Source organism: Curtobacterium sp. MCLR17_045 (assembly GCF_003234405.1).
Classification (GTDB): domain Bacteria; phylum Actinomycetota; class Actinomycetes; order Actinomycetales; family Microbacteriaceae; genus Curtobacterium; species Curtobacterium flaccumfaciens.
Genome location: NZ_QKTB01000002.1, coordinates 113,173 through 227,468 on the forward strand (window position 1 = coordinate 113,173; position 114,296 = coordinate 227,468).

Genomic DNA, 114,296 nt, shown 5'->3' on the forward strand with positions numbered 1-114,296 from the left:
CCGCGATCGTCTCGATGTCGAGCGGGGTCCCCGTCGGGTTGTTCGGCCCGCACAGGAACACGATGTCCGGCTGGTGCTCTCGGATCGCCGCCACGACGGTCTCGGGCGAGATGCGGAACTCGTCGTCCCGCTGGGCAGGGATCCACGTGGTGCCGGTGCCCGACGCGAGGATCGAGTGCATCGAGTAGGTGGGCGGGAACCCGAGCACCGAGCGACCGGGCCCGCCGAACGCCTGGAGGAGCTGCTGCAACACCTCGTTCGATCCGTTGGCCGCCCAGAGCTGCTCGGCGGTCAGGTCGTGTCCGAGGTAGTCGGCGAGCGACTGCCGGAGCTCGGTGAACTCGCGGTCCGGGTAGCGGTTGACCGTCAGCAGGGCCTGCCGGACCGACTCGACGATGTCGGCAGCGACGTCGTCCGGAACGGGATGCGTGTTCTCGTTGACGTTGAGCTGCACACGGACGTGCTTCTGCGGGGCGCCGTAGGGGCTCTGCCCGCGCAGGTCGTCTCGGATCGGGAGGTCTTCGAGCGTGAATGCCACCGATCCATCGTAGGCCGCTGTCACCGTGCGACGACCAGCCGTCTGGACGGCGCTGCCCGAGTGGCTACTCGCCGTCGGTGTACTTGGTGGGGATGGCGATCTCTTCGCCGGCCTGCAGCGCGGAGCCGTCGAGCGCGTTGAGGCTCACGACGTCCTGCACGAAGTCACGCGGGTCCGAGTTCGGCGCCGTCTGCTCGGCGAGCTGCCAGAGCGTCTCGCCCGGCTGGATCGTCACGGTCTCGAACTGGGTGCGGGCGCCGCCGGCGGTGGCGTCTCCGGCGGAGGCCTGCCCGCCGTTCAGCACGCCGAGGGCGACGACGATAAGGAGCGGGAGCGCGGCCAGCGTCGTGAAGACGATGCGGCCGCGACGCGTCAGACGCAGGCGGGTACGCACCGCGGGCGCCGCGGTGCGCTGGATGTCAGCGATGGCGATGGTGCTCATGTCGTTCTTGCCTTCCCGTTCGGTGGAACCGAAGTCGTGTACCGAACATAGTTTCGAATCAGACGACGCACAAGTCCTGGGAGTGGATTTCTGCGGGGTTTTCTTGCGACACGCTCGAACAGGTGTTTGTCCGGCCCTGGCTGGTCGGATACTGTTTCGATCGACTGGGACAAGCCTGACGGGGACCACCGACATTCCCGCCGCGGCCGGACCGGCACCGACGAAAGCGAGACGACGTGGTGGACGAACTGCGGGGCCAGAAGCCGCTGACGCCGAAGCAGCAGGCGATCTTCGACGCGATCCGTGCGTCGATCGCCTCACGGGGCTACCCGCCGAGCATGCGCGAGATCGGCGACGCCGCCGGGCTCTCCTCACTCTCCAGCGTCTCCCACCAGCTCGGCCAGCTCGAGCTCGGTGGCTGGATCCGCCGCGACCCGAACCGACCGCGCGCGCTCGAGGTCCTGGTCGACGAGCCGTCGTCCGACGTCGGCGGACCGGACATCGACGCCACCACGCTCGTGCCGCTCGTCGGCCGGATCGCCGCCGGTGTCCCGATCACCGCCGAACAGCACGTCGACGAGATCATCCCGCTCCCCCGACAGCTCGTCGGCACGGGCGAGCTGTTCATGCTCAAGGTCGTCGGTGAGTCGATGATCGACGCCGCGATCTGCGACGGGGACTGGGTCGTCGTCCGGTCGCAGCAGACAGCCGAGAACGGTGACATCGTCGCGGCCATGCTCGACGAAGAGGCGACGGTCAAGGTCTTCCGCCAGCGCGACGGTCACACGTGGCTGCTGCCGCGCAACTCCGCCTTCGAGCCGATCCTCGGCGACGCGGCCTCGGTGCTCGGCAAGGTCGTCGCGGTCCTCCGCTCCCTCTGACCGCGGCTCGCGCTGCACCGACGCGGGACGCCGTCGTCACCGCACGACGCCCCCTGCACGACGAAACGCCGCCGGATCCGGCGGCGTTTCGTGTGTTCCGGGGCGTCTCGGCGACGTGACGGTGTCCGGCGGACCCGTCACGGGCCTCCAGGCCGCGCGGCAGCGCTCCCCAGCGCCAGCGCCCGCCGGAGCCGGTCGTCAGACGGTCGGGACCGGCGTGACCACGTAGGGCTCGAGCTCGGAGACCTGCCGCTGGAAGACGCGCACCCGCAGGCGCGTGCCGTCCTCGACGTAGTCGACGGACTCGACCGAGCCGGTGTCGTGCAGCGACGACACCAGGTCGCCGCGGTCGTACGGCACGACGATGGTCAGGTCGACGTCGGGCTCGGGGAGGCGGTCCTCGATGACGCCGAGGAGCTCCGGGATGCCCTCACCGGTGCGCGCAGACACGAACACCGCGTCCGGCACGAGTCCGATGAGCACGAGGCGCTGCGCGTCGTCGATCAGGTCGGCCTTGTTGAAGACGACGATCTCCGGGATGTCACCCGCACCGACGTCGCCGATGACCTCGCGCACGGTGGACAGCTGCGCACCGGGGTCGGGGTGCGAGCCGTCGACCACGTGCACGATGACGTCGGCGTCGCCGACCTCTTCGAGGGTGGAGCGGAAGGCCTCGACGAGCTGGTGCGGCAGGTTGCGGACGAAGCCGACCGTGTCGACGAACGTGAACTCCCGGCCCTTGGCGCTCTCGGTCCGACGGACGGTGGCGTCCAGCGTCGCGAACAGCTGGTTCTGCACCAGCACGCCCGCGCTCGTCAGCCGGTTGAGCAGCGACGACTTGCCGGCGTTGGTGTAGCCCGCGATCGCGACGCTCGGCACCTCGTTGCGGTTGCGCTCGGCACGCTTGGCCTCACGGGCCGGGGTGAACCCGGCGATCTGCCGGCGGAGCTTCGCCATCCGCGTGTGGATCTTGCGGCGGTCGAGCTCCATCTTCGTCTCACCGGGGCCACGAGAGCCCATGCCAGCGCCTCCGGAGACCTGGCCACCGGCCTGCCGGGACATCGAGTCACCCCAACCGCGCAGTCGAGGCAGCAGGTACTGCAGCTGGGCGAGTTCGACCTGCGCCTTCCCCTCGCGGGTCTTCGCGTGCTGGCTGAAGATGTCGAGGATCACGGCCGTGCGGTCGATGACCTTCACCTTCACGACGTCCTCGAGCGCACGACGCTGCGAGGGTGCCAGTTCGGTGTCGGCGATGACCGTGTCGGCGCCGGTGGCCTTGACGACCATCGCGAGCTCCTGGGCTTTGCCCTTGCCCAGGTAGGTGGCCGGGTCCGGGTTCGGCCGACGCTGGAGGAGCCCGTCGAGCACCACGGCGCCCGCGGTCTCGGCGAGTGCCGCGAGCTCACGGAGGGAGTTCTCGGCGTCCTGCGCGTCGCCCTGGGGGTACACGCCGATGAGGACGACCTGCTCGAGCCGCAGCTGGCGGTACTCGACCTCGGTGACGTCCTCGAGTTCGGTGGAGAGGCCGGCGACACGGCGCAGAGCCGCACGGTCCTCACGGTCGTACTGGTCGCCGTCGCCGGTCCAACTGCGGTCGTCGACCGACTGCGTCTGGATGGCCTGGGCGGGTGCGAAGATGGACGATGCTGCGCGGTGGTCTGCGTTGCGCAACACCCTCTCGACGACACCGTCTGCGCTGTCGTCGTTGGTCTGGTGGTTCTGCTGATGGGTATCCGTCATCCTGTGCACAGGCTACCTCTGGAGGCCCTGCGACACACTCGGTTGCCGGTACGGTTCATCCATGGCGAACGACCACTACTTCTCGGCCAGCCCCGAGAGCGAACTCCGGCCGCGCCAGGTGCACGTCACGCTCGCCGGTCAGCCCCTCACCCTGTCGACCGCGGCGGGGGTCTTCAGCCCCGACGGCGTCGACCGCGGCACGAAGGTCCTGCTCGGTTCGGTGCCGGCGCCCGCTGCCGACGGAGCCCTGCTCGACATCGGCTGCGGCTGGGGCCCGATCGCGATCACGATGGCCCTGCAGTCCCCCGACGCCCAGGTGTGGGGCGTCGACGTCAACGAGCGGGTGCTCGGGCTCGCGCGCGCCAACGCTGCTGCTGCGGGGGCGTCGAACGTCACGATCGCGCTGCCCGACGACGTGCCGGCCGACCTGCGCTTCCGCACGATCTGGTCGAACCCGCCGATCCGTGTCGGCAAGGACGAGCTGCACCAGATCCTGCTGACGTGGCTGCCCCGGCTCGAGGTCGGGGGCGACGCCTGGCTCGTCGTGTCGAAGGACCTCGGGGGCGACTCGTTGCAGAAGTGGCTCGTCGGCGCGCTCGGCTCGGGGTTCGCGGTCACGCGGGAGTCGACGGCGAAGGGGTTTCGCGTGATCCGGGTGCAGCGCAGCGCGTAGGGCGCGTGCGCGAGCGCGGGCGCTCACATCGTGAGCACAAATGGTCGGGTCGCCGCTGGGCATCCGACCATTTCTGCTCACGAAGCGGCAACGAGGCTCCGCGTCAGACCGTCAGACCGTCAGGTCGCCGGAGAACACGAGCTCGGCGGGACCGGACAGCGAGACGTGCTCGCCGTCCTCGGTCGCCGTCATCCGCACCGTCAGCAGCCCGCCCGGCACCCGCACGCGCCAGGTGTCCGGCGCCCCCGCACCGACCCAGTAGCGCGTCGCGAGGGCCGCAGCGACGGCCCCGGTGCCGCATGACAGCGTCTCACCGCTCCCCCGCTCGTGCACCCGCATCGTGATCTCGCCGACGCCGTCCTTGATCAAGGGGTCGCCGGGCAGCACGAACTCGACGTTCGCACCGTGCTCCGGCGCCGGGTCGAGCACCGGCAGGAACGTCAGGTCGAGGTCGGCCAGTTCGTCCTCGGTCTCGACAGCGACGACCACGTGCGGGTTGCCCACGTCGATGCCGATGCCGGGCCGCGCCCCGTCGAGGTTCTTGGCCCGGACGAGCACGTCGTCGGAGCCACCGCCCTCGATGCCCAGGCCCCAGCGACCGAGGTCGGCGGCGAACCCGTTCGTGGTGCGCTGGATGTCGACCAGACCCTTGCGACTGCCGACGGTGAGCGTCTCGCCGGGAGCGAGCTCGACCAGGCCGGACTCGGTCAGGTACCGGGCGAACACGCGGATGCCGTTGCCGCACATCTCCGCGACCGTGCCGTCAGCGTTGTGGTAGTCCATGAACCAGGTCGCCTCGGGCTCGACGGCCACGAGCGCCCGCCCCTCGGGGATCGCCTCGGACCGCACGGCGCGGATCACGCCGTCGCCGCCCACGCCGAAGCGCCGGTCCGCGATGGCGCGGATCCGCTCGGGGGTCAGGTCGACGGTGGCATCGGGGTCGGCGAACAGGACGAAGTCGTTGCCGGTCCCCTGGCCCTTGGTGAAGTGCAGCTCGGTCACGGCACGATCCTACGGGCCAGTTCCGACAGGTCGGCGCGGTCCGCCCCCGTGACGTCGAGCGTCTCGGCCTCGGCGTACCGGCGGAACCACGACACCTGCCGCCGGGCGTACTTCCGGGTCGCGATGCCGGTCGCCTCGACCGCCTGCTCGCGGGTCGCCGTGCCGCCGAGCACCTCGAGCGCCTGCGAGTACCCGATCGCGCCCCGCGCGGTCTTGCCCTGCTCGAGTCCCTGCTCGCGGAGCGCCGCGACCTCGTCGACGAGTCCGGCCTCGAACATCCGCGCGGCCCGCTCGTGCAGCGCCGACACGAGCTGCTCGCGGTCACGCCGCAGGTGCAGGATCCGGGACGGTCGCCAAGCGCTGGGCGCGGCCGGGAGGCTCGGGGTCACGACCTCGGAACGGCTCGCGATCTCGAGTGCACGGATCAACCGCCGTGGGTTGCGCGCGTCGATCGTCGCGGCGGCCGCCGGGTCGAGGGTGCGGAGTCGCTCGAGCAGGATGCCCGGGCCGAGCTCCTCGTGCTCGCGCTCGAGCTGCGCGCGGAGCGCGGGATCGGTGCCCGGGAACGCGAGGTCGAACAGCACCGCGGAGACGTACAGGCCGCTGCCGCCGACGAGGACGGCCACGCCACCGTCGGCTTGGATCCGGTCGACGTCGGCGCGGGCGGCGACCTGGTAGGCGGCGACACTCGCCTCGTCGGTGACGTCGAGCACGTCGAGCTGGTGGTGCGGGATGCCGTGCCGCTCGGCCGGCGGGAGCTTCGCGGTGCCGATGTCCATGCCCCGGTACAGCTGCATGGCATCCGCGTTGATGATCTCCGCGCGACGGCCGGCAGCGCGCAGCCGTTCCGCGATCGCGATGCCGAGGTCGGACTTCCCGGTGCCCGTCGCCCCGACGACTGCGATCAAGTCCGCGGCGTCACCGGATGCGAGCAACGCGTCGCTCGTCGGCACAGCCCCGGGGAGTTCAGCGGCCGACACGGAGCGTGGGCAGCCCGAGCGAGACCGGACGGGGCCCGTCGCCCGTGGCGGCAGCGGGCGTGGGCACGCCGCAGCTCTCGGCCTGCGCGCGGTCCCAGGCGTCGCCGGCCCGGGTGCGTCGGATGCGCAGCGGCGCGTCGTCGTCGGCGAGCAGGAAGTGCGGTGCGGCACGGGTGATGTCGACGGTGACGACGTCGCCCGGGCGCGGGACCTCGGACCCGGCGGGCACGGTGAAGTGCACGAGCCGGGAGTCCTCGGCGCGACCGGAGAGCCGGCGGGTGGCGTCGTCCTTGCGGCCTTCACCGGAGGCGACGAGCACTTCGACGCTCCGGCCGACCTGCAGCGCGTTCTCTTCCGCGGTGATGTGTTCCTGCAGGGCGACGAGTCGCTCGTAGCGCTCCTGCACGATGTGCTTCGGCAGCTGGTCGTCCATCGTCGCGGCCGGCGTGCCCGGGCGGATGGAGTACTGGAACGTGAACGCCGAGGCGAACCGTGCCTGCTCGACCACGCGCAGGGTGTCCTCGAAGTCGGCGTCGGTCTCGCCGGGGAACCCGACGATGATGTCGGTGGAGATCGCCGCGTGCGGGATCTTCGCGCGGACGCGGTCGAGGATGCCGAGGAACCGCTCGCTGCGGTAGCTCCGGCGCATGGCCTTGAGCACCCGGTCGGAACCCGACTGCAGCGGCATGTGCAGCTGGGGCATCACGTTCGGGGTCTCGGCCATCGCGTCGATGACGTCGTCGGTGAACGCCGCCGGGTGCGGGCTCGTGAAGCGGACGCGCTCGAGGCCCTCGATGGCACCGGTGGCCCGCAGCAGCTTGCCGAACGCCTGTCGGTCGCCGAACTCGACCCCGTAGGAGTTCACGTTCTGCCCGAGCAGCGTGACCTCGATCGCGCCGTCGTCGACCAGCGCTTGGATCTCGGCCAGGACGTCACCGGGACGGCGGTCCTTCTCCTTGCCACGGAGCGAGGGGACGATGCAGAACGTGCAGGTGTTGTTGCAGCCGACGGAGATGGAGACCCAGCCGCTGTGCGTCGAGTCGCGCTTGGTGGGCAGCGTCGACGGGAAGACGTCGAGCGCCTCGAGGATCTCGATCTGCGCCTCGTCGTTGTGCCGCGCCCGCTCGAGCAGGGTCGGCAGCGACCCCATGTTGTGCGTGCCGAAGACGACGTCGACCCACGGCGCCTTCTCGAGGATGACGTTCTTGTCCTTCTGCGCCAGGCACCCGCCGACGGCGATCTGCATGCCGGGGTGCTCGCGCTTGATCCCCGCGAGCTGCCCGAGGTTGCCGTACAGCCGGTTGTCCGCGTTCTCGCGCACGGCACAGGTGTTGATGACGACGACGTCGGCCTGCGCACCGTCCGCCGCGGTGTAGCCCGCGGCCTGCAGTGACCCGCTCAACCGCTCGGAGTCGTGGACGTTCATCTGGCACCCGTAGGTGCGGACTTCGTAGGTGCGGGGGCGCGCTTCGACGGTGGCCATGGTCGTCCCAGTGTAGGTCGGAGCGGCTACTCGAACCGGACGGTCCCGCGGCCGGAAGGCGGCCGTTTCCCGCCGCCGTCGAGTGCCCGCGCGACGGCGATCCGGACGACACCGGAGCTGTAGCCCTTGCGCATCAGGAAGCCGGACAGCCGGCGTTCCGCGGTCGCCCGGTCGAGTCCGCGCATCTGCGGCGCCCGCTTGTCGGCGAGCTCCTGCGCGCGGAGGAACTCGTCGTCCTCGTCGTCGGCGGCCTCGTCGAGTGCGGTGTCGATCGCCACCTGGTCGATCCCCCGGCGACGGAGCTCGGTCACGACACCCTGTCGGCCGAGGCCCTTGCGGGCGTGCAGCCGATCCACCAGGTCGGTGGCGAGGGCGACGTCGTCAAGGAGCCCGACACGGGTCAACCGTTCGATCTCGTGCTCGACCACGTCGGGGTCGAGGTCCTGCTGCAGCAGCAGGGTCCGCATCTCGGACTCGCTCACGCCCTTGCGCCCGAGGGCACGCAGGCTGAGCCGTTCGGCGTCCGCGCGCTGTTCGTCGAGCGGACGGGGTGCGTCGGCCGGGTCGATCTCCTCGCCGCCGGCGATGGAGAACACCGACGCCGTGGTGGCGTCAGCCGTCTCGGAGTCGTAGCCGTCCTGCTCCGCACGGTTCGAGCGCCCGCTGCCGTCTCCGATGACGGGCGACACCCACGCTGCCGGCCCGCGGGCACCGTGCAGGGGCACCGGCGAATCGGCGTCGAACGACGCGGGGAACTCGTCCGCACGACCTTCGTCCGACTCGGGCAGCGCCCAGCCGTCGGTGTCGCGCGGTTCGTCCGGTGACACCGGAGGATCGGGGATGGCGGGCATCACCGGCGTGACAGGAGCGCGACGACGAGACCTCGCACCGAACAGGTCGGTGACCGGTGCGAGGCCGTCGTCGTCGTGGTCGGTGCTCACGCGCCCTTGCGCTCCGCGAGCTTCGGCGCGATCGACTCGACCGGGGCGTCCTCGGCCTTGGCACCGCCGACGCCGAGCTTGGCGAGGATCTTGCCTTCGATGTCGGCAGCGATCTCGGGGTTCTGGATCAGGAAGGAACGCGAGTTCTCCTTGCCCTGCCCGAGCTGGTCGCCGTCGTAGGTGTACCAGGCACCCGACTTCTTGACGATGCCGTGGTCGACACCGAAGTCGAGCAGCGAGCCTTCGCGCGAGATGCCGACGCCGTACAGGATGTCGAACTCGGCCTGCTTGAAGGGCGGCGCCATCTTGTTCTTGACGACCTTGACACGCGTGCGGTTGCCCACCGCGTCGGTGCCGCTCTTGAGCGTCTCGATGCGGCGGATGTCGAGGCGGACGGACGCGTAGAACTTCAGCGCCTTACCGCCCGAGGTGGTCTCGGGCGAACCGAAGAACACGCCGATCTTCTCGCGCAGCTGGTTGATGAAGATCATCGTGGTCTGCGTCTGGTTCAGGCCACCGGCGAGCTTTCGCAGGGCCTGGGACATGAGGCGGGCCTGCAGACCGACGTGCGAGTCACCCATCTCGCCCTCGATCTCGGCACGGGGCACGAGGGCCGCGACGGAGTCGATGACGATCAGGTCGATGGAGCCGGAGCGGACCAGCATGTCCGCGATCTCGAGCGCCTGCTCGGCGGTGTCGGGCTGCGACACGAGCAGGGCGTCGATGTCGACACCGAGCTTCTTGGCGTACTCAGGGTCGAGCGCGTGCTCGGCGTCGATGAAGGCCGCGATGCCACCGGCGCGCTGGGCGTTGGCGATGGCGTGGATGGTGAGGGTCGTCTTACCCGACGACTCCGGGCCGTAGATCTCGACGATGCGGCCACGGGGCAGGCCACCGATGCCGAGCGCGACGTCCAGCGCCACCGACCCGGTCTGGATGACGTTGACGGGGGCGCGTTCGTCCGAACCGAGGCGCATGATCGCACCCTTGCCGAACTGCCTGTCGATCTGTGCGAGTGCGGTCTCGAGGGCCTTTTCGCGGTCTGCCGGTGATGGCATGGGGTGCTCCTTCGTGCTCGTGTTCGGCCGCCTGTAGGCTGTCGCGTCCACGCCGGCCGATGGTGCAAGGCCGATGGTTCTGCGACAAGGCTTCGGGCTGTTCCCGATGTCCATCAACCTATGGCGAGCCACCGACATCACTGCCGACGGTCACGCGATCTGTGGATGGAACATCCGGGCGACGCCGCTGTGGAGGAAGCTACCACCGATCGAACACGCGTTCGAGCAACACGCCGAACACAGTTTCGGGTGCGCGGCCCGCGGGACCCGCTCAGTCCTGGGGTTCGGCGAGGCCCTTGCCGTGCCGCCGGTCCATCGGGACGTCCTGCGAGTCGCACAGTGCGTCCCACACCCGGCGAGCCTCGATGCCGGCGGCGAGGGCGTCCACGGCGGAGCGACCGCCCAGCCCCTCGAGCACGACGTCACGGGTGACCACGGAACCGTAGGCCTCACCGAACACCTGGTCGACTGCTCGCCAGAACTCACTCACGCGCATCCGACCAGCCTAGGCGGTGGTCGTGGGCCGGAACGCAGAACGCCCCCGCCGGGAAGGACCGGCGAGGGCGTTCGGTGCGGTGCGCTCAGCGAACCGCGAGGTCGTTGTCGAACTCGGCGACGAGGTCGTCCGGGAGCGTGTCGGGGACGGGGGTCAGCCCCTCGACGATCGCGAGGCGGTCGCCCACTTCGCGCATGATGGTCGAGATGGGCGTGTCCAGAGCATCCGCGACGGACGCGAGGATCTCCGAGCTGGCTTCCTTCTGCCCGCGCTCGACCTCACTGAGGTACCCGAGCGCGACACTGGCCTTGGACGCGACCTGACGGAGGGTCCGGCCCTTCTGCAAGCGGAAGTCCCGGAGCACATCGCCGATTTCCTGACGAACGAGAACCATGAGAACTCCTCCTCTCTGTCGTCTCCGCGCCCGCTCGGTCCGGTGGATCGAGTTCGGGTTCAGCAACAATAGCGTTGCCGGTTGCAGCATGTTAGCCAGGCTGGCTGCCGTACTGCTGGAGATTTCGTGAGATGTAACCCAGTGGAAACGGGACCTATTCCCGGCCCCGGACCTCGGACGACATCCGTGCAAGGAGTTCGGAGACGGTGGCGTGCCGGATTGCTCCCCGGTCACCGTCGAGGTGCAGCTCGAAGGCCTCAGCCCCCGCGGCGGAGGCGATCCCCACGTACACGGTGCCGACGGGCTTGCCGTCCTGCGGGTCCGGGCCGGCGACGCCCGTCGTGCTGATCCCCCACGTCGCGGGTTCCCCGTCGACGGACAGCGCGATCCGGACACCGGCGGCCATCTGCCGGGCGACCTCCGGATGCACGGCACCCTCGGCCTCGAGCAGCTCCGCCGAGACCCCGAGCACGGAGTGCTTCACGGGCGTCGCGTAGGCCACGACGCCGCCGCGGACGACGGCGCTCGCGCCCGGCACGTCGACGAGGGTCGCGACCACGAGGCCGCCGGTCAGCGACTCCGCCACGGCGAGGGTCTCGCCCCGCGCCGTCAGCTCGGCGATGAGTCCCGGTGCGACCGGGACGGGAGGCGCGGCCCGCGTCGAGCGGTCGGGCCCGGTCATGCGGTGGTGCGGTTGTGCTTCCATGCCTGCCAGAGGTAGTCGATCCCGCTCAGGATCGTTGCCAGGAACGCGGCCGTCATCAGGATGCCGTTGACCCAGTGCGCCCAGTCGCCGACCAGGTTCCACCACGGGAACAGCGCGGCCGTCAGGGCGACGGCCTGCAGCACGGTCTTGATCTTGCCGCCGCGGCTGGCCGGGATCACCCGGTCGGAGAGCACCGCGAACCGGAAGACCGTGATGCCGATCTCGCGCACCATGATCAGCACGGTCACGTACCAGGGCAGCTCGGCCAGGATCGACAGCGCGACGAGCGCACCACCGATGAGCACCTTGTCGGCGATCGGGTCGACGAGCTTGCCGAAGTCCGTGACCAGGTTCTGCCGACGGGCGATGATGCCGTCGGCGCTGTCCGTGACGATGGCCACGACGAAGACGACCGCCGCCCAGATGCGCAGCGGCCCGTCGTTGCCGGCGTCGGTGAGCAGCAGGACGAAGAACAGCGGCGCCATGAGGATGCGCACCACCGTGATGATGTTCGCGACGTTCGCGGTCGACGCCGGGCCGGGGCCCTTGCGCAGCAGCCGCCCGCGCCACGGGAACCGTGCGCCGTGCGTGGTGTTCGTGCTGTCCGAGGCGGTCATCGCCGTCACTCCCTGCCCGTCAGTCCCCACGCGTCCTCATCGGGCTCGTCGTGGACTTCATCGTACCCGCGGACCATGTCCCCGACGGGGTCTGCTCCGTAGCGGTCACTGTCGCCGGACGGCGTCGGGGCCGGCGCTGCCGGAGCGGCCGCGGCGGGCGGCTCCTCGCCACGGAGCTTCGCGAGCACCGCGGGCAGCTGGTCGGCGGTCACCAGGACGTCGCGGGCCTTCGAGCCCTCGGACGGCCCGACGATGTCGCGCGACTCCATCAGGTCCATCAGGCGACCGGCCTTGGCGAAGCCGACGCGGAGCTTGCGCTGCAGCATCGACGTCGAGCCGAACTGGGTCGACACGACCTGCTCGACGGCCGCGAGCAGGAGTTCGAGGTCGTCACCGATGTCGGCGTCGATCTCCTTGCGCTCGACCACGGCCTGGACGTCCTGGCGGTACTCGGGCTGCGCCTGCCGCGTGACGTGCTGGACGACCTCGGCGACCTCGCCCTCCTGCACCCAGGCGCCCTGCACGCGGAGCGACTTGGACGAGCCCATCGGCAGGAAGAGCGCGTCGCCCTGACCGATGAGCTTGTCGGCGCCGGGCTGGTCGAGGATGACGCGGGAGTCCGTGACGCTCGTCACCGCGAAGGCGATGCGCGACGGCACGTTCGCCTTGATCAGGCCGGTGATGACGTCGACCGAGGGGCGCTGCGTCGCGAGCACCAGGTGGATGCCGGCGGCGCGGGCGAGCTGGGTGATGCGGACGATCGACTCCTCGACGTCACGTGGCGCCACGAGCATGAGGTCGGCGAGCTCGTCGACGACGACGAGCAGGTACGGGTACGGCTTGAGCTTCCGCTCGCTGCCCGCCGGCAAGATGATCTCGTTGTTCTCGATCGCCTTGTTGAAGTCGTCGACGTGGCGGAACCCGAACGACGCCAGGTCGTCGTACCGCATGTCCATCTCCTTCACGACCCACTGCAGCGCTTCGGCCGCCTTCTTCGGGTTCGTGATGATGGGCGTGATGAGGTGCGGGACACCGGCGTAGATCGAGAGTTCGACGCGCTTCGGGTCGACCAGGACCATGCGGACCTCGGACGGCTTCGCGCGCATCAGCAGCGACGTGATCATCGAGTTGATGAACACCGACTTGCCGGAACCGGTGGAGCCGGCGACGAGCAGGTGCGGCATCTTCGCCAGGTTCGCGACGACGAAGCCGCCCTCGACGTCCTTGCCGACGCCGATCGTCATCGGGTGCTTCGACTTGCGGGCGGCGTTCGAGCGCAGCACGTCACCGAGCGAGACGATCTCGCGGTCGGTGTTCGGGATCTCGACGCCGATGGCGCTCTTGCCCGGGATCGGCGACAGGATGCGGACCTCGTTCGAGGCGACCGCGTACGACAGGTTCTTCGACAGGGCCGTGACCCGCTCGACCTTGACGCCGGGGCCGAGCTCGATCTCGTACCGGGTCACCGTCGGCCCGCGGGAGAACCCGGTGACCTTCGCGTCGACCTTGAACTCGGTGAGCACCCCGGTGATGGCGGCGACGATGTCGTCGTTCGCCTGGCTCCGCGCGACCGAGGGCGTTCCGGAGCTCAGCGTCGTGGCGGCGGGCAGCCGGTAGGGCTTCGACGGATCGTCGTCGGAACCGGCGGCGGCTGCGCTCAGCTCGGCGGCGGCGTCGATGTCCTCTGGCTCGTCGACGATCTCGGGCTCGGACAGCACCTCGGGCACCGCGGGACGGATGTCGGCGGTCGGCTCCGGCCGCGCGGGGACGTCGGTGCCGAACGCGCGGAGCGCCTGCTCGGCGTCCTGCAGGTCCTGCTCGACGGAGTCGTTGAGGTTGACCGACGCGGGCTCGGCCGGCGTGAGGTCGACGAGCCCGGCGGCGGCACCGGCGTTCGGGCTCACCGCGGGCGCAGCGGGCACGACGGGGGCAGCTGGTGCGACGGCAGCGGCAGCCGGGGCGACCCCGGTGGCCGGGGGCAGCACGGGGCTGTCGTACGCCGGGTCCTCTTCGCGCCCGGACTTGTTCCGGCGCCACCACGGCACGTTGTCGCCACCGGCTTCGGCGTCGGCAGCGGCCTGCTCGTCACCGAACCCGAGGTCGTCGAACAGCTGGAAGTCGGTGTCGCCCTTCTTGCCGCGCTTCGACGTGCGGGCACGGGCGGCGGGCTCCGCCACGGCGGCGGCGTCGGCCTCGGGTTCTGCTGCGGGGGCCGGGGCGCCGAACAGGTAGGCGTAGAGCTCGTGCAGGCGTCGCCCGAGCTTGTTCGGCGGCGTCTTGGTGATGATGAAGAGCGAGAGCACCAGCAGCACGATCGCCACGGGGACGGCCACCCAGGCGGTCGCGATCGTGACGAGCCAGCCGATGACCACCCAGCCGAGCACCCCACCGGCGGCGGCCAGCGCGGGCATGCCGTCGGCCGCGCTCGGTCGGCCGCCGAAGACGTGGCAGAGCGAGGCGATCGACACGATCAGGATGCCCAGGCCGATGCCGATCCGGGTGTTGTCGTGCACCGAGGCCGGGTGCCGGAACAACCACCCGGCGAACACGATCATGATGACGGGCAGGGCGAACGCGAGGCGGCCGAACAGCCCACCGAACGTGTACGCGTCGAGTGCGACGGAGACACTGTTGGTCGGATTGAGCCACTCGACGACCCCGCCGGCGATGGCCAGCAGGAACAGCAGGAACGGGAACCCGTCGCGCCGCTGGTCCTTCTCGAGGGTCTCCTTGCCGAGCAGCCGGAACATCGCGCCGACGCCGTGCGCCATCGCGAGCCAGAAGGTCACGAGCGGGTTCTGCTCGCGGAACACCGGCGTGGGTGCGGCCTGCGGCAGCTTCTTCGTCGTGGCCTGGGTGCGCGACGAACCGCGCGTCCCGTTGCCACGGGACGACGTGGACGCGCGCGAGCGCGTGGTCGACTTGGTGCCTCCGGCCATGGGCAGAACCCTAACGCCCGCTCAGGACAAACGCAGGAAGGCCCGCCGCAGCGTCCGTGACGGACGCTGGACGGGCCTCCCGGGCCGGACAGACGCGAACGCGGACGCGCGCCCACCCCGCGAACGGGCCCTACGCCTCGATGACCACCGGGACGATCATCGGACGACGGCGGTGCTTGGTGTTCACCCAGCGACCGACCGTGCGACGGACGACCTGCGCGAAGGCGTGCGAGTCGCGCGTGCCGTTGGCGGCGGCCTCGGAGATCGCCTTGGCGATCTGCGGGCGGACGTCGTCGAACACGGAGTCGTCCTCGGCGAAGCCGCGCGACTGGATCTCCGGGCCGATCACGCACTGCCCGGTGGTGAAGTCCACCGCGCAGAAGATCGAGATGAAGCCCTCTTCCGCCAGGACGCGGCGATCCTTCAGGTCGGCGTCGGTGATCTCGCCGACGGTGGAGCCGTCGACGTAGACGTAGCCGATGTCGAGCTGGCCGGCGACCGTCGCGACGCCGTCCTTCAGGTCGACGACGATGCCGTCCTGCCCGAGGATCACGTTGCGCGGCGGGACACCCGTCTGGATCGCCAGGTCGGCGTTCGCGTACAGGTGGCGGTGCTCGCCGTGGACGGGGAGCACGTTGCGCGGCCGCAGGATGTTGTAGCAGTAGAGCAGCTCGCCGGCGGAGGCGTGTCCGGAGACGTGCACCTTCGCGTTGCCCTTGTGCACGACCTTCGCACCGAGCTTCGTCAGCCCGTCGATGACGCGGTACACGGCGTTCTCGTTGCCCGGGATGAGCGACGACGCGAGGATGACGGTGTCGCCCTCGCCGATCTCGATCTGGTGCTCGAGGTTCGCCATGCGGGCCAGGACGGCCATCGGCTCACCCTGCGACCCGGTCGACATGTAGACGATCTGGTCGTCGGGGACGTTCTTCGCCTTCTTCGTGTCGATGAGCACGTTCTCCGGCACCCGCAGGTACCCGAGGTCGGCGGCGATCGTCATGTTGCGGATCATCGAGCGCCCCATGAACGCGACCTTGCGGTTCGCGGCCGCGGCGGCGTCGAGGACCTGCTGCACGCGGTGCACGTGCGACGAGAAGCTCGCCACGACGACCTTCTTGCGGGCGCGCATGATGATGTTCTCGAGCACCGGGCCGATGTCGCGCTCCGGAGCGGTGAAGCCCGGCACGTCGGCGTTCGTGGAGTCCGGCAGGAACAGGTCCACGCCGGCCTCGCCCAGACGGGCGAACGCACGGAGGTCGGTGATGCGGTCGTCCAGCGGGAGCTGGTCCATCTTGAAGTCACCCGTGTGCAGCACACGACCGGCGGGGGTCGTGATCGCGACGGCGAGGGCGTCCGGGATGGAGTGGTTCACGGCGACGAACTCGAGGTGGAACGGGCCGATCTGCTCGGTCTGGTCTTCGGCCACGACGAGCGTGTACGGCTTGATCCGGTGTTCCTTGAGCTTCGCCTCGACGAGCGCCAGGGTCAGCGTGGAGCCGATCAGCGGGATGTCGTCGCGGAGCTTGAGCAGGTACGGGACGGCGCCGATGTGGTCTTCGTGGCCGTGCGTGAGCACGACACCGAGGACGTCGTCGAGGCGGTCACGGATCGGCGAGAAGTCCGGCAGGATCAGGTCGACACCGGGCTGGTGCTCCTCGGGGAACAGCACGCCGGCGTCGACGATGAGCAGCTTGCCCTCGTACTCGTAGACGGTCATGTTGCGACCGATCTCGCCGAGGCCCCCGATGGGGACGACGCGGAGGGTGCCGGCTTCGAGCGGCTGCGGTTCGGAGATCTGTGTGGGCATTCGGTCCTACGGATTCGGGCGACGCGCGTGCTGCGCGCCGCGGTGTTCGCTAGCGGGTGGTGCCTGGCACCTTCGGTAGTGCACCGCCGGCCGCCGCGTTGCGGTCGGGGCGGAAGTTCGAGAAGTCGGCGCCGGGCACGTCGCGCACGGCTTCGAGGGAGGTCTCGATGGCGTACGCCTCGGAGTCCTCGGGGCCGACGAGCGGCAGTCGGACGCGCGGGCTGCCGATGCGGCCGAGCCCGTGCAGGATGTACTTCGCGGCCACGGTACCGGGAACGTGCGTCATCACGGCGCGGACGAGCGGCTCGAGTCGCTTGTGCTCGGCCGTCGCGGTGGCCAGGTCGCCCCGGTTCACGGCGTCGACGATGGTGCGGTACGGCGCGCTCGTGATGTTCGCGGTCACGCCGATCAGGCCGGTGGCGCCGATCGACAGGTGCGGGAGCACGTTCGTGTCGTCGCCGGAGAAGTACATGAGGTCGGTGTTGTTCAGCACCCGCGAGACCTCGGCGAAGTCGCCCTTGGCGTCCTTCACGGCGAGGATGTTCGGGTGCTTCGACGCACGCAGGATCGTGTCGTACGTGATCGGGATGCCGGTGCGGCCCGGGATGTCGTACAGGATCACCGGCAGGTCGGTGGCGTCCGCGATCATCCGGAAGTGGGTGAGGACACCCGACTGCGTCGGCTTGTTGTAGTACGGCGTGACGATCATCACGCCGTCCGCGCCGGCCTTCTCGCTCTGCTTGTACAGGTGGATCGCGTGCGCGGTCTCGTTCGAGCCACCGCCCGTGATGATCTTCGCGCGGCCGGCGGCGACGGACTTGCCGACCTCGACCAGACGGAGCTTCTCCGGGTCGGTCAGCGTCGACGTCTCGCCGGTCGTGCCGGTGACGACGATGCCGTCGGCGCCGGCGGTGATGCAGTCGTCGATGTGCTGCTCGACACCGGGCCAGTCGACCTCGCCGTCGGCCGTGAACGGGGTCACGAGGGCGACGAGGACCTGACCGAAGGGATTCTCACGCGGGGACACGGGCACCAGCGTACCGGGGATGCGCGCGAGGACCGCCGTCCGTGTGGACGGTGGACCGCCTGCGGCGCGGCCGGGAGGCCCGGATCACGTCCGTCCCGCCGGTCACGCCCGGCGCGTGCGGGCGCTCAGGCGCGGCGCTGCCACTCCAGGAACCGGTAGCGGGTGCCGCCGTTCCGGGACTCCTGCCAGGGGCCCTCGTCGGTGAGCGTCCAGCCGGCCGCCTCGTCGAGCGTGGGTGCGACGGTGTCACCGGGCACGTCGACGTCGATCAGCGTCTCGGAGACGTGGTCGGCCGCGTCGAGTGCGGCGGCGTAGACCTGACCGCCGCCGATGACCCACACGGTCTCGTCGGCGCTGTCGGCACGCTCGAGTTCGGCCTGCAGGTCGTGCACGACCTCGGCACCGTCGGCCGTCCACGTCGTGTCACGGGTGAGCACGACGTTGCGCCGACCGGGCAGCGGCCGGAAGCGCTCGGGCAGGGACTCCCAGGTGCGCCGGCCCATCAGCACGGTCGCGTCGCCGGTGACCTGCTTGAAGTGCGCCAGGTCCTCGGGCACGTGCCAGGGCATGCCGCCGTCGGCACCGATGACGCCGGTGGTCGAGCGGGCCCAGACCATGCCGATCATCAGACGGCGACCGCGGCCTTGATCGCCGGGTGGTGCTCGTAGCCGACGACGGTGAAGTCCTCGTACTCGTAGTCGTCGATCGAGTCGCGCGGAGCGAGTTCGAGCGTCGGCATCGGGTACGCCGTGCGGGACAGCTGCTCCTCGACCTGTTCGACGTGGTTGTCGTAGATGTGGCAGTCGCCGCCGGTCCAGACGAAGTCGCCGACCTCGAGCCCGGTCTGCGCCGCGATCATGTGGGTCAGCAGCGCGTACGAGGCGATGTTGAACGGGACGCCGAGGAACATGTCGGCGCTCCGCTGGTAGAGCTGGCACGAGAGCTTGCCGTCGTTCACGTAAAACTGGAAGAAGGCGTGGCACGGGGCGAGCGCCATGTCCGGCACGTCGGCGACGTTCCAGGCCGAGACGATGAGCCGGCGGCTGTCCGGGTTGGTCTTGATCTGGTCGATGACCTGGGCGATCTGATCGACGTGCTCGCCCGAGGGGGTCGGCCACGAGCGCCACTGCACGCCGTACACCGGGCCGAGGTCACCGTCGGCGTCCGCCCACTCGTTCCAGATCCGGACACCGTGCTCCTGCAGCCAGGTGGCGTTGCCCTCGCCACGCAGGAACCAGAGGAGCTCGTACGCGACCGACTTGAAGTGCACGCGCTTCGTGCTGACGAGGGGGAAGCCCTTCGACAGGTCGTAGCGGAGCTGTGCGCCGAACAGGCTGCGGGTGCCGGTGCCGGTGCGGTCACCCTTCGGCGAGCCCTCCGTCAGGACCCGGCGGAGCAGGTCTTCGTAGGGCGTCGGGACGGAGGCGTCGGGCTGTACGGTCTCGCTGTCGGTCACACACAGAAGCCTACGTCGGTGTGAGTAGCGTTGCGGGCATGCCCGACACGACGGAACAACCGCTCTCGATCCTGGTGGCCGGCTCGTCCGGGTTCATCGGGACGCCCCTCGTCCGCGCCCTGCGCGAGGCGGGGCACCACGTCACCACGCTCGTCCGCCGCGAAGCGCGCACCGCGACCGAGTTCCGCTGGGCACCGGGGCGGCGTCCGCTCGACCCGGCGATCCTCGACGGTGCCGACGTGGTGATCAACCTGGCCGGCGCGAACATCGGCAAGCTGCCGTGGACGGACGCGTACCGCAAGGAGATCCGCAGCTCGCGCATCGACGCCACCGACACCCTGGTCGAGGCGATGCGGCACGCCGCCACTCCCCCGGCGCTGTTCCTGTCGGGCTCGGCCTCGGGCGTGTACGGCGATCGCCCGGCCGACGTGCTGCAGGACGACGCCGCCGCGGGCACGGGCTTCCTCGCCGACGTCTGCACCGCGTGGGAAGCCGCCGCGAACGCCGCTCCCGCCGGGGTCCGGGTCGTCACGCTCCGCACCGGCATCGTCATCGGCAAGGGCGGCGGTGCGCTCGCGCCGCTCGTCCCGCTGACGAAGCTCGGCGTCGGCAGCCGGCTCGGCACCGGTGGCCAGCACTGGCCCTGGATCGCACTCGAGGACGAGGTCGGCGCGATCGTGCACCTGGCGACCGCGGCACCGGACGTGTCCGGTCCGGTGAACCTGGCGGGCCCCGAGCCCGTCGTGGCCGACCGCATCACGAAGCACGTCGCCGAGGTCCTGCACCGCCCGTACCTCTTCCGGATCCCCGAGTTCGCCCTGCGCCTGGCGCTGCGGGACGCCGCCGACGACATGCTCCTGTCGAGCCAGCGGATGGTGCCCACGAAGTTGCTCGAGTCCGGCTACACGTTCCGGTACACGCAGGCGGCGGACGCGATCGACGCCGTCTTCTGATCCGCCTCCGGCCCCGGGGTCAGCGGTCGGCGGCGCGCGCCAGGGCGGTGCGCATCGCCGACCGTGCGCGCTTGCGGTCACCGGCGGCGTCGTAGACCACACCGAGCCGGTACCAGGCACGCCAGTCGGCCGGGTCCTGCTCGACCGCGTCGCGGTACCGCGGGAACAGCTCGTCGGCGGCGTCGCGGATCGGCCGGCCCGACGGCCGCACCGGGACGACGTCGTCCGGGGTGCCGCCCTCGGCCTCGAGCCGCGCGCCGAGCCGGGTGATGCGGATGCCGAAGCGGAACTCCAGCACGAGCAGGAGCGCCCCGATCGCGGCGACGACGAACAGCGCGACGCCGATGCCGATGCCGATCGGGATCCCGGTCGCGATGAAGGCGACGGCGCGCTGCCCGACGAGCACGATGTACAGGGCGAGCAGCACCGCCATCAGCGCTGCACCCCAGAACGGCGAGCGGATCGTGCGTCCGGCCCGCTCCATCCGACCCACGGCGGTCAGCCGATGCCGAGGACGCTGCCGAGGCCCACGGTGAGGCCCCGCGCCGACACCACGTTCGCCAGCGCCGCACGGATGCCCGCGACGTAGGCGACGTCGTCGTTGGTGTCGTGCCGGATCGTCAGCGTCTCGCCGGGGCCGCTCAGCACGACGTCCTGCACGGCCTTCACCCCGGGCAGGCGGAGCGAGTGGATGGGCACGCTGGCGACCTGCTGGCCGCGGGCGCGCTGGTCGACGTGCGGGGCGTCCACGGGACCGACCTCGCGCCGGGCGTCGGCCATCAGCTCGGCGGTGCGCACCGCGGTGCCCGAGGGCGAGTCGATCTTGCCGGCGTGGTGGGTCTCGACGATCTCGGCGGCGGGGAACCACGGTGCCGCGATCGTCGCCAGGTGGGTGCCGAGCACGGAGCCGATGGAGAAGTTCGGGACCACGAGCACCCCCTGGTCCGGGCGTTCCCGCAGCCCGGTGCGGAGCTTCGCGAGCCGGTCGAGCGACCAGCCGGAGGTGCCGACGAGCACGTTCGCGCCGCTCGACAGCGCGTTCTCCACGATCGCCGGGCTGAGCGACGGCACCGTCACGTCGACCACCAGGGCCGCGCCGCCGAAGACCGACGGCGGCGCCTCGTGCGCGCCGTCCTTCGACGACAGGCGGGCGACGAGCTCGAACTCCGGGAGTTCCTCGACGACGGACGCCACGAGGCCCCCGAGACGACCGGTGGCGCCGACGACGGCGACGGGAGTGACCATGCGGTCCATCCTAGGATCGACGCATGTCAGTCGAGGTCAGGACCGTGCCGGCCGATCTGCCCGAGGTCGACGTGCTGCTCGACGCGTACCTGGACGAGCGCGAGGCGACGTTCCCGAGCGCGCAGGGCACGTACTCGCGGAAGCGCACCCCCGCGGCCGAGTTCACGCCGCCGAACGGGGTGTTCGCGGTGGCGTACGACGACGACGTCGCGGTCGGCTGCGGCGGCCTCCGTCGGATCGCGGACGGGGTCGACGCGACCGGTGCCGCCGACGTCCGGTTCGAGGTCAAGCACGTCTTCGTGGCACCGGCCGGGCGCGGCACGGGCGTGGCGACGGCCGTGATGGACCTGCTCGAGCGGGCCGCGGCCGACCTCGGTGCGACGAGCATCGTCCTCGACACGAACGACTCGCTCGTGGCAGCCGGTGCGATGTACCGCGGCCGCGGGTACCAGCGGGTCGAGCCGTTCAACGACAACCCCAACTCGATCGCCTGGTACCGCAAGCCGATCGCCTGAGCCGCCACGGGCCTCCCGGCCGCGCCACCGCGGACCGGACGGGCAGCCGCTAGACGGGCTGGTCGACGGGCAGACCCGTGCGCAGCTCCACCGGCAGGTGGGCCAGGTCGTTCAGCGTGACGACCTCGGCGGGCTTCGCCGAACGGATCCGGATGATCGTGAGCGCGGTGTGAGCGACGTTCGTGCCCATCCAGCGCCACTCCGGGGCCTGGAACGCCTCGCGCACGAACCAGCCGATCACGGCGTTGTGGGTGATCAGCAGGTCGTGCCGGTCCTCGCGCGCCGGGGTGAACCACTCCGACACGGCGTCGCCCATCTGGGCCTGCCCGGCGACGATCTCCTCTTCGGTGATGCCGCCGTACCAGCCCTGGTAGGCGTGCGGCATGTCCGGGGTCGGGCCCGAGGGGATGCAGTCGAACAGCAGTGTCGAGGGCTCGGGCTGGATCGACGGCAGGCGCTGCGACAGGAACGCGGCGGTCTCGCTCGGGGCCTCGAGCGGCGAGTGGTACACGCCGTCGAAGGGCACGCCGCCGAGACGGTCCGCGATCAGGGTCGCCTGACGCTTGCCGCGTTCGGAGAGCTTGCCGTCCCGCAGGCCGTGTTCGGCGTCCTGGTGTTCGCCGTGCCGGACGAGGTACAGGTAGTGCGACATGTCCGTGCTCAGCTGCCGATCCCGATGGCCGCAGCGAGTTCGTCCTGCTGCACGGCACCGACGACCGAGGTGATCGTCGGCCGGGTGAGCAGGTCGCGCGCGAGTTCGAGCACGCCGTCGGTCGTGACACCGTCGACACGCTCGAGCGCCGTCGACAGGTCGGTGTACTCGCCGGTGCCGAGCTCGGAGCGGCCGAGGCGGGTCATGCGGGCGTCGGAGTCCTCGAGCGAGAGCGTCAGCGCGCCCTCGATCTGGCCCTTGGCACGTCGGAGCTCGTCGTCGGTGATGCCGTGGTCGACCATCCGGCGGAACTCGGCGTCGACGATGTCGATGACACCGGCGACGTTGTCCGGCGCGCAGCCGGCGTAGACACCGAAGGCGCCGTTGTCCAGGTACGCGGGGGCGAACGACGACACCGCGTAGGCCAGACCGCGGCGCTCGCGGACCTCCTGGAACAGGCGCGAGCTCATGCCGCCACCGAGCACGGCGTTCAGGACGCTGAGCGAGGGACGGCGGTCGTCGCGCAGGTCGAGGCCCTGCGAGCCGCGGAGCATGCTGACCTGCTCGGTCGGGCGGTGCACCACGGTCAACTTCGCCTCGACCGGGTCGGCCACGGTCTCGGGCGTGCGGCGCGGCAGCGGCTCGGCGTCCGGGGCGTCGTGGAAGACGCCGGCGACGAGTTCGCAGAACCGGTCGTGGTCGACGGCACCGGCGGCGGTGACGACGATGCCGTTCGGCGCGTAGTGCTCGCGGTAGTGGGCCAGCACCTCGTCGCGCTGGACCGCACGGATGCTGTCCGGGGTGCCGCCGATCGGACGGCCGAGGGGATGTCCGCCGAAGGCCGCGGCGAAGAACGCCTCGCCCGCGACGTCGGCCGGGTCGTCGGCGGCCATCGCGAGTTCTTCGAGGATGACCCCGCGCTCGACGGCGAAGGCATCCGGTTCGAGCACCGAGCCGGTGACCATGTCACCGATGACGTTCACGGCCATCGGGACGTCGGTGTCCCGGACCCGTGCGTAGTAGCAGGTGTACTCCTTGGCGGTCGCAGCGTTGTGCTCGCCGCCGACCGAGTCGAACGCGATGGCGATGTCGAGCGCCGACCGGGTCTCGGTGCCCTTGAAGAGCAGGTGTTCGAGGAAGTGCGTCGACCCGAACTGCCCGTCGCGCTCATCACGCGAACCGACGCCGACCCAGAACCCGATGCTCGTCGACGCGGCACCCGGCACCGCCTCGGTCAGCACACGGACGCCCGAGGGCAGCACGGTGCGACGGACGAAGGCCCCGCCGGACGTCAGGAACGACGTGTCCGGGGCCCCGAGCGGCAGTGGCACTGGCTGGTTCATCGCAGACGAGCCTAGTGATCCGTCGATGCCTCCCGCCCAGTTTCCCGGTCTCGGTCGCATGCCACTCGAAGTGGGGTACAGAAAATGTGGACAGACCGACTCGTCTGTCTGTCCTCCTTGTGCTACTGTTGGTCACGCCGGATCGAAAGCCCCCCTAAGTTCCGATCCGGCGGCTCGGGACATCAGTCCTGCGCGACCACCGAGTCCCCCCACTCCGGTCGCGGAGCCGATGAGTCCGAGGAGTACACGCTGTGACGGTCGATTCCCCCCAACCGGCCGTCCAGCGTCTCCCCGGCCCGAGCACGAACCTCGCGTCGCCGGACGGGTCGAGCGTCCCCCCGACTCCCCGCTCCGGCGGCGCGAAGGTCCGTGTCCTCGAGACCGCCACGCGACTCTTCTACGAAGAGGGCATCCACAGCGTCGGCGTCGACCGTCTCATCTCCGAGGCGAGCGTCACGAAGGCGACGTTCTACAAGCACTACGGGTCGAAGGACAACCTGATCCTGGCCTACATCCGCACCCAGCACGAGCGCGTGCAGGAGCGGATGGAGCAGCTCATCACCGACGCCGGCTCCCCCGAGCGGGCCGTTCGCGCGTGGGTCGCCGCCCTGGCCGACGACGTCAACGACCCGGCGTTCCGCGGCTGTGCGTTCCTGCACGCCGCCGCCGAGTACCACGACCCTCGCGATCCGGTCCGCCAGGTCGTCGCCGTGCACCGCGACTGGTACACCGAACGGCTGGCGACCCTGCTGCAGGAGGCCGGACACCCCCTGCCCGGCGACGGCGCCGACGAGCTCATGCTCGCGCGCGACGGTGCGATGGCCGGCGCGTACGCCGGTGACGCGATCGCCGCCACCGCTGCGCTCAACCGCGTGGTCGACCGGGTGCTCGCGGGCTGACGCTCGGCTCGCCGCCAGCACTGTCGCTATCGGCTGTCACTGTCGCTTTCGCGAAAGCGACAGATAGCCCCGAACAGTTCGCGGCATCCTGTCGCCTTCCCGGCACGGACGCACCCGCGCGACGCACATGTGTCGCTTCCGTGGGGCGGTCGAGGCGACCGCGGCCGGACGGGAGGCCCGTGACGGGCCCGCACCGCGCCTCCAGGCCGTCACGTGCGAACTCCCACAGCCCCGCGCGCGCACCGAGCGCAGCCCGAGCCGGCGGGTGTTGGCTGGGGGCATGGCCAACGACCCCAACTGGAACCTGCCCGACGTCCCGTCCTTCACCCTGACGAGCCCCGACTTCACCGACGGAGGCGAGCTGCCCACCTCGGCACGCGGCTCCGACGTCGGCGGTGAGGACCGCTCCCCCGCACTCGAGTGGTCGGACGCACCCGAGGGCACGAAGAGCTTCGTCCTGACCGTCTACGACCCCGATGCCCCGACCGGCTCCGGCTTCTGGCACTGGAGCCTGACCGACATCCCGGGCTCGGCGACGTCGCTCCCCGCAGGCGCCGGTACCGATGACGCCCTGCTGCCCGCCGAGGCACTCCGCCGCCGCAACGAGTTCGGCACGGACACGTTCCTCGGGGCTGCTCCGCCCGCGGGCCACGGTGTGCACCGCTACTTCTTCACGCTGAGCGCCCTCGACGTCCCCGTGCTCGAGGTCCCCGCCGACGCGACCCCCGCGGTCGTGGGCTTCATGCTCCGTGGGCACCTGCTCGGGCGCGCGCAGCTCATGGGCACGCAGGAGACCCCCGCGGCCTGACGGACACGCGTGGCACGGCGCGGTGATCGTTCGCGCACAGCGACAGTTCACGCGGCGCCGTGCCCGTGAGGTGTCGCTGACCGCGAAAGCACGCGCGGCCAACGCGTGGCACCTGCCCCGCAACGGCGAACGGCCGCCGCCCCGGAAGGGACGGCGGCCGTTCGTGCGTCAGGACGCGGAGAGGATCAGCCCTCGGCCGGGTCCTCGGCGTGGGCGCGGACCGTCTCGGCCGAGGTGGAGTCACCCTCGGTCTCGTCGGCCACGACCGGCGCGAGCGACAGCTTGCCGCGGTCGTCCACCTTGGTGACCTCGACGAGGACCTTCTGGCCGACGCCGAGCACGTCTTCGACGTTCTCCACACGCTTGCCACCGGCGAGCTTCCGCACCTCGGAGACGTGGAGCAGACCGTCACGGCCCGGGAGCAGCGACACGAAGGCGCCGAAGGTGGCGATCTTCACGACGGTGCCGAGGAACTGGTCCCCGATCTCCGGGTTGGTCGGGTTGGCGATCGCGTTGACCTGGGCACGAGCAGCCTCGGCCGACGGACCGTCGACGGCGCCGATGTAGACGGTGCCGTTGTCCTCGATCGAGATGTCGGCACCCGTGGTGTCCTGGATACCGTTGATCGTCTTGCCCTTCGGGCCGATCAGCTCGCCGATCTTGTCGACGGGGATCTGCACCGAGATGACGCGAGGAGCGGTGTCCGCCATCTCGTCGGGGGCGTCGATGGCCTCGTTCAGCACACCGAGGATGGCCGAGCGGGCCTCCTTGGCCTGCTTGAGCGCCGCGTCGAGCACCGTCGACGGGATGCCGTCGAGCTTGGTGTCGAGCTGGATCGCGGTGACGAACTCCGAGGTACCGGCGACCTTGAAGTCCATGTCGCCGAGGGCGTCTTCCGCACCGAGGATGTCGGTCAGGGCCGCGTAGCGGGTCTGGCCGTCGACGGTGTCGGACACGAGGCCCATCGCGATGCCGGCGACCGGGGCCTTGAGGGGCACACCGGCGTTGAGCAGCGACAGGGTCGAGGCGCAGACGGAACCCATCGAGGTCGAGCCGTTGGAGCTGAGCGCCTCGGAGACCTGACGGATGGCGTACGGGAACTCGTCACGCGACGGCAGCACCGGCACGAGGGCGCGCTCGGCGAGGAAGCCGTGCCCGATCTCGCGACGCTTCGGCGAACCCACGCGGCCGGTCTCACCGGTCGAGTAGGGCGGGAAGTTGTAGTGGTGCAGGTAGCGCTTCTTCGTGACGGGCGACAGCGAGTCGATCTGCTGCTCCATCTTGAGCATGTTCAGCGTGGTGACGCCGAGGATCTGCGTCTCGCCACGCTGGAAGATCGCCGAACCGTGGACGCGCGGGATCACGGCGACCTCGGCGTCGAGCGGACGGATGTCGGCGAGGCCGCGGCCGTCCATGCGGATCTGCTCGGTCAGGATGCGGCCGCGGACGACCTTCTTCGTGACCGACTTGTACGCGGCGCCGACCTGCGAGTTGGCGACCTCGGGCAGCGAGCCCGCGGTGACCTGCTCGGCGATGGCAGCCTTGACGCGCGACTTGAGCGCGTCGTCGGCGTCCTGACGCTCGGTCTTGGCGGCGATCTTGTAGACGTCACCGAGCTCGGAGAGCGCGAGGGCCTCGACGGCCGAGTAGACCTCGGGCGCGTACGGCGGGAAGACCGGGAAGTCCTGGATCTCCTTGGCCGACTGCGCGGCGAGCTTGGCCTGCGCGTCGACGAGGGACTTGAGGAACGGCTTCGCCGCCTCGAGACCCTGCGCGACGATGGCCTCGTCGGGCTTGGTGGCGCCGCCCTGGATGAGGTCCCAGGCGTGCTCGGTGGCTTCCGCCTCGACCATCATGATCGCGACGTCCTCGTTGCCGGCCTCGTCCGTGACGACACGACCGGCGACGGTCAGGTCGAACACGGCGTCGGCGAGCTGCGAGGCCTTCGGGAACGCGACCCACTGGTCACCGATGAGCGCGAGGCGCACACCGGCGATCGGGCCGGAGAACGGCAGACCGGAGATCTGCGTCGACGCGGACGCGGCGTTGATCGCCAGCGCGTCGTAGAACTCGTCCGGAGCGATGCTCAGGACGGTGATGACGATCTGCACCTCGTTGCGGAGGCCGTCGACGAACGACGGACGCAGCGGCCGGTCGATGAGACGGCAGACGAGGATGGCCTCGGTCGACGGACGGCCTTCACGACGGAAGAACGAACCGGGGATCTTGCCGGCGGCGTAGGAACGCTCTTCGACGTCGACGGTCAGCGGGAAGAAGTCGAAGCCCTCACGCGGGTGCTTGCCGGCGCTGGTGGCCGAGAGGAGCATCGTTTCCTCGTCCAGGTACGCGGCGACCGCGCCCTGGGCCTGCTGTGCGAGCCGACCGGTCTCGAACCGGACGGTGCGCTTGCCGTACTTGCCGTTGTCGATGACGGCTTCGGCGAACTTGATCTCGGGACCCTCCAAAAGGGCGCCTCCTTGATGTGTTTCCGGCAGGCCGTGGCGACGGCACTCGATGGTGCGTGCGCGCCGATCGTTCCGGACGCATGTCTGGCCAGCAGTAGAAGCACTCGGGAAACCGTTCCGGCCCGCGAGCCACCACCGATGACCAGCTCCGTGCCCGGCCTGCGCAGTGTTGTGTGTGACGTCCGGGGAATGAGTCCTCGGACACGATGGACTTTACCAGTCCTCAGGCTGTCGGCGGCGCGGCTCGCTGGACTCCTGGTGAACATCGGTAGCCTGCCGACATGCGCCTCACCCCCTCGCGGGGCGTGCTCGTCGCGGCCGCCGTGGTCGTCGGCGCGCTCGTCGCCCCGGCCCTGACCGCTGCCCCTGCGAACGCCACCGAGTACCCCACCTGGCAGGACGTCCAGCGCGCCAAGGGCAACGAGACCGCCAAGCGCGCCGAGGTGCAGAAGGTGCAGGCGGCGCTGCAGTCGGCGCAGGACGAAGCAGCCGCGAAGTCGCAGGCTGCCCTGGTGGCCTCGTCGAAGGCGGACGCGGCCGAGTCGGAGTTGGCGTCGGCCACCCAGGCCGCCACGAGCCTCCAGGCCCAGGCGCAGCACGCGAGCGAGACGGCGGACCGGGCCCAGCAGCGGGCCGGCCAACTGGCCGCGAACCTGTACCGCGACGGCAGCACGAACCAGATGACCACCCGCATCGCGACCGCGAAGAACCCGGACCAGCTGCTTTACCAGCTCGGCGCCCTCGACCAGCTGTCGGAGACCTGGGCCGGCGTCATGGACGACGCGTCCGTCGCGGCCGGCACGGCGTCGTCGCTGCACGAGCAGGCCGAGCGGGCCGAGACGGAACGCGCGACGCGCGCGCAGGCGGCCGAGGATCGCTCGGCCGCAGCGAAGTCGGCGGAACAGGCGGCGGACGCCGCCGTCGAGTCGACGGAGCAGCACAGCGACGAGCTGTACGCGCAACTCGCGTCGCTCAAGGACAGCACCGCGAAGCAGGAGGCCGGGTACGAACTCGGCCAGCGGGTCGCCGCGCAGAAGGCGGAGCAGCAGCGCAAGCGGGCCGCAGCGGCGGCGGCCGAGGCGGAGGCGAACACGGCCGCGGCGAACGCCGGCAGCAGCGCTTCCAGCGGCGGCGCGACGAGCGGCGGCACCGGCTCGTCCTACCCGAGCACCGGGGGCGTCGCCGTGGACCCCGCGGCCGCGCAGGCCTACGCACGGAGCGCGCTCGGGTCGTACGGGTGGGGCTCCGACCAGTTCTCGTGCCTGGTGTCGCTCTGGACGCAGGAGTCCGGGTGGAGGGCCAACGCCCTGAACGCCTCGAGCGGCGCCTACGGCATCCCGCAGTCGCTGCCGGCCGAGAAGATGGCGGTCGCCGGAGCCGACTGGCGCACCAACGCGAACACGCAGATCGACTGGGGGCTCGCGTACATCAAGAGCGCCTACGGATCACCCTGCGGGGCGTGGGGCCACGAGATGAGCGTCAACCCGCACTGGTACTGAGCGCTGGGCCGGCCGGGCGCCGGTCGCCGGCTGCTCACCGCTCCACCAGTCGGAGCGCCTGCAGGGGGCACATCGCGACGGCGTCGGCCGCAGCGGCCCGCTCGTGCGGACGGACCGGGACGTCGCGGGTGCCGGTGTCGGGGGTGCCGGGGTCGCCCGGATCGCCGGGGTCGCCTCCGGCCCGGGCGCCGGGGGTGCCGGCCCGGGCGATCGGGTAGCCCCACTCGTCGCGCTCGAGCCGCTCGGCGAACAGTTCCGTGCACAACCCCCGGCCCCGACAGCGCGTCCAGTCGACGTGCAGCGAGACGTCGCCCGCACCCGCGCCGACGCCCCCGCTCACCGCGCACCCCCGCGTCGCAGCAGGCACCGGCCACCGAGGTGCGCCCGCACGTCGTCGTGGAACACGTCGAGCGCGCTCCGCACCATCCGTGCCACACCGTCCGGGTGGTGACACGCCCCACGACCGTCCACCAGCGCGGCGACCCGACGCACCTCTCCCGCCAGGTCCCCCGCTGCTCGCCCCGAGGCCAGGTCCCCGACGACGTCGGCGATCCGCGGCAGTCCGTTCACGCAAGGTCCGCACCGTCCGGCCGACGCTCCGGCGAGCGCCGTCGCCAGCCGCGCCGTCACCGCGATCGGGCAGGTCCGGTCGTCGAGCACGGCGAGCACCCCGGCCCCGGGCGCGGCACCCCACCGAGCCAGTCCCTCGGGGTCGAACGACGCGTCGAGGGCCGCGGCCGGCAGCCACGTCCCGCCCCATCCGCCGACCAGCACGGCGCGCGTGTGCGCCGGATCGGTCACCGGCAGCCGGGAGGCCCGCAGCAGTTCCCCGAGCGGCACACCCCCGGCGGTCTCCAGCACCACCGCGGTGGTCGGGTCCGTCACATCGCTCACCGTGACGAGCCGGGTGCCGGGGGCACTCGGGCTGCCGACGCCCCGGGCCCACGCCGCCCCGAAGCGCACGACGAGTGCTGCCTGGGCGAGGGTCTCGACGTTCGACACCAGGGTCGGTCGCCCGCTCGGGCCCCGTTCGGCGAGCCGCACCACGCGGTCCTCGGGCACACCCCGGCCACCGGCGACGGCCGAGGCGAGAGCGCTGGCCTCCCCGGAGACGAAGGAGGCGTGGGGCAGGACCCGCAGGCTGATCGGCACGGGGTCGCCGCCGCGGTCGCCGCCGCGGTCGCCGCCGCGGTCGGCGCGTTCCGCGAGGGCCCGGCGGACCGGACCGGCGTGTCGGTCGCTCGTGGCGAGCACTGCCTCGGACGCACCGACCGCGACGGCCGCGACGACGATGCCGTCGAGTACCAGGTGCGGTGCGCGCTCGAGCAGGACGGCGTCCTTGCGGCTGGCGGGTTCCCCCTCGGCGGCGTTCGCGACCACGAGGGGCGCACCCCGACCCCGGCGGCGGCCGCGGACGGTCACGGCGGCGAGCTTCCGGGCGAGCGGGAACCCGGCTCCGCCGCGGCCGTCGACGCCGGCGCGGCCGAGTTCGTCGACCAGCCACGGGCCGAGCTGCGGCAGCGGGCCGAAGGCGTCCTCGTGGTCGGTGCGGGCCGGACCGGGTGCGGCCAGGAGCCGTCGGGTGCCGGTGGGTGGGACGACGGTGCGGGGGTGGGTCAGGGTCATCGGACGACCTCCAGCTTCGCGGAACGGAACTCGGTGACACGGGCGGTGCAGCGCCAGACGACGGCGCCGACGACGGCCGCGGTGCAGACGCCGGCGAGCACGAGGAACCACGCGGAGGTGCCGTCGGTCCCGGTGCCGACCGCGTGGGCCAGGGCGATCGGCCACATGGCGTAGGCCGCCCAGTGCACCGCGCGGAAGGCCCGCGGCCCGATCACACGGCGGAGCAGTGCGGTGACGACGAGCACGACGAGCAGGTCGACGGCCATGGTGCCGAGCCCCAGCCAGAACCACCGGTCGGCGCCGACGAACGGCACGACCGTGTCGAGGAGGCGCAGCTCGGCCTCGGGGTCGAGCAGCAGCGACCCCACGTGCACCGCGACGAACACGGTGGCGGCGAGGGCGACGTCCCGGTGCACGAGCTGCACGGCGAACCGGGGCAGTCCGGGCAGCGGTCGTCCGCTCCTGGTGACGATGCCGAGGAGCACCGTGAGGGTGAGGAGCAGGACGGCGGTGACCCCGAAGCCCCGGCCGATCACCCAGAGCGCGGTGTCCATCACGCGACCGCCGATCGGTCGTCGTCGGCGCGCTGACCGTCGGTGCCCTGGTCGTCGGGCCAGCCGCCGAGCCGCACGACCGTGCCGTCGGCGGCGACGAGGCGGGCGGCGCGTCCGCTCTGCCGGAGCCACTCGGCGGCGGTGCGACCGCGCACCACGGCGGCGGTCGTCATCGTGTTGGCGGTGGTGCACGACGGGGCGACGACGGTCACCGTGCGCCAGACCGGCTCGGCCGGCAGACCCCACCGGGGGTCGAGGATGTGGTGCCGGGCGGTGCCGTCCTGCTCCCAGCGGCGCTTCTGCGTGCTCGAGGTCGCCACGGACCACCCCGAGGCGATCCGGACGTGGTCGACCGGGTCACCCTCGAGGTCCTCCACCCGCACCTGCCAGCCGCCGGACGGATCCGGGCCGGCGGTCGCGACGTCACCGCCGAGGGACACCAGCGCCCCGATGCCGAGCCGTGCGGTGATGCTCGCCGCGGCCATGTCGGCGGCAGCGGCCTTCGCCGTGGCACCGAGGTCGAGGGTGACGCCCTCGGGGATGCGCAGGAACGTGCCCGACAGCAGGATGCGCTGCCACGCCGGACGGTCGTCGAGTGCACGCGACAGGGCCTCGGGCGACGGGACCGGCCGGGCGTCGGCGAAGGCGGCGTCGTACCCGAGGGACACCATCCGGCGCCCGAGGGTGGGGTCGACGTCACCGTCGGAGAGCCGGGCTGCGTCGAGGGCCTGGTGCACCAGTGCGGCGAGGAGCGGCGACACCTCGGTGCCACGCACCAGGTCGTCGGCGCGTGCGGTGAGTTCGGAGTCGTCGCGGAAGCGGCTGCACGCGGCGTCGACCGCGGAGGTGACCTGCCGGACGCAGGACTCCGCGGCAGCGAGGTGCCGACGGTCCCGGTGGTCGAGGACGACCCGGGCGGTCGTGGTCCAGAGGTCCCACTCGGTGGCGGCGCGCACGGTCACGACCCCGTCGTCGTGGTGTCGGAGGTCCCGCCGGTGGTGCCCTGCGACACCCCGGTGTCCGAGTCGCTGGTCCCGGAGTCGCTCGTGGCGGAGTCGGTCGGCTGGGTCGACGAGTCGGTGCTCGTGTCGGCACTGCTACTGGACTCGCTGCTGCTGGAGTCGCTGCTGCTGGAGCTGCTCGTGCTCGTGTCACTGCTCGTGCTCGTGCTCGCCTGCTCGTGCCCGAGCCAGAGCCCCGCACCGGTGACCATCGCCACCACGAGCCCGCCCACGCTGACGAGCGCACTCGTGATCCGTGCGGATCGCCTGCCGCTGCCTCTGGTGTCCATCGGTGCTCCTCGTCGTCATGACGAGGTTCCCGAGGGCACCGATGAGCCAGCCGCGCACCCGCCGCGCACCGCCCGTACGAACCCTGTGGTCCGTCTAAGAGCACGCGCTCCCGTCGACGGCGGCGGGACGCGGGTCAGTGGCCGAGGCCGCCGAGCAGGCTCGCGAAGTCCGGGGTCGCGGGGAGCGCATCGGCTTCCTGCGGGGCCCGCCTGGAGGCCCGGATCGCCCAGGTCAGGTCGGCTCCGGCCCGGCGGATGCGACCGTCCAGGGCGGCCGCGTCACCGTCGGTCCCCCAGTCGTCGGTCGCGGCGAAGACCCCGGTGGGCACGATCGCCGCGCGCAGGTACGCGAAGACGGGCCGCAGGGCGTGGTCGATCGCGAGGGAGTGCCGCGAGGTCCCGCCGGTGGCCCCGAGCAGCACGGGCATGTCGGCCATCGAGTCCTTGTCGAGCACGTCCAGGAACGACTTCGCCAGTCCGCTGACGCCCGCGGTGAAGATCGGCGTGACGAACACGACGGCGTCGGCCTCGACCACGGCGGCCATCGCTGCGGAGAGCGCGGGGGCCGCGAAGCCGGTGAGCATCGCGTCGGTGATCTCGTGCGCGAGCGGCCGGAGTTCGACGTGCACGACGTGTGCCGGGGTGCCCTCGGCGACGAGCGACGCCACGGCGGCCTCGCCCAGACGGTCGGCGAGCAGGCGGGTGGAGCTGGGCTCGGAGAGTCCGGCGGAGACGACGGCGATGGTGGTCATGATGCTTCCCGACTTTCGATGCGTTTGCATGAACATAGCATCCAACCGGGTCCCCCTCGCAACCATTCCCGCCATCGAACAGCGTGCCGATCAGTCACGACTCCCCGCGCGCTGACTGCGGAGCGGTCACGAAGTGTCGACTGGGACCGTGGTGGCCGACGAGTCGTGACCGCGGGACGAGTGCGGGCGACGTGTCGTGACCGACCGAGGACGGACCGAGGACGGAGCGCGGTCGTAGCGGGGGCCCCGCCGAGCGCCGAACGCCCCGCGGAACGAAGAACGCCCCGGTCCTCTCGAAGAGGACCGGGGCGTTCGGTCAAGCGTGTGTCGGTCGACTAGCGACGCAGGCCGAGGCGCTCGATGAGCGTGCGGTAGCGGGCGATGTCGACGTCGGAGAGGTAGCCGAGGAGACGGCGACGCTGACCGACCATGAGGAGCAGGCCACGACGCGAGTGGTGGTCGTGCTTGTGCTCCTTGAGGTGCTCGTTCAGGTCGTTGATACGACGCGTCAGAACGGCGACCTGGACCTCGGGGGATCCGGTGTCGCCCGGGTGGGTCGCGTACTCTTCGATGATCTCCTGCTTGACCTGTGCGTCAAGTGCCATGGTGATCCCCTTCCTGTCCGTTGCGCGGTGCCCGTGCCTGATGCACGAGCGCTCTTTGTCCGCGGCCGTTCGACGGCAACCGCACAAGACTACCAGAGTCCTAGGCGGTCCTGGGGTGCAGACGGCGTCGGCGACGACGCTCCGGCAGCAGGCTGCGGACGAGTCCGACCAGCGTCGCGCCGAGCAGTCCGCCGAGGCCGTTCGACAGCACGTCGCGCGGGTCCGCGACGCGGTACGGCAGGTACGTGGCCTGCGCGAACTCGATGCCCGTGGACAGGGCGACCGCGACGAGCGCGCCGAGGATCCACCAGCGCCGGGGCAACCACAGCGCCGCGAGCATCCCCACGGGCACGAACATCGCGATGTTGGCGAGGAACTCGGTGCGCTCGTACGTGAACCAGGCACCGTGCGGCAGCTGCTGCACCCAGGCGATCGCGTGCAGCACGAGGGAGTTCTGGGCCGAGGTGAAGACCTGCGGGGTCAGCGTCATCCGCCAGATCGCCCAGGCGTAGCCCGCGGTCAGGGCGAGGAGGAGGAGTCGACGGAACATCCGCACAGTGTGCTGCACGGTCCTGCGCGGTCGCTGGAGCGCTCCTGTCAGCCGTCGGTGCGACACCTGGGCGATCGCGGATCGGCGCTGGTCAGGACTCCCCCGCACCTGTCAGCATGGGTCCGGGCGCGATCGGAGCCCGCACCACCGACACCGCACGGTCAGATCAGGAGCACCGCAGCATGCCGGAGCACGAGGCACCCAGCACCCCACGCCGCAACCGCACCGGCGGCCTGCGGCAGTGGGGGTGGATCGCCGCTGCGGCCGTCGTCGTCGCCGCGGTCGTCACGACCCTCGTGGTCGTCGGCCCGTGGAACGGCGGCCAGCCGGACGGTGACCGTACCCCGAGCGGCCGCAGCGTCGCCGAGCGGAAGTCCGCGGCCGAGGCGTTCCCGGGCGGGCTCGCGCGCCAGCCGACCGCCGTGAACCAGGCCGGCCTCCGCGAGCGCCAGGCCCGAGCCGACGGTGACACCCAGACCGCCGAGCAGATCGCGGTGATCGCCGACCAGCCGATCGCGACGTGGCTGACGAACACCTCGCGGGCCGAGACCCGCTCCACGATCCGGTCGGTGGTCAGCACGGCCGAGCAACGCGGTGGCACCCCCGTGTTCGTCCTCTACAACATCCCGGACCGTGACTGCGGCAGCTACTCGAAGGGCGGCACCGAGGACGACGCCTACCTGCCGTGGGTCCGGTCCGCCGTCCGGGCGATGGCCGGTTCGCACGCGGTCGTGCTCGTCGAACCCGACTCGATCGCCCAGATCCAGAACTGCGAGCGGCTGCGCGACGAACGCCTGCCCCTGCTGCGGAAGGCCGTCGACGCCCTGACCGGCCACGGGCTCACCGTGTACCTGGACGGCGGCAACGAGAACCGTGTGCCGACCGCCACCATGGCCGACTGGCTGCGGCAGGCCGGCGTCGACGAGGTGCAGGGTTTCTTCACGAACGTGTCGAACTTCTACCGGGTCGACCAGGAGCGCGCGTACGCCGACGAGCTCGCCGACGCGATCGGCGGCGACCCGCACTTCGTCATCGACGTCTCCCGCAACGGGCAGGGGTGGCGGGGAACCTGGTGCAACCCCGAGGGCGCCGGCCTCGGCCAGGAGCCGCACGTCACCGGCGGCAGCACCCGGCTCGACGCCCTGCTCTGGGTGAAGACGCCCGGGCTCAGCGACGGCACCTGCAACGGCGGCCCCGCGGCCGGCCAGTGGTGGGAGTCGTACGCGCTGGCCCTCGTCGAGCACCGCAAGCGCGACTGACCACCGTCTTCCGACAGCCCGCGCAGGGCCGTGTCGGTGCCCGGTGGTTGCATGTGCGCATGACCGCGACCGACCGCATCCGCTCCGTCGTCCCGCCCTACCTGCTCCGCGCCGTCGCCGACGCCGACGCGTTCCCCCGGGCGGCCTCGGCGGCACGCACCGCACTGGCCTCGCTCGACGCCGTGCAGGCGCCGAAGCACGCGCACCTGGTCGCGCCGCGCGGCGTCAGCGGTGCCGTCGACCGCTCGCCGCAGCGAACGATCACCGACGCGCACGGCACCACGACGCTGCCCGGCACCGTCGTCCGGCGCGAGGGCGACGCCGACTCCGGTGACGCCGCGGTCGACGAGGCGTACGCGGGCCTCGGCGCCACGCACGCCTTCTGGCTCGAGGTGTTCGGCCGGGTGTCGATCGACGGCGCCGGGCTCCCCCTCGACGCGACCGTGCACTACGGCCAGGACTACGACAACGCCTACTGGGACGGCAACCGGATGGTGTTCGGCGACGGCGACGACGAAGTGTTCCGCCGTTTCACCGTCGCGCTCGAGGTCATCGGCCACGAGCTCGCGCACGGCGTCACGCAGTACACCGCCGACCTGACCTACCAGGGCCAGTCGGGCGCCCTCAACGAGTCGATCAGCGACGTCTTCGGCTCCCTGGTCGCCCAGTACGCGGCGGGGCAGACGGCGGAGCAGGCGAGCTGGCTCATCGGCGAGGGGCTGTTCACCGACGCCGTGCAGGGCGACGCGCTCCGGTCGATGCGGGCCCCCGGCACCGCGTACGACGACCCGGTGCTCGGGAAGGACCCGCAGCCGGCGACAATGTCCGGCTTCGTCGTCACCACGGACGACGCCGGTGGGGTCCACACGAACTCCGGCATCCCGAACCACGCGTTCTTCCTGGCTGCCACGGCCATCGGCGGCCCCGCGTGGCTGGGCGCCGGTGCCGTCTGGTGGGACGCTCTGACGTCGCCCGAGGTGACCGCTTCGATCGACTTCGCGGGCTTCGCCACCGTCACTGTCGACGCGGCCGGGCGGCGGTTCGGGGACGGTTCCGCCGAGCAGACCGCGGTCCGTCAGGCCTGGCAGCAGGTGGGCGTGCTCGACTGAGCAGGCCACCCGGGCGTAGCGTCGCGGGCATGCGCATCGAGGTCCGCCGCTCCGGGGGCTTCGCCGGCACCACACGACGCTGGCGGGTCGACACCGACACGAGCAGCGACCCCACGGCGTGGTCCGACGTCGTCGACGCGCTGCGGCGCACCCCGGCACCGACGGCACCGCCCGTCCCCGACGACTTCAGCTGGACGATCACCGTCGAGCGCACCACCGTGACGATCCCGGGTCGCCGCCTCGACGGTCCGTGGGCCGACCTGGTCGCGCGGGTGCGGTCCGAAGGCGACCCGACCTGAGCCGGGAGGCCCGTGGCGGGCCCGCACCGGGCCTCCCGTCCGCCCCGCGGGGACGCCACCACCCACCGATCGTGCGCAGGAACGGTCGCGTGGGACCGACGGACCCGACCGTTCCTGCTCACGAAGTGCGCGGGGACACGCGCACGACCGTCAGTCGACGTCGATGACCGTCAGACGACGTGTCGGACGCGTCATCGCGACGTACACCGCGGCGGCGGCACGGGCGGCGTCGGCACCCACGCCGTCCGGGTCGACGAGCAGCACGCCGTCGAACTCCAGACCCTTGGCGTCCGCACCCGTCAGCACCGTGAGCGAGCCGGCGTTCGGCGAGGCGAGGCCCCGGACGTCCGCCTCGGTGCGGGCGAGCCGCTGCCGGACCGTGTCGACCTGGGCCTCGGGGACGATGACGCCGATGGTGCCGGAGCCGATCCGGGCACGCTCGGCGTCGGCGACGGCCACGACGGTGTCGAGCAGGTCGGCCCGGGCGACTCGGACGCGCTCGACGGGGTCACCGTCTCGAACGGCCTCGTTGCGGGTGACCGTGAGGCCGGCGCTGTCCGCGAAGGCCCCGGCGGCCTCGACGATGGAGCGCGGGGTGCGGTAGTTCACCGTGAGCTGCTCGATGCGGTGGTCGAGCGGCACCTGCGGCGCACGGCCGCGTCGGCGACGCGCGAGCGCCCCGATGACGTCGTCCCAGGTGCGTGCGGCACCGGGCGAGGAACCCTGCGCCATGTCGCCGACGATCGTGAAGGAGCGCAGCGGGTTGCGGCGGGCGAGCACGCGCCACTGCATCGGCGAGAGCTCCTGCGCCTCGTCGACGACGATGTGCCCGTAGGTCCACTCGCGGTCGTCGGCGGCGCGCTCGGCGGTGGAGCGGGGGTCACCGCCCTCTGCGAACGAGCCGGCGACCTGCTCGGCGCTGACGATGCCCTCGACGCCCATGTTCTCGATGGCCTGGCGGGCGTTCTCGATGTCACGGTTCCGGCTGGCCTTCGCCGCGCGCTTGGCGGCGCCGCCGGTCGGGTCGAACGGGCCGAGCAGTTCGGCGGCCTCGTCGAGCAGGGGGACGTCCTCGACGGTCCAGGCCGTGCCGCGGGCACGCTGCAGCAGGGCGCGGCGCTCCGGGGTCCAGTCGGGGGTGAGCGACGCGAGCCAGTTCGGCCGGGCGTAGAGGTCCTCGAGGAACTTCTCGGGCGGCAGCGGCAACCACGCGGTGTTGAGCAGCACGCGGGCGTCGTACGAACTCCGGATGTCCTCGCGCAGGACCTTCTCGTCGGCCTCGTCCACCGTGGTGCCGCGCTCCCGCAGCTGCTCGGCGAGCAGGCGGGTCATCGCGTCGAGGGCGGTCTTGTTGAACGTGACGCGGGCGGCGTTGTGCGGCTTGCCGCGGTCCTGCGCGCGCTTCATGGCGTCGGCGACGAGCTGCGGCGGCACGACGAGCCGCTCGCCCTCGATGTCGAGCGTGACCGACTCGGTCGGCACGACCTGGCGCGAGCGCACGGCCCGGCGCAGCAGTGACGCCATCTGCGCCGCGCCCTTGACGGCGGCGACGTCGCGGGTGTCGTGCGTCGTCGCGTGCACGCCCGGGTAGAGCGAACCGAGCGACGCCATCACGACACCGGTCTCGCCGAGCGACGGGAGCACCTGCTCGATGTAGGTCAGGAACGCCGGGGACGGGCCGACCATGAGCACGCCGGAGCCCCGCAGCCGCTCGCGGTAGGAGTAGAGCAGGTAGGCGGCGCGGTGCAGCGCCACGGCGGTCTTGCCGGTGCCGGGGCCGCCCTGCACGATGAGCACGCCCTCGAGCGGAGAGCGGATGATGCGGTCCTGCTCACCCTGGATCGTCGCGACGATGTCGGTCATCCGGCCGGTGCGCTCGGCGGTCACCGCGGCGAGCAGCGCCCCTTCACCCTGCAGGTGGGTGCGCTCGTCGTCGTAGAGCGAGGCGTCGAACACCTCGTCCTCGACGCCGACCACGCGACGGCCCTGCAGGGACAGGTGCCGACGGGAGCGCATGCCCATCGGGTGCGCGGCGGTGGCCTGGTAGAAGGCGCTCGCACCGGGGACGCGCCAGTCGAGCAGCAGCGGCCGGTGCTCGGCGTCGCGCAGCCCCACACGGCCGATGTACCGGAAGGTGTCGTCTGGGTTGTCGGGCTCGGCGACCTCGAGCCGGCCGAAGACCAGACGGTCCCCCACCCGCTCGAGCGTCGCGACGGTGTCCTCGTAGAGCCGCGCGTACGCGTCGCGCTCGCTGCGGCTCTGGTGGTTCCCGCCGACCGCCTGTCGGCGGGTCTCGGCGAGGCGCTGTTCGGCCTCGGCGGTCAGCTCGTCGAGACGACGGAAGAGGCCGTCGACGTAGCCGCGTTCACGGTCGATCTCGGTCGGTTCGGACACACGCAACCCTTCGGGAAGAGGGGGAACCAGTGTACTGCCCACCGGGAGCCCCGCTGTCCCCGAAGGGTCGCGTCGGAGTCACATCTCTTCGTGCGTGTCCGGGTCGCCGTCCCACAGACGACCGCGCTCGAGCGCGGAGATCGCCTGCACCTCGTCGTCGGTCAGCTCGAAGCCGAAGACGTCGAGGTTCTCCTTCTGGCGGGCGGCGTCACCCGACTTCGGCACCGGCACGGCACCGAGCTGGACGTGCCAGCGCAGCACGACCTGGCCGGGTGCCACACCGTGCGCCGCGGCGGCGTCGACGATCGGCTGCTCGGTGAGCAGTTCCGACCGCTTCGCGAGCGGGCTCCAGCTCTCGGTCACGATGCCGAGCTCCTGGTGCACCTTCCGCAGTTCCGCCTGGGGGAAGTACGGGTGCAGCTCCACCTGGTTGACGGCCGGGGCGACCCCGGTGGCGTCGACGATCCGGCGCAGGTGCTCGGGCGTGAAGTTCGAGACGCCGATCGAGCGGACCTTGCCGCTGTCGCGGAGGTCGACGAACGCCTTCCAGGTGTCGACGAACTTGTCCACCGACGGGTTCGGCCAGTGGATCAGGTACAGGTCGACGTGGTCGAGCCCCAGGTTGCCGAGGGTCTCGTCGATCGAGCGGTGCGCCTCGTCGTAGCCGTGGTGCCGGCCGGGCAGCTTCGACGTGACGACGAGGTCCTCGCGCGCCACCTCGGACTCACGGACGGCCTTGCCGACGGCGTCCTCGTTGCCGTAGTTCAGCGCCGTGTCGAGCAGCCGGTAGCCGCTCGCGATCGCGGTACCGACCGCCGCCGCGCCCTCGTCGCCGTTCAGGCCGTAGGTGCCGAGGCCGAGCTCCGGGAACCGGTGGCCGTCGTTCAGCTCGATCGTCGGGGCACCGACCTGCATCAGCGAACCCCGAGCAGGTCGATCACGAAGATGAGGGTCTTGCCGGACAGGAAGTGGCCACCACCGGCGGGGCCGTAGGCGAGCTCCGGCGGGACGACGAGCTTGCGGCGTCCGCCGACCTTCATGCCGGGGATGCCCTCCTGCCAGCCGCGCACCAGGGCCGCGAGCGGGAAGTCGATGGGCTCGCCGCGGTTCCAGGAGCTGTCGAACTCCTCGCCGGTCTCGTACTCGACGCCGGCGTAGTGGACCTTGACGGTCGAGCCGGCGGACGCTTCCTCGCCGGAGCCCTCGACGATGTCGGTGATGACGAGCTCGGTGGGGGCGGGGCCCTCGGGGGCGTCGAACTCGGGCTTGCTGTTCAGGTCAGTCATGCGGATCAGTCAACCAGAGCGCGCACCGGGCACGCGCAACGAGCGTCCAGCCCGCAGAATGGTTCCACCGTGACACCATCGACTCCCGCACCGCCGCGCCGCCGCCTGCTCGCCGACCTCACCCCGCTCCGCCGCTCCCCCGCCTTCGCCCGGCTCTGGGCCGGCACCGCGATCGCCGGCATCGGTACCCAGATGACCACCGTCGCCGTCGGGCTCGAGGTCTACGAGATCACCCGTTCGACCTTCGCCGTGGCCCTCGTCGGTGTCATCGCGCTCGTGCCGATGATCATCGCCGGCCTGTACGGCGGCATGCTCGCGGACGCCTTCGACCGACGCCTCGTCGCGCTCGTGTCGTCGATCATCGCGTGGGTCGCCGTCGCCCTGATCGCCACGCACGCCTGGCTCGACCTGCACAGCGTCGCACTGCTCTACGTGCTCGCGACGGTGAACGCCGTGGCGGCGACCGTCAGCAACGCCTCCCGCTCGGCCATCGTCCCCCGGCTCGTCGGCACCGACCTGCTGCCCGCGGCGAGCGCCCTGGGCGGGATCGCGTCCGGGTTCCAGGTCACCGTGGGTCCGGCGATTGCCGGTGTGCTCATCGCGAGCGTCGGGTTCGCGCCGACCTACACGATCGACGTCGTGCTGTTCACGTTCGCGTTCCTCGGGGTGTTCACGCTGCCCCGGATGGCCGCCGACCACGACGCACTGCGGCCGGGGCTCGGATCGCTCATCGAGGGCGCGAAGTTCCTGCGGCGGTCGCGCAACATCACGATGACGTTCGTGCTCGACATCATCGCGATGACCTTCGGGCAGCCACGTGTGCTGTTCCCCGCGATCGGCGCGCTCGTCATCGGCGGTGGGTCGATCACCGTCGGCACCCTGACCGCCGCGTACGCGATCGGGGCGCTGCTGTCGAGCGTGTTCTCCGGGCCGCTCGGGCACGTCCGACGCCAGGGTGAGGCCGTCGGCTGGGCCATCACGGCGTACGGCGGGGCGATCGCGGCGTTCGGTGTGGTCATCGCGCTGGCGCACGTGCTCGGCGGCCGCTCGGGCGAGGCGTTCGGCGTCGAGATCCTGCCGGCGCTCGGGCTCGCGGCGCTGTTCCTGGCGATGGCCGGCGGTGCGGACAACGTCAGCTCGGTGTTCCGGAACACGATCCTGCAGGCGGCCTCGCCGGACGGCATGCGCGGTCGGCTGCAGGGCATCTTCATCGTCGTGGTCACGGGCGGCCCGCGGCTCGGTGACCTGTACGCCGGCCTGGTCGTCGCGGCCGGCATCGCGTACCCGCCGGTCATCGGCGGCGTGCTGATCATCGGCCTCGTCGCGCTGCTCCTCCGGATGGTCCCGTCGTTCCGCCGCTACGACGCCCTGCACCCCCACGCCAACTGACCGGTCGGTCCTGGTGCGCAAGACACCGGTGTTCGCACGTGGAACACCCGCGTTCCGCGGTGCGGAGCGTGAACACCGGTGTCTTGCAGGAGCTCGCGACGCGACCAACAGGCGGACGGGAGGCGCGGGGCGGGCCCGCCACGCGCCTCCAGGCCGTCACGTGTCGGGTACCGTACGACACATGCCGGACAGCGCATCGCGCGACCTCCAGCGGACGGGAGTCCGCGCCGTCGTCCGGCGCACCTACCACTCGGTCATCCGGCACCGCGTCGTCGACGCGGCCGCGTCGCTGACCTTCTTCGCGCTCCTGACGGTGTTCCCGACCGCGCTGGCGGTCGTGTCGGCGCTGTCCATCGTCGACCGCAAGGGCGACAGCCTGACCGACATCGTCGAGGTCCTCGGGTTCATCGTCCGGCCGGAGACCGCCCAGCACCTCGAGGGGCCGCTCCGGCAGCTGCTGACCCTGGACAACCCGTGGCTCGGGTTCACGATCGGCGTCGTGCTGACGCTCTGGTCGCTGTCCGGCTACGCGACGGCGTTCGGGCGGGCGATGAACACCGCCTACGAGGTCGAGGAGGGCCGGCGGATCTGGAAGTTCCGCAGCATGATGCTCCTCGTCACGCTGCTCGTCATGGTCGGCGGTGCCGTCGCCATCGTCATCCTGCTCGGCACGCCGACGATCTCCGAGGCCGTCATCCGACAGCTCGGGTGGGCGCCCTGGATCGACGACGTGTGGAACGTGGTGAAGTGGCCGGTGCTGGCGGCCGACCTCGTCGTGATGGTGGCGGTGCTCTACTACGCGACGCCGAACGTGAAGACCCCGCAGCTGCGGTGGGTGTCGGCCGGTGCCGCGTTCGCGATCGTGACCTGGGCCATCGCGACGGTGGGGTTCGCGCTCTACGTGGAGACCCTTGGCGGCGGGAACCGCGCCTACGGGTGGCTCGGTGGCGCGATCCTGCTGCTCGTGTACCTGTACATCTCCAACTTCGTGCTCGTGGTCGGCGGGGAGCTCGACTCCGAGGTGATCCGGATGCGGCAGCTGCTCGCCGGCATCGAGGCGGACGAGTCGATCCGGCTGCCGCTGCGCGACGTCACGCGGAACTTCACGCTCGCGCGCTGGCGGGACCAGGACATCGCGGCCGCGCAGCACGTCCGGGCCGAGGCCGCGCGGGTGGCCGAGGAAGAGGACGCTGAGCTGACCCCGGGCGAGGAGCACCTGCGGGCGATGGCGCAGCAGGTGCGGGTGGGCGAGCGGCCGCTGCCCTGACGGGCGTGCGTGTGCGCGCGGTGCTTGTGCGCGCGTTCCTGTGGTGCGGACGCCCCGCGTCAGCGCTTGCGCGCCTCGGCGTCCAGCATCTCCTCGGTGACGATCGGGATCGCGCCCGTCGCCAGCTCGATCCCCGACAGCCGCGCCGGGCTGAGCACCCGCATGACCTGGTCCTCCTCCATCAGCCCCGCGGCCACGACGAGCGTCGAGATCGGCGTCGAGGTGGTCAGCGCCGTGTGCGCGATCGACGCCGCGGCCGCGTACCCGATGTACGGCGTCAGCGCGGTGACGACGCCGACGTTCGTGTCGACCTGGGCTGCGAGCTTCGCCTCGTTCGCCTCGATGCCGACGACGCAGTGCTCGCGCAGGGTCGCGCAGCCGCGGGACATCCACTGCAGCGACTGCAGGATCGAGTGGGCGATGATCGGCTCGAAGGCGTTGAGCTGCAGCTGCCCGCTCTCCGCCGCCATCGTCACGGTGGTGTCGGCCCCGGCGACCGCGTAGGCGATCTGGTTCACGACCTCGGGGATCACCGGGTTGACCTTGCCCGGCATGATCGACGAGCCGGCCTGGCGAGCCGGCAACGTGATCTCGCCGAGGCCCGCCTGCGGGCCGGACGACAGCAGCCGCAGGTCGTTGCAGATCTTCGAGAGCTTCGCGGCGCTGCGCTTCACCGTGCCGGACAGGGTCATGAACGCACCGGCGTCGCTCGTCGCCTCGATGAGGTCGGGGGCGGTGACGACGTCGATGCCGCTCGCCTCCTGCAGCTGTCGGCGGACCTCGTCGCGGTAGAGCGGGTCCGCGGTGATCCCGGTGCCGATCGCCGTGGCGCCGAGGTTCATCTCGGCGAGCAGCGGCATCACCTTGCGGAGCAGGTCCGCGTCCTCCTGGATCGTGTGCGAGAACCCGGTGAACTCCTGCCCGAGGGTCATCGGCACGGCGTCCTGCAGCTGCGTCCGGCCCACCTTCAGCACGTCGGCGAAGGCGCGGCCCCGCTCGGCGAACGCCGCGGAGAGTTCCTCGAGCTGCACGATCAGACGACGGACCCCGAAGATCATCGCGATCTTGATGCTCGTCGGGTAGGTGTCGTTCGTGGACTGGCTGCGGTTCACGTGGTCGATCGGGTGCAGGTACGCGTAGTCGCCCCGCTCACGGCCCAGGAGTTCGAGGGCCCGGTTCGCGAGCACCTCGTTCGTGTTCATGTTCGTGCTCGTCCCGGCGCCGCCCTGCACGACGTCGACGACGAACTGCTCGCGGAGTGCTCCGTCGCGGACTTCCTGCGCTGCACGGTCGATCGCGTCGGCGCGCTCTTCGTCGAGGACACCGATCGTCCGGTTCGCCCGCGCCGCCGCCTGCTTCACGGTGACGAGCGCCTCGATGAGGTCCGGGTACACGGCGATCGGTACGGAGGTGATCGGGAAGTTCTCCAGTGCCCGCAACGTGTTGATGCCCCAGTACGCGTCGTTCGGGACCTCCCGTGATCCCAGCGAGTCGCTCTCGGTCCGCGTCGTCGTCGTCACAGGTGCCTCCTCGTTGCCGGTCACACGTCGAGGCTAGTCCCGTCCGTCCGGCCGGTCCGGGAACGCGCCGGGGCTGGGCGGAGCGGGCGGCGTGCCCGCCTCGGGCCTCCCGTCGCTTCGTGAGCAGAAGATGTCGGCTCGCGCTGCGGGACTCGACATCTTCTGCTCACCAAGCGCGCCGCCTGCGCGCGCGGGCGCGGCGAACCCGCGACGAGTGAGCAGAAGACGCCGGGTCGCGAGGGGCGATCCGGCGTCTTCTGCACGCTCGGTGAGCGTGCCCGTCAGTGGAACTGCGGGACGATGAGGTAGATGCCGTAGAGCACGACGGCGCCGCACACGACGAAGCAGGCGATGGCAGCGGCGCGGAGTGCGCGTGCGGCCGCCGAGGCTCCGGCGGGGTTCGGGAAGCCGGCGGTGGCCGGGCCGATCGTGCCGTCCTCCTTCACGGTGAACTTGCCTTCGCGGGTGTCGGCGGCGCTCCAGAGACGGAGGCCGACCGAGTACACGGCGACGACGAAGCACGACGAGACCACGGCGACGAGCGCCACGGTGAGGAATGCGAACCAGTCGATGCCCATCAGCGACGGCCTCCCTTGCGGGCCGCCATGCGACGGAGCGTGCGCTCGCGGCTCAGTTCGGCGCGACGCTGGGCGACCGCGTCGGCACGCTTCTTGCGCTGCATGTCACGCAGCTCCTTGCGGGTCAGGACCGCGTTCGCGGCGACGTCGACCTCGATCGCGGAGGCCTGCTCGTGCGGCTTGCGGAGCGACCACAGGTACAGGCCGAGGATCACGACGGCGCCGATCACGGCGTCGAGCACGAGCCCGATGACGCCGAGGCGGGCGATGCCCGAAGCGACCGCACCGACCGCGGCGGCCGCGGGCAGGGTGATGAACCAGGCGATGACGATCTTGCCGGCGGTCGACCACTGGATCTTCGAGCCGCGGCGGCCGAGACCGGCACCGATGATCGAGCCCGAGGACACCTGCGTGGTCGACAGTGCGAAGCCGAGGTGGCTGGAGGCGAGGATCGTCGCGGCGGTCGAGGCCTCGGCGGCGAAGCCCTGCGTCGCACGGATCTCGGTGATGCCCGAGCCGAGGGTGCGGATGATGCGCCAGCCGCCCGTGTAGGTACCGAGGGCGATCGCGAGGGCACAGGCGACGACGACCCAGAACTGCACGCCCTGGTTCGACGACTGCGCGCCCGAGGCGATGAGGGTCAGCGTGATGACACCCATCGTCTTCTGCGCGTCGTTGGTGCCGTGCGCCAGGGACACCATCGAGCTGGTGAAGACCTGCCCGATGCGGAACCCGCCGCGCTCGTTCGGGAACACCGGACGCTTCGTGATCCGGTACGCGATGCGCGTCGACAGGAACGACACGAGCGCGGCGATCACGGGCGAGGCGAACGCCGGGATGATCACCACCGTCAGCAGCGCGACGTAGTTGACCGACTGGAACCCGGCACCGACGATCGCGGCACCGATGAGCCCGCCGAACAGCGCGTGCGACGACGACGACGGCAGCCCGCGGAGCCACGTGATCATGTTCCAGACGACTGCCCCGATCAGGCCCGCGAAGATCATCTCGGGGCTGATGGCGACGCCACCGGGCCCCTCGTTGATCAACCCGTGTGAGATCGACGTCGCCACGGCGGTGCTGAGGAACGCACCGACCAGGTTGAGCACCGCAGCGACGGTGACCGCCACCTTGGGCTTCATGGCGCCGGTCGCGATCGGGGTCGCCATCGCGTTGGCGGTGTCGTGAAAACCGTTTGTGAAGTCGAAGAAGAGGGCCAACGCGATGACCAGGACGACTATGAGTGTGATGTCCACCGCGGGCAAGTGTCCCAGGCGTCGGCCCTTCGAGCAAACCTGATCGGCAACCTGTTGTTCACCGCAGCTTCACACTCGTTCAGCTTCGGAACCATGCCGATGGGAGAATGTGTCCATGGACACCGCTGAGCTCCTCATCCTGCTGATCGGATCGCTCGCGGTGACGGGGTTCGCCCGAGCCAAGGGGCTCCCCGCTCCGCTGCTCGTCACGGCGGTCGCCCTGGCGGCCTCGTTCCTGCCCGGGCTGCCGCCGATGGAGATCGACTCCGAGGTCATCCTCACGGTGATCCTGCCGCCGCTGCTCTACTCGGCGGCCCTCGACGTGTCGTGGCAGAGCTTCCGCGGCTCGATCAAGCAGATCCGACGGCTCGGCATCTTCCTGGTGATCGTCACCGCCCTGGTCGTCGGCGGGGTGGCGTACCTGCTCATCCCGGACATGACCCTGCCGGCGGCGATCCTGCTCGGCGCGATCGTCGCCCCGCCGGACGCGGTGTCCGCCGCCGCGATCGGCCGGAAGCTCGGACTCCCCCGCCGCGTGATGACCGTGCTGTCGGGCGAGAGCCTGATCAACGACGCGGCCTCGCTGACCCTGGTGCGGGTGTTCACGCTCATCATCGCGGGCACGTCGCTGACGATCTGGCAGGACCTCGGCATCTTCGGCCTGGCGATCGGCGTCGGTCTGGTCGTCGGCATCGTGCTCGGCGTCGTCGTGCACTGGATCCGGATGCGCATCAACGACCCCGTGGTCGAGACGATCATGAGCATCCTGCTGCCGTTCGTCGCCTACATCCTCGCCGAGGACCTGTCCGGCTCCGGGGTCATCGCGGTCGTCACTGCGGGCCTGTACATCGGCTACAACTCGCCGAAGGAGGGCTACGCCACCCGCCTGCAGGAGCGCCCGCTCTGGACGAGCATCGACGTCATCCTCGAGGGCTTCGTGTTCGCGCTCATCGGCCTGCAGCTCAACACCGTCGTGCAGGACCTGGTCGAGAGCGAGCGGAGTCTCGGGCAGACCCTCACCGCCGCGGCCGTCGTGCTCGCGGTGGTGATCCTGGTCCGGCCGCTGTTCGTGTTCGAGTCCTACGCGCGCAACCGGTTCAACGGGAAGTGGCTCCGGCCGCTGCGGATCAAGCTGTCCCGCGGGCACCCGTCGCTGCGCTGGATGCGCGGTTCCGCCGAGCCGAAGCTCAACTGGCGGGAGCTCACCGTCATCTCGTGGACGGGCATGCGCGGTGTGGTGACCCTCGCCGCAGCGGTGTCGGTCGTCGCGAGCCCGACGCAGATCCCGGCGCAGGACACGATCTTCATCATCGCCTTCTTCGTCACCGTCGGCACCCTGCTGCTGCAGGGACTCACCCTGCCGTTCGTCATCCGCGCGCTCAAGGTGCAGGACCCGGCCGAGGGCGAGGAGGACGTGCGCAGTGAGATGCGACTCAACCAGCGCACGACGGAGGCCGCGATCGAGTTGCTCGAGAAGCGGCGTCCGGCGTGGGCGAAGCAGTACGGCTCGGAGGCCGTCGACTCGGTGGTGAACCGGCTGAAGGCGCGACTCGAGCGTCAGGCCGAGACGTTCCGTCAGGACGCCGAGGAAGAAGAGGACGAGGGGCGGAACGTCGCACTGCGCCTCCGTGGCTCGCAGATCCAGGACATCCGCCGCGAGCTCCTCGACCGTCGCCGCGAGATCGTGCTCGAGGAGCGGGAGAAGGGGAACCTCGACGAGGAGGTCATGCGCCGCGTGCTCGTGACCCTCGACGCGGAAGAACTCGCGATGGACTCGGCGCAGGCGTCGCGCAGTCGCTCCTGAGCACCCCGGGCGTATCCTGGCGCTCCGATCGAGAGCAGGAGCAGAGCGCCGAGTGAGCACGCCGCGGAACGACGTCCCCAAGAACGACGACGGACCGGAGCGCCCCGGCGGTTCTCGTCCCACGCCACCGAAGCCGCGCGGGACCCGTCCCTCCGCACGTGGGACCAAGCCGCGCCGTGGCGGCAAGGTCGCCGGGCACACGCGTTCGGGACCCCGGCGACAGGCTCCGGTGCCCGCGCCCCAGCAGCACGGCGCCTACCGCCGGTGGTACTCGACCCTGCACCCGTCGCTGCAGCTGATCGGCCTGCAGCTCTGGATGCCGCTGTTCTTCATCGTCGGGTTCTGCCTGTGCTACGTCTTCGCGTTCCACGCCCCGCACCCGCACGACGTCCCGATCGCCCTGATCGGCAGCGACCCGGCGTTCGTGCAGGCGGTGCAGCAGGCGTTGCCGGGCGAGTTCGTGTTCCACACGTACGACTCGCTCGCGCAGGCGAAGCGCGACGTTGTGGGCGGCTCCATGGCGGTCGCGTACGACCCCGCTGCGAACGAGTTCTTCAAGGCGAGCGCGCACCAGTTCCAGGTCGCGAGCCTCGTCCCGGCCACCCTCACCGCGGTGCTGACCGGCCTGGGCGGGGCAACCCCGAAGGTCACCGAGCTCGCACCCCTGCCCGCTTGGGACGAGTACGGCACCGTCGCGATGTACGTCATGCTCGCGTGGTGCATCGGCGGCTACATGGTCGCGATGTTCATCGGCATCATGGGCGGCCCGCTCCGGCACCGCACCCGGATGACGGTCATCGTGGTCGGCGGCCTGGTCATCTCGCTCATCACGAACACCCTCGCCGGGCCCGTGCTCGGCGCCATCCACGGGCATTGGATCCAGCTCGTGCTCATCGCCTGGGGCTGGATCGTGGCGATCGGCCTGGCGGTGAACGGCCTGAGCTACTTCGTCGGCCGGTTCATCGCCGCACCCGCCATGATCTGCTTCGTCTTCCTGTCCATGCCGTCGTCCGGCGGCGCCTACCCGAAGTGGTTCATGCCCGAGCCCTTCGCCTGGCTGAACAACGTCGTCGTCGGCTCGAGCATGGTCGACATGATCAAGCACCAGGTCTACGGCGTCGGCCCCGGCCCGGCTCGCGGCCTGATCACGATGGCCTGCTACGCCACGGCCGGCCTGGTGCTGATGTACTTCGGCAAGAAGTGGTGGGAGCGCCGACGGATCCGGGCGATCGTCACCGGCCGGACCACGATGTTCCAGGACGCCAACACCGCCAACCGCGAGTTCCTCGGCGGGCAGCGCGACGCCGAGCTCGAGCGCCACGGCCTGACCTCCACCGAGACCGGCACCCTGAGCGTGCTGCGGGACGACGACTGGGAGGACGACCGCACCGGCGGTGACGTCTTCACCGGCGGTCGCGACGGCCTCGAGCCGGACGCGACACCGACCGGGCGCATCGCCGTGCAGCGCCCCGGGGACCGCACCGGCCCGGTGCAGCGGGCGGGAGGCGCGGGGACCGGACCGCGCACGCGTCCCGTCCCACGCACCGAGGGCTCCAGGGCGCCGGCTCGGTCCGACACGTCGGACGAGCCGCCGCACGGCCGGCACGCCGACCGCTGACGCGTATCCTGATCGGATGAACCCGCGCATCACCTGGCACCGCGTCCTCATCACCGTCGTCGTCGTGTTCCTCGTGCTGACGGTGGGCTTCTACGCCGCGAGCGTCCTGCTCGCGCCCGCCGACGGCCGCGGCACCGCCGGGCTGTTCGTCGGGTGGGCGATGTTCTCGATGATCGGCGCGATCGTCGTCGGCATCATCGACTTCTTCGTGCGGCCCCTGGGTGGCCGGAGCGGCGACGCCGACGTCATGGCCGCCGCCGAGGAAGCGCGCACCGGCAGCACCCGTACCCAGCAGCCGCGCTAGCAGCCAGCAGCTAGTCCTCCACGCCGACGCCGACGCCCGTCCCGGTGAACCCGGCGACCGTCGCGTCGTCCTCGGCGAACGTGAACCGCGCCCGGACGCTGCCGCCCGCGAGCACCCCCGGCAACCAGTAGCGGGCGTCGTCCCACATCGCGTCGTAGGGCACGGTGTCGACCGGGATCCACCGCGGCTCCAGTTCGTCGGAGCCCGACGGGTCGCCCTGCCAGCGGCGGCAGACGAAGACGTCCGAGACCTGGGACCAGGACGGTCGGTACGGGAACCGGTAGTCCAACGTGCCACGGGCCTCCAGGTCGACCGCGTCGAGCCGCAGGCCGACCTCTTCACGCACCTCGCGCACGGCGGTCTCGACCGCCGACTCGCCGGGCTCGCGCTTGCCGCCGGGGCCGACCAGACGGCCCGTGCCGAGGCCGCGGCGCTTCTCCCCCAGCAGCACCTCGGGGCCTGCCTCGCCGTCGCGCAGCAGGTACACGACCACCACCCGGGGATGCTGGGACTTGCTCTCGTCGCGAAGGGTCACGCGTCCAGTGTGACCGATGGAGTGTCGTACGCTTTTCCCATGGCAGGCGTGCTGCGGGGGCACCATGGCTGAGCCCCGCAGGACCGGGCGCAGCCTCGAAGTGCTGCGCGCCGAGGCCGCCGAGGAGATCTCGATGCTCGTCGAGCACCGCAGTCGTCAGGGCGAAGACCCGTGGGAGTTCATGCCGACGCTCCCCACCGTCGACGAGCAGGTCGTGCTGATCCTGCGCGCGGATGCCGTCGACCTGGACGAGGCGATCGGCAAGCGGCACGCGCAGTGGTCGAGCCACCCGGCGTCCGGGCAGGGCACCCGGCTGGGCGAGGAGTACCACCGGCTGCGCCGGATCGCGCTGCAGCACCCCGAGCTGACGCCCGCCGTGTGGAAGCTGCTGGGCGCGCTGCCCGAAGCCGGCTGAGCTGCGGTTGGATGGACGCATGACCGAAACCGTGCTCGCCGTCCTCAACCAGCCCTCCCGCGACGCTGCGCCGCACGACCCCGCGGCCGACGCCTTCACCTGGGCGAAGCCGCTCGAGGAGCACGTGCAGGTGCAGGACCTCGGCGTCACGCGCGGCGACGGCGTGTTCGAGACGATCACGGTGATCGACGGTCGGCCCCAGGCCCTCGAGGCGCACCTCGCCCGCTTCGGCCGCTCCGCCGCGATGCTCGACCTGCCCGCGCCCGACCCGGAGGCCTGGCGCCAGGCCATCGAGGCCGTCTGCGCCCGCCTCGACCCGGTGCGCGAGGCCTTCGCCAAGACCGTCCTGACCCGTGGGGTCGAGGGCACCGACCGTCCGACCGGGTGGGTCTACGCCGCGCCGTCGGGTGACTCCACGGCCGCCCGCACCGAGGGCATCTCCGTCGTCGTCCTGGACCGCGGGTACCGGCACGACGTCGAGCGCACCTCGCCGTGGTTGCTGCAGGGCGCGAAGACGCTGTCGTACGGCGTCAACATGGCCGCCCTGCGCGAGGCCGTCCGCCGCGGCGCCGACGACGCCCTGTTCGTCTCGAGCGACGGCTACGTGCTCGAGGGCACGCGCGCCAACCTGATCATGAAGGTCGGCGACCGGCTCGTCACGCCCCGCACCGACATCGGGATCCTGGCCGGCACGACGCAGGCCGACGTGTTCCGCTTCGCTGAGCAGGAGGGCATCGAGACCGCCTACGAACTCGTCACCCTCGCCGACCTGGCGGCGGCGGACGCGCTCTGGCTCGTGTCGAGCGTGCGGCAGGCTGCGCCGATCCGCTCGGTGAACGGCGACGCGCGTCCGATCGACGCCGAGCTCACGACGCGGATCAACGACTTCCTGCTGGCGCGCGAGGTCTGAGCACGCGGCGCCCCCGGCGCAACGGCCTGGAGGCCCGGATCGCGACCCGCAGGCACGTCGCGATCCGGGCCTCCCGGCTGTGCACCCGCTACCAGCGCGGCGTGGTGACGCCGGCCCCGTCGGCCCACGCGAAGACGGGCTTGCCGTCGATCCAGACGCGCGTCGCGCGGCTGGTCGCGTCGAGCGGGTCGCCGTCCCAGAGCACGAGGTCGGCGTCGTAGCCCTCGGCCAGGCGACCGACGCGGTCTCCGAACCCGAGGAACTCGGCCGGGTTGACCGTGAGCGCCTCGAGTGCGGTCTGGGCGGGCAGGCCCTCCTTCACGGCGGCGGTCGCCTGGTCGACGAGCATGTTGATCGGCACGACCGGCGCGTCCGTCGTGATCGCGACCCGCACCCCGGCCGCCGCGATCGTGGCGAGGTTCGGGATGCCGCGGTCGCGGAGTTCGACCTTCGAGCGGCTGGTGAACAGCGGGCCGTAGATGACCGGGATGTCCTTGGCAGCCAGCACGTCGGCGATCTTGTGCGCCTCGGTGCCGTGGTTCACGACGAGCCGGTAGCCGAACTCCTCGGACAGGCGGATCGCGGTGGCGATGTCGTCGTGGCGGTGGGTGTGCTGGTCCCAGACGAGCTCGCCGTCGAGCACCCGGACGAGCGTCTCCTTCGTCAGGTCGCGGGCGAACGGCTCGTCCTTCGCGGCTGCGGCGTCGCGGGCGGCCTTGTAGTTCTGCGCCTCCACGAAGGCGTCACGGATGATCTTCGCGACGCCGAGCCGGGTCGAGGGTGTCTGGCCCTTGCCGCCGTAGACGCGCTTCGGGTTCTCGCCGAGGGCGCTCTTCACACTGACCGAGTCGGAGATGAGCTGCTCGTCGATCGTCCGGCCGCCCCAGGTCTTGATGGCGACGCTCTGCCCGCCGATCGGGTTGCCGGAGCCTGGCTTGACGACGATGCTCGTGATCCCGCCGGCTAGGGCGTCCCGGAAGCCCTCGTCGTCGATGTCGATCGCGTCGATGGCCCGGACGCCGGCCATGTTCGGGGCGGTCATCTCGTTCGTGTCGTTGCCGGCCTCGCCGTTGGCCTCCTCGTGGATGCCGACGTGGCCGTGTGCCTCGACGAAGCCGGGGACGAGCCACGAACCCGCGGCGTCGATGACCGTCATCCCCTCGGGCGGGGAGACGTCCGGACCGATCGCGGTGATCCGGCCGTCCTCGACGACGACCGCGCCGCCGTCGAAGGCTGGAGCGGAGACGGGGACGACGTGGGCACCGGTGATCGCGAAGGAGTTGCTCATGGCACCAACGGTACGCGGGGGCGTGGTGCGCGGGCGGGCGCTGTCGCACGGGCGCGGGCGGGCGCAGTCGCACGGGTGCGCGCGGCGGCGAGCGGGCGAAATACCGATTCCTGGCGTCGAGCGTCCGGGTGGCTCTACCGTCGCGGGATGGCACACCGGAGCGACACCTGGCTCACGCACGAACGCAGCGAGCGACCGTGGCGCAGCGCCGTCCGCGGGTGCCGTGACGACCGGCTGGTGACCACCGTGCGGGTGTCGCTGCCCCCGTCCATCGCGAGGGCTCGGTGGACGCCCGACGACGACACCGTCGCGCTGCTCGACCGGAGCGCCACGGCCCTGCGCGCCCTCGACGTCCACCACGGCTCCCGGCTCGCGCCGCTCGGGTCCGTGCTCGGCCGGACCGAAGCCGTGGCGTCGTCGCGGATCGAGGACGAGTCCGCGTCGATCGACGACCTGGCACGGGCCCTCGTCGGCATCCGGGCGAACGCCGGTGCCACCGCGGTCGTCCGGGCCGGCGGCGCCGTCGAGCACCTGGTGTCCGGAGCGGACTCGGGCACCGTCACCGAGGCCTCCCTGCTCGAGGCACACCGCCTGCTGATGCGCGACGACCCGGTGGACGGACGGTACGCAGGCCGGTACCGCGACGTGCAGAACTGGATCGGCGGCGGCGCCACGCCCCGCGACGCCGTGTACGTGCCACCACCGCCCGAGCTCGTGGCACCGCTGATGGCCGACCTGTTCGCGTTCGTGCACCGTGTGGACCTGCACCCGATCGCCCAGGCCGCGATCGCCCACGCCCAGTTCGAGTCGATCCACCCGTTCACCGACGGCAACGGTCGGATCGGGCGCGCGCTGATCGGTGCCGTGCTCCGGCGTCGCGGGGTGACGACCACGGTCACGGCACCGGTGGCCACCGCGCTCGCGGCGGATCGGCGGCGGTACTTCCGGCACCTCGAGCAGTACCGCGACGGCAAGGTCACCGGGTTCGTGGTCGACGTGGCCCTCGCAATCGGGACGGTGTGCGACGAGGCGACCCTGAGCGCCCTGCTGCTCGCCGAGCACGACGCCGATCGGTCCGTCGGCCCCTGCGCCTCGGGCCCGCACGCCGTCGTCGGCCGTGCGCTCGCCGACGACCCCGTCCTGACCGAAGCGCACCTGGACACCCTGCTCACGACCGACGAGGTCGAGCGCGTCACCCACGACCTGGTGCTGGCGGGAGTGCTCCGTCCGGTCACCGATCGTCTCCGAGACCGGGCGTGGGTCGCACCGGCCGTGGTCGACGAGCTCGAGGCGTTCGAGCAGCGGGTGCAGGCGGCGGTGGGCGGGCGCGAGCGCACGGCGGCCTGACCGGGGGTGCGGGCGAATAGGGTGGGACGGTGAGCAACGAGCACACCGCATCCACCCCGCCCAGCGCCGCCAAGCGGCCCGTGACACGGACCCACCACGGCATCGACTTCGTCGACGACTACGAGTGGCTGCGGGACAAGGAATCCCCCGACACCCTGGCGTACCTCGAAGCCGAGAACGCCCACACCGACGCCGCGACCGCGCACCTCGCGCCGCTGCGGGACCGCATCTTCGCCGAGGTGAAGAGCCGCGTGCAGGAGACCGACCTCTCCGTGCCGGTCCGGATGGGCGACTGGTGGTACTTCACCCGCACCGCCGAGGGCAGCCAGTACGGCGTGCACTGCCGCGTGCCCGTCGCCGGCCCCGACGACTGGACGCCGCCCGCCGTCGTCGAGGGCGAGTCGACACTCCCCGGCGAGCAGGTGGTCCTCGACGGCAACGCCCTGGCCGACGGCCACGAGTTCTTCTCCCTCGGCACCTACGACATCAGCGACGACGGCACCCGCCTGGTCTACGGCATCGACGTCGAGGGCGACGAGCGGTACACCCTGCACGTGCGCGACCTGGCCTCGGGGACCGACCTCGGCGACGCCATCCCGAACACGGGCGCCGGCGCCACGTTCGACCCGGCCGGCCGCTACGTCTTCTACCCCACGGTCGACGAGTCGTGGCGCCCGGACAAGATCTGGCGCCACACGGTCGGCACCGCGGCGTCCGAGGACGTCCTGGTGTTCGAGGAGCCCGACGACCGCTACTGGGTCGGTGTCGGTGTCACCCGCTCGTCGCAGTACATCGTCATCGAGCTCGGCTCGAAGATCACGTCTGAGGCGCACGTCCTCGACGCCGCGGACCCCACCGGTGAGTTCCAGGTCGTCTGGCCCCGCCGTGAGGGTGTCGAGTACGAGATCGAGCACGCCATCGTGGGCGGCAGCGACCGGTTCCTGGTGCTGCACAACGACGGCGCCGAGAACTTCGAGCTCGTCGACGTCCCCGCCGACGACCCGACGTCCGAGCGTGACCGCCGCGTCGTCCTGGCGCACCACACCGAGCGCCGCATCGAGTCGGTCGACGCCTTCGCCGGACACCTCGCCCTGGAGTACCGGTCCGAGGCGCTCCCCCGCGTCGCGATCATCCCGATCGAGGGCGACGGCTACGGCGACGCGCACGAGGTCCCCTTCGACGAAGCACTGTTCTCGGCGGGGCTCGGCGGCAACCCGGAGTGGGAGCAGCCGACGCTCCGCATCGGGTACACGTCGTTCGTGACCCCCTCCGAGGTCAGCGACCTCGACCTGGCCACCGGCGAGGTCACCGTCCTGAAGCGTCAGCCCGTGCTCGGCGGCTACGACCCGGCCGACTACGTGCAGGAGCGCGACTGGGCGACCGCGTCGGACGGCACCCGCGTGCCGATCTCGCTCGTCTGGCGTCGTGACGCCGTCGAGGACGGCACCCCGGCACCGCTGCACCTCTACGGCTACGGCTCGTACGAGCACTCGATCGACCCCGGCTTCAGCGTCATGCGCCTGTCGATGCTCGACCGCGGTGTCGTCTTCGCCGTCGCGCACGTCCGTGGTGGCGGTGAGCTCGGCCGGCACTGGTACGAGAACGGCAAGACCCTGACGAAGAAGAACACCTTCACCGACTTCGTCGCGGTCGCCGAGCACCTGATCGAGTCCGGCCGGACGAGCGCCGACCGGCTCGTGGCCGAGGGCGGCAGCGCGGGCGGGCTCCTGATGGGTGCGGTCGCCAACCTCGCACCCGAGCGGTTCGCCGGGATCCTGGCCGCCGTGCCGTTCGTCGACGCGCTCACGAGCATCCTCGACCCGGACCTGCCCCTCACCGTCATCGAGTGGGACGAGTGGGGCGACCCGCTGCACGACGCCGAGGTCTACCGCTACATGAGCGAGTACACCCCGTACGAGAACGTCCGCGACGACGTGCAGTACCCGCAGATCCTCGCCGTGACCTCGATCAACGACACCCGCGTGCTCTACGTCGAGCCCGCGAAGTGGACCGCGAAGCTCCGCGAGGTCGGCGCTCCGGTGCTGCTGAAGACCGAGATGTCCGCCGGCCACGGTGGTGTCAGCGGTCGCTACGCGTCGTGGAAGGAGCGGGCGTTCGAACTCGCGTGGCTGCTCGACGTGCTCGGGCTCGCCGACGAGACGCCCGCCGCCGCGACCGCCAACCCGATCGCCGCGGGCTGAGCGACGCCTCGCACTTCGTGAGCAGAAGAGGTCGGGTCCGAACGCGGGACCCGACCTCTTCTGCTCACCAAGCGAACAGCGGCGCACGCAGCGCACGCAGCGCGCACCCCGCTCACACGCGGTTGAGCGCGTGCACCGCCTCGTCGTAGGACTCCTCGGCCAGGCGCACCCGGTCCCCCGCGAGCACCCCGTACCCGAACGTGCCCTCACCCCCGCGCTCCGCGATCGCCGCGTTCGCCCGCAGGATGTCGAGGGCGTGCAGGGACCGCACCCGTTCGGTCAGCACGTCGGCGGCGGTGCCGATCCGCTTCCACAGCGCGTGCGGGAACGCGTCGTCGCCGAGGACGTCCATCGCCATCCGGGCGCGCATCGTCTCCTGCCACGCGGCCTCGGTGGTGGTCCGGTCGGCGGCCTCGCGCTCGGCAGCGGTGTCCGAGGTGTCGTCGGCGACGGCGGCCCGGACGAGTTCGCGCACGCGCGGCTTCACGTCGGCGCCGACGTCCTGTGCGACCTGCTTCGGTGCGCGGAGCGACCACGCCGTCGGAGCCGGTCGCTCGGCCGCGTCGTCGAGGGCGTCGAGCAGTTCGAGGAACGGCTCGCCGTGCAGGAACGCGACGACGTCCCGCACCGCCTGGTCGCGACGTTCCCGGGTCGAGGCGAGGATGCGCTCGCGGGTCATCGCGTCGACCAGGTCGTCCTGCGCCGGCGACGACGCCCGCGGCAGCCGGTCGATCAGGTACTCGGCCAGCGCCGCACGCGCGGTGACGCCCGCCAGGCCGTCCGCCGCCTCGGCGGCGCGGTCGACGGCCTCGCCGTCGGGGAACGCCGGGCGGTAGGCGCCCAGGATCGCGGCGATCTCGAGGGTGGTGTCGGCCGCCTGCCGGAGGTCGGCCGTGTCGCCGGAGCGGAGCCGGGCCTCCTGGCCGAGCAGCGCGACGCGCAGCTTGCGCACCCGCTTCGCCAGGATGCGTGCGGTCGTGCCCTTGGCCGGCTTCTCCTCGGTCTGGAGGCGCGGTGCCGGCGCTCCTGCCAGCCCGCGTGCCAGCTTGGACGCGACGGCGGCGGGGCCGGCGCCGACGGCCGCGAAGCGCCCGTCGAGGGCCGCGAACAGCTCGTGGGCGATCTGCGGGTCGACGCCGTCGACGGTCTCGACCTCGACCTCGCGCCAGGTGCGCGGGGTCTCGGGGGCGTCGTCGTCGAGGCGCTGGGCGGTGACCTGGTCGTCGGCGAGCTCGGCGATCTGGTCGCCGTCCTCGTCGAGCAGTCGGGTGACGGTGCGGGTGGTGGTGATCCGGACGACCGGGCGCAGCCCGCGGCCGCGACGCTCCGTGAAGAGCGCGGCGAGGACCTCGTCGGGCACCGTGTCGGCGTCGTCGGTCAGCGGGAACTGCTGCTCGTGGCGGACCGTGTCCGACTCCGAGCGCTTGATGTGCCAGCCGGCGTCGGGGCCGCCCGTGCGGCGACGGACGGTCACCCGCGCGGCCACCAGGTCGTACCGCTCGGTGTCCCAGTAGGTCGCGTCCAGTTCGAACGGCTCCTGGTGCTCGGTGCGGAGGATGCCGCCCGCGCCGACGAGGTCGGGGAGGGCACCGCCCTCGGGCAGGTCGTAGGTGCGCTCGATCTCGAGGTGCGTGTGGCTCACACGCTCTTGTCTACCAGGCACTGCGGGGTTTCCCCGCACCCGGGGTTAGCCTGCAGGGATGAGCGACACGATCACCCGCGAGCAGTTCACGCCCGAAGCCGGCGGCGTCACGATGTTCACCACCACGTGGTGCGGCTACTGCGCCCGGCTGAAGAACCAGATGTCGAAGGCCGGGGTGCCCTTCACCGAGGTCGACATCGAGCAGACCCCCGGTACCGCCGAGCTCGTCGCCGAGGTCAACGGCGGCAACCAGACCGTGCCGACGCTCGTGTTCTCCGACGGCTCGACGGCGACGAACCCGTCCCTGGCCGAGGTGCAGTCCCGCATCTGAGCGGCGGCCCTCCGCAGAACACCGGTGTTCACGCTCCGAACACGCGCATGACGCGGTTCAGAGTGCGAACACCGGTGTTTTGCTGTCCGGGACAGCGCCGCGCGCCGGACGCGCCGAGCTAGCCGCCGAGCGCCTCGGTCAGCAGCGCAGCCATCGCGTCGAGCTGGATGTCACCGGAGTCGACGACCTCTTCGTCCGAACCGTCGAGCGCGCGGGCGGCCAGGGACGCCTTCGAGTCGATGAGCTCGGCGATCTTGGTGTCGATCGTCTGCGCGGCGATGATGCGCCACGCGGTGACGGGCTCTTCCTGCCCGATGCGGTGCACGCGGTCGATCGCCTGGGTCTGCTCGGCGCTCGTCCACGACAGCTCGGCGAGCACGACGTTCGACGACACCTGCAGGTTCAGACCGACACCGGCCGCGGTCAGCGAGCAGACGATGACGGCGACGTCGGGGTCGTTCACGAACGAGTCGATCTCGGCCGTGCGCTGCGTCGGGGTCTGGTCGCCGCGGATCGTGGCGGTGCGCAGCCCGCGACGGGCGAACACCTCTTCCGCCTGGTCCATCACGTCGAGGTGCTTCGCGAAGAACACGACCTTGCCGACGTTCGAGGCGAGCTGCGCCGCGTAGTCGGCCGCGAGCTGGGCCTTGGCACGGCCGATGCGGCGGACCATCGAGAACACGTTCTCGCCGGTCGACGAGGCGTCCTGGTCCTCGAGCTCCCAGCGGGCGACCTGGCGGACCAGCTTGTGGTCGATGCCGACGACCGGGTCCTGCCCGGTGCGGGCGTCGAGCGCCTGGTGGTAGCGGCGGACGAGCTTCGCGGTGAGCTCGCGCTCGGCGTCGCGGATGGAGCGACCCTCGTCACCGTCGAGCTCGACGGGGATGTCGGCGATCCGGCGGGCCGGGATGTCCGCGGCGACGTCGACCTTGCGGCGTCGGACGATGCCCTGGTCGATGACGGCACGGCGGGCCTCGACGAAGAACCCGGGGTCGGCCGGCGTCAGGCCGATCTCCTCGAGCTCGTTCATGAGCTTCGCGCGCGGCTTCTTGTCGTCGATCCAGCCGAGGTACTCCCAGATGGTGCGGAAGTCCTCGACCGAGTTGATCAGCGGGGTACCGGTCAGCGCCATGAGCAGCGGTGCGGCGGTGCGCTGCCGGATGCGCTCGGCGATCTGCAGCACGAACCGGGCGCGCTGCGAGTCCCTGTTCTTGATGAAGTGCGCCTCGTCGACGACCATCCCCTTGAACCCGAAGTTGCCGAGCCACCCGGCGTGCCGGTCGAGGATCTCGTAGTTCACGATGACGATGTCGGCGAACCCGTCGAGGTCGTTGCCGTCCCCGTGGATCACCGTGGCGCGGTGGTTCGGCACCCAGCGCTCGGCTTCACGCGCCCAGTTCGTCTTGACGACGTTCGGCACGACGACGAGCAGCGGGAACGCGTTCGCGGCATCGGCGGCGAGCAGCGACTGTGCGGTCTTGCCGAGGCCGGGCTCGTCGGCGAGCAGGAACGTGCGGTGCCCCTGCGCTGCTGCGGCGACGAGTTCCGCCTGGTGCTTCATGAGCGTGGTGCCCGAGCGCGAGTGCAGCGTCGTGGGCTCCGGCAGCGGCATCGTCGCCGCTCCCCCGCCCGCGCCGTACTCGAACGACTTGAACAGCGGCCCGAACAGCTCCCAGTTCGCCAGGCGACGCGGGTGCGCGACGGGCTGGTCGGCGAGGGCGAAGTCCGGCGGCATGAACGGGTTCGCGAGCTGGCGCTGCACGACCGCCTGCGGCACGACGGCCCGCACCGGGGTCTCGACGACCGCGGCGGGCTCGGACGCGATGACGAGGTCCTCCGGCTGCAGTTCCATGCCGCCGGCGATCATCATGTCGCGCTTGACCGCACGCGTCGCCTCGGACACCTGCACCTCTTCGGCGAGGAGCTGGATGACACTGGTGTCGCGCGCCGCCGTCTTCGCGAGGATCGTGGCCACGCCGTCGAGCCGCTTGAGCTGCTCGGCGCGCTGCGCGTCGGTGAGCTCCGTGTCGGCCTTCACCCGCGCGCGCTCTTCGCGCATGAGCAGGGCGACCGCCTGGAACTTCGTCCGGTTCGATGCCTTGAGCGGTCCGCGCTGCGCCGCGGCCTCGACCTCGCGCACAGCGCGAGCGAGGACGGGGATGACGCCGTCGTTGTCCAGCGGCCTGGTGCGGCGTGACGCGGTCCGCGTCCCGCCGGCAGCACGCCGGGTGCCTGATCGAGCCAACGCTCCTCCTGTTCCGCCCACACGTCGGGGCGATCCGCCCGTGGGGCGGGAAGTCCTGCACCGGCGCCTGGCGCGGCTCCGGTTCAGCTGCGGGCCACCGTGGCCCACCGCATCGCCGGTCCCCGCATCGGGACGTCCGGTGGACTCCCGCGAGCCGTTCCACACGAGCACCTGCCGGGAGCAGGTTCGGACGGTCCGCGCCGGGATCCGGCGTCGTCACACGCACGTGATGCCCCCTCGGGGCGGTCACGGCCCGGTCCCCGCGTCGATCAAGTGATCGACGGCTGCGTCCGGAATCGACGCGGCACGCGGGAACGCGGTGCGTGCGCGCTCAGTTTACTCCCGGACCACCGACAGAGGCGACCGGCGCGTTGCCCGCGCGCGTCGCGACGGCGGACGGGAGGCCCGTGGCGGGCCCGACCCGGGCCTCCAGTCCGTCCTCCGGTCGTGTTCACCCCACCGAAGCGACACGTCTCCGGTTCCCTGCCCCGGTGACCCCGCGAAAGCGACAGGACGCCGCGGATGTTCCGCGCAGAACTGTCGCTTTCGCGACAGCGGCGTCGTGTCTCAGACCTGCGGTGCGGACCGCGGGCGGGTCGAACCACCGGTCGGGAGGCTCGGGGCCGCGTCCGCCAGGGCGGCCTGCGTCGCGGCGAGGAGCTGCTGGGCCGTCTGGATCCCGTTGGCGGAGCCGGTGGTCGCCTGGCCGCCGGCGTGGGCGAGCAGCTGGGCGCCGATGGCGGGTCCGATGCGGTCGGCCTCGCGCGGGTTGTGCGCGACCCAGTCGCGGGCGATCGCGTCGGCGAGGCGCTCGGCGGCGGCGCCGCGCTCGGCGTCGCCTCGGGACCGGTGCCAGAGCCCGGTGACCACGAGGTGGGCGACGACGGCACCGACGTCACGGACCGGGAAGCCCCAGCCCGCGGTGTCGATGTCGAGCAGGCCGGAGATGCGCCACGGCTCGTCCTCGTCGACGAAGACCTGCTCCAGGTGCAGGTCGCCGTGCACGACCTGCTTGGTCGAGCTCGACCAGCCGATGGAGCGGCGGCCGATGGCGTCGTACAGGCGGTCGATCTCCTCGGCGTCGCGCGGAAGAGCCGCGATGAGCGTACGACGGTGCCAGTCGGCGTGGTCCATCGCGTCGGCGCGCGCCTGCTGGGTCATCGGGACGGTGGCGACCCGGCCGCTCAGCGCGGCGAGCGACGCCACGAAGCGGGGGTCGTCGGCGATGTCGAGGATGCGGCTGCCTGCGGGCACGCCGCGGATGCGCTCGAGCACGAGCAAGCCGTCGCCACGGCTGGAGAGCACACGCGGCACCGGCAGACCGGCCGCGACGAACTGCTCGTGCGACTGCACGATCGGCGCGACCCGGTGCGGGCGGACGATCTTCAGGAACAGGGTGCGCTCGGGGGCGTCCACGCGGACGACCGCGCGCTTGCCGGGCCGGTACGCCGCCACGGTGAGCAGCGGGTCGGTGACGGGCATGCCGAGCGTGGTCAGCAGCTCGGCGACGGCGTCGCGGTAGGTGACCTGCGGCAGCACCGGCAAGCCGGGGTCGTTGGGGTACGCCCACACCGACACCGGGTCGCCCGTCGCCGGGTCGGTGACGATCGCGCTGTTCTGGTCGTGGGTGCCGCCGGTGTCGACGTAGGTCAGGACCGTGGCGCGCTGGCCGTTGCGGTCCGCCGTGTCGACCTCGTAGCCGTACAGGTAGCCGTTGCCCGAGGGCTCGACGGAGTGCGCCCGCGCGGCCACCACGGAGGTCCCGGAGCCGGCGAAGGCCTGCGGGATGACGCGCTCATGGTTGGGCCACACGACATCAGTCAACCGTGTCGCGCGGGTTTCGTCGCGTTCGTGCACGGCTCGGCGCGCGGCCGGTGGCTACCGTGGTCGGTGTGAACCCGGTCGCGCGTCTCCGCAGCTCCAGTCGCACGCCGTTCCTGCAGGTCGTGAAGACCGCCGTCGCGGTGGTCGCCGCCGTGCTCCTCTGCCGCCTGGTCATCCAGGGGCCGTTCCCCACCTTCGCGGCGATCGCTGCACTGCTCGTGGTGCAGCCGAGCATCAACCAGTCGTTCGTGAAGGGGCTCGAGCGGAGCGCGGGCGTGGTGATCGGCGTCGTGCTCGCCACCGGGTTCCACCTGCTGCTCGGCGACGGCGTGTTCGTCGTGCTGCTCGTCATCGTGCTCGCGATCCTCATCGCCTGGGCGCTCCGGCTCACCCCGACCTCCGCCACCCAGGTGGGGATCAGCGGGATGCTCGTGCTCACCGCCGGGGTCGTGACGCCGAACTACTCCGCCGACCGGATCCTCGAGACCGTGATCGGTGCGATCGTCGCCCTGGTCGTGAACGCGCTCATCGTGCCGCCCGTGCTGCTCGAACCGGCGCACCTCGCCGTCGCCCGGCTCGCCCGCGACACCGCGGTGGCGTTCGAGCGGATCGCGATCGGCCTGACCGAGGGGTGGGACCGCGAGCGCTGGGACGAGGCGCTCGTCGCGGCCCGCGCACTCCGGCAGCAGCACGCCAAGGCCGAGGCGTCCCTGGGGTCGGCGCGTGAGTCCCTGACGATGAACCCGCGCAGTGGCCGGCACCGGACGATCCTCGACCGCGACGTGGTGACCACCGACCACCTGCGCGTCCTGGTGACCCGGGTCACCGGGATGACCCGGGCGATCCGCGACAACACCGCACCGGACCTGCGCGACGACCCGGTGGTGCACGGCATCGCGACCGAGGTGGCACGGATCGGTGCGGACGTCCGGGCGCTGAGCGCTCGGGTGGAATCGACACGGCTCGACCCGGTGGACGGGGTCGGCGGAGCGGACACCGCTGCCTCCGGGCCGGACGTCGGGCCGTGGGCGGAGGCTTCCGAGCCGGCACTCACCGCGCCGCTCGAGGTGGTCCGGCCGAACTCCCGGCACTGGGTGCTCATCGGGGCGCTGCTCGAGGACATCCGACGGGTGCGTGGCGAGCTGCTCGGCGAGGACGACTAGTCAGTCCGCGTCAGCGCGCTGCGCAGGCCGCTCGGTCTGCTTCAGCGCGCTGCGCAGGCCGCTTCCGACGCCGTCCGCACGACGTCCGACCAGATCACCGCGGTCGGCACGACGTCGGTCGCGGTCGCACCCGGGATGCCGGCGTCGGCGTACCGGCTGATCTCCGCGACGACGGCCTCGGTGCCGACCTCGCGTGCAGCACGGCTCGCCACGTCCGGCACGGCCGTCCGCAGTTCCGCGACCACGCGGTCGCGCGGTGCGTCCTCCAGCTGCGCGAGCGCGCCGATGCCCTTCCACGCGGCGTCCAGTTCGGCGCGCAGGCGCACGATGGCCGGGTGGTCGATCGAGTCGTTCATGATCCCCCAGTGCGGGCGGCGCATCGGGTCGCGCTGTCCGCTGCCGGAGCCTAGCAACGAAGCAAGCGGCGCTCACGTCCCTAGAACGTGGGACAGACCGTTCCACCTTGTCCTGTGACGAGATTCAGCGAGTCGGACCCGGAGAACGGCCCTCCGCGCCGGTTCGATGCCACGATGGGTCCGAGGAGGTCCACTATGCGGCTGTTGGTGGTCGAGGACGACGACGAGATGCGTGCCCTGATGGAACGCGGACTCGCGGCCGAGGGGTACCGGGTCACGGCCGTCGAGAACGGTGTCGAGGCGCTCATCGCCCTCGGCGAGCAGGCGTTCGACCTGGCGGTCGTGGACGTGATGATGCCCGGCATGTCCGGCTTCGAGCTCGCGCGGCGGATCCGTGAGCGCGAGGACCCCGTGCGGATCCTGCTCGTGACCGCGCGCGATGCCGTCGATGACCGCGTGTTCGGGCTCGACGCCGGCGCGGACGACTACCTCACCAAGCCCTTCGCCTTCGCCGAGCTCACCGCTCGGCTGCGAGCGCTCGGCCGTCGTGAGTCCGCCGGAGCACCCCGCACCATCGAGGTCGGGGACGTCTCCATCGACTCCGAGGCCCGCCGCATCTCGATCAAGGGCCAGCGCGTCGCCGTGAGCCCCACCGAGTTCGCCCTGCTCCGACTGCTCGCCCGGTCCGCCGGCAGTGTCGTCGACCGCCCGAAGATCCTCGAAGAGGTCTGGGACGGTTCGCAGCACGTCGACCCGAACGTGGTCGAGCAGTACATCTCGTACCTCCGCAAGAAGCTCACCGCGCACGAGGCCACCGTCGCCATCGCCACGGTCCGCGGTCGCGGGTACCGCCTGGATCTGCTCGGGGCGTGAGCGGGGCCGACGACGCCCCACGATCGGACCGCCGACGCGGCGGTCCGATCCGGCCGCTGCGTCTGCTGTCGCTGCGTGCCCGGATCACGATCGGGTCGACGGCGATCGCCGCGATCGTCATCCTGCTGCTCGTCCTGGTGATGCGCTTCCAGGTGGTGAGCGTCGTCGCGAGTGCGACCCGCACCCTGCTCGACGCCGATGCCGACCCGTACGTCGCCACGCTCGAGGTCGACAGCGACCCCGACCTCTCGCCGCCGGGCAACGCGCAGCTCGTCGCCGTCGTGTCCCCGTCCGGCGAGATCGTGCTGTCGACGATGCCCGATCGTGTCGAGCAGGCCCTCGGCAGTCTGCGGTCCACCCCCGCCGGCACCTCGATCATCACGGCATCCGGCTCGGAGTACCGCGTCGTGGTGGAGCACCCCGTCAACGAGGCCGGCCGCTGGACCGTCGTCGCCGCCCGCAACTCGCAGGCCGAGGCCATCGTCGTCGACGACCTCACGACGACGCTGTCGCTGACCGGCCTGGCCATCCTGCTCGCGTTCGGCGTGGCGTCCTGGGTGCTCGCGACCACCGCGCTGCGCCCGGTGAACCGCATGCGCCGCGAGGCCGAACGGCTCTCCGTGGCTCCGGAGCGTGCCGAACTGCCGGTGGGCCCCGCCCAGGACGAGCTGGCGTCCCTGGCGACCACGCTCAACGCCTTCCTCGCCCGGACCCGGCAGGCGACCGAGCGCGAACGCCAGATGGTGTCGGACGCCAGCCACGAGCTCCGGACGCCCCTGGCCATCCTGACGACCCAGCTCGACCTCGCCTCGCTCGACGGCAACGACGCCGCCGCCCTCGCCGCCCACATCGAACGCGCCAAGCACAGCGTCGCGCGGTTGTCGCGGCTGGCGAACGACCTGCTCGCCCTGTCGCGGATCGAGGAGTCGGAGCGCCGTGAACAGGACGGCGACCGGCGCCCCGAGACCGCCTGGTCGGACCTCGGCGACGAGGTGATGGCCGCGGTCGACCGCGTCCGGCTCATCGCGTCGGCGAAGGACGTCACCGTCGACTTCGACCTCGAACCGCCCGTCGCCGTCGGTGGTTCCGGCCCGGGCATCGGCGGCGGCACCGTCGAACCGCGGTACCGGATCGACACCGGCGGGATGGCCCAGCTCGTCACGAACATCGCGGGCAACGCCGTGGCCGCACTCCCCCGCGGCGGCGGCATCTTCGTGTCCTGGCGGAGCACCGGCGGCGAGGGCGTGCTGCAGATCACCGACGACGGCCCCGGCGTGCCCGAGTCCTTCATCCCGGTGGCGTTCGACCGCTTCACCCGTCCGGACGAGGCCCGGACGTCCCGCCCGAACCCGGACCCGTCGACCGGTGCCGGCGCCCTGCCCGGCGGCTCGGGGCTGGGACTCGCGATCGTGCGTGCGGTGGCGGAACGGGCGGGAGGCACGGCGTCGCTCCGCAACGTGCCCGCCGGTGGGCTCGAGGTCACGATCCGCCTGCCCGAGGTGCGCTGAGCACGACGGCTCGCCTGAGCAGACCACTCACTGGAAGTCCCGCGAGCGGGTGCGGACGGACAGCGACAGGTGCTCGATGCGGTCCGCCACCAGGTTGACCACCCCGTCGGGCGAGCGCTCGAGGATGCCCCGGACGATCACCGCCGGGGACTCCCGCGCCACCCGGCGGAAGCGCCCCCAGACCCCGACGCTGCAGATGACGTTGACCAGCCCGGTCTCGTCCTCGACGTTCAGGAACGTGATGCCGGAGGCCGTCGCCGGACGCTGCCGGTGCGTCACGATCCCGCCGACCTCGACCCGTCGTCCGGTCTCGGCGGTCGCGGTGTCCTGCACGCTGAGCACCCGGCGGGCGGCGAGCCGGTCGCGCACGTGCCGGACGGGGTGGTCGTCGGTCGTCATGCCCGTCGACCACATGTCGGCGATGAGCACGTCCCCGCTCGTCATCTGCCCGAACAGCGGCGGCTGCACGAACACCTGCGTGTCCGGCAACTGGTCCGGACGCTCGGCGGCCGCCTGGGCAGCCGACCACATCGCACCGCGGCGGTCGATGTCGAACGGGGCGAAGGCGTCGGCGGCGGCGAGGGCCTCGAGCTGCGGCGTGGTGAGCCCGACCCGCCGGGCCAGGTCCGACATGTCGCGGAAGGGACCGTTGGCGTCCCGCTCCGCGACGATCTTCTCGGCGCTCTTCCGACTGAGCGACGCGACCTCGGCGAGCCCGAGCCGCACGGCGAAGGCACCGTCGCGTCGGTGGCTCGCGGTGTCGTCGGGGAGCGCCTTGTCGAAGGGCAGCACCGGTGGCTGCTCGGCGGCCAGGCACGCGTCGGCACCGGCACCGGCATCCCCGTCCGGCAGCGGTTCGAGCGTGGCGTCGACCCCGGACCGCAGGATGTCCGGTCGCAGTACGCGGACGCCGTGCCGCCGGGCGTCGGCGACCAGGGTCTGCGGTGAGTAGAACCCCATCGGCTGCGCCCGGAGCAGTGCCGCCAGGAACGCCCCCGGGTAGTGCAGCCGCATCCACGCACTCGCGTAGACGATGAGGGCGAAGCTGATCGAGTGGCTCTCCGCGAAGCCGAAGTTCGCGAACGCCTGGATCTTCGCGTAGATCGCGTCGGCATCCGCACCGTGGATGCCGTTGTCCGCCATCCCCGTGTAGAGCTTGTCGCGCAGCCGGTCGATCTTCTCGTGCCCGCGCTTCGACCCCATCGCCCGTCGCAGCAGGTCGGCGTCGTCACCGGAGCAGTTGCCGACCGCGATCGCCATCTGCATCAGCTGTTCCTGGAACAGCGGGACCCCGAGGGTGCGTTCGAGCACGGGTTCGAGCGCCGGGTGCATGTACGTGATCGGTTCCTCGCCCGTGCGCCGGCGGATGTACGGGTGCACCGCGCCGCCCTGGATCGGCCCGGGGCGGACGAGTGCGACCTCGATCACCAGGTCGTAGAACCGCCGCGGGAGCAGTCGGGGCAGGGTGCCCATCTGCGCGCGGGACTCCACCTGGAACACCCCGATCGTGTCCGCGCGGCAGAGCTGGTCGTAGACCCCCTGTTCCTCCTTCGGGATGGAGTGCATCTCCCAGCGCTCCCCACAGTGCTCTGCCGCCAGGTCGAACGAGTACTGCAGGGCCGCGAGCATGCCGAGCCCGAGCATGTCGAACTTCACGAGCCCCATGTAGGCGCAGTCGTCCTTGTCCCACTGCAGCACGGTGCGGCCGTCCATCCGGGCGTGCTCGATCGGCACGACCTCGCCCACCGGGCGGTCGGTCAGCACCATGCCGCCGGAGTGGATGCCGAGGTGCCGCGGGAACCCGAGGACGTCGCTCGCGAGCCCGACGACCGCCGGCGGGATGTCGTGGTCCTGGCTCTCGGTCACCGACCCCCACCGCTCGACCTGCTTCGACCAGGCGTCCTGCTGCCCGGGGCTGTGGCCGAGCGCCTTCGCCATGTCGCGCACCGCGCCCTTGGGCCGGTAGGTGATGACGTTCGCGACCTGGGCGGCGTTGTGCCGGCCGTACTTGGCGTACACGTACTGGATCACCTCTTCGCGGCGGTCCGAGTCGAAGTCGACGTCGATGTCGGGTTCCTCGTCGCGCATCGCCGACAGGAACCGCTCGAACGGCAGCCCGTACCGGATCGAGTCCACCGCGGTGATCTCGAGCAGGTAGCAGACCGCCGAGTTCGCCGCCGAGCCCCGCCCCTGGCAGAGGATGCCCCGACCGCGGGCGTACTGCACCATGTCGCGCACGATCAGGAAGTACCCCGGGAAGTTCTTCTCCTCGATCACGGACAGCTCACGCTCGATGCGCTCCCGCTTGCGGGGATCGACGCCGTCGGCGCTGCCGGGGTAGAACCGCCGGGCACCCGTCCACGTGAGCTCGCGGAGCCACGACATCGCGGTGTGTCCGTCCGGGACGTCGAGGTCGGGCAGCCCGGGCTGCACGGTCTTCAGCCGGAACCCGAGCTCGTCGGCGAGCTCCACGGTCCGCTCGATCGCGCCGGGGTAGCGCCCGAACCGTCTGGCCATCTCGGCACCGGAGCGCAGGTGGGCGGTGTCGGCGGCCGGCAGCCAGCCGTCGATCTCGTCGAGGCTGCGGCGGGCGCGCACCGCAGCGAGCGCGGTCGCCACCGGGAACCGGTCGGGGGTGGCGTAGTGCACGTTGCCGGTGGCGACCAGGGGCAGCGCGTGCTTCGCGGCGAGGGTGGCCAGGGCGTCGTTGCGGGCGCTGTCGAGCGGGTCGCCGTGGTCGAGCAGCTCCACGACGACGTTGCGGCTGCCGAACCGGTCGAGCAGCACCCGGAGCGCGGTCTCGGCGGCGGACTCGCCACCCTGCTCGAGGGCCTGCCGCACGGAGCCCTTCCGGCAGCCGGTGAGGACCCGCCAGTGCCCGTCCGCCCGCGCGGCGAGGTCGTCGAGGTCGTACTGCGGGCTGCCCTTCTCGGACCCGGCGGCGAGGTGTGCGCTCGTCACCGCGCCGGCGAGCCGGTGGTAGCCGTCCTGGCCGTCGGCGAGCAGGAGCAGGTGCGAGCCCTCGGGGTCGGGCACACCGTTCTGCGGTTCGGTCAGCCCCAGGGACAGCTCGGTGCCGAAGACGGTGCCGACCTGCGGGTACGACTCGGCGACCTCGGCCATCCGGGCGGCCCCGTAGAAGCCGTCGTGGTCGGTGAGCGCGAGGGCGTGCAGTCGGAGCCGAGCGGCTTCTTCGAACAGGTGCTCGGGCTGGCTGGCGCCGTCGAGGAAGCTGAAGGCCGAGTGCGCGTGCAGTTCGGCGTACGGCACCACGGGTCCGCCGTCGGTGTCGAGCGGTGACGGGACGTACGGCTCGCGCTTCCGCGACCACGCGGGGCTGTCGCCGCCGTCGCCGTCGTGCGCCGTGCCCGGGCTCCGCTTGTCGGACAGCGCGCGCTCGAACTGCGACCACGGGATGGGTGGGTTGCTGTAGCCCATCAGGTCACGCTCCTGTCGGTGGTGGTGGTCGGGGTCACGTCGCGATCGCCTCTGCCCACCAGCGGTGGTCCGCCAGCACCAGGTACCAGGCGCGCCCCTCGGCGTCGACGAGCTGCAGCCGGTGCAGGCGTCGGCCGCCGGACTCCCACCACCGGACGACGAGCGGCCACGGACCCGCCCATGCCGTCACGGCGGAGAACCCGCCGCCCCGGCCGCCCTCGGCGCGGAACCGGTCGGGTGCGCCGGACAGCACGCCGCGCTCGTCGACGTCGACGCTCGCACCGCCGGCGGCGACGACGTCGACCGGTCGGGGGCGCTCGAGCACGGTGGCGGGGGGCGGGCCGGGCAGCTTGCCGGGCCACGGTCGGTCGCGGACGGTCGCCAGGGCTCGCTCACCGCCGGCGGGTGCGTCGCCCCACGGCACGAGCACCACGCGCTCGGACAGGGTGCGGCCCCCACCGATGCGCGGACTCACCACACCGTCGTGGCCGACCATGCCCTGGATCCGGGCGAGGCCGTGGTGCACGCGCTCGTCCGGGCCGGAGCCCCACAGCCCGCGCTCGTGGTTCGCCATGTCGTCGACGGCGACCGGCTCGAGCACGACCGAGGTGACCGGCGCCTCGAGCCCGCTGGGGTCCACCCCGCCGGCGAGCTGCCACCGCACCCGGTCGACCACGTCGGCGGCGTCGAACCAGCGCGGGTGCGCCCAGGTCCGTTCGAGCAGGATGTCGCGCTCGTCGACGATCCCCACGCGGATGGTCGTCGCCACGAGCCCCGCGGCCCGGAGTCGCTCGGCGAAGTCGTCGGCGGAACGCCGGAACGCGAACGCGATCTGGTCGGCGCGGTCCAGCGGGGGTTCGAACGACGCCTCGACCCGGAGTTCCGGCGGGATCTCCCGCGCCGCGATCTCGCGGGGGTCGCGGCCCCCGGCCAACCGGTGCAGGAACGCCCCGGCCACGCCGAAGCGGTCCCGCACCTGTTCGTCGCCGAGTGCCGCGAAGTCGCCGAGCGTGGTGATGCCGAGCCGGTCGAGCACCGTCGTGAGGTCGGGGTCGCCGAGCACGCCGAGCGGCAGGTGCGCGAGGAAGTCCGCCGATCCCCCGACGGGCACGAGCCGCACCCGTTCGCCGGGACGCACCGGACGGGCCCGGGCGGCCTGGTCCGCCGCGAACGGGGTGTCGGCCACCCCGGCCCGCACCGCGGGGGCGCCGTGGTCGGCCGCGATGCCGGCGAGGGTCGCCGCCGCCGCGCGCTCACCGCCGTAGTACCGGGCCGGCCCGCGGGCACGGAGCGCGAGGGTGCCCGGCCGCAGCACCTCGACCCCCGGGACAGCCGCCTCGACCGCACGGATGACGGGCTCGAAGGCGCGGTGGTCGAGGGCGTCGTCGTAGGGCTGCACGAGGAGCTCGGGGCACCGCGCCTGCGCCTCACGCACGCGGAGCCCCCGCACGACGCCCTGCTCACGCGCGGACGCAGAGCTCGCGAACACGAGCCCCTTCGCGGTCAGGGCGAGGGGTTGCTCCGGCGGGGTACCACCGGCCCGAGCCGCCGCGATGACCGGCCAGTCCGGGCACCAGAGCACGATCGTCCGGGTCGGGGGTGGTTCGGGCAGTGCCGCTCCCCGCGTGATCGCGTCGGTCCGGACGCGCCCGGAGGCGATCACGACGCCACCGCCACGGGCCGCAGCACGCGGGTGTCCCCGGAGCCCACCGTCGGCACCGGTGTGGCGGCCCGGACCGCACCGTCGGCCGCGGGCAGGAGCAGCTCGGCGGTCGCCGGACGCACCGCGCCGGCACGCCCGGTCGCGGTCACGGTGGCCCGGCGCTCCGTCAGGTGGCCGTGGCCCTGACCGATGCCGCTCCACGTCGAGGACGTGACCCGCAGCGTGACGTCCGCCCCGGGCCAGGAGCCGAGCGCGACGAGTGCGCCACCGCGCTGTCGCAGGCGGGCCGACAGCCGTGCCACGTCGCCCGGCACGACCCGGCCGAGCGGTCGGGTGAGGACGATCTGGGCGACGTCGGCCATCGCCGCCGTCACGGCGAGCCACTGGTCACCCGGATCGGGGACGAGCACGAGCCGTTCGAGGTCGATCCCCGCGGCGGCGGCGGCTTCGATCCCGAAGGACGGCACCCCGACGACCGCACACCACGCCCCGGCTGCCGAGGCCGCCTGCAGCATCGTGATCGCGAGCAGCACCGACTCGGGGACGGCGTAGGTGCCACCGACCCGGATCGCGCCGCCGGGCAGCAGGGGTTCGAGTGCCGAGGCGGTGGGGAGCCCGGCGGTGTCGACCCGCGTGGACTCCATGTCGGCCACCCGGGACCGCAGGGACGTGATGCGGTCGAGCGCGGCCCGGGCATCGCTCAGGTGGTCCGGCCCACGGCGCGCACCGCCACCGCCCGCACCGCTGCCACCGCGTGCAGCACCGCTCCGCCCGCCCCGGTCCGGGGTGGGCGACCGGAGTGCCGCCGCCGTCTGCATGCCCTCATATTCGAACATGTGTTCGATGATGTCAATCGCGTCCGACATCCGTGGACAGTCCTGGTCGAACACGTGTTCGGATCAGGGCATCAGCTCACCAGCTGGCGACCGCCCCGACCCCGCCGAGCACCGACCGCGTCTTGGTCTCGACCTCGTCCGCCTCGTCCGCGGGCACCGACGACCAGGTCACCGCTCCCCCGGCTCCGAGGGTCCGAGAACGCACCTCTCCCGACTCGTCGAGCACGGTCACGAGGCTACGGATCGCCACCGACAGGTCGACCGCCCCGCTCGCCGAGAAGTAGCCGATCGCGCCTGAGTACACCCCGCGCGGCGCCCCCTCGAGCCGGTCCGCGATCGCCGTGGCACTGCTCTTCGGCGCGCCGGTCATCGACCCCGGCGGGAACGCCGCGTGCACCACGTCGGCCCGCGACGTCCCCGGCGGCAGCACCGCCCCGATCGTCGAGACCAGCTGGTGCACGCTGGCGTACGTCTCGACGGCGCACAGCCGCTCGACGTGCACCGACCCGGGCACCGCGGTCCGCAGCAGGTCGTTCCGCAGCAGGTCGACGATCATCACGTTCTCGGCGCGGTCCTTCGGGCTCGCCGCCAGGTCGTCCCGCGCAGCCGCGTCCGCCACCGCGTCGGCGAGCCGCCGCCGCGTGCCCTTGATCGGCTCCGCGAGCACCGCTCCGGCCGCGTCGATCCGCAGGAACCGCTCCGGTGACCGGCTCGCCACGCGCAGCGGGCCGAGCCGCAGGAACGCGCCGAACGGCACCGGGTCGGCCGCCCGCATCCGCAGGTACTCGCCCAGGTGCGGGTCCGTACCGGGGCCGCCACGGGCCTCCAGTCCGACCGCGAAGGCGGTGGTGAGGCAGACCTGGAACGCGTTCCCCTCGCGGATCTCCGCGCGGCACGCGTCGACCGCCCGCTCGTAGGCGGCGCGCGTGACGCGCCCGGTCGCCGTGGACACCCCGGCCGGGAGGCCCGCGGCCGCGTCCACGACGCCGACCGACGTCGCGGGGATGGGCACCTCCTCGAGCCACGCGCGGTTCCGCGCGCTGGCCGCCGGTTCCGCGTCGGCGACGAGCGCGAGCGCCCAGGCACCACCGGTGTGGTCGACGACGACGGCTCGGTCGACGAACCGCAGGTCGGCGTCGGCGTGCCCGTCGGCGGTCCGGTCCGGGCCGCCCGACTCGCGGCCGAGCTCGTAGCCGAGGAACCCGACCCAGCCCAGCGCGAACCCGAACCCGACGACCGGCTCGGGCAGGCTGGGCGTGCGTCGGAGCAGGTCCGCCAGCACCGCGAAGGCCGGACGCTCCTCGGACCGGGCGGGCCCGAACCACTCCTCGGCGGGCGCGGCGACCGTCAGGTGCGCGCGACGGTCCTGGTGCCGGAACCGGGCGGCGAACGGCCCGTCCGTCCACGCCAGCACGGAGAAGCGCGCCCGGGGCCGAGCCGTGGCGGGAGCACCGTCGGGCAGGCCGGAGTCGAGCCACACCAGGTCCCCGGCGACCTGCGCCGCCAGGGCCGCGAGGTCGGGGACCGGGTCGAGTCGGCGGACCTCGACGCGGACGCCGGGGTCGGGGGTGCTCAGATCGCGGCGATCGTCCATGCGGCGGCGTGCGAGGCACCGGGCGCGAGCACCACGAGGCCGCGGTCCTCGCCGTCGTTGAAGGCGTCGGGGGCGCACGTCATCGGCTCGACGGCGAGACCGGCGCGGTGGTACTCGGGGACGACGTGGTCGGCGGTGTGCACCTGGGCCCAGCCGCACTCCGGCCCGAAGGTCGCACGGACCCCGCGACCGTCCGCCGCCGTGACCGCGATGGTGGCGAGGCCGGCGGCGTCACGGTCGAAGCAGGTGAAGGCGTGGTCGATGAACCGGTCGCCGATCAGCGTGGGCGTGCGCAGGTCGAACTCGTCGTGCACGGGGACCAGGTCGGTCGGGATGAGCCGGTCCGGCGTCACCTCGAGCACCTGGGCGGCGGGGAGCGTCAGGGTCCAGTCGTCGACGGTGCCGGTACCCGCGACGAGGTACGGGTGCGGGCCGGTCCCCCACGGTGCGTCCTCGGCCCCGGTGTTCGTCCCGGTGATCGTCGTGTGCAGCCCCTCGGCGTCGAGCCGGTACTCCACGGTGACCTCGACGCGGTACGGGTAGCCCTGCTGCGCCTGGACGGTCGTGGCGAGCACCACGTGGTCGTCCGCCTGCTCCTGCACGCGGAAGTCCGTCCACGCGACGAGTCCGTGCAGGGCGTGGTGCCGTGCGGGCTCGGTGAGGGCCAGCTCGTGGTGGACGCCGCCGAAGGAGTACTCGCCGTCGACGATCCGGTTCGGCCACGGGGCCAGGACGGCACCGCGGAAGACCGGGCGGACCTCGTCGGCGTCGAACGGGACGACCAGGTCTCGGCCCTCGTGCCGCAGGGTCCGCAGTGTCGCTCCGACGGTGGCGATGTCGGCCGTGTACCCGGCGGAGGTGATCGTCAGCGGGGACCCGGACAGCGGCGCGTCGTTGCTCATGCGCTCAGCGTATCGGGCCGCCGAGTCCCGCCGGGTGCACGAAAAACCCCGCCGTTCCGAGGAACGACGGGGTTGAGGGTGGATCTGAGGGGACTCGAACCCCTGACCCCCTGCATGCCATGCAGGTGCGCTACCAGCTGCGCCACAGACCCAGATCGTGCTGCTTCCGTACCAACCGGTTCCCCGGAGGCACCATAGAAGCGTACACCATGCGAACGCCGGGCAACGAAATCGAAGCCGTCACCCGGGCGCGTCGCTGATCAGGCGGTGTGGTCCACCGGGAGCTCGAGCGGGATCGTCGGGCAGTCGGCCCAGAGACGCTCGAGCGAGTAGTACTGGCGGTCTTCGTCGTGGAAGACGTGCACGATGATCTCGCCGAAGTCGATGAGGACCCAACGGCCCTCGGTACGGCCTTCGCGGCGGAGCGTCTTGGCACCGAGCTCGAGGAGGCGTTCCTCGACGGCATCGGCGATGGACTGCACGTTGCGCTCGTTCCGACCGGTTGCGAGCAGGAACACGTCCGTGAGCTGCAACGGCCCGGTCACGTCGAGAGCGACGAGGTCCTCGGCCTGCTTGGCGTCGGCCGCGAGTGCTGCGGCCTGCACGAGTTCCAGTGCGCGAGTGGAGGCGGTCACGGATTCCTTCCGGTCGTCGAACCGACGGACAGCCGGTTCGCTTGATGGGTCACGATCATAAGCCACCCCGCCGACAGCGGCCAGGCCAGGGTCGGCGGGGTGGTGGAGAACGGACGTCGAGGACGGCAGCGGTCAGCCGCCGAACGCGTGGGTGGTGAGCAGTGCGGTGATGATGACGCCGGCCGCGGCCAGCCCGACCGCGCCGACCGTCACACCGAGGATCAGCGGCGTGCGCGACTCCTTCGGCTTGGCGGCGGCGAGCACGACCTGACGGGTCGAGGTGTGGCTGGACACCGCGCGGCTGGCCCGCACCGGGCTGGCGTCGGTCTCGGGCTGCTCGTCCTGCTGCTCGAGCAGGCGGTCGACCTCGGCGCCGTCGATCGGCCGGTGCGACCCCGTCGACGACAGCGACGCCGGCAGGTCGATCGATCCGGTCAGGATCACCTCGCCCGTCGCGTTGAGCGCCCCGGTGGGGTCGGCCAGGGCCGAGTTCGGCAGGATGATCGCGTTCGTGTTCGTCACCGCGACGCGGCGGGTGCCCGTCTCGGCGTCGTGCACCTCGGAGTCGTTCGAGTCGTGCGCCTGCTGCGACCAGTGGCCGGCGGGCGGCGCGAAGGCCGTGGTCACCGGCTTCGGCTCGGTCGGACGCTGGAACGCCGCGGGGACCTTCGGGGCCTCGGTCGCGGGCTCGGGCAGCGGCACCTCGTTGGTGTCGTCGTCCTCGGCGTCGAGCGAGAGCGGGAACACCGCGGGGGTCGCCGCGGCGGCGTTCGTCGGGATCGGCACCGGCGTGACGGCGGGCTGCGACCCGGCAGCGGGAGCGGGAGCGTCCTCGGCAGACCGATCCGGAGCGTCCTCGGACGACTCGTCCGCCGGGGCGACGTCGGTCGTCTCGTCCGCCGGGGCGTCGTTCACCGGCGCATCCGACTCAGGGACGTCGGTCTCCGGCGCATCGGACTCGGGGACGTCGGTCGCGGACGCGTCGGGCTCGGTGACGTCGGCGGGCGGTGACCACGTCGACCGGTGACGGCGGGGCTCCTCGGCGTGCGCAGCGGCCTCGTCGAGGGGCTCGAGCGCGTCCGGGGACCCGTCGGCCTCGGTGGCCTGGGCGACTGCGGCCTGGTCGAGGACCGTCGGGGCAGCGGGCTGCTCGTCGTGCGCGGCCTCGGCGTCCGGAGCGCTCTGCGGCGCGGCGGAGGGGTCGATCGTGTCCACCGACCCGAGGACGTCCTCGACGGTGCGGTCGGACGACTGGGGCGTGGGGTTCTGCAGCGGGACTGGCAGGACCGCCTGGCGCTCGGCGGCACGGAGCTGCCGGATCTGCCGACGGGTGAGCCCACCGCTGCCGGGGACGATCTCGGTCGCGGAGGCCGGCGGGAACGGCGGCACACCGGCCGCGGGTGCCGACACCGGGACGGACGCGGCGGACCCGGGGTCGGTCTGCGCCGATGCCGGCGCGGACGACTGGGCGGGGCCACCGGGGGCCGGGGCGACGTGCGACCCCGGACGGCGACGGGACTCGGGGGTCTCGGCGGCGGGTGCGGCGACGGTCGGGGGCGGCGTCGCGGGCTGCGAACCGGCCGCGGCGGCACGCTCCCGCTCGCGCGCCTGGCGCCGCGACAGGGGCGGCTGCGCGTCGGACGAACTCATGCAACGCTCCGATACAGATGGTGCTTGGAGATGTACTGGACGACACCGTCGGGAACCAAGTACCAGACGGGGAACCCCCGTCGAACCCGGTCACGGCAATCCGTCGAGGATATGGCCAGTGCAGGGACTTCGAGCAAGCTTACGTCCCGCTCGGGCAATCCGGTGAGGCTCAAGGCGTGTCCCGGACGCGTCACGGCCACGAAGTGCGCGAGGTCCCAGAGACCATCATGGTCTTTCCAGTCGACGATCTGCTGAACGGCGTCTGCGCCCGAGATGAAGACGAGCTGGGTATCCGGTCGCTGTTCGTGCAGGTCCCGCAGGGTGTCGACCGTGTACGTCGGCCCCGGGCGGTCGATGTCCACGCGGCTGACGGTGAACATCGGGTTCGACGCGGTGGCGATCACGGTCATCAGGTACCGGTGCTCGGCGTCGGTGACGTCGGACTTCATGTACGGCTGTCCGGTGGGGACGAAGACGACCTCGTCGAGGTCGAAGGCCCGCGCCACCTCGGACGCCGCGACCAGGTGCCCGTGGTGGATGGGGTCGAACGTGCCACCCATCACGCCGATGCGTGGCCGTCCGGTGGTCTCGAGCATCGAGTGGTCGGTCAGATCTTGGTGTGACCGAACTCGTCGACACCCGTCTCGTGGTGGCGGGTGGCCTCGAACTTCTGCGAGTGGCGGTAGGCCACGTCGCGGAAGCTCCAGGTCACGAAGCCGAGGAAGATGAAGAAGAGGGCGCCGACCATCGGGAACACGAACGCGGGCGCCCCGGAGGCGTGCTCAGCAGCTTCTGCGAGGAGGGTCATCGTTCGTGCTCCGTTCGGTCGGGGAAAGACGCCGTTCAGTCTAGCCGCGGATCTGCCCGGACCCGCGCACGATCCACTTCGTGCTCGTGAGCTCCGGCAGGCCCATCGGACCGCGCGCGTGCAGCTTCTGCGTCGAGATGCCGACCTCGGCACCGAAACCGAACTCGCCGCCGTCGGCGAACCGGGTCGAGGCGTTCACCATCACGACCGCCGAGTCGACGGTCGCCAGGAACCGTTCGGCGGTGTCGACGTCGTTCGTGACGATCGACTCCGTGTGGTGCGTCGACCACCGGGCGATGTGCGCCATCGCCGCATCGACGTCGGGCACGACGCGGATCGACAGGTCGAGGTCCATCGACTCGGTCGCCCAGTCGTCGTCGGTGGCGCGGAGCACCCCGGGCACGATCGCCCGCGTGGCGTCGTCGCCGCGCAGCGTCACACCGGACGCCCGCAGCCGGTCGGCCAGCAGCGGCAGGAGCCGTTCGGCCGCGGCCTCGTGCACCAGGAGGGTCTCGAGGGCGTTGCACACGCTCGGCCGCTGCACCTTGCTGTTCAGGACGATGTCGACCGCACGCTGCTCGGGCGCGGACGCGTCGAGGAACACGTGCACGACGCCCGCACCGGTCTCGATGACGGGCACCTGCGACTCGGTGACGACGGTCTGGATGAGCGCGGCGCTCCCCCGTGGGATCAGCACGTCGACCAGGCCACGTGCCCGCATGAGCTCGGTGGCACCGGCGCGGCCGAACTCGTCGATGGTCTGCACCAGGTCGCGGGGCAGCCCGACCGACTCGACCGCGTCCTGGATCCGGGCGACGAGCACGGCGTTCGTGTGCTGGGCCGCCGACCCGCCGCGGAGCACGACGGCGTTGCCCGACTTGAGCGCGAGGGAGGCGATGTCGACGGTGACGTTCGGGCGTGCCTCGTAGATGGCCCCGACGACACCGAACGGCACGCGCACCTGGGTGAGCTGGAGTCCGTTCGGCAGCTGCGACCCGCGCACGTGCTCGCCCACGGGGTCGGTCAGCCCGACGACGTGTTCGACCGCGGCGGCGAGGGCCTCGATCCGGACGGGGTCGAGTCGCAATCGGTCGAGCAGCCCGGACGAGAGTCCGCCGTCCTCGCCGGCGACCAGGTCGTCGTGGTTCGCGGCGACGATCTCGTCGGTCGCGGCACGCACCGCCGAGGCGATCGCGCCGAGGGCGGCGTCCTTGACGGCGGTCGTCGCGGTCGCGAGCGCCGACGAGGCGGTCCGTGCCGCCACGAGCTTGTCGGTGAGGGTCGGGGCGGGCGCGATCGACGACATGGACCGATTGTAGGTCCGCCCCTCGGTTCGTGACGGGCGTGCCGGGCGCTCGCCGTGCCTCCAGGCCCGGTCCGCCGCTCCGAGCGGGCATGACACGTCGTCACCCGCCTGCCGAGCGGTCGCAGATCGTCGCTCCGCGCCGCCCATACCGACGGTTCCCGACCGTTCGACGGCGTCCCGACGGGGAGTCGCGACCGCCTGGAGGCCCGGCACCGGTCCCCGGGACCGGCGCCGGGCCTCCAGGCGGTCGCGCCCACCCCGTCAATCGGTCACGACACGTCGTCCTGCGCCATGCGAGCGGTCACAGACCGTCGCTCCGCGACGCCAGCGCCGACGGTCTCCGACCAGTCGGCACCGTCCCGACGGCGAGTCGTGACCGCTCGCTGCCACCGGCGCGACGCGGCGCGGCGCACTGCCGACTGCGTCAGGGACGCGGCGCGGCGTGGAACCAGGTACCGAGGTGTTCGCCCGCCAGCGCGCGGTCGACCAGCGCCGTGTCGGTCACGAGCACCGCGGTGCCCGCCTCGGCCGCGAGCCGCGCGGCGGCGACCTTGGTCCCCGCTCCCCCGGTGCCGACGCCGGCGGTGCCGATCGAGCCGAAGGTGACCCCGGCGAGCTCGTCGCCGAACGGCACCTCGTCGATGCGGGTCGCGCCGGGCTGCTCCGGCGGTGCCGTGTAGAGCGCCTCGACGTCGGAGAGCAGCACGAGGGCGTCGGCGCCGAGCAGCCGGGCCACCAGGGCCGCGAGCCGGTCGTTGTCGCCGAAGCGGATCTCGTGCGTGGCGACGGTGTCGTTCTCGTTCACGATCGGCAGCACGCGCAGGGCGAGCAACCGGTCGATGGCGCGCTGGGCGTTCACCCGGTGCGTGGGGTTCTGCAGGTCACCGGCGGTGAGCAGGATCTGCGCCGCGACGACACCGTGCCGGTCGAGTTCCTTCTGGTACCGGAACATCAGGACGTTCTGCCCGGTGGCGGCCGCGGCCTGCTGCGTGGCGAGGTCGTCCGGCCGGCCCTCGAGCCCGAGGAACGGGAACCCGGTCGCGATCGCACCGGACGACACGAGCACGACCTCGGTCCCCCGCCCGTAGGCGGCAGCCAGCGCGTCCACCAGGGGGCCGATCTGGCCGGCGGCGTCACCGCTGACCGAGGACGAGCCGACCTTGACGACGATCCGCCGCGCACGCGGGATGTCCTCGCGCCGTGTGACGGGGCCGAGGTCGGTGCGGGCGGTCGTGTCGGTCATGCCGCGGTCAGTCCTTCTGGTCGCTGGTCTCGATCTGGTCGCCGTCGAACTGGTCGCCGGTGCCGAGCTGGTCGCTGGTCACCACGTCGTCGTCCACCCAGAGCCCGGAGACGCGCTCCTGCTCGAGCTCGGCACGGGCGGCCGCCTTGGCGTCCATCCGCTCGAAGTACTCCTCGCGCCGCTCGTTGCGGGTCGGACGCGCCGTCGCACCGATGCGCGCGTCGGTGCCACGGGCGCTCGTGATGAGCTCCGCGGTCGACGTGAGCGTGGGCTCCCAGTCGAACACCATGCCGCCGTCGCCACCGATGACGACGGTGGAGCCGGCGACGGCTCCGGCCTTGAACAGGCCGTCCTCGACGCCGAGCTTCGCGAGTCGGTCGGCCAGGTAGCCGATCGCCTCTTCGTTGGTGAAGTCGGTCTGCTGGACCCAGCGCTCCGGCTTGGCGCCGCGGACGCGGTAGAAGCGGTGCTCCTCGCCGCCCTCGGCGCGCACGGTGAACGGCTTCTCGTTGACGGAGCGGGGGCGGAGCACGATGCGCTCCGGGACCGGCTCGGCAGCACGGGCGGCGCGGGCCTGCTCGACGATGTCGGCCAGGGCGAACGTCAGCTCGCGGAGCCCCTTGCGGGAGGCCGTGGAGATCGGGAAGACGCGGTAGCCGCGGCCCTCGAGCTCGGCGGTGACGAACTCGGCGAGCTCCTGCGCCTCGGGCACGTCGATCTTGTTCAGGGCGATGAGCTGCGGGCGCTCGAGCAGCGGCACCTGGCCCTCGGGGACCGGGTAGCGCTCGAGCTCGCCGAGGATGACGTCGAGGTCGCTGATCGGGTCGCGGCCCGGGTCGAGCGTGGCGCAGTCGATGACGTGGAGCAGCGCCTCGCACCGCTCGACGTGGCGCAGGAACTCGAGACCCAGGCCCTTGCCCTCGGACGCGCCCTCGATCAGACCGGGGACGTCGGCGACGGTGAAGCGGGTGTCACCGGACTCGACGACACCGAGGTTCGGGGTGAGGGTCGTGAACGGGTAGTCCGCGATCTTCGGCTTGGCGGCGGAGACGGCCGCGATCAGCGAGGACTTGCCAGCGCTCGGGAACCCGACGAGGGCCACGTCGGCGATGGTCTTCAGCTCGAGGCTGATGTCCCCCGCCCAGCCCTCGGTGCCGAGCAGCGCGAAGCCGGGGGCCTTGCGCTTCGTGGTGGAGAGCGCCGCGTTGCCGAGGCCGCCCTGTCCACCGGGGGCCACGACGACGCGCATGCCGGGCTCGGTGAGGTCGGCGATGACCTCGCCGGACTCGTCGTACACCACGGTGCCGACGGGCATCGGGAGCTCGAGGACCTCGCCGCTGACACCGCTGCGGTGGTCACCCATGCCGGGCTGCCCGTTCTTCGACGAGCGGTGCGGGGAACGGTGGTAGCCGAGCAGCGTCGTCACCTGCGGGTCGGCCACGAGCACGATGTCGCCGCCGTCACCGCCGTTGCCGCCGTCGGGCCCGGCGAGGGGCTTGAACTTCTCACGGCGGACCGACACGCAGCCGTTGCCGCCGTGCCCCGCGCTGAGGTGCAGGGTCACGCGGTCGACGAAGGTCGCCATGGGTCCACTCCAGGTGTTTCGTTGTGCCGACGGGATCGTCGGCGGGAAAAGCGAAGGAGGGGCGGGCACTCGGCCCGCCCCTCCAGCTGCAGTCGTTCGAACGACTACGCGTTGACGATGTTGATGACCTTGCGGCCACCCTTGGTGCCGAACTCGACCGAACCGGACGAGAGGGCGAACAGCGTGTCGTCGCCACCGCGGCCGACGTTGGCGCCCGGGTGGAAGTGCGTGCCGCGCTGGCGGACGATGATCTCGCCGGCGTTGACGACCTCGCCACCGAAGCGCTTCACGCCGAGGCGCTGTGCGTTCGAGTCACGACCGTTGCGAGTGGAACTCGCACCCTTCTTGTGTGCCATGAGTTGACTCCCTTACGCGATCTTGGTGATCTTGACGCGGGTCAGCTCAGCGCGGAAACCCTGGCGCTTCTTGTACCCGGTCTTGTTCTTGAACTTCTGGATGATGACCTTGGGACCACGGAGGTCGTCGAGCACCTCGGCGGTGACGGTCACGTTCGCGAGCTCGGAAGCCGCCGACGTGATCTTGTCACCGTCCACGAGGAGCACGGGGGCGAGGTCGATGTTGCCCTTGTCGTCCGCCTTGGCACGGTCGATGGTCAGGATGGTGCCGACCTCGACCTTCTCCTGACGGCCGCCGGCGCGCACTACTGCGTAAACCACGTGGAAATCCTTACGTAACTCTGCTTGAGGGAAGTCTCGGGTGCCCACTTCTGCACGAGCGGCTCCCGGAAGGCCGGGCCCGATCGGCGACGCAGGCAGAACGGCCCGCTGACACCAGGGACCGAGAATACTCGATCACCCTGGGTCCGGTCAAACGGCGACACCCGTACGATTGCACGGTGACCGTGTTGATCGACCCACCGACGTGGCCCGCCCACGACACACTGTGGTCGCACCTCGTCAGTGATGAATCCTACGCGGAACTCCACGCGTTCGCTGCGCGGGCCGGTGTGCCGCGCCGTGCGTTCGACCACGACCACTACGACGTCCCGCTCTCGCGGTACGACGAACTGGTGGCCGCTGGCGCCTCGGCCGTGACCGGACGCGAGCTCGTGCTGCGGTTGATCCGCAGTGGGCTGCGCGTGGCACAGCGGGACAAGCGCGGCACCTGACCGCGCGTCCGGACCCCCGGGAGGCGCGGCGTGCGTCCGCCCCGCCCGGCACCGCCCACGGTGCACCGCCGGCTCGCAGGGCCGCGCGAACGGGCTCAGCGGGGCGCTGGACCGCCCCAGGGGTTCGCCGGGGGCTGCTGCTGGTCTGGGCGTGGCCCGGCGCCGTACTGGCCGCCGTACTGGCCGTGGGGGTCGGGCTGCACGCGCCCCTGCCCGTACGGTGCCGGCGGCTGCTGCTGTGGCTGCTGTGGTGCCTGCGGCTGGATCGTCGGGGGTGGGACCGCGTCGGCGGGTCGGACGGTGCCCGGCATCCCCGGGGTCGTCGACGAGCCACGTCCGCGGCGCGGCCGACCGAGCCAGAGCCAGGCCGCCGTGGCGGTCGCCAGGAGCATCACGGTGAACGGCAGACCGTTCTGCAGCGGCCGCGTGAGCACGTCGATGACGAGCTGGGAGCCGCCGGCGGTGGTCGCTCCGAACGAGCCGGTGAACACCCCGACGAGCATCAGGGCCACCGTGCCCGCGGCGCCGGCGAGGACCACGCGGAGCAGGAGCCTCGGCAGCGGGCTGCGGCGGTCGATCGGCGTCAGGAACGCCAGGGCCAGGAACGCGCCGACGTAGTACGGGAACGGTGCCACGAAGACCCCGGTCGTGAAGCTGCCGAGCAGGCTCGTGCCGGCACCGTAGTGCCGGAACGGACTCACCACGAGCGAGGCGCCGAGCAGCCCGAAGAGCCCGGACACGAACTCGACGAGCACCAGGGCCACCACGGCGATGAGCGCACCGGCCGTGTTCGTCACCGAGGCGCCGGGCGCGAAGGCCCGGCGCGGGTCGGCCGGGGCACGGGGCGGCCGCGGCGGGGCGTACGGCGCACCGGCACCGGGCTGACGCCCGTACTGCGGCACACCGCCCTGCTGCGGCGGCACCGGGCCGCCGGGCTGCTGGGCACCCGGGCCGGGCGGTGCGGGCTGGGACCAGCCCGCACCGTAGTACCCACGCTGCTGCTGCGGGTCGCCCGGGTTCGTCACGTCAGTTCCCCAGGATCACTGCGCCGTCGGAGCCGTCGGCGTCGTCGGTCGACTCCTCCGTCGGCGTGGCGGGAGCACTGATGCTCGGCGAGGAGACCCGGCGGGAGCGCGAGCGCCCCTGTCCGGGCTGCTTCGGCTCCGGGAGCGCCTGGAGCACCGAGTCGAGCAGGGACTCGGCGTCCGGGGCGACCGCGCGGGGCTCGCGCTTGGGCGCCGCGGCGATCGGGATGTCCAGGATCGCGACGGTGTTGTCGGTCGGCGTCACGGTGGCGCTCGAGCTCACGCGACGGCGGGCCGGGGCCTTCGCCTTCGGTGCGGCTGCGGGCTCGGTGACGGCCGGAGCAGCGACCTTCGGCGCGCGAGCTTCGGACTCGACGATCACGGCGGGCTCAGCGGTGACCGACGACCCCGGCGCGTCCGACTGCTCGGCGGCGGGTGCCTGCGGCGCATCGGTGGCCCGAGCGTCGGCAGCGGCCTGCTGGTCGCCGCTCTGCTGGTCTCCGCTCTGCTGCTCTGCCCCGCGGCCGCCACGGCCACGGCGACGACGCTTCGAACCGGTCGACTGCTCGCCACCCGTGCTGTCCGGGCCGGTCGACGCGTCGGCCGACGACGGTGCCGTGGCCTCCGTCGCGGTCACGGCAGCCGCTGCGGCCTCTTGCTCGTCGTGCGACAGGGTCGATGCGGCGATCCGCGACAGCGCGTTCTTCACGTCGTCGGTGATCTGGTGCGCCTGGCCGGAGGCACCGTTCGACTGCCCCGAGGAACCGGAGTTCCCCTTGCCGCCGTTGCCGTTGCCGTTGCCGTTGTCGGATCGGCCGTTCTCGTTGCCGTTCCCGCCGCGGCCCTTGCGACGGCCCTTGCTCGGGCCCGGGTCGGCGTTGTTGTCGTTGATCTTCGCGTTGACCTCGTCGAGGGACTCGCGCAGGCCGACACCGATCTTCTTGCGGGTCATCTGCACGAGGCCGAGCGAGGTGATCTCGGCGACCTGGTGCTTCGTGCGGTCACGGCTCAGGCACTCGACCAGGCGGCGGAGCACGAGGTCGCGGTTCTCCTCGAGCACCATGTCGATGAAGTCGACGACGATGATGCCGCCGATGTCGCGCAGGCGGAGCTGGCGGACGAGCTCCTCGGCGGCCTCGAGGTTGTTCTTCGTGACCGTCTCTTCGAGGTTGCCCCCGGAACCGACGAACTTGCCCGTGTTGACGTCGACGACCGTCATGGCCTCGGTGCGGTCGATGACGAGCGAACCACCGGACGGCAGCCAGACCTTGCGGTCGAGCGCCTTGTCGATCTGCTCGTTGAGGCGGAACTCCTCGAAGGAGTCGGGGCCCTCGTACCGGACGACGCGGTCCTTGAGGTCCGGGGCGACGGCCGACAGGTACTCGTCGATGGTGCCGCCGGCGGCCTCGCCGTCGATGATCAGCTTCGTGAAGTCCTCGTTGAACACGTCACGCACGATCTTGATGAGCAGGTCGGGCTCGGAGTGCAGCATGACCGGCGCGTGACCACCGGCGACCTTCTTCTGGATGGCCTCCCACTGGCTGGTCAGGCGCTGCACGTCGCGGGTGAGCTGCTCCTCGGTCGCACCCTCGGCAGCGGTGCGCACGATGACGCCCGCGTGCTCCGGCAGGACCTCCTTCAGGATCTTCTTCAGTCGGGCACGCTCGGTGTCCGGCAGCTTGCGCGAGATCCCGTTCATCGAGCCGTTCGGCACGTAGACCAGGTAGCGACCCGGCAGCGAGATCTGGCTGGTGAGGCGGGCACCCTTGTGGCCGACCGGGTCCTTCGTGACCTGCACGAGGACCTTGTCGCCCGGCTTGAGCGCTGCTTCGATGCGGCGACCGTGGTTGCCGGTCTCGACGGAGTTCCAGTCGACCTCACCCGCGTAGAGCACGGCGTTGCGACCACGACCGATGTCGACGAACGCCGCCTCCATCGAGGGCAGGACGTTCTGCACCTTGCCGAGGTAGACGTTGCCGATGAGCGACACGTTCTCGGACTTGGTGATGTAGTGCTCGGCGAGGATGCCGTCCTCGAGCACGCCGATCTCGATCGTCGACGAGCTGGAGCGGACGATCATCTGGCGGTCGACGCTCTCGCGGCGGGCGAGGAACTCGTCCTCGCTGACCACCTGGCGGCGGCGTCCGGCATCGCGGCCGTCACGACGGCGCTGCTTCTTCGCCTCGAGCCGGGTCGAGCCCTTGATGCGCTGCGGCTCGGTGATGAGCTCCGGCTCGCGGCGGCGCGGCTCCTGGTGGTCGCGCGGCTCGCGGGCCTCGCGGTCGGCGCTCGAACCACGGCGACGCGAGCGACGGCGCGAGCCGCCCTGGTCGTCGCGGTCGTCACGGTCGCGGTCGCGGTCGAAGCGGTCCTCGCGGTCGTAGCGGTCGTCCTCGTCGCGGTCACGGTCGCGGTCGCGGTCACGCTCGAACCGGGGCGCGCGCTGCGGCAGCTCCGGCAGCACCGGCGCGTGGAAGATCAGGCTGAGCGTGCTCGTGGCCTTCGGCACGAACGGCTCGTCGGCGGGTGCGGCGTCGCCGCTCACCTCGGCCGTCGGTGCGGCGTCGGCCGGACGGGAGGCGCGGTCCGCGTCCGCCCCGTCGGTCGCGGTGGCCGACCGGTCGCCCGTCACGACCGGCAGGTCGCCGGTCAGCGTGCTCACGTCGTGCGGCTCGGCACCGCTGTCGGCGACCGCCTCGACCGCGACGGAGACCGCCCCGGTGTCGGTCGGCTCGACGGGCGACGCCGGCGATGCCGGGGAGTCGGGCGAGTCCGGCGAACCGGGAGAGTCCGGCGAACCGGCCGACGCGACGCTGGCCGCGGGACGGGCGTCAGCGCCGCCCGTCAGCGCGAGGGTCTCGTCGGCGTGGGGTGCCTGCTCGGCGCCCCCACGGGCCTCCTGGCCGGACGACCGGGCGCGGCGACCGCCGAACAGGCGGCTCCGGCGCTTCGGCGCGTTCTCGTCGTTGGTCGTGTTGTCGTTGTTCTGCTCCACCATGGACTGGTGCACTCCTCGGCCCCACTCGCACCCTTTCGGGTGGCGGGAATTCTGTGTCGTGGCGGGCGGCGTCGACGCCCCCGCGCTCGCTGTCTCGTGATCGGTCCGCGTCAACTTCTCGTTGCGTCCGCGCCCGTTCCGGTCCGGGCACCCGGCCCGTTCCGGCTCGGCATCGGAGTGACGCTGCCCGACCACAGTGCGCTCTCACCGCACCGGATCGTCCGGGTTCGGCCCGGTGGGGCGTCACTCGGAAAGCTCTCTTCGGTGTGCGGTTGGCCGCACGACCTCCAGGCATTATCGCATGCCGCACCCGGAAAGCACCGGAACCCGCATGCGATGATGACCGCGTGACCGCGTCTGCACCTGCCCCCCGTCGTCCGATCGCGATGGCGGTCTTCCTGCTCGTCACCGGGATCGTCGGCCTGTTCGGCTCGTTCCGGCTCGTCCTCGACGAGTTCACGAAGTACGAGAACCCGAAGGCCGTCCTGAGCTGTGACGTGAACCCGTTCATCAACTGCTCCGACGTGATGGCCAGCTGGCAGGGGCACCTGTTCGGGTTCCCGAACCCGCTGCTCGGCGTCATGGGGTTCGTCGCCCCGATCGCCGTCGCCGTGCTGCTGCTCGCCGGGTTCCGGAACGGTTCGCGCTGGTTCTGGATCGTCTTCAACGCCGGGGTCTTCCTGGCGTGGGTGTTCGTGACCTGGCTGTTCACGCAGACCGTGTTCGTCATCGGCGCGCTGTGCCCGTGGTGCATGCTCGTCTGGTCGATGACGATCCCGATGTTCTGGGTGTTCACGATCTGGAACGCCGCCCAGGGTCGCTTCGGCGCCGGGGCACAGCGTGTCGGGCGGTCGCTCCTGCCCTTCAGCTGGGCGTTCGTGCTGGCGAACTACCTGGTCATCATCGTCACGATCATCATCAAGTTCCCCGCGGTCCTCACCAGCTTCTGAGCCGTCCCCGCTGCCCCTACGCTCGGGATCGATGAGCGAGCACGAGAGCAGCAGGGCGCGCCGCGACGCCGCACGGGAACGCGCGCGAGCGGCACGGGCGGCAGAGCAGTCTCGACGCCGGCGCCTCCGCACACTCGGCATCAGCGGGATCATCGTCGGTGGCCTCGCGGTGGTCACGGTGGTCGTCCTGGTCATCGCGAACTCCGTGCAGCCCGCCGGGCCGGGTCCGCGGAACGCGGTGAGCGACGGTGTCCTGCTCACCGGGGTGTACGGCAGGATCGTGCCCGTCGAGACGCGAGCGGTGCCCGACGGCGGGACCCCGACGCCGACCGCGCAGGACGGCTCGAAGACCGCGATCACGATCTACGCGGACTACATGTGCCCGTACTGCAACCAGTTCGAGACGGCCCAGATGCCCCGGATCCGGCAGTGGGTGGAGGACGGCACCGCCACCCTCGAGCTGCATCCGCTCGGGCTGCTCGACCGCGTGTCGCTCGGATCGCGGTACTCGACCCGCTCCGCTGCGGCTGCCGCGTGCGTCGCGGACCACGACCCGGACGCGTTCCTGGCCTTCAACAGCTCGCTCTACGAACACCAGCCCTCGGAGAGCACGCGCGGACTCACGAACGACGAGTTGGCGTCCCTCGCGCACGAGGCCGGGGCGACGGACCCGGCCGTGACACCGTGCATCACCCGGCAGGACTTCGCCGGATGGGTCGCCGACGCCACGAACCGGGCGATGAACGACCCCGTGCCGAACTCGTCGCTCGACGGGATCACGAGCACGCCGACGATCATCGTCGACGGCGAGCAGTACAACGCGGACGGTGCGGCGTCCCTCGCCGACGTCGACGCGTTCGCGGCCTTCGTCCGGCAGCACGGCGGGACGTCCTAGCCCCCCTCACGACGAGCGGCCCCCGCTCCCGGATGGGAGCGAGGGCCGTCGGTCGTTCGGGGAGTGCTACTTCGCCGCGGCGTCGATCGCGGTGATGACGGTGCTCAGGTCGTCCAGGCGCTTGCCGTCGACGACGATCGTCGGCGTGCCGAAGCCCTGCGTGCCCGCGAGCGCCTCGTTCGTGGTGACGGCCTGCGTCGACTTCGTCACCCAGCCCTTGAACTGCTCGGACGACAGGCACTGGGACAGGTCCGAACCGGTCGCGCCGCCCGCCTTGACGAGCTTCGCGATCTCGGAGTTGGTCAGGCCCTTGGTGCCCTCGGCCGGCTGGTTCTCGAAGAACTGCGTCTGCACGTCGAGGAACTTGTCCGGCGCGTAGTTCGCCACGCACATGGCGGCGTTCGCGGCACGGCTGGCGTAGCGGGAGCCCGCGTAGCTGCGGTCCAGGATCGACACCGGCTGGATCGCCAGGGTCGCGTCGCCCGACTTCACCTTGTCGAGGATCTGGTCGGAGTAGGCCGCCTCGAACTGCTTGCAGACCGGGCAGGCCCAGTCCACGTACTCGGTGACCGTCACGGCGCCGTCGCTGTTCGCCGTCGGGACCGGCGAGGCCGAGCCCGTCGCGGAGACGGCCGGCGTGGTCACCGGGGTGACCTTGCCGTCCTGGCCGGTGAACTGGATCGCGCCGGTGGCCATGTTCTTTGGCCCGGCTGCGGACACCACGGGCGCGTTGTTCACGTTCACCGCGACGATCGCGATGATCGCAGCGATCGCCAGGATGCCCAGGCCGATGCCGCCCTGCAGGAACCACTTGTTGCGGCGCTTGCGGCGCTTCTCGGCGTCGGCGCGCTGCCGTGCGACCTCTCGGGCGTGCTGACGCCGCTCGTTCTTGGTGGGTCGGTCGTTGTTCGTCACGTCGTCCCCGTCGCTCAGGCGAACCAGAGCGCGAGCTCGCGCGCGGCCGACTCGGGGCTGTCCGAACCGTGGACCAGGTTCTGCTGCACCTTGAGGCCCCAGTCGCGGCCCAGGTCACCACGGATGGTGCCGGGCGCGGCCGAGGTCGGGTCGGTGGTGCCGGCGAGCGAGCGGAAGCCCGCGATCGCACCGTTGCCGGCGACGCGCACGGCGACGACGGGACCGGACTGCATGAACTCGACGAGCGGCTCGAAGAACGGCTTGCCCTGGTGCTCCTCGTAGTGCGCGTCGAGCAGGTCACGCGGCGCGGTGAGCATCTTCAGGTCGACGAGCTCGTAGCCCTTCGCCTCGATCCGGCGGAGGATCTCACCGGTCAGCTGGCGGGCGACGCCGTCGGGCTTGACGAGGACGAGGGTCTCTTCGAAGTCGGACACGCAGTACTCCCTGTGTTCGGGGTCGAATGTGGTGGTCAGTCCTCGCCCATGGCCGCTCGGCGCGCGGCGTTCTGACGGTCCAGTTGACCGCCCTTGACGAAGCAGAAGACCCACAGCGCCAGGAACACCACGGCGACCGCGAACATGAACGGTTCGATGAACCCGGTGGCGAGGATGGCCGCCTGCAGCAGCCACCCGAACCATACACCGGCCCGGTTGCCCGTCAGACGTGAGGCAGCTGCGAGGACGATGATCGCGCCGATGCCCCCGCCGAAGGCCGCGGCGGGCGGCAGCGTGCCCTTGCCGAAGACGACGAGCATGGGGAAGAAGAACATGATCGCCTCGAGCACGAGCGTGATCGAGAGCAGGCTCTCCTGCGCCCCGCGTTCGCGGCGCGGCTTCCGGGTGCGCGGTGCGCGGCCCGGCCGGGAGGCCCGTGGTGCGTCCGTCACTTCGCCTCGCCTTCGCGGTGCACGAGGTCCATGACCGCGCCCACCATCACGATGGAGCCCGCGACGAGCACGAGGGCGTCCTCGGCGTCGGCCTCGTCGGCCAGGCTGCGCGCTTCCTGCAGTGCGGACGCCAGGGAGGGCTCGACGACGACGCGGTCCTCACCGACCTCGTCGACGACGACCCGGGCGAACTCGTCCGCGTCGAGCGCACGCTCCCCCGGCGGCTGCGTCACGACGAACGTGGCGACGGTGTCCTTGAGCGCGCGGACGAACCCGCGGGCGTCCTTGTCGCCGAGGATCCCGACGACGCCGACGACGTGCTCGGACGGGAACGCGACCGGCAGCGCCTCGGCCAGGGCCTTCGCACCGTGCGGGTTGTGCGCGGCGTCGACGACGACGGTCGGGTCGGTCGCGATGGGCTGCAGGCGACCGGGGCTGGTCGTGCCGGCGATGCCCTCGGACAGGACGTCCTCGTCGAGGGCCTGGGCCCCGCGGCCGAGGAACGACTCGACCGCCGCGATGGCCACGGCGGCGTTCTCGGCCTGGTGCCGGCCGAACAGCGGCAGGAACAGGTCGTCGTAGCGGCCGGCGATGCCCTGCACGGTGATGAGCTGTCCGCCCACGGCCGGGGTGACGTCGACGACGCTGAATCCCGTACCTTCGACGGCCAGGGTGGACTCGGTGAGCTCGGCGGCGCGCACGAGTTCGGCGAGGGCCTCGGGGACCTGTCGGCTCGACACAACGGCGGACGACGGCTTGACGATGCCCGACTTGGTGCGGGCGATCTCGGCCACGGTGGCACCGAGCTGCTTCGCGTGGTCGATGGCGATCGGCGTGAACACCGACACCTGGCTCTGCACGACGTTGGTGGAGTCCCACTCGCCGCCCATGCCGACCTCGATCACGGCGACGTCCACCGGCGCCTCGGCGAAGCACGCCAGGGCGAGCACGGTGAGCGCCTCGAAGAAGGTCAGCGGGAGTTCGCCCTTGTCGGCGAGCTCGCGGTCGGTGATCTCGAGCACCGGGGCGATGTCGTCCCAGTTCTCGACGAACCGGTCCGCCGCGATCGGCTGACCGTCGACCACGATGCGCTCCCGGATCGACACCAGGTGCGGGCTCGTCATCAGGCCGGTCCGCAGACCGTGGGCCCGGACGATGCTCTCGATGGTGCGCGCGGTCGACGTCTTGCCGTTCGTGCCCGTGACGTGGATCACCGGGTACGCCAGGTGCGGGTCGCCGAGCAGCTCGACGGCGCGGCGCGTGGCGGTCAGCCGGCGCTCGGGGGCCTGTTCGCCGATGCGGGCGTACAGGGCGGCCTCGACGCGCCGGACCTCGTCGTCGTCGCCGCCGTAGGGCACGGCGTCGGCCGGAGCGTCGCCGGAGGGGCCGACCGGGATCCGGATGCCGTCCGCACTGCGCCCGTCAACACCGTGACCGTCGAGCTCGTCGTGTCCGACGAACTCCTCGTTCACCTCGTGGTCGTCGTACTGGTCGTGGTCACTCATGCGCGTGCTACCTCCACGGATACCTTCGCACCGTCACCGACGTCGGTGGTGGTGTCGTCCGCCCCGAGGGGCACGATCTCGACGCTCGTCGCCAGGGTCTCCCCCGCGATGAGCTCCTGGTGCGCGCGGACCGCGCCGTCGGCCGTGTCGTCCACCCGGAGGGTCAGGGCGATGCGGTCGCTGACGTCGAGGTCGGCGTCGCGGCGGGCCTGCTGGACGGCGCGGACGACGTCACGGGCGAGCCCCTCGGCCTCGAGCTCGGGCGTCGTCACGGTGTCGAGCACGACGAAGCCGCCCTCGTCGAGGAACGCCACGGCCACCGAAGAGTCGGCCACGGTGAGGTCGAGCGAGTACTCGCCCTCGATCAGGTCGACGCCGCCGACGGTCACGCCGGAGTCGGTCGCGGTCCAGTCGCCCTTCTTGGCGGCCGGGATCACCTGCTGCACCTGCTTGCCGATGCGGGGGCCGGCGACCCGGGCGTTCACGGTGAGCTTCCGCTCGATGCCGTACTGCGCCAGCGACTCCTCGGCCTGGGCCTCGAGCACCACGCGCTTGACGTTGAGCTCGTCGCGCAGGATGTCGGCGAACGGATCGACCGCGGCCGGGTCCGGCACCACCAGGGTCAGCGTGGCCAGGGGCAGGCGGACGCGCTTGCCGGTGGCCTTGCGGAGCGCCAGTCCCTTCGAGGCGACGTCGCGCACGCGGTCCATCGCGTCGACGAGGGCGTCGTCGGCGGGGAACTCGTCGGGGTCCGGGAAGTCCGTCAGGTGGACGCTGCGTCCGCCGGTCAGGCCCTTCCAGATCTCCTCGGTGACGAGCGGCGCGAGCGGGGCGGCGACCCGGGTCAGGGTCTCGAGCACGGTGTACAGCGTGTCGAACGCCGCACGGGTCTCGGCGCCGGCGTCCGCGTCGGCCCCGGTCCAGAACTTGTCGCGCGAGCGGCGGACGTACCAGTTCGTGAGCACGTCGGCGAAGTCGCGGACGGCCTGGGCCGCGAGCGGGGTGTCGAGCGCGTCGAGGTGCGTCCGGACGTCGGTGACGAGGACCCGGGTCTTCGCGAGCAGGTACCGGTCGAGCACGTCGGTCGAGTCGGTCCGGCGCTGGGCCCGGTACCCGTCGGGACCCGAGGCGTTCGCGTACAGGGTGAAGAAGTAGTACGTCGACCACAGCGGCAGCATGAACTCGCGGACGCCCTGGCGGATGCCCTCCTCGGTGACGACGAGGTTGCCGCCGCGGATCACCGACGAGGACATCAGGAACCAGCGCATGGCGTCGGCACCGTCGCGGTCGAAGACCTCGGAGACGTCCGGGTAGTTCCGGAGCGACTTCGACATCTTCTGGCCGTCCGATCCGAGGACGATGCCGTGGCTGATGACGTTCTGGAACGCCGGCCGGTCGAACAGCGCGGTGGAGAGCACGTGCATGACGTAGAACCAGCCGCGCGTCTGCCCGATGTACTCGACGATGAAGTCGGCCGGGCTGTGCGACTCGAACCACTCCCGGTTCTCGAACGGGTAGTGCACCTGGGCGTACGGCATCGAGCCGGAGTCGAACCACACGTCGAACACGTCGGTGATCCGGCGCATCGTCGACTTGCCCGTCGGGTCGTCGGGGTTCGGCCGCGTCAGGTCGTCGATGAACGGCCGGTGCAGGTCCACTTCGCCCTCGGCGTTCACCGGCAGGCGACCGAAGTCGCGCTCGATGTCGGCGAGCGAGCCGTACACGTCGGTGCGCGGGTACTCGGGGTCGTCGGACTGCCACACCGGGATCGGCGTGCCGAAGTAGCGGTTGCGGGAGACCGACCAGTCGATGGCGTTGCCGACCCACTTGCCGAACTGGCCGTCCTTGACGTTGTCCGGCACCCAGTTGATGTCCTGGTTGAGCTGGCCCATGCGGTCACGGAGCTCGGTGACGCGGACGAACCACGACGAGACGGCCTTGTAGATGAGGGGCTTCCGGCACCGCCAGCAGTGCGGGTAGCTGTGCTCGTAGGACGCCTGGCGGAGCAGTCGCCCGGCGTCACGGACCGCTTTGGTCAGCGGCTTGTTCGCGTCCGACCAGAGCATGCCGGCGACCTCGCCGAACTGCGACGTGAAGACGCCGCCCTCGTCGAGGGACAGCACGACGGGGATGCCGGCGGCGGCGCAGACCTCCTGGTCGTCGGCACCGTAGGCCGGGGCCTGGTGCACGATGCCGGTGCCCTCACCGGTCTCGACGTACTCGGCGACCAGGATCCGCCATGCGTTCTCGTAGCCCTCGGCGTCGGCCAGGAAGTTGAACAGCCGCTCGTACTCGACGCCGTCGAGCTCGGCGCCCGTCAGGGTGCGCGCGACGGCGGCGAGCGCCTCGTCACCCGAGGCGTAGCCGAGCTCCTTCGCGTGCGCGGCCACGGTGTCGGACGCGAGCAGGTAGGAGACGGAACCGGCGTCGGCACCGTCAGCCGCGCCTCCAGGCCCTGCCGGGACGACCGCGTACGCGATCTCCGGACCGACTGCCAACGCGGCGTTCGTCGGGAGGGTCCAGGGGGTCGTCGTCCAGGCGAGCGCGCGCACACCGGTCAGGTCGAGCGCGGAAGCGCGGTCGCCGTGCAGCGGGAACGAGACGGTGACGGACTGGTCCTGGCGCATCTTGTAGACGTCGTCGTCCATGCGCAGCTCGTGGTTGGACAGCGGCGTCTGGTCGTTCCAGCAGTACGGCAGGACCCGGAAGCCCTCGTACGCCAGGCCCTTGTCCCAGAGCTGCTTCCAGGCCCAGAGCACGCTCTCCATGAAGGTGACGTCGAGGGTCTTGTAGTCGTCCTCGAAGTCGACCCAGCGCGCCTGGCGGGTGACGTACTCCTGCCACTCGTCGGTGTACTGCAGCACGGACTTCTTGGCGGCGGCGTTGAAGACGTCGATGCCCATGGCGTCGATCTCGTGCTTCTCGGTGATGCCGAGCTGCCGCATCGCCTCGAGCTCGGCGGGCAGGCCGTGGGTGTCCCAGCCGAAGCGGCGGTGCACCTGCTTGCCGCGCATGGTCTGGTAGCGCGGGAAGACGTCCTTGGCGTACCCGGTCAGCAGGTGCCCGTAGTGCGGCAGGCCGTTGGCGAAGGGCGGGCCGTCGTAGAAGGTCCACTCCGGGCAGCCCTGTCGCGCGTCGATGGACGCCTGGAACGTGTCGTCGCGCTTCCAGAAGGCGAGGATGCCCCGTTCGACGGCGGGGAAGCTCGGCGAGGGGACGACGCCATCGGCATCGGCGTTCAACGGGTACGGCACCGGGACTCCTTGTGGGTTCGCTCGATCTCCACGAGGACGGAAACAGGTTCCGCGGTACCACCTCGTTTGCCGCCCAACGTGCGCTGTGCGACCACTCTGTGTCGGGGGTGGTGACGGTCCCGAACCCGCCCGGTTCTACTGACGGAGCCGCTGGTGCGCTCCGCGTTCTTCCGGAAGCTCCCCGGTGATGGCCGGATCGACGCTCGTGGAACACGACTTTACCGGACGGGAGCATGCTTGAGTGATGCCCGCAGAAGAACGTCCCGAGTCACTCGTCACCGTCCTGATCGCGTTCGGGGCGAACCTGCTCGTCGCGATCGCGAAGACGATCGCCTCGCTCGTCTCGGGTTCGGCCTCGATGGTGGCCGAGGCGGCGCACTCGTGGGCGGACACCGGCAACGAGGTGTTCCTGCTCGTCGCGGAACGACGGGGCGGCAAGAAGCGGGACACCGCGCACCCGCTCGGGTACGGACGCGAGACGTACATCTGGTCGATGTTCGCCGCGTTCGGCCTGTTCACGGCCGGTGCGATCGTGTCGATCTACCACGGCATCTCGGAGTTCGGGGACACCGGGCCGGCCGAGGACGTCGTGCTCAACTACGTCGTGCTCGGGGTCGCGTTCCTGCTCGAGGGCACGAGCTTCCTGCAGGCGTACCGGCAGGCGCACGGTGCCGCGACGAAGCGCAAGGTCCCGGTGCTGCGGCACGTGCTGCAGTCGTCGAACCCGACGCTCCGCGCGGTGTTCGCCGAGGACGCGGCGGCGCTGATCGGCCTGGTCGTGGCGTTCCTCGGGGTGTTCCTGCACCAGGTCACCGGGCTGGCGGTCTTCGACGCGCTCGGCTCCATCGCGATCGGTGTGCTGCTCGGGGTCGTCGCGATCGTCCTGATCGACCGCAACCGCCGGTTCCTGCTCGGCGAGAGCACGTCCCCGGAGCTCGAGAACGCGGTGCTCGTCGAGCTGCTGGGCCGGTCGCAGGTCGAGCGGGTCACCTACCTGCACCTGGAGTTCGTGGGGCCGTCGCGGGTGTACCTCGTCGCGGCCGTCGACCTGACGGGCAACGAGACCGAGGAGCACGTGGCGGTGCGGTTGCGTGACGTCGAGCAGTCGCTCGAGGACAGCCCGTACATCGAGGAGGCCGTCCTCACCCTGAGCTACCCGGGCGACGAGTCGCTGGTGCCGACCGACGGCGACGTGCCCGAGGTCGTGCGGGACGGGACGGCTTCGGACGTGGCGTCCGGTGGCGCGGGGACCCTGCGCACGGAGTGAGCGTCGACTGGGTGGGTGGCCGGCGGCGGAGTTCGTGCCGCAAGACGCCGGCGTGTCAGCAAGACGCCGCCACGTGCTCGAGACGCCGCAGGATCCAACGGCGTCTCGCCGTCGAGGCGGCGTCGCGCGAAGACGCCGGCGCTTCAGCGGGCGTCGAGGCCCGCGACCACCGGGGTGAGTGCCGCCGCGACGTACTCGACGAGCGCACGGCGGCCGACCCCGTCGGTGACCCACACCCCGAACGCCGCGGCGGCGGCACCGAGCATCGCGCCGGACACCGTCTGCGGCCAGAGTGAGCGCGGCTGCTCCCCCGTGCGGCCCGCGACGAAGGCGGCGACGGCCTCGTGCTGCGCCGTCACCCGGACCGCGACGCCCGCCACCAGCTCGGGCCCGATGCCCATCACCTCGGCCTGCGCAACGGCCCACGGCACCCGCTCGGGGTCGTGGGCACGGGCTGCCGCGAGGAGCGCCTGCTCAACGGCCCGGACGACGCTCGGCTCGGTCGACGCGGCGAGGTACCCGGGCAGCCCGGCGACGGCGGCGTCGAGTTCGAGCCACATCACGTCGGCCTTCGCCGGGAAGTAGTTGAAGAACGTCGCACGGCTGACCCCGGCGCGGGCGGCGATCTGGTCGACCGTGGTGCGTCCGTACCCCTGCTCGAGGAAGAGCTCGGCGGCGGCGTCCGCGAGCACCTCGGCGCTCGAGCGTCGGGGTCGGCCACCGCGGCGGATCGGTTCGTCCATGGGCCCCAGTAAACCGCTAGACTCGGTCAGCCATGATCTTGGACTCAGTACAGAAAACCCTCACCGCCGTCGCGGGCGCCTCGGCGGTCCTGCTCGTCCTCGCTGCCTGCAGCGGACCGGGCACGAGCACCGGGAGCAGCACCCCGGTCGCGGGCGGCACGCTCACCTACGCCTCCGGCGACGCCGAACCGACCTGCCTCGACCCGCACGTCGGCGGCAATTACCCGCAGGCACTCCTGGCGACGCAGTACATCGAGGAGCTCGTCGGGCTCGAGGACGGCAAGCCCACGCCGGAGCTCGCGACGAAGTGGAGCACGAGCGACGACGGGAAGACCCTGACGTTCACCCTGCGTGACGACGTCTCCTTCACCGACGGCACCCCGTTCGACGCCGCCGCGGTCGTGGCGAACATCGAGCACGTGCAGGACCCGGCCACCGCCTCGAGCACCGGCTACCTGGCGCTGCAGTCCATCACGAAGGCGACCGCCACCGACGAGCGCACCGTCACGCTGACGCTGAGCCGGCCGGACAGCGCGCTGCTCGAGTCCTTCTCGCAGCCCTGGGTGGGCATGGAGTCCCCGAAGGCGCTCGAGCGCAAGCAGGCGACGAACTGCGAGTCCCCCGTCGGCACCGGCCCCTTCGAGGTCACCGGTTGGAAGCACGGCGACCGCGTCACCCTGACGAAGAACGCCGACTACTGGGGCGCGACGAAGCCGCGCCTGTCCGGCATCACGTGGCGGTTCCTGCCGGACTCGACCTCGCGCTACGCCGCACTGCAGTCCGGTCAGGTCGACGTGATCGACAACGCCCAGCCCGACCAGCTCAAGGCCGCGTCGGCGAAGGGCGCCATCCGCGACCTCGACGCCCCACGCCCCGGCGCCTCGAACCGGCTCGAGCTGAACTCCGGGCACGGGGTGTTCCGCGACGAAGCGGTGCGCCAGGCCTTCATCGCCGGTGCCGAGATCGACCCCGGCCTGCAGTCGCTGTTCCTCGGCACCGCGAAGCGCTCGTACTCGGTGCTCTCGAGCGCGGAGCCGCTCGCGTACTCCGAGAAGAGCCGGTTCGACTACTCCCCCACCAAGGCGAAGCAGCTCCTCGACGACGCCGGGTGGAAGGTCGGGTCCGACGGCATCCGCGAGAAGGACGGCCAGCAGCTCACCGTGACGTTCCCCGTCTCGACGAACCAGTCGGTGCCGGCCGAGCGCAGCCTGTTCCAGCAGATCCAGGCGTCCGAGAAGGCCGTCGGGTTCAAGGTCGTGCTCGACGAACTCGACCTGTCCAGCTGGTACGCCGCCCTCGCCGCGAACGAGTACGACGTCGTCAGCGCCCCGTACACGAAGGTCGGCCCCGACGTCCTGCGCATCCTGTACGACAGCGCGAGCATCGAACCGGCACCGTCGGGCTACTTCGCGAACCTCGCCCAGCTCGACGACCCCGCCGTCGACCGGCTGCTCGAGCAGGCCGCCCGCACCTCGGACGCCGACGAGCGCGCCGACCTGTACGAGCAGGCGCAGAAGGCGATCCTGGCGAGCGACACCGTGCTCCCCCTGTACGACCAGCAGAACCACTTCCTGGTGCGCTCGTCCGTGCACGGCATCCGGACCACCCCGGTCTCGACGCCCTGGTTCGGCACCGCCTGGATCGACCGCTGACACGGATGCGATGGGTCTGGTGGGCCCTCCGGCGGCTCGCCGGGGGCATCGGCGTGCTCTGGGCCGTCGCGACGATCGTCTTCGTCGCGATCCGGCTCATCCCCGGTGACCCGGCGCTCGCGATCCTCGGCGGACCGGGCTCGCAGGCCTCGGCCGAGGCCGTCGCCCAGGTCCGCCACGAGTACGGCCTCGACCAGCCGGTCCTGGTGCAGTACGCGGTGTTCCTCGGACGCCTGGCATCCGGGCAGCTCGGCGACTCGTACGCCTTCCGCACCCCGGTCGCGACGCTCCTCGCCCAGCAGCTGCCCGTCACGCTGACGCTCGCGGTCGCCGGCCTCGTCGTCGCCTGGGTGCTCGCGATCGTCGCCGCCTGGGCCTCGACGCAGCGCGGCAGGATCGCCGCCGGGCTCACCAGCGCCCTGAGCGTCACCGCGAGCGTGATGCCGCACTTCTGGCTCGGCAGCGTGCTCATCGTCGTGTTCGCCACGTCCCTGGGGTGGGTGCCTGCGGTCAGTGACGGCACCGCGCGCGGCTGGGTGCTCCCGGTGCTGACCGTGGCCGTACCCGTCGCCGGGTACCTGGCCGAGACCGTGCGCGACGGCGTGGTCGACGCACAGCGCTCGGCCTTCGCACTCGCCGCCCGGGGTCGGGGCGAGACCCGCCTCGGGCTGTTCGGACGGCACCTGCTCCGGCACGCCGCCCTGCCCGGGATCGCGCTGTCCGCATGGGCCTTCGGGTCGCTCGTCTCCGGAGCCGTGGTCGTCGAGTCCGTGTTCGCCCTGCCCGGCATCGGCCGTGCCCTGGTCACCGCGGTCACCCAGCGGGACATGCCGCTCGTCGCCGGCATCGCGATGGTGTCGGCGGCCGCGTACGTCGTCGTGCTGGCCGTGGCCGACCTGGTCGAACGTGCCGTCGACCCGCGCAGCACCGCACGGAACGCGACCCTGCGCCCCGGTGCTGCGCGACGCCGTGGGCCCGGCCGTCCGGCGGGCGCGCGGTGAGCGGGATCGCCGACCCGGGCCTCCAGACCGGAGCGCCCGGCCACCAGACCGCCGCCGGCACCGAGCGCGTCCGTGGGGGGACGCTCGGCGCCGGCGGCATCGCCGCGGGGGTGGTCGTCCTGGTCGCCGTGGTGGCGGCGGCGTGGCCCGCCCTGCTCGGCGGCGGGGACCCGCTCGCGGTGCACCCCGCGGATGCCCTGGCCGCGCCGAGCGGCGCGCACCCGTTCGGCACCGACGAGTCCGGACGCGACGTCCTGGCGCGGGTGGTCGCAGGGACCCGGGCATCGCTCGTCGTCGGCGTCGCCGCGACCCTGATCGGCGGCGGCGTGGGCGTCCTGCTCGGCGTCGTCGCCGGGCTCGGTGCCGGGGCCGGACGACTCGGACGACTGCTCGACGCCGTCATCGGCCGCGTCACCGAGGTCGCGTTCGCCCTGCCGCTGCTGCTCGTCGCCCTCGTCGTCATCGCCGTGACCGGTCCGGGTCCGGTGCCAGCGGTGCTCGCGGTCGGGTTCGCGACCGCTCCCGGCTACGCCCGGATCGTGCGCGGCCTGGTCCGGGCGGCCCGGGGTTCGCAGGTGGTCGAGACGGCGGTGCTGCTCGGCCGCTCCCCCGCCCGCACCGTGGTCCGGCACGTGCTGCCGACGGCGCTCTGGCCCGTCGTCGCCGTCGCCACGCTCGGGGTCGGGCAGGCGGTCGTGTGGGCCTCGGCGCTGAGCTACCTCGGCGTCGGCACGCCCCCGCCCGCGCCGGAGTGGGGCGCGATGCTCGCCGACGGTCGCACCTACCTGCAGACCGCGCCGTGGATGAGCACCTTCCCCGGACTCGCGATCGTGGTGCTCGCGACCGCCGTCACCGTGCTCGGCCGGGCGATCCGACGGACCGGGGCCGCGCGGTGAGCGCCGTCCTCGATGTCCGCGGGCTCACCGTCGCCATCGGCGGCACCCCGATCGCGCACGGTGTCGACCTGCGCGTCGACGCCGGCGAGTGCGTCGCCCTGGTCGGGGCGTCCGGCTCCGGCAAGACCGTCACCGCCCGCGCCGTGCTCGGTCTGTCCGTGCCCGGCGCCGCCGTGCACGCCGACGTGTTCACGGTCGACGGCGTCGACGTCGGCGGGTACACGGACCGGCGGTGGCGTCGGCTTCGGGGATCGCGGGTCGGCTACGTCGGCCAGGAGGCCCTGGGCGCGCTGGACCCGCTGCGCCCGGTCGGGCGCGAGGTCGCCGACAGCCTCCGCCTGCACACCGAGATGCGTGCGGCCGAGCGCGTGGACGCCGTGCGCGACGCCCTGGCCGCGGTGGGCCTCGACCCGGACATCGCGACCGACGGCCGGCTCGCCGGGACCCTGTCGGGCGGGATGCGACAGCGGGCCCTCATCGCCGCGGCGACCGTCGGGTCCCCCGCGCTGCTGGTCGCCGACGAACCGACGACGGCGCTCGACGCCGGGGTCGCCGTCACCGTGATGGAACAGCTGCGAGCCGCGCAGGCCCGCGGTGCCGGACTGCTCGTCATCACGCACGACCTGGGGCTCGTCGCGGGGTGGGCCGACCGGGTCGCCGTCGTGCACGAGGGCCGGATCGTCGAGCAGGGTGCGGTCGCCGAGGTCTTCGCGGCGCCGACCCACCCCGCGACCCGGGCGCTGGTGCGTGCTGCCGGTGCTGCCGCGGCGGCGCCGGAGCCGGCGCACGGTGCCGATCTCGCAGACCGGTGCGAGGTCGATGGCTCCGTGCAGCCCTCTGACGATGCACCGAGCGGCCAACCTCGCACCGACCGCACGACTCCGCACCGTGCGCCGATCGGCAACCGCGACACCGAGCGCGCAACCTCGCACGGTGCGAGGGACGTGCTCGCGGCGCAGGGGCTCTCGCGGGAGTACGACGGGGTGCTCGTAGTGGACGACGTGTCGTTCGGGCTCGAACGTGGCCGGGTGCTCGGGGTGATCGGCGCGTCGGGCTCGGGCAAGACGACGCTGGCGCGGATGCTCCTCGGGCTCGAGACACCCGACGCCGGCACGGTCACGCTCGACGACGAGCCCTGGGTCCCGCTGCCCGAGCGCGAGCGACGCCCCCGACGGCACCGGGTCGCGGCCGTCGTGCAGGACCCCGGCGCGACCTTCGACGAACGGTGGAACGTCGAGCGGGTCCTCACCGACGCGTTCTCACGAGGTGACGAGCGGCGGGCACGCGGTGCGCTCGGCGACCGGGTCGACGCGGCACTGCGGCAGGTCGACCTCGACCCCGTGCTGCGGCCCCGCTCCCCCCACACGCTGTCCGGCGGGCAACGACAGCGCCTCGCGATCGCCCGTGCGCTGGCGACCGACCCCGAGGTGATCGTGCTCGACGAGCCGGTGACCGCCCTCGACGCCACGGTGCAGGACGCCGTGCTGCGGCTCCTCGAACGGCTCCGCGACGAGACCGGGGTGGCGATGGTGTTCGTGTCGCACGACCTCCGGGCGGTCCGGCGGATGGCGGACGACGTCCTCGTGGTGCACCGCGGCGCGGTCGTCGAGCACGGCCCCGCCGCCGAGGTCTTCGCGCGCCCGGCGCACCCGGTGACCGCGCGGCTGCTGCACGCCGCGGAGCGGCTGGCAGCGGGCCCCGCAGCGGGGGCCGCAGCCGACGTCACGGACTGAGCGACAGTCCACGCGCGCTCGCACCCGCGGACTGTCGCTGCGCGCGTGACGTCACCGACGGCCCTGGAACGGCCAGGAGGCCCGGGGCGCGTTCCGAGACGGAACGTGCACCGGGCCTCCTGGCCGGGTTGCCGCGGGGCGGCCCCGTGGTCAGGAACCGGAGGGTTCCTTCTGGGCGTCGGCCGAGATGATCGGGATCTCGCTCGTCGAGAAGTCCTTCGCCCAGTCGGACTGCGCGAGCTCCGACGTCGGGTCGTTGTAGTCCTCGATCACGCCGGCGATCTCGTCCTCGGAGCCGACCGTCGGGCCGGAGCCCATGAGCGGGCTCGCGGCGGTCTCCTTGGTGAAGTACACCGCGACCAGGCCGATCACGGCGGCGAGCATCAGGTAGAACGCGGGGATGTCCTCGGCCCAGCCGTACCCGGCGTCCTTCGCGGCGTTGATGAGCGCGGCGGTCGCGAGCGGGGTGGTCCCGCCGAAGAGCGACACCGACACGTTGAACGCGATCGCCAGGGCGCCGTAGCGGATGATCGTCGGGAACAGCGCGGGCAGCGTCGACGGCATGGTCGAGGTGAACGTGACCAGCACGACGCCGAGGATCAGCAGGCCGGCGAAGACGCCGACACCGGTGCCGGTCTGGACCAGCTTGAGGGCCGGCCAGGACAGCAGGATGAAGCCGATGCAGCCGGCGGCGAGCACCGGACGGCGCCCGAACTTGTCGGACAGCCGGCCGCCGAAGGTGATGACGACCATCATGAGCAGCATCACGATGACGATGAGGATCAGGCCGAACGTGGCGTTCTGGCCGAGGTTCTGCTCGAGGTAGGTCGGCATGTACGACAGCAGCATGTAGTCGGTCACGTTGAAGACCAGGACCAGACCGATGCAGATGATGAGCGAGCGCCAGTTCTCGGCGAAGAGCTTGAGGAACGGGGTCTTCTGGCCCTCGCGCTCGGCGGCCTGCTCCTGCTGCTTCTGGAACGCCGGGGTCTCCTCGAGCTTGAGGCGCAGGTAGAGGCCGATCAGGCCGAGGGGGCCCGCGATGATGAACGGGATGCGCCAGCCCCAGCTGAGCAGGGCGTCCTCGGACAGGCCGAACTGCAGGCCGGTGACGATCGAGGCGCCGAGCACGTAGCCGGCGAGGGTGCCGAACTCGAGCCACGAGCCCATGAAGCCGCGGCGCTTGTCGGGCGAGTACTCGGCGATGAAGGTCGCGGCGCCGCCGTACTCACCACCGGTCGAGAAGCCCTGCACGAAGCGGGCGACGAGCAGCAGGACCGGGGCCCAGAAGCCGATCGTGTCGTACGACGGGATCAGGCCGATCATGAGCGTGCCGGCGGCCATCAGGATCATCGTCAGCGCGAGGACCTTCTGGCGGCCGATCTTGTCGCCGATCGGGCCGAACACGGCACCGCCGATCGGGCGCACGATGAACGCTGCGGCGAAGAAGCCGAACGTGGCGACGATGTTCGCGGCCGGGTCGCCCTGCGGCAGGAACACCTGCGAGATGGTGACCGTCAGGTACGCGAAGATGCCGAAGTCGAACCACTCCATGGCGTTGCCGAGCGCGGCAGCCGCGACGGCACGCTTGAGCAGCGACTCCTCGACGACGGTGACGTCGTCCTTCGTCAGATCGCGACGAGCGCGCTTCGCGGCGCCCTTCGTGCGCAACGGCCGATCGCCGTGCGGGTGGGGTGCGTTGTTCGGTGCCAAGTCGTTCCTCCGGGGTGCGGTGCTTCCTTCGGGCGTCCGGCGGACGGCGACGTTGCAGCTCCTGCGAACCCTGCGCTCGCCGGACAAACCCAGGAAGACTAGCAGGCTCCGGGCGTGTCCGACAGTTCGGTGTGCTAAGCGCTGCTCGGTGATGGCCGCGTCCGACCGGTTCGTCCGCCTGCGTGCGCGTGCGCGGCCGCTACGATTGGGGCACCGCGCGTCAGGCGCGGAACACTCAGGCACCTCATCACGGACTCGGTGCCGCACACACGTACGGAAGGCACACCCATGACCAAGCCCATGCCCGAGAAGCCGAGCGTCGACGGACTGGAGCAGGTCTGGGGGCCGGTCTGGGAACAGGACGGCACCTACCGCTTCGACCGCGACGCCGCCGGTCACCGTGACGCCGTCTGGTCGATCGACACCCCGCCGCCCACCGCCTCCGGCTCGCTGCACATCGGGCACGTGTTCTCGTACACGCACACCGACCTCAAGGCCCGGTTCGAGCGCATGCGCGGCAAGCACGTCTTCTACCCGATGGGCTGGGACGACAACGGTCTGCCCACCGAGCGCCGTGTGCAGAACTACTACGGCGTCCGCTGCGACCCGACGCTGCCGTACGACCCCGAGTTCACGCCGCCGTTCGAGGGCGGGGACGGCAAGTCCTCGAAGGCCGCCGACCAGCTGCCCGTGTCGCGCCGCAACTTCATCGAGCTGTGCGAGCGCCTGACCGTGCAGGACGAGCAGCAGTTCGAGGAGCTCTTCCGCACGCTCGGGCTGTCGGTCGACTGGACCCAGTCGTACCGCACCATCGACGACACCTCGCGGGCGAGCGCCCAGCGCGCGTTCCTGCGCAACCTCGAGCGCGGCGAGGCCTACCAGGCCGACGCCCCGACCCTGTGGGACGTCACGTTCCGCACCGCGGTCGCGCAGGCCGAGCTCGAGGACAAGGAGATGCCCGGCGCGTACCACGGCATCGCCTTCCACCGCACCGACGGCGGCGACGACGTCGTCATCCAGACCACCCGCCCCGAGCTCCTGCCGGCCTGCGTCGCGCTCGTCGCACACCCGGACGACGAGCGGTTCCAGGACCTCTTCGGCACCACGGTCCGCTCCCCCCTGTTCGACGTCGAGGTCCCGGTGCTCGCACACCACCTGGCGCAGAAGGACAAGGGTGCCGGCATCGCGATGGTCTGCACCTTCGGTGACACCACCGACGTCGTGTGGTGGCGCGAGCTGCAGCTGCCGAACCGCGCGATCATCGGCTTCGACGGCCGCGTGCGTTCGGACGAGCCCGCCTGGATCGAGTCCGCGACGGGCCGGGAGCTCTACGCCGAGATGGCCGGCAAGACCGTGTTCTCGGCCAAGAAGGTCGTCGTCGACGCCCTGACCGCGTCCGGCGAGCTGATCGGTGACGTCAAGACCATCCAGCACCCGGTGAAGTTCTTCGAGAAGGGCGACAAGCCCCTCGAGATCGTGTCGACCCGCCAGTGGTACATCGTCAACGGTGCGCGCGACGAGCAGCTGAAGAGCACGCTCCGCCAGCGCGGCGAGGAGATCGCGTTCCACCCGGACTTCATGCGCGTCCGCTACGACAACTGGGTCGGTGGCCTGTCGGGTGACTGGCTCATCTCGCGTCAGCGCTTCTTCGGCGTGCCGCTGCCCGTCTGGTACCCGCTCGACGCCGACGGCAACCCGGTGTTCGACCAGCCGATCGTTCCGACCGAGGCACAACTGCCCGTCGACCCGGCCTCCGAGCCCGCCCCCGGCTTCACCGAGGACCAGCGCGGCGTGCCCGGCGGGTTCCAGGGCGAACTCGACGTCATGGACACCTGGGCCACCTCGTCGCTCACCCCGCAGCTCGCGGGCAAGTGGGAGACCGACCCGGCGCTCTACGACCTGGTGTACCCGTACGACGTCCGCCCGCAGGCGCAGGACATCATCCGCACCTGGCTGTTCACGACCGTGCTCCGCAGCCAGCTCGAGGCCGACGTGGTGCCGTGGAAGCACGCCTCCATCTCCGGCTTCATCGTCGACCCCGACCGCAAGAAGATGTCGAAGTCGAAGGGCAACGTCGTCACGCCGCTGTCCATCCTCGAGCAGCACGGCGCCGACGCGGTCCGCTACTGGGCGGCCTCGTCCAAGCTCGGCACGGACGCAGCCTTCGACCCGCAGAACCCGAAGCAGATCAAGGTCGGCCGTCGTCTGGCGATCAAGGTGCTCAACGCGGCGAAGTTCGTCTACGGCTTCCCGCTGCCCGAGGGCGCCACGAGCGTCACCGAGGCGCTCGACGTCGACATGCTCGCCGAGCTCGGTGCCGTCGTCGAGCAGGCCACCGCGGCGTTCGACGGGTTCGACCACGCGCGTGCCCTCGAGATCACCGAGCGCTTCTTCTGGACGTTCTGCGACGACTACCTCGAGCTCGTGAAGGAGCGTGCCTACGGCACCGCGTCCGACGCGACGCACGAGACGCAGGCGAGCGCGGTCCTGGCGCTGCGCGGCGCGATCGACGTGCTGCTCCGCCTGCTGGCACCGTTCCTCCCGTACGCGACGGAGGAGGTGTGGGCCTGGACCCACGACACCAGCGTGCACCGGGCCTCCTGGCCGACCGCGGCCGACCTGCCCACCGACGCGGCCCCCACCGGGCTGCTCGCGGCCGTCGGACAGGCGCTCATCGGGATCCGCGGTGCGAAGACGGCGGCGAAGGCGTCCCAGAAGACGCCCGTGACGCATGCGGTCGTCGCGGCGCCCGCCGAGACGCGGGTGCTCATCGAGCGCGCGGCGGTCGACCTGGCGGCCGTCGGCCGCATCGAGAACCTGTCGTTCGTCGACGGTGAGGAGCTCGCCGTCACCGAGATCGAGCTCGCGGAGCAGCAGGCGTAACGTCGCCTGTCCGGGCCGGGTCGCCTTGGTGACCCGGCCCGTCAACCACCGGACTGGAGGCACGGATGCAGTTGGGCACACGCTGGAACGTGGGTGGGGAGCCGCCTGCGCGACTGCCCGAGACGATGGTCGTCGCCGTGCGCGGGGTCGAGGACGAGCTCGCGGCGGAGTCCGTCGACACGGCGACGTGGGGCTGGACCCTGACGTTCCTCGAGGGCAAGCCGATCGTCGAGCTCGACGACGGCACCTCGATCCACCTCGACGCGCTCGGGCACGCCCAGGTGACGAACCCCGACGACGCGGGCGAAGAGGACTAGCGCGCGGCGCGGGGGCGCGCTGCGGGCTGCGCGGCGCGCGCCGCTCGCTGCGCGGCGCTTGGAGTGCAGAAATGGTCGGGTCCCCGGTGGGAACCCGACCATTTGTGCTCACGATGCGGGCGCCCCCGCCGGGGAGCGCCCGCGTGATCGCCGAGGGATCAGGACTCGGCGAGCCAGGTGCGCAGGACCTCGTTCACCTCGGCGGTGTGCGTGGTGAGCAGGCCGTGCGGGGCGCCCTCGATCTCGACGTACTCCGCCGCGGGCAGCGCCTGGGTGAAGCGTCGGCCGGTGGCGTCGATGGGCAGGATGTTGTCCGACGTGCCGTGCACGATCAGTGCGGGGACGGTGACCTTCGGGATGTCCTGGCGGAAGTCGGTCGGCCAGGTCAGGGGTGCGGCCGCGGACGCGATCGAGCCGGAGCCGGCCGCGATGTTCCAGGCGTTGCGGACCTGCTCCTCGGAGATGCGGGTGCCGAGGTTCTCCGACAGGTTGAAGAAGTCCTGGTAGAAGTTCGTGAAGTACGCGTAGCGGTCCTTCGCCACGTCGGCGGCGATGCCCTCGAAGAACGACATCGGGCCGGCGCCGTCGGGGTTGTCGTCGGTGATCGCGAGGAAGGGCTCGAGCGAGGCGAGGAACGCGACCTTCGCGATCCGGTCCTCACCGTGGCGGCCGATGTAGCGGGCGATCTCGCCGGTGCCCATCGAGAAGCCGACGAGGATCACGTCGCGCAGGTCGAGGGTCGTCAGGACCGTGTGCAGGTCGTCGGCGAAGGTGTCGTAGTCGTAGCCGGTGGACGGCTGCGAGGACTGGCCGAAGCCGCGGCGGTCGTACGTGATGACGCGGTAGCCGGCCTCGAGGAGCATCGGGACCTGCCCCTCCCACGAGTTGCCGTCGAGGGGGAAGCCGTGGATCAGCACGATCGGCTGCCCCTGGCCCTTGTCCTCGTAGTGGAGTTCGATGTCGATGCTGTTCTCGGTTCCGACGGTGATGGCACCCATGATCGTTCCTTCCCTGAGTATCGCGGAGAACGATCGTTCTCCACCGATGTGGACTACAGTAGAGAACGCCCGTTCCCGGCGCAAGTCGAGAACGGTGAACACTCAGGGAACGGGGTACACACATGGCCACCAGCACCGTCGAGCCGGACGTCCGAGCACACATCGTCGAGGTCGCGGACCAGCTGTTCTACACGCGCGGGATCCAGTCCGTGGGGATGGACGAGATCCGCACGGGCGCCGGGGTCTCCCTCAAGAAGCTGTACGCGGCGTTCCCCGGCAAGGAGCAGCTCATCGCCGCGGTGCTCGCCGGCCGCCACGACATGTGGGAGCAGGGTGTGCACGGCGCGGTCGAGGCTGCGGCCAGCCCGCGCGACAAGCTCCTGGCGGTCTACGACTTCCTGGAGTCGTGGTTCGGCGACGACACGTTCCGCGGCTGCGGGTTCATCAACGCGTTCGGCGAGCTCGGTGCGACCTCGCCCGCGGTCGCCGAGATCGCGCGTGAGCACAAGGACTCGTTCCAGCAGTTCGTGCAGCGGCTCACCGCCGAGGTCGTCGCCGATCCCGAGCACGCCGAGGAACTCGCCGCACAGCTCGCGCTGCTCGCCGAGGGCGCGCAGACCACCGCGGCCATCGCTGGCACCACGGCACCGGCCGCGCACGCGCGCCGTGCCGCGGTGACCCTGATCGACGCCGCGATGCGCTGACACGCGATGCGGGGCGGACGGGAGGCCCGTGGCGGCGCCGCCACGGGCCTCCCGTCCGTCTGTGGGTCGCGCCGGGCGCGGGTGCGCCTGCCGGGCCGATCCGGGCGTACCTGGTCGTTCCGGGCGTACCGGGTACGTTCTTTCGACCAGGGACGCCCGATCCCGCTTCCCAGTCCGGGTGTCATGGGAAGGAACGGGCTCCAGCACCCGTGCATAGGGTGGGCAGATGGCAACCCCGTTCGACGTCCCGAGCACCCTCCCCTACGCCCTGCCGCCCTTCGGCGACGTGCGACTCGAGCACTACCGACCGGCGTTCGAAGCCGGCATGGCCGAGCAACGCGCCGAGGTCGAGGCCATCGCCACCGACCCGCACGCCCCGACGGTCGAGAACACCCTGGTCGCACTCGAGCGATCCGGGCAGCTGCTGACCCGCGTCAGCCACGTGTTCTTCACGCTGTCGTCGGCCGACTCAACCTCGGAGCTGCACGACCTCGAGGCCGAGGTCTCCCCGCTCCTCGCCGCCCACCGTGACGCGATCACGCTCGACTCCCGCCTGTACGCCCGCGTGCAGGAGGTGCTCGACGGTGCCGAAGCCGCCGGGCTGACCGGTGAGGCGCTGCGCCTGGTCGAGCGGACCCACGCCGAGATGACCCTGGCGGGCGCGGGCCTCGACGACGCGGGCAAGGAGCGTCTGACCGCGATCAACCAGGAGCTCTCGACCCTCACGACGACCTTCGAGCGGAACCTGCTCGAGGACACCAACCACTCCGCCGTGCACGTGACGAGCGAGGACGAGCTCGAGGGGCTCGACGACGGGGCGAAGTCCGCCGCGGCCGCCGCTGCCGCCGACCGGGGCCTGGACGGCTGGCTCATCACGCTGCCGCTCTACACCGGACACCCGTGGCTGTCCTCGCTGGCGAACCGCGACCTGCGTGAGCGGATCATGCGCGCCTCGCTCGCCCGCGGTCGTCGCGGCAACGAGTACGACAACCGCGAGGTGCTGCTCCGCATCGTCCGGCTGCGGGCCGAGCGCGCCGAGCTGCTCGGGTTCCCGAACCACGCCGCCGTGGTGACCGCCGACGAAACGGCGAAGACCCCCGAGGCCGTCGACGGGCTGCTGTCCTCGCTCGTCGGCGCCGCGGCACGGAACGCCGACGACGAGCGCGCGGTCCGGTCGCGCACGGTCGGGTTCGACATCGAGTCGTGGGACTGGGCGTACGCCACCGAGATCCTGCGCGGCGAGCAGTTCGCCGCGGACAGCACCGCGCTCCGCCCGTACTTCGAGGCCGACCGGGTCCTGCACGACGGGGTCTTCCACGCCGCCGGTGTCCTGTACGGCCTGACCTTCACCGAGCGCCCGGACCTGCACGGCTACAACGACGAGGTCCGGGTCTTCGAGGTCACCGGCGACGACGGCGAGCCCGTGGGGCTGTACCTGCTCGACCTCTACACGCGTGACGGCAAGCGCGGCGGCGCGTGGATGAACCCGGTCGTCGAGCAGTCCGAGCTGCTCGGCACCCTGCCCGTCGTGGTCAACAACCTCAACGTCGCGAAGCCGTCCGCCGGCTCCCCCACCCTGCTCATCCAGGACGAGGTCGAGACGCTCTTCCACGAGTTCGGCCACGCCCTGCACGGCCTCATCGCCCGCACCACCTACCCGCGGTTCTCCGGCACGAACGTCGAGCGGGACTTCGTCGAGTTCCCGAGCCAGGTGAACGAGATGTGGCTGTCGTGGCCGTCCGTGCTGGCGAACTACGCGAAGCACCACGAGACCGGAGCACCCCTGCCGCCCGAGCTCGTCCTGGGGCTCAGCGAGTCCGAGGGGTTCAACGAGGGCTTCGGCACGACCGAGTACCTCGCCGCAGCACTGCTCGACCAGGCGTGGCACCGGCTGTCGGCGGCCGACGCCGCAGCGGTGACGTCCGTCGAGGACTTCGAGCGGGACGCCCTGGCCGCCGCCGGCATCGCGGTCGAGGCCGTGCCGCCGCGCTACTCGTCGACGTACTTCGCGCACACGTTCTCGGGCGGGTACGACGCCGGGTACTACGGGTACATCTGGTCCGAAGTGCTCGACGCCGACACGGTGGAGTGGTTCCGCGACAACGGCGGGCTGGACCGTGAGGCCGGTCGACGCTTCGCGGAACGCCTGCTCGGGGTCGGCGGGGCGAAGGACCCGCTCGAGGCGTACCGGGACTTCCGCGGCCGCGACGCCGAGGTCGGCCCGCTGCTGCGGCGCCGCGGGCTCGAGTAGGCGCGCCGGCGCACATCACCGCGCGCCCGCGCACCGCACCACGAAACGGACACAGCACCACGGATTCCCGTGGTGCTGTGTCCGTTCGCTGGTTCCGGAGGGCTACGCCGACTTCTCGACGCGCTTGGCCCGGGGACGCGGCACGATCGTGGGCGCCGCGTTCTCGAGCACGGACTCGCGGGTGATCACCACGCGGGCGACGTCGTCGTCGGACGGGACGTCGAACATCACCGGGCCGAGGACCTCTTCGAGGATCGCCCGGAGCCCGCGGGCACCCGTCTGGCGCAGCACCGCGAGGTCCGCGATGGCCTCGAGCGCACCCTGGTCGAACTCGAGCTCGACGCCGTCGATCTGGAACATCCGCTGGTACTGCTTGACCAGCGCGTTCTTCGGCTCGGTCAGGATCTGCATGAGCGCCGCCTGGTCGAGCTGCGACACCGTGGTGACGACGGGCAAACGACCGATGAACTCGGGGATCAGACCGAACTTGTGCAGGTCTTCCGGCAGCACCTCGGAGTACAGGTCCTGGTGGTCGGTCGCACTGTGGAGGGGTGCCCCGAAGCCGATCCCGCGCTTGCCGACGCGCGAGGACACGATGTCCTCGAGCCCGGCGAACGCACCCGCCACGATGAACAGCACGTTCGTCGTGTCGATCTGGATGAACTCCTGGTGCGGGTGCTTGCGGCCGCCCTGCGGCGGGACCGAGGCGACCGTGCCCTCGAGGATCTTGAGCAGCGCCTGCTGCACGCCTTCACCGGAGACGTCGCGGGTGATCGACGGGTTCTCGGCCTTGCGGGCGATCTTGTCGACCTCGTCGATGTAGATGATGCCGGTCTCGGCACGCTTCACGTCGTAGTCGGCGGCCTGGATGAGCTTGAGGAGGATGTTCTCGACGTCCTCGCCGACGTAGCCGGCCTCGGTCAGGGCGGTGGCGTCCGCGACGGCGAACGGGACGTTGAGGCGCTTGGCCAGGGTCTGCGCCAGGTACGTCTTGCCGCAGCCGGTCGGGCCGATGAGCAGGATGTTCGACTTGGCGATCTCGATGTCGTCGCGGTCTTCGGCGGCGGTGATCTGCCCCTGCGCCCGGATGCGCTTGTAGTGGTTGTAGACGGCCACGGCGAGGGCGCGCTTCGCCGGGTCCTGCCCGATGACGTACTCCTGCAGGAAGTCGAAGATCTCCCGCGGCTTGGGCAGTTCGAAGTCCCCGCTCGAGGTGTCCTCGCCGGCTTCGGCCAGGCGTTCCTCGATGATCTCGTTGCAGAG

General features: G+C 71.7%; 102 protein-coding genes and 1 tRNA gene (2 of these 103 only partly in view). 35 read left to right on the forward strand and 68 right to left on the reverse strand.

Features of this window, described 5'->3' with window-relative positions; all coding sequences use genetic code 11:
- Positions 1-538, reverse strand: the start of a protein-coding gene (locus DEJ05_RS02710; protein WP_111109684.1) for a histidinol-phosphate transaminase. The gene continues 569 nt to the left of window position 1, outside the view; the window shows 538 of its 1,107 coding nt (coding positions 1-538); the start codon lies at positions 536-538; the stop codon falls past the left edge of the window.
- A gap of 64 nt (positions 539-602) precedes the next feature.
- Positions 603-980 (reverse strand): LysM peptidoglycan-binding domain-containing protein, encoded by a 378-nt coding sequence (locus tag DEJ05_RS02715; RefSeq protein WP_027464774.1) that lies wholly within the window; start codon positions 978-980, stop codon positions 603-605.
- Between the two features lie 236 nt (positions 981-1,216).
- On the opposite strand from DEJ05_RS02715, the gene lexA reads away from it, so the two are divergent.
- Entirely contained in the window at positions 1,217-1,861 is a 645-nt protein-coding gene (gene lexA, locus DEJ05_RS02720) for a transcriptional repressor LexA (RefSeq protein WP_027464773.1), read from the forward strand.
- A gap of 198 nt (positions 1,862-2,059) precedes the next feature.
- Here the strand turns inward: lexA and hflX are convergent, their stop codons facing one another.
- On the reverse strand, positions 2,060-3,601 hold the full coding sequence (gene hflX, locus DEJ05_RS02725; protein ID WP_111030468.1) for a GTPase HflX: 1,542 nt from the start codon (positions 3,599-3,601) through the stop codon (positions 2,060-2,062).
- A 61-nt stretch (positions 3,602-3,662) separates the two neighbouring features.
- Here hflX and DEJ05_RS02730 point away from each other — a divergent pair, with 61 nt between their 5' ends.
- Entirely contained in the window at positions 3,663-4,274 is a 612-nt protein-coding gene (locus DEJ05_RS02730) for a class I SAM-dependent methyltransferase (protein ID WP_111030469.1), read from the forward strand.
- Between the two features lie 111 nt (positions 4,275-4,385).
- Here DEJ05_RS02730 and dapF read toward each other — a convergent pair whose 3' ends face one another.
- From dapF to DEJ05_RS02800, 14 genes are all read right to left on the reverse strand, one after another.
- Positions 4,386-5,276 carry a diaminopimelate epimerase gene (dapF, locus tag DEJ05_RS02735; protein ID WP_027464770.1) on the reverse strand — a complete coding sequence of 297 codons (891 nt, stop codon included), beginning with the start codon at positions 5,274-5,276 and terminating at the stop codon, positions 4,386-4,388.
- Complete coding sequence (gene miaA / locus DEJ05_RS02740; protein ID WP_258370492.1) at positions 5,273-6,184, reverse strand: tRNA (adenosine(37)-N6)-dimethylallyltransferase MiaA; 912 nt, start codon at positions 6,182-6,184, stop codon at positions 5,273-5,275. The genes dapF and miaA overlap by 4 nt, the downstream gene beginning before the upstream one ends.
- A 58-nt stretch (positions 6,185-6,242) precedes the next feature.
- On the reverse strand, positions 6,243-7,739 hold the full coding sequence (gene miaB, locus DEJ05_RS02745; protein ID WP_111030470.1) for a tRNA (N6-isopentenyl adenosine(37)-C2)-methylthiotransferase MiaB: 1,497 nt from the start codon (positions 7,737-7,739) through the stop codon (positions 6,243-6,245).
- Positions 7,740-7,765: 26 nt separating this feature from the next.
- Positions 7,766-8,680, reverse strand: coding sequence for a regulatory protein RecX (locus DEJ05_RS02750; RefSeq protein WP_111030471.1), 915 nt, complete (start codon positions 8,678-8,680; stop codon positions 7,766-7,768).
- Positions 8,677-9,738, reverse strand: a complete 1,062-nt coding sequence (gene recA / locus DEJ05_RS02755; RefSeq protein WP_027464767.1) for a recombinase RecA — start codon at positions 9,736-9,738, stop codon at positions 8,677-8,679. Before recA ends, DEJ05_RS02750 begins: the two co-directional genes overlap by 4 nt.
- Positions 9,739-10,009: 271 nt before the next feature.
- Positions 10,010-10,234, reverse strand: a complete 225-nt coding sequence (locus DEJ05_RS02760) for a DUF3046 domain-containing protein (protein WP_071405602.1) — start codon at positions 10,232-10,234, stop codon at positions 10,010-10,012.
- A gap of 85 nt (positions 10,235-10,319) precedes the next feature.
- Positions 10,320-10,628 (reverse strand): helix-turn-helix domain-containing protein, encoded by a 309-nt coding sequence (locus DEJ05_RS02765; protein ID WP_027464765.1) that lies wholly within the window; start codon positions 10,626-10,628, stop codon positions 10,320-10,322.
- 154 nt (positions 10,629-10,782) lie between these two features.
- Positions 10,783-11,310 carry a CinA family protein gene (locus DEJ05_RS02770; protein WP_111030473.1) on the reverse strand — a complete coding sequence of 176 codons (528 nt, stop codon included), beginning with the start codon at positions 11,308-11,310 and terminating at the stop codon, positions 10,783-10,785.
- On the reverse strand, positions 11,307-11,951 hold the full coding sequence (gene pgsA / locus DEJ05_RS02775) for a CDP-diacylglycerol--glycerol-3-phosphate 3-phosphatidyltransferase (RefSeq protein ID WP_164941245.1): 645 nt from the start codon (positions 11,949-11,951) through the stop codon (positions 11,307-11,309). The genes DEJ05_RS02770 and pgsA overlap by 4 nt, the downstream gene beginning before the upstream one ends.
- Positions 11,952-11,956: 5 nt before the next feature.
- A complete protein-coding gene (locus DEJ05_RS02780) occupies positions 11,957-14,890 on the reverse strand; it encodes a DNA translocase FtsK (RefSeq protein WP_111030475.1) in 2,934 nt (977 codons plus the stop codon).
- A 130-nt stretch (positions 14,891-15,020) separates the two neighbouring features.
- On the reverse strand, positions 15,021-16,697 hold the full coding sequence (locus DEJ05_RS02785) for a ribonuclease J (RefSeq protein WP_027464761.1): 1,677 nt from the start codon (positions 16,695-16,697) through the stop codon (positions 15,021-15,023).
- A 49-nt stretch (positions 16,698-16,746) separates the two neighbouring features.
- Positions 16,747-17,724 carry a 4-hydroxy-tetrahydrodipicolinate synthase gene (dapA, locus tag DEJ05_RS02790; RefSeq protein ID WP_017885921.1) on the reverse strand — a complete coding sequence of 326 codons (978 nt, stop codon included), beginning with the start codon at positions 17,722-17,724 and terminating at the stop codon, positions 16,747-16,749.
- 125 nt (positions 17,725-17,849) lie between these two features.
- On the reverse strand, positions 17,850-18,350 hold the full coding sequence (locus tag DEJ05_RS02795; RefSeq protein WP_111109685.1) for a dihydrofolate reductase: 501 nt from the start codon (positions 18,348-18,350) through the stop codon (positions 17,850-17,852).
- A complete protein-coding gene (locus DEJ05_RS02800; protein WP_111038872.1) occupies positions 18,350-19,180 on the reverse strand; it encodes a thymidylate synthase in 831 nt (276 codons plus the stop codon). The genes DEJ05_RS02795 and DEJ05_RS02800 overlap by 1 nt, the downstream gene beginning before the upstream one ends.
- A 38-nt stretch (positions 19,181-19,218) precedes the next feature.
- Between DEJ05_RS02800 and DEJ05_RS02805 the strand changes: the two genes are divergently transcribed.
- Complete coding sequence (locus DEJ05_RS02805) at positions 19,219-20,133, forward strand: TIGR01777 family oxidoreductase (RefSeq protein WP_111038871.1); 915 nt, start codon at positions 19,219-19,221, stop codon at positions 20,131-20,133.
- Between the two features lie 19 nt (positions 20,134-20,152).
- Here the strand turns inward: DEJ05_RS02805 and DEJ05_RS02810 are convergent, their stop codons facing one another.
- Both DEJ05_RS02810 and DEJ05_RS02815 read right to left on the reverse strand, forming a co-directional pair.
- Positions 20,153-20,617 carry a tetratricopeptide repeat protein gene (locus DEJ05_RS02810; protein ID WP_017885925.1) on the reverse strand — a complete coding sequence of 155 codons (465 nt, stop codon included), beginning with the start codon at positions 20,615-20,617 and terminating at the stop codon, positions 20,153-20,155.
- A gap of 14 nt (positions 20,618-20,631) precedes the next feature.
- Positions 20,632-21,378, reverse strand: a complete 747-nt coding sequence (locus tag DEJ05_RS02815) for a 4-hydroxy-tetrahydrodipicolinate reductase (protein ID WP_228513608.1) — start codon at positions 21,376-21,378, stop codon at positions 20,632-20,634.
- Positions 21,379-21,401: 23 nt separating this feature from the next.
- On the opposite strand from DEJ05_RS02815, the gene DEJ05_RS02820 reads away from it, so the two are divergent.
- Positions 21,402-21,893: a GNAT family N-acetyltransferase gene (locus DEJ05_RS02820; protein ID WP_111109686.1), complete on the forward strand. Its 492-nt coding sequence runs from the start codon at positions 21,402-21,404 to the stop codon at positions 21,891-21,893.
- Positions 21,894-21,942: 49 nt separating this feature from the next.
- On the opposite strand, the gene DEJ05_RS02825 is transcribed toward DEJ05_RS02820, so the two are convergent.
- Together DEJ05_RS02825 and DEJ05_RS02830 are read right to left on the reverse strand one after the other, a co-directional pair.
- Positions 21,943-22,545, reverse strand: coding sequence for a histidine phosphatase family protein (locus tag DEJ05_RS02825; RefSeq protein WP_027464756.1), 603 nt, complete (start codon positions 22,543-22,545; stop codon positions 21,943-21,945).
- An 8-nt stretch (positions 22,546-22,553) separates the two neighbouring features.
- Positions 22,554-23,888, reverse strand: a complete 1,335-nt coding sequence (locus DEJ05_RS02830; protein WP_071405593.1) for a pitrilysin family protein — start codon at positions 23,886-23,888, stop codon at positions 22,554-22,556.
- 251 nt (positions 23,889-24,139) lie between these two features.
- Between DEJ05_RS02830 and DEJ05_RS02835 the strand changes: the two genes are divergently transcribed.
- Both DEJ05_RS02835 and DEJ05_RS02840 read left to right on the forward strand, forming a co-directional pair.
- On the forward strand, positions 24,140-24,787 hold the full coding sequence (locus DEJ05_RS02835) for a TetR/AcrR family transcriptional regulator (RefSeq protein WP_071405592.1): 648 nt from the start codon (positions 24,140-24,142) through the stop codon (positions 24,785-24,787).
- A gap of 280 nt (positions 24,788-25,067) precedes the next feature.
- Positions 25,068-25,595, forward strand: a complete 528-nt coding sequence (locus DEJ05_RS02840; protein WP_111033188.1) for a YbhB/YbcL family Raf kinase inhibitor-like protein — start codon at positions 25,068-25,070, stop codon at positions 25,593-25,595.
- A gap of 185 nt (positions 25,596-25,780) precedes the next feature.
- Here DEJ05_RS02840 and DEJ05_RS02845 read toward each other — a convergent pair whose 3' ends face one another.
- Positions 25,781-28,060, reverse strand: a complete 2,280-nt coding sequence (locus tag DEJ05_RS02845; protein ID WP_110864729.1) for a polyribonucleotide nucleotidyltransferase — start codon at positions 28,058-28,060, stop codon at positions 25,781-25,783.
- A gap of 281 nt (positions 28,061-28,341) precedes the next feature.
- Between DEJ05_RS02845 and DEJ05_RS02850 the strand changes: the two genes are divergently transcribed.
- Positions 28,342-29,559 carry a hypothetical protein gene (locus DEJ05_RS02850; protein ID WP_111109687.1) on the forward strand — a complete coding sequence of 406 codons (1,218 nt, stop codon included), beginning with the start codon at positions 28,342-28,344 and terminating at the stop codon, positions 29,557-29,559.
- A gap of 34 nt (positions 29,560-29,593) precedes the next feature.
- On the opposite strand, the gene DEJ05_RS18285 is transcribed toward DEJ05_RS02850, so the two are convergent.
- From DEJ05_RS18285 to DEJ05_RS02890, 8 genes are all read right to left on the reverse strand, one after another.
- A complete protein-coding gene (locus tag DEJ05_RS18285; protein ID WP_111109688.1) occupies positions 29,594-30,013 on the reverse strand; it encodes a ferredoxin in 420 nt (139 codons plus the stop codon).
- Positions 29,896-31,185, reverse strand: a complete 1,290-nt coding sequence (locus tag DEJ05_RS02860) for an NADH-ubiquinone oxidoreductase-F iron-sulfur binding region domain-containing protein (RefSeq protein ID WP_111109689.1) — start codon at positions 31,183-31,185, stop codon at positions 29,896-29,898. The genes DEJ05_RS18285 and DEJ05_RS02860 overlap by 118 nt, the downstream gene beginning before the upstream one ends.
- Positions 31,182-31,739, reverse strand: coding sequence for a ferric reductase-like transmembrane domain-containing protein (locus DEJ05_RS02865; RefSeq protein WP_111109690.1), 558 nt, complete (start codon positions 31,737-31,739; stop codon positions 31,182-31,184). The genes DEJ05_RS02860 and DEJ05_RS02865 overlap by 4 nt, the downstream gene beginning before the upstream one ends.
- Entirely contained in the window at positions 31,739-32,701 is a 963-nt protein-coding gene (locus tag DEJ05_RS02870) for an FAD:protein FMN transferase (RefSeq protein ID WP_111109691.1), read from the reverse strand. Before DEJ05_RS02870 ends, DEJ05_RS02865 begins: the two co-directional genes overlap by 1 nt.
- Positions 32,698-33,030 (reverse strand): hypothetical protein, encoded by a 333-nt coding sequence (locus DEJ05_RS02875; RefSeq protein WP_146245001.1) that lies wholly within the window; start codon positions 33,028-33,030, stop codon positions 32,698-32,700. The genes DEJ05_RS02870 and DEJ05_RS02875 overlap by 4 nt, the downstream gene beginning before the upstream one ends.
- A gap of 134 nt (positions 33,031-33,164) precedes the next feature.
- On the reverse strand, positions 33,165-33,782 hold the full coding sequence (locus DEJ05_RS02880) for a CE1759 family FMN reductase (protein WP_111109693.1): 618 nt from the start codon (positions 33,780-33,782) through the stop codon (positions 33,165-33,167).
- A 335-nt stretch (positions 33,783-34,117) separates the two neighbouring features.
- Complete coding sequence (gene rpsO, locus DEJ05_RS02885; protein ID WP_017885935.1) at positions 34,118-34,387, reverse strand: 30S ribosomal protein S15; 270 nt, start codon at positions 34,385-34,387, stop codon at positions 34,118-34,120.
- A gap of 100 nt (positions 34,388-34,487) precedes the next feature.
- Positions 34,488-34,937: a VanZ family protein gene (locus DEJ05_RS02890; protein ID WP_110864721.1), complete on the reverse strand. Its 450-nt coding sequence runs from the start codon at positions 34,935-34,937 to the stop codon at positions 34,488-34,490.
- 182 nt (positions 34,938-35,119) lie between these two features.
- On the opposite strand from DEJ05_RS02890, the gene DEJ05_RS02895 reads away from it, so the two are divergent.
- Genes DEJ05_RS02895 through DEJ05_RS02905 form a run of 3 tightly spaced genes read left to right on the forward strand, consistent with a single transcriptional unit; the run spans position 35,120 to position 37,604 of the window.
- A complete protein-coding gene (locus DEJ05_RS02895; RefSeq protein ID WP_146245002.1) occupies positions 35,120-36,196 on the forward strand; it encodes a glycoside hydrolase family 6 protein in 1,077 nt (358 codons plus the stop codon).
- 59 nt (positions 36,197-36,255) lie between these two features.
- The gene (locus DEJ05_RS02900) at positions 36,256-37,305 is read left to right on the forward strand and encodes a M4 family metallopeptidase (protein WP_111109694.1); all 1,050 of its coding nucleotides are present in this window, start codon (positions 36,256-36,258) and stop codon (positions 37,303-37,305) included.
- Between the two features lie 29 nt (positions 37,306-37,334).
- On the forward strand, positions 37,335-37,604 hold the full coding sequence (locus DEJ05_RS02905) for a protealysin inhibitor emfourin (protein ID WP_111100781.1): 270 nt from the start codon (positions 37,335-37,337) through the stop codon (positions 37,602-37,604).
- A gap of 150 nt (positions 37,605-37,754) precedes the next feature.
- On the opposite strand, the gene DEJ05_RS02910 is transcribed toward DEJ05_RS02905, so the two are convergent.
- The 3 genes from DEJ05_RS02910 to DEJ05_RS02920 all read right to left on the reverse strand — a co-directional run bounded on the left by DEJ05_RS02910 (position 37,755) and on the right by DEJ05_RS02920 (position 41,284).
- On the reverse strand, positions 37,755-39,998 hold the full coding sequence (locus DEJ05_RS02910) for an ATP-binding domain-containing protein (protein WP_241660464.1): 2,244 nt from the start codon (positions 39,996-39,998) through the stop codon (positions 37,755-37,757).
- 78 nt (positions 39,999-40,076) lie between these two features.
- Positions 40,077-40,913 carry an aldo/keto reductase gene (locus DEJ05_RS02915; protein ID WP_027464743.1) on the reverse strand — a complete coding sequence of 279 codons (837 nt, stop codon included), beginning with the start codon at positions 40,911-40,913 and terminating at the stop codon, positions 40,077-40,079.
- Positions 40,913-41,284, reverse strand: coding sequence for an FKBP-type peptidyl-prolyl cis-trans isomerase (locus DEJ05_RS02920; protein ID WP_173035534.1), 372 nt, complete (start codon positions 41,282-41,284; stop codon positions 40,913-40,915). The genes DEJ05_RS02915 and DEJ05_RS02920 overlap by 1 nt, the downstream gene beginning before the upstream one ends.
- A gap of 69 nt (positions 41,285-41,353) precedes the next feature.
- Between DEJ05_RS02920 and DEJ05_RS02925 the strand changes: the two genes are divergently transcribed.
- Entirely contained in the window at positions 41,354-42,673 is a 1,320-nt protein-coding gene (locus tag DEJ05_RS02925; protein ID WP_111109695.1) for an MFS transporter, read from the forward strand.
- 181 nt (positions 42,674-42,854) lie between these two features.
- A complete protein-coding gene (locus DEJ05_RS02930) occupies positions 42,855-43,940 on the forward strand; it encodes a YihY/virulence factor BrkB family protein (RefSeq protein ID WP_111038862.1) in 1,086 nt (361 codons plus the stop codon).
- 59 nt (positions 43,941-43,999) lie between these two features.
- Here the strand turns inward: DEJ05_RS02930 and DEJ05_RS02935 are convergent, their stop codons facing one another.
- The 3 genes from DEJ05_RS02935 to DEJ05_RS02945 all read right to left on the reverse strand — a co-directional run bounded on the left by DEJ05_RS02935 (position 44,000) and on the right by DEJ05_RS02945 (position 47,294).
- Positions 44,000-45,460 (reverse strand): aspartate ammonia-lyase, encoded by a 1,461-nt coding sequence (locus DEJ05_RS02935; protein ID WP_258376073.1) that lies wholly within the window; start codon positions 45,458-45,460, stop codon positions 44,000-44,002.
- Between the two features lie 281 nt (positions 45,461-45,741).
- Positions 45,742-46,038 carry a hypothetical protein gene (locus tag DEJ05_RS02940; RefSeq protein WP_111030495.1) on the reverse strand — a complete coding sequence of 99 codons (297 nt, stop codon included), beginning with the start codon at positions 46,036-46,038 and terminating at the stop codon, positions 45,742-45,744.
- Positions 46,038-47,294 (reverse strand): inorganic phosphate transporter, encoded by a 1,257-nt coding sequence (locus DEJ05_RS02945; RefSeq protein WP_035807670.1) that lies wholly within the window; start codon positions 47,292-47,294, stop codon positions 46,038-46,040. Before DEJ05_RS02945 ends, DEJ05_RS02940 begins: the two co-directional genes overlap by 1 nt.
- Before the next feature lie 115 nt (positions 47,295-47,409).
- Here DEJ05_RS02945 and DEJ05_RS02950 point away from each other — a divergent pair, with 115 nt between their 5' ends.
- From DEJ05_RS02950 to DEJ05_RS02960, 3 genes are all read left to right on the forward strand, one after another.
- Positions 47,410-49,098, forward strand: coding sequence for a sodium:proton antiporter (locus DEJ05_RS02950; RefSeq protein ID WP_027464738.1), 1,689 nt, complete (start codon positions 47,410-47,412; stop codon positions 49,096-49,098).
- 229 nt (positions 49,099-49,327) lie between these two features.
- Positions 49,328-50,716 (forward strand): ABC transporter permease, encoded by a 1,389-nt coding sequence (locus DEJ05_RS02955; RefSeq protein WP_146245003.1) that lies wholly within the window; start codon positions 49,328-49,330, stop codon positions 50,714-50,716.
- Positions 50,717-50,732: 16 nt separating this feature from the next.
- Positions 50,733-51,020 carry a hypothetical protein gene (locus DEJ05_RS02960; RefSeq protein ID WP_027464737.1) on the forward strand — a complete coding sequence of 96 codons (288 nt, stop codon included), beginning with the start codon at positions 50,733-50,735 and terminating at the stop codon, positions 51,018-51,020.
- Positions 51,021-51,030: 10 nt separating this feature from the next.
- Here the strand turns inward: DEJ05_RS02960 and DEJ05_RS02965 are convergent, their stop codons facing one another.
- Positions 51,031-51,555, reverse strand: coding sequence for an 8-oxo-dGTP diphosphatase (locus DEJ05_RS02965; RefSeq protein WP_163343438.1), 525 nt, complete (start codon positions 51,553-51,555; stop codon positions 51,031-51,033).
- A gap of 64 nt (positions 51,556-51,619) precedes the next feature.
- Here DEJ05_RS02965 and DEJ05_RS02970 point away from each other — a divergent pair, with 64 nt between their 5' ends.
- Both DEJ05_RS02970 and DEJ05_RS02975 read left to right on the forward strand, forming a co-directional pair.
- On the forward strand, positions 51,620-51,970 hold the full coding sequence (locus DEJ05_RS02970; protein WP_027464736.1) for a tryptophan synthase subunit alpha: 351 nt from the start codon (positions 51,620-51,622) through the stop codon (positions 51,968-51,970).
- 19 nt (positions 51,971-51,989) lie between these two features.
- Positions 51,990-52,880, forward strand: coding sequence for an aminodeoxychorismate lyase (locus DEJ05_RS02975; protein WP_027464735.1), 891 nt, complete (start codon positions 51,990-51,992; stop codon positions 52,878-52,880).
- 88 nt (positions 52,881-52,968) lie between these two features.
- Here the strand turns inward: DEJ05_RS02975 and DEJ05_RS02980 are convergent, their stop codons facing one another.
- Entirely contained in the window at positions 52,969-54,168 is a 1,200-nt protein-coding gene (locus tag DEJ05_RS02980; protein WP_111109699.1) for an amidohydrolase, read from the reverse strand.
- Positions 54,169-54,315: 147 nt separating this feature from the next.
- Here DEJ05_RS02980 and DEJ05_RS02985 point away from each other — a divergent pair, with 147 nt between their 5' ends.
- Complete coding sequence (locus DEJ05_RS02985; RefSeq protein ID WP_111109700.1) at positions 54,316-55,515, forward strand: Fic family protein; 1,200 nt, start codon at positions 54,316-54,318, stop codon at positions 55,513-55,515.
- Positions 55,516-55,544: 29 nt separating this feature from the next.
- Positions 55,545-57,716, forward strand: a complete 2,172-nt coding sequence (locus tag DEJ05_RS02990; RefSeq protein ID WP_111109701.1) for a S9 family peptidase — start codon at positions 55,545-55,547, stop codon at positions 57,714-57,716.
- 112 nt (positions 57,717-57,828) lie between these two features.
- Here the strand turns inward: DEJ05_RS02990 and DEJ05_RS02995 are convergent, their stop codons facing one another.
- Entirely contained in the window at positions 57,829-59,358 is a 1,530-nt protein-coding gene (locus tag DEJ05_RS02995) for a CYTH domain-containing protein (RefSeq protein ID WP_071405572.1), read from the reverse strand.
- 58 nt (positions 59,359-59,416) lie between these two features.
- Here DEJ05_RS02995 and DEJ05_RS03000 point away from each other — a divergent pair, with 58 nt between their 5' ends.
- Complete coding sequence (locus DEJ05_RS03000; RefSeq protein ID WP_111109702.1) at positions 59,417-59,689, forward strand: mycoredoxin; 273 nt, start codon at positions 59,417-59,419, stop codon at positions 59,687-59,689.
- Between the two features lie 118 nt (positions 59,690-59,807).
- Here the strand turns inward: DEJ05_RS03000 and DEJ05_RS03005 are convergent, their stop codons facing one another.
- Positions 59,808-61,934: a DEAD/DEAH box helicase gene (locus DEJ05_RS03005; protein ID WP_181422702.1), complete on the reverse strand. Its 2,127-nt coding sequence runs from the start codon at positions 61,932-61,934 to the stop codon at positions 59,808-59,810.
- 567 nt (positions 61,935-62,501) lie between these two features.
- Entirely contained in the window at positions 62,502-63,746 is a 1,245-nt protein-coding gene (locus DEJ05_RS03010; protein WP_111109703.1) for a phosphotransferase enzyme family protein, read from the reverse strand.
- Between the two features lie 80 nt (positions 63,747-63,826).
- Between DEJ05_RS03010 and DEJ05_RS03015 the strand changes: the two genes are divergently transcribed.
- Complete coding sequence (locus tag DEJ05_RS03015) at positions 63,827-64,921, forward strand: aromatic acid exporter family protein (protein ID WP_111087568.1); 1,095 nt, start codon at positions 63,827-63,829, stop codon at positions 64,919-64,921.
- Positions 64,922-64,962: 41 nt separating this feature from the next.
- Here DEJ05_RS03015 and DEJ05_RS03020 read toward each other — a convergent pair whose 3' ends face one another.
- Positions 64,963-65,277, reverse strand: coding sequence for a hypothetical protein (locus tag DEJ05_RS03020; protein WP_110864838.1), 315 nt, complete (start codon positions 65,275-65,277; stop codon positions 64,963-64,965).
- Positions 65,278-65,472: 195 nt separating this feature from the next.
- On the opposite strand from DEJ05_RS03020, the gene DEJ05_RS03025 reads away from it, so the two are divergent.
- Positions 65,473-66,150: a response regulator transcription factor gene (locus tag DEJ05_RS03025; protein ID WP_017885962.1), complete on the forward strand. Its 678-nt coding sequence runs from the start codon at positions 65,473-65,475 to the stop codon at positions 66,148-66,150.
- A complete protein-coding gene (locus DEJ05_RS03030) occupies positions 66,147-67,658 on the forward strand; it encodes a cell wall metabolism sensor histidine kinase WalK (RefSeq protein ID WP_111030518.1) in 1,512 nt (503 codons plus the stop codon). The genes DEJ05_RS03025 and DEJ05_RS03030 overlap by 4 nt, the downstream gene beginning before the upstream one ends.
- Positions 67,659-67,685: 27 nt before the next feature.
- Here DEJ05_RS03030 and DEJ05_RS03035 read toward each other — a convergent pair whose 3' ends face one another.
- From DEJ05_RS03035 to rplU, 15 genes are all read right to left on the reverse strand, one after another.
- Entirely contained in the window at positions 67,686-71,096 is a 3,411-nt protein-coding gene (locus tag DEJ05_RS03035; RefSeq protein ID WP_111109704.1) for an error-prone DNA polymerase, read from the reverse strand.
- A gap of 34 nt (positions 71,097-71,130) precedes the next feature.
- The gene (locus tag DEJ05_RS03040; RefSeq protein WP_111109705.1) at positions 71,131-72,759 is read right to left on the reverse strand and encodes a DNA polymerase Y family protein; all 1,629 of its coding nucleotides are present in this window, start codon (positions 72,757-72,759) and stop codon (positions 71,131-71,133) included.
- A complete protein-coding gene (locus DEJ05_RS03045) occupies positions 72,756-73,595 on the reverse strand; it encodes a hypothetical protein (protein ID WP_181440633.1) in 840 nt (279 codons plus the stop codon). Before DEJ05_RS03045 ends, DEJ05_RS03040 begins: the two co-directional genes overlap by 4 nt.
- A 76-nt stretch (positions 73,596-73,671) precedes the next feature.
- Positions 73,672-75,189 carry an anthranilate synthase component I family protein gene (locus tag DEJ05_RS03050; RefSeq protein WP_111109706.1) on the reverse strand — a complete coding sequence of 506 codons (1,518 nt, stop codon included), beginning with the start codon at positions 75,187-75,189 and terminating at the stop codon, positions 73,672-73,674.
- On the reverse strand, positions 75,168-76,091 hold the full coding sequence (locus tag DEJ05_RS03055; protein WP_111109707.1) for an aldose 1-epimerase family protein: 924 nt from the start codon (positions 76,089-76,091) through the stop codon (positions 75,168-75,170). Before DEJ05_RS03055 ends, DEJ05_RS03050 begins: the two co-directional genes overlap by 22 nt.
- Before the next feature lie 79 nt (positions 76,092-76,170).
- Positions 76,171-76,243: transfer RNA gene (locus tag DEJ05_RS03060), tRNA-Ala, on the reverse strand.
- Between the two features lie 108 nt (positions 76,244-76,351).
- Positions 76,352-76,726, reverse strand: a complete 375-nt coding sequence (rsfS, locus tag DEJ05_RS03065; protein ID WP_027464721.1) for a ribosome silencing factor — start codon at positions 76,724-76,726, stop codon at positions 76,352-76,354.
- Between the two features lie 132 nt (positions 76,727-76,858).
- Positions 76,859-78,376, reverse strand: a complete 1,518-nt coding sequence (locus DEJ05_RS03070; protein WP_111109708.1) for a hypothetical protein — start codon at positions 78,374-78,376, stop codon at positions 76,859-76,861.
- Positions 78,373-78,972: a nicotinate-nucleotide adenylyltransferase gene (gene nadD / locus DEJ05_RS03075; protein WP_111109709.1), complete on the reverse strand. Its 600-nt coding sequence runs from the start codon at positions 78,970-78,972 to the stop codon at positions 78,373-78,375. The genes DEJ05_RS03070 and nadD overlap by 4 nt, the downstream gene beginning before the upstream one ends.
- A gap of 11 nt (positions 78,973-78,983) precedes the next feature.
- Complete coding sequence (locus DEJ05_RS03080) at positions 78,984-79,184, reverse strand: hypothetical protein (RefSeq protein WP_035807661.1); 201 nt, start codon at positions 79,182-79,184, stop codon at positions 78,984-78,986.
- 40 nt (positions 79,185-79,224) lie between these two features.
- Entirely contained in the window at positions 79,225-80,490 is a 1,266-nt protein-coding gene (locus DEJ05_RS03085; protein WP_111109710.1) for a glutamate-5-semialdehyde dehydrogenase, read from the reverse strand.
- Between the two features lie 424 nt (positions 80,491-80,914).
- Entirely contained in the window at positions 80,915-81,733 is an 819-nt protein-coding gene (gene proB, locus DEJ05_RS03090; protein ID WP_217499638.1) for a glutamate 5-kinase, read from the reverse strand.
- Between the two features lie 7 nt (positions 81,734-81,740).
- Positions 81,741-83,318 carry a GTPase ObgE gene (gene obgE, locus DEJ05_RS03095; protein WP_111109711.1) on the reverse strand — a complete coding sequence of 526 codons (1,578 nt, stop codon included), beginning with the start codon at positions 83,316-83,318 and terminating at the stop codon, positions 81,741-81,743.
- 104 nt (positions 83,319-83,422) lie between these two features.
- On the reverse strand, positions 83,423-83,674 hold the full coding sequence (gene rpmA, locus DEJ05_RS03100; protein WP_017885976.1) for a 50S ribosomal protein L27: 252 nt from the start codon (positions 83,672-83,674) through the stop codon (positions 83,423-83,425).
- Between the two features lie 12 nt (positions 83,675-83,686).
- On the reverse strand, positions 83,687-83,995 hold the full coding sequence (gene rplU, locus DEJ05_RS03105) for a 50S ribosomal protein L21 (protein ID WP_027464715.1): 309 nt from the start codon (positions 83,993-83,995) through the stop codon (positions 83,687-83,689).
- Between the two features lie 179 nt (positions 83,996-84,174).
- Here rplU and DEJ05_RS03110 point away from each other — a divergent pair, with 179 nt between their 5' ends.
- Positions 84,175-84,447 carry a DUF4031 domain-containing protein gene (locus DEJ05_RS03110; RefSeq protein ID WP_111024157.1) on the forward strand — a complete coding sequence of 91 codons (273 nt, stop codon included), beginning with the start codon at positions 84,175-84,177 and terminating at the stop codon, positions 84,445-84,447.
- 95 nt (positions 84,448-84,542) lie between these two features.
- Here DEJ05_RS03110 and DEJ05_RS03115 read toward each other — a convergent pair whose 3' ends face one another.
- A complete protein-coding gene (locus tag DEJ05_RS03115; protein WP_111109712.1) occupies positions 84,543-85,472 on the reverse strand; it encodes a hypothetical protein in 930 nt (309 codons plus the stop codon).
- A 1-nt stretch (position 85,473) separates the two neighbouring features.
- Positions 85,474-88,470, reverse strand: coding sequence for an Rne/Rng family ribonuclease (locus tag DEJ05_RS03125; protein ID WP_181440634.1), 2,997 nt, complete (start codon positions 88,468-88,470; stop codon positions 85,474-85,476).
- A gap of 347 nt (positions 88,471-88,817) precedes the next feature.
- Between DEJ05_RS03125 and DEJ05_RS03130 the strand changes: the two genes are divergently transcribed.
- Positions 88,818-89,420 (forward strand): vitamin K epoxide reductase family protein, encoded by a 603-nt coding sequence (locus tag DEJ05_RS03130; RefSeq protein ID WP_164941242.1) that lies wholly within the window; start codon positions 88,818-88,820, stop codon positions 89,418-89,420.
- A gap of 31 nt (positions 89,421-89,451) precedes the next feature.
- A complete protein-coding gene (locus tag DEJ05_RS03135; RefSeq protein WP_111109713.1) occupies positions 89,452-90,315 on the forward strand; it encodes a thioredoxin domain-containing protein in 864 nt (287 codons plus the stop codon).
- A 66-nt stretch (positions 90,316-90,381) separates the two neighbouring features.
- Here the strand turns inward: DEJ05_RS03135 and DEJ05_RS03140 are convergent, their stop codons facing one another.
- The 5 genes from DEJ05_RS03140 to ileS are packed head-to-tail and all read right to left on the reverse strand — an operon-like array spanning position 90,382 to position 96,875.
- Positions 90,382-91,230: a thioredoxin domain-containing protein gene (locus DEJ05_RS03140; protein WP_111033477.1), complete on the reverse strand. Its 849-nt coding sequence runs from the start codon at positions 91,228-91,230 to the stop codon at positions 90,382-90,384.
- 14 nt (positions 91,231-91,244) lie between these two features.
- Positions 91,245-91,664, reverse strand: a complete 420-nt coding sequence (gene ndk, locus DEJ05_RS03145) for a nucleoside-diphosphate kinase (RefSeq protein WP_017885984.1) — start codon at positions 91,662-91,664, stop codon at positions 91,245-91,247.
- A gap of 35 nt (positions 91,665-91,699) precedes the next feature.
- Positions 91,700-92,116, reverse strand: coding sequence for a DUF4233 domain-containing protein (locus DEJ05_RS03150; RefSeq protein ID WP_051596525.1), 417 nt, complete (start codon positions 92,114-92,116; stop codon positions 91,700-91,702).
- Positions 92,113-93,621: a folylpolyglutamate synthase/dihydrofolate synthase family protein gene (locus DEJ05_RS03155; RefSeq protein WP_181440635.1), complete on the reverse strand. Its 1,509-nt coding sequence runs from the start codon at positions 93,619-93,621 to the stop codon at positions 92,113-92,115. The genes DEJ05_RS03150 and DEJ05_RS03155 overlap by 4 nt, the downstream gene beginning before the upstream one ends.
- A complete protein-coding gene (ileS, locus tag DEJ05_RS03160) occupies positions 93,618-96,875 on the reverse strand; it encodes an isoleucine--tRNA ligase (RefSeq protein ID WP_111109714.1) in 3,258 nt (1,085 codons plus the stop codon). Before ileS ends, DEJ05_RS03155 begins: the two co-directional genes overlap by 4 nt.
- 244 nt (positions 96,876-97,119) lie before the next feature.
- Between ileS and DEJ05_RS03165 the strand changes: the two genes are divergently transcribed.
- A complete protein-coding gene (locus DEJ05_RS03165) occupies positions 97,120-98,142 on the forward strand; it encodes a cation diffusion facilitator family transporter (protein ID WP_111030530.1) in 1,023 nt (340 codons plus the stop codon).
- Positions 98,143-98,285: 143 nt separating this feature from the next.
- Here DEJ05_RS03165 and DEJ05_RS03170 read toward each other — a convergent pair whose 3' ends face one another.
- On the reverse strand, positions 98,286-98,885 hold the full coding sequence (locus DEJ05_RS03170) for a TetR family transcriptional regulator (protein WP_027464707.1): 600 nt from the start codon (positions 98,883-98,885) through the stop codon (positions 98,286-98,288).
- A 32-nt stretch (positions 98,886-98,917) separates the two neighbouring features.
- Here DEJ05_RS03170 and DEJ05_RS03175 point away from each other — a divergent pair, with 32 nt between their 5' ends.
- The 4 genes from DEJ05_RS03175 to DEJ05_RS03190 are packed head-to-tail and all read left to right on the forward strand — an operon-like array spanning position 98,918 to position 104,167.
- On the forward strand, positions 98,918-100,537 hold the full coding sequence (locus DEJ05_RS03175) for an ABC transporter substrate-binding protein (RefSeq protein ID WP_111109715.1): 1,620 nt from the start codon (positions 98,918-98,920) through the stop codon (positions 100,535-100,537).
- 5 nt (positions 100,538-100,542) lie between these two features.
- Entirely contained in the window at positions 100,543-101,538 is a 996-nt protein-coding gene (locus DEJ05_RS03180) for an ABC transporter permease (protein ID WP_111109716.1), read from the forward strand.
- Complete coding sequence (locus DEJ05_RS03185) at positions 101,535-102,434, forward strand: ABC transporter permease (RefSeq protein WP_111030533.1); 900 nt, start codon at positions 101,535-101,537, stop codon at positions 102,432-102,434. The genes DEJ05_RS03180 and DEJ05_RS03185 overlap by 4 nt, the downstream gene beginning before the upstream one ends.
- Positions 102,431-104,167 (forward strand): ABC transporter ATP-binding protein, encoded by a 1,737-nt coding sequence (locus DEJ05_RS03190; RefSeq protein WP_111109717.1) that lies wholly within the window; start codon positions 102,431-102,433, stop codon positions 104,165-104,167. The genes DEJ05_RS03185 and DEJ05_RS03190 overlap by 4 nt, the downstream gene beginning before the upstream one ends.
- Positions 104,168-104,317: 150 nt before the next feature.
- On the opposite strand, the gene proP is transcribed toward DEJ05_RS03190, so the two are convergent.
- The gene (gene proP / locus DEJ05_RS03195) at positions 104,318-105,880 is read right to left on the reverse strand and encodes a glycine betaine/L-proline transporter ProP (protein ID WP_246552629.1); all 1,563 of its coding nucleotides are present in this window, start codon (positions 105,878-105,880) and stop codon (positions 104,318-104,320) included.
- Positions 105,881-106,168: 288 nt separating this feature from the next.
- Here proP and valS point away from each other — a divergent pair, with 288 nt between their 5' ends.
- Together valS and DEJ05_RS03205 are read left to right on the forward strand one after the other, a co-directional pair.
- On the forward strand, positions 106,169-108,763 hold the full coding sequence (valS, locus tag DEJ05_RS03200) for a valine--tRNA ligase (RefSeq protein ID WP_258376074.1): 2,595 nt from the start codon (positions 106,169-106,171) through the stop codon (positions 108,761-108,763).
- 65 nt (positions 108,764-108,828) lie between these two features.
- Positions 108,829-109,080: a hypothetical protein gene (locus tag DEJ05_RS03205; RefSeq protein WP_027464702.1), complete on the forward strand. Its 252-nt coding sequence runs from the start codon at positions 108,829-108,831 to the stop codon at positions 109,078-109,080.
- A gap of 158 nt (positions 109,081-109,238) precedes the next feature.
- Here DEJ05_RS03205 and DEJ05_RS03210 read toward each other — a convergent pair whose 3' ends face one another.
- Positions 109,239-110,078 (reverse strand): alpha/beta fold hydrolase, encoded by an 840-nt coding sequence (locus DEJ05_RS03210; protein WP_111109718.1) that lies wholly within the window; start codon positions 110,076-110,078, stop codon positions 109,239-109,241.
- A 122-nt stretch (positions 110,079-110,200) separates the two neighbouring features.
- Here DEJ05_RS03210 and DEJ05_RS03215 point away from each other — a divergent pair, with 122 nt between their 5' ends.
- A complete protein-coding gene (locus DEJ05_RS03215; protein ID WP_027464700.1) occupies positions 110,201-110,782 on the forward strand; it encodes a TetR/AcrR family transcriptional regulator in 582 nt (193 codons plus the stop codon).
- A gap of 226 nt (positions 110,783-111,008) precedes the next feature.
- Positions 111,009-113,033, forward strand: coding sequence for a M3 family metallopeptidase (locus DEJ05_RS03220; protein WP_111109719.1), 2,025 nt, complete (start codon positions 111,009-111,011; stop codon positions 113,031-113,033).
- A 102-nt stretch (positions 113,034-113,135) separates the two neighbouring features.
- Here the strand turns inward: DEJ05_RS03220 and clpX are convergent, their stop codons facing one another.
- Positions 113,136-114,296: the 3' portion of an ATP-dependent Clp protease ATP-binding subunit ClpX gene (gene clpX / locus DEJ05_RS03225; protein WP_017886000.1), read on the reverse strand. The gene runs 120 nt beyond the window's last position; only the last 1,161 of its 1,281 coding nucleotides appear in the window; its start codon lies beyond the right edge, outside the window; it ends in the stop codon at positions 113,136-113,138.

Coding starts and splice junctions, on each gene's coding strand:
- DEJ05_RS02715 (WP_027464774.1), bottom strand. CDS start 980: ATGAGCACCATCGCCATCGCTGACATCCAGCGCACCGCGGCGCCCGCG.
- hflX (WP_111030468.1), bottom strand. CDS start 3,601: ATGACGGATACCCATCAGCAGAACCACCAGACCAACGACGACAGCGCA.
- DEJ05_RS02730 (WP_111030469.1), top strand. CDS start 3,663: ATGGCGAACGACCACTACTTCTCGGCCAGCCCCGAGAGCGAACTCCGG.
- miaB (WP_111030470.1), bottom strand. CDS start 7,739: ATGGCCACCGTCGAAGCGCGCCCCCGCACCTACGAAGTCCGCACCTAC.
- recA (WP_027464767.1), bottom strand. CDS start 9,738: ATGCCATCACCGGCAGACCGCGAAAAGGCCCTCGAGACCGCACTCGCA.
- DEJ05_RS02760 (WP_071405602.1), bottom strand. CDS start 10,234: ATGCGCGTGAGTGAGTTCTGGCGAGCAGTCGACCAGGTGTTCGGTGAG.
- DEJ05_RS02765 (WP_027464765.1), bottom strand. CDS start 10,628: ATGGTTCTCGTTCGTCAGGAAATCGGCGATGTGCTCCGGGACTTCCGC.
- DEJ05_RS02770 (WP_111030473.1), bottom strand. CDS start 11,310: ATGACCGGGCCCGACCGCTCGACGCGGGCCGCGCCTCCCGTCCCGGTC.
- pgsA (WP_164941245.1), bottom strand. CDS start 11,951: ATGACCGCCTCGGACAGCACGAACACCACGCACGGCGCACGGTTCCCG.
- DEJ05_RS02780 (WP_111030475.1), bottom strand. CDS start 14,890: ATGGCCGGAGGCACCAAGTCGACCACGCGCTCGCGCGCGTCCACGTCG.
- DEJ05_RS02785 (WP_027464761.1), bottom strand. CDS start 16,697: ATGCCCACACAGATCTCCGAACCGCAGCCGCTCGAAGCCGGCACCCTC.
- DEJ05_RS02795 (WP_111109685.1), bottom strand. CDS start 18,350: ATGATCGGCATGGTCTGGGCCCGCTCGACCACCGGCGTCATCGGTGCC.
- DEJ05_RS02805 (WP_111038871.1), top strand. CDS start 19,219: ATGCCCGACACGACGGAACAACCGCTCTCGATCCTGGTGGCCGGCTCG.
- DEJ05_RS02810 (WP_017885925.1), bottom strand. CDS start 20,617: ATGGAGCGGGCCGGACGCACGATCCGCTCGCCGTTCTGGGGTGCAGCG.
- DEJ05_RS02815 (WP_228513608.1), bottom strand. CDS start 21,378: ATGGTCACTCCCGTCGCCGTCGTCGGCGCCACCGGTCGTCTCGGGGGC.
- DEJ05_RS02820 (WP_111109686.1), top strand. CDS start 21,402: ATGTCAGTCGAGGTCAGGACCGTGCCGGCCGATCTGCCCGAGGTCGAC.
- DEJ05_RS02825 (WP_027464756.1), bottom strand. CDS start 22,545: ATGTCGCACTACCTGTACCTCGTCCGGCACGGCGAACACCAGGACGCC.
- DEJ05_RS02830 (WP_071405593.1), bottom strand. CDS start 23,888: ATGAACCAGCCAGTGCCACTGCCGCTCGGGGCCCCGGACACGTCGTTC.
- DEJ05_RS02840 (WP_111033188.1), top strand. CDS start 25,068: ATGGCCAACGACCCCAACTGGAACCTGCCCGACGTCCCGTCCTTCACC.
- DEJ05_RS02850 (WP_111109687.1), top strand. CDS start 28,342: ATGCGCCTCACCCCCTCGCGGGGCGTGCTCGTCGCGGCCGCCGTGGTC.
- DEJ05_RS02860 (WP_111109689.1), bottom strand. CDS start 31,185: ATGACCCTGACCCACCCCCGCACCGTCGTCCCACCCACCGGCACCCGA.
- DEJ05_RS02865 (WP_111109690.1), bottom strand. CDS start 31,739: ATGGACACCGCGCTCTGGGTGATCGGCCGGGGCTTCGGGGTCACCGCC.
- DEJ05_RS02875 (WP_146245001.1), bottom strand. CDS start 33,030: ATGGACACCAGAGGCAGCGGCAGGCGATCCGCACGGATCACGAGTGCG.
- DEJ05_RS02880 (WP_111109693.1), bottom strand. CDS start 33,782: ATGACCACCATCGCCGTCGTCTCCGCCGGACTCTCCGAGCCCAGCTCC.
- rpsO (WP_017885935.1), bottom strand. CDS start 34,387: ATGGCACTTGACGCACAGGTCAAGCAGGAGATCATCGAAGAGTACGCG.
- DEJ05_RS02890 (WP_110864721.1), bottom strand. CDS start 34,937: ATGTTCCGTCGACTCCTCCTCCTCGCCCTGACCGCGGGCTACGCCTGG.
- DEJ05_RS02895 (WP_146245002.1), top strand. CDS start 35,120: ATGCCGGAGCACGAGGCACCCAGCACCCCACGCCGCAACCGCACCGGC.
- DEJ05_RS02900 (WP_111109694.1), top strand. CDS start 36,256: ATGACCGCGACCGACCGCATCCGCTCCGTCGTCCCGCCCTACCTGCTC.
- DEJ05_RS02905 (WP_111100781.1), top strand. CDS start 37,335: ATGCGCATCGAGGTCCGCCGCTCCGGGGGCTTCGCCGGCACCACACGA.
- DEJ05_RS02915 (WP_027464743.1), bottom strand. CDS start 40,913: ATGCAGGTCGGTGCCCCGACGATCGAGCTGAACGACGGCCACCGGTTC.
- DEJ05_RS02920 (WP_173035534.1), bottom strand. CDS start 41,284: ATGACTGACCTGAACAGCAAGCCCGAGTTCGACGCCCCCGAGGGCCCC.
- DEJ05_RS02930 (WP_111038862.1), top strand. CDS start 42,855: ATGCCGGACAGCGCATCGCGCGACCTCCAGCGGACGGGAGTCCGCGCC.
- DEJ05_RS02940 (WP_111030495.1), bottom strand. CDS start 46,038: ATGGGCATCGACTGGTTCGCATTCCTCACCGTGGCGCTCGTCGCCGTG.
- DEJ05_RS02950 (WP_027464738.1), top strand. CDS start 47,410: ATGGACACCGCTGAGCTCCTCATCCTGCTGATCGGATCGCTCGCGGTG.
- DEJ05_RS02960 (WP_027464737.1), top strand. CDS start 50,733: ATGAACCCGCGCATCACCTGGCACCGCGTCCTCATCACCGTCGTCGTC.
- DEJ05_RS02970 (WP_027464736.1), top strand. CDS start 51,620: ATGGCTGAGCCCCGCAGGACCGGGCGCAGCCTCGAAGTGCTGCGCGCC.
- DEJ05_RS02975 (WP_027464735.1), top strand. CDS start 51,990: ATGACCGAAACCGTGCTCGCCGTCCTCAACCAGCCCTCCCGCGACGCT.
- DEJ05_RS02980 (WP_111109699.1), bottom strand. CDS start 54,168: ATGAGCAACTCCTTCGCGATCACCGGTGCCCACGTCGTCCCCGTCTCC.
- DEJ05_RS02985 (WP_111109700.1), top strand. CDS start 54,316: ATGGCACACCGGAGCGACACCTGGCTCACGCACGAACGCAGCGAGCGA.
- DEJ05_RS03000 (WP_111109702.1), top strand. CDS start 59,417: ATGAGCGACACGATCACCCGCGAGCAGTTCACGCCCGAAGCCGGCGGC.
- DEJ05_RS03020 (WP_110864838.1), bottom strand. CDS start 65,277: ATGAACGACTCGATCGACCACCCGGCCATCGTGCGCCTGCGCGCCGAA.
- DEJ05_RS03025 (WP_017885962.1), top strand. CDS start 65,473: ATGCGGCTGTTGGTGGTCGAGGACGACGACGAGATGCGTGCCCTGATG.
- DEJ05_RS03035 (WP_111109704.1), bottom strand. CDS start 71,096: ATGGGCTACAGCAACCCACCCATCCCGTGGTCGCAGTTCGAGCGCGCG.
- DEJ05_RS03045 (WP_181440633.1), bottom strand. CDS start 73,595: ATGTTCGAATATGAGGGCATGCAGACGGCGGCGGCACTCCGGTCGCCC.
- DEJ05_RS03050 (WP_111109706.1), bottom strand. CDS start 75,189: ATGGACGATCGCCGCGATCTGAGCACCCCCGACCCCGGCGTCCGCGTC.
- DEJ05_RS03055 (WP_111109707.1), bottom strand. CDS start 76,091: ATGAGCAACGACGCGCCGCTGTCCGGGTCCCCGCTGACGATCACCTCC.
- DEJ05_RS03070 (WP_111109708.1), bottom strand. CDS start 78,376: ATGAGTTCGTCCGACGCGCAGCCGCCCCTGTCGCGGCGCCAGGCGCGC.
- nadD (WP_111109709.1), bottom strand. CDS start 78,972: ATGCTCGAGACCACCGGACGGCCACGCATCGGCGTGATGGGTGGCACG.
- DEJ05_RS03080 (WP_035807661.1), bottom strand. CDS start 79,184: ATGACCCTCCTCGCAGAAGCTGCTGAGCACGCCTCCGGGGCGCCCGCG.
- DEJ05_RS03085 (WP_111109710.1), bottom strand. CDS start 80,490: ATGTCGTCGATCGCGCCCGCCCCGACCCTCACCGACAAGCTCGTGGCG.
- proB (WP_217499638.1), bottom strand. CDS start 81,733: ATGACCGACACGACCGCCCGCACCGACCTCGGCCCCGTCACACGGCGC.
- obgE (WP_111109711.1), bottom strand. CDS start 83,318: ATGGCGACCTTCGTCGACCGCGTGACCCTGCACCTCAGCGCGGGGCAC.
- rpmA (WP_017885976.1), bottom strand. CDS start 83,674: ATGGCACACAAGAAGGGTGCGAGTTCCACTCGCAACGGTCGTGACTCG.
- DEJ05_RS03125 (WP_181440634.1), bottom strand. CDS start 88,470: ATGGTGGAGCAGAACAACGACAACACGACCAACGACGAGAACGCGCCG.
- DEJ05_RS03135 (WP_111109713.1), top strand. CDS start 89,452: ATGAGCGAGCACGAGAGCAGCAGGGCGCGCCGCGACGCCGCACGGGAA.
- DEJ05_RS03155 (WP_181440635.1), bottom strand. CDS start 93,621: ATGAGTGACCACGACCAGTACGACGACCACGAGGTGAACGAGGAGTTC.
- DEJ05_RS03165 (WP_111030530.1), top strand. CDS start 97,120: ATGCCCGCAGAAGAACGTCCCGAGTCACTCGTCACCGTCCTGATCGCG.
- DEJ05_RS03170 (WP_027464707.1), bottom strand. CDS start 98,885: ATGGACGAACCGATCCGCCGCGGTGGCCGACCCCGACGCTCGAGCGCC.
- DEJ05_RS03175 (WP_111109715.1), top strand. CDS start 98,918: ATGATCTTGGACTCAGTACAGAAAACCCTCACCGCCGTCGCGGGCGCC.
- DEJ05_RS03180 (WP_111109716.1), top strand. CDS start 100,543: ATGCGATGGGTCTGGTGGGCCCTCCGGCGGCTCGCCGGGGGCATCGGC.
- valS (WP_258376074.1), top strand. CDS start 106,169: ATGACCAAGCCCATGCCCGAGAAGCCGAGCGTCGACGGACTGGAGCAG.
- DEJ05_RS03205 (WP_027464702.1), top strand. CDS start 108,829: ATGCAGTTGGGCACACGCTGGAACGTGGGTGGGGAGCCGCCTGCGCGA.
- DEJ05_RS03210 (WP_111109718.1), bottom strand. CDS start 110,078: ATGGGTGCCATCACCGTCGGAACCGAGAACAGCATCGACATCGAACTC.
- DEJ05_RS03215 (WP_027464700.1), top strand. CDS start 110,201: ATGGCCACCAGCACCGTCGAGCCGGACGTCCGAGCACACATCGTCGAG.
- DEJ05_RS03220 (WP_111109719.1), top strand. CDS start 111,009: ATGGCAACCCCGTTCGACGTCCCGAGCACCCTCCCCTACGCCCTGCCG.